The 115,343-nt window shown below is 71.3% G+C and carries 97 protein-coding genes, 3 pseudogenes and 1 riboswitch (1 of these 101 running past the window's edge); of the genes and pseudogenes, 55 read left to right on the top strand and 45 right to left on the bottom strand.

Features of this window, described 5'->3' with window-relative positions:
- From ABZ887_RS17340 to ABZ887_RS17310, 7 genes are all read left to right on the top strand, one after another.
- Window positions 1–173, top strand: the 3' portion of a protein-coding gene (locus tag ABZ887_RS17340) for an NUDIX hydrolase (RefSeq protein WP_361289596.1). 343 nt of this gene lie to the left of the window's left edge; 173 of the gene's 516 nt are visible here — the last part of the coding sequence; the start codon falls outside the window, past its left edge; it ends in the stop codon at window positions 171–173.
- A 56-nt stretch (window positions 174–229) separates the two neighbouring features.
- Window positions 230–538, top strand: coding sequence for a DUF2469 domain-containing protein (locus tag ABZ887_RS17335; protein WP_008745401.1), 309 nt, complete (start codon window positions 230–232; stop codon window positions 536–538).
- A 106-nt stretch (window positions 539–644) separates the two neighbouring features.
- Entirely contained in the window at window positions 645–1,046 is a 402-nt protein-coding gene (locus ABZ887_RS17330) for a YraN family protein (protein ID WP_361289593.1), read from the top strand.
- A gap of 1 nt (window position 1,047) precedes the next feature.
- Window positions 1,048–2,658, top strand: coding sequence for a YifB family Mg chelatase-like AAA ATPase (locus ABZ887_RS17325; RefSeq protein WP_361289590.1), 1,611 nt, complete (start codon window positions 1,048–1,050; stop codon window positions 2,656–2,658).
- Window positions 2,655–3,800, top strand: coding sequence for a DNA-processing protein DprA (dprA, locus tag ABZ887_RS17320; RefSeq protein ID WP_361289586.1), 1,146 nt, complete (start codon window positions 2,655–2,657; stop codon window positions 3,798–3,800). Before ABZ887_RS17325 ends, dprA begins: the two co-directional genes overlap by 4 nt.
- Before the next feature lie 322 nt (window positions 3,801–4,122).
- Entirely contained in the window at window positions 4,123–4,965 is an 843-nt protein-coding gene (gene whiG / locus ABZ887_RS17315; RefSeq protein WP_089098491.1) for an RNA polymerase sigma factor WhiG, read from the top strand.
- Between the two features lie 128 nt (window positions 4,966–5,093).
- Window positions 5,094–5,651, top strand: a complete 558-nt coding sequence (locus ABZ887_RS17310; protein WP_361289863.1) for a helix-turn-helix domain-containing protein — start codon at window positions 5,094–5,096, stop codon at window positions 5,649–5,651.
- Window positions 5,652–5,817: 166 nt separating this feature from the next.
- Here the strand turns inward: ABZ887_RS17310 and ABZ887_RS17305 are convergent, their stop codons facing one another.
- Window positions 5,818–6,393, bottom strand: a complete 576-nt coding sequence (locus ABZ887_RS17305) for a M23 family metallopeptidase (RefSeq protein ID WP_361289582.1) — start codon at window positions 6,391–6,393, stop codon at window positions 5,818–5,820.
- 278 nt (window positions 6,394–6,671) lie between these two features.
- Between ABZ887_RS17305 and rpsB the strand changes: the two genes are divergently transcribed.
- The 11 genes from rpsB to ABZ887_RS17250 all read left to right on the top strand — a co-directional run bounded on the left by rpsB (window position 6,672) and on the right by ABZ887_RS17250 (window position 19,273).
- On the top strand, window positions 6,672–7,634 hold the full coding sequence (rpsB, locus tag ABZ887_RS17300) for a 30S ribosomal protein S2 (RefSeq protein ID WP_089098489.1): 963 nt from the start codon (window positions 6,672–6,674) through the stop codon (window positions 7,632–7,634).
- Window positions 7,635–7,824: 190 nt separating this feature from the next.
- Window positions 7,825–8,661 (top strand): translation elongation factor Ts, encoded by an 837-nt coding sequence (gene tsf / locus ABZ887_RS17295; protein WP_361289578.1) that lies wholly within the window; start codon window positions 7,825–7,827, stop codon window positions 8,659–8,661.
- 214 nt (window positions 8,662–8,875) lie between these two features.
- Entirely contained in the window at window positions 8,876–9,634 is a 759-nt protein-coding gene (pyrH, locus tag ABZ887_RS17290) for a UMP kinase (RefSeq protein ID WP_361289575.1), read from the top strand.
- 146 nt (window positions 9,635–9,780) lie between these two features.
- Window positions 9,781–10,338 (top strand): ribosome recycling factor, encoded by a 558-nt coding sequence (gene frr / locus ABZ887_RS17285; protein ID WP_089098486.1) that lies wholly within the window; start codon window positions 9,781–9,783, stop codon window positions 10,336–10,338.
- Between the two features lie 320 nt (window positions 10,339–10,658).
- A complete protein-coding gene (locus ABZ887_RS17280; RefSeq protein WP_361289860.1) occupies window positions 10,659–11,678 on the top strand; it encodes a phosphatidate cytidylyltransferase in 1,020 nt (339 codons plus the stop codon).
- Window positions 11,679–12,053: 375 nt separating this feature from the next.
- Entirely contained in the window at window positions 12,054–13,298 is a 1,245-nt protein-coding gene (locus tag ABZ887_RS17275; protein WP_361289572.1) for a cytochrome P450, read from the top strand.
- A gap of 37 nt (window positions 13,299–13,335) precedes the next feature.
- Window positions 13,336–14,124, top strand: a complete 789-nt coding sequence (locus ABZ887_RS17270; RefSeq protein WP_361289569.1) for a VOC family protein — start codon at window positions 13,336–13,338, stop codon at window positions 14,122–14,124.
- Between the two features lie 68 nt (window positions 14,125–14,192).
- Entirely contained in the window at window positions 14,193–15,299 is a 1,107-nt protein-coding gene (gene rlmN / locus ABZ887_RS17265) for a 23S rRNA (adenine(2503)-C(2))-methyltransferase RlmN (protein WP_361289566.1), read from the top strand.
- Window positions 15,300–15,342: 43 nt separating this feature from the next.
- Window positions 15,343–15,450: riboswitch (TPP riboswitch) on the top strand.
- A gap of 78 nt (window positions 15,451–15,528) precedes the next feature.
- A complete protein-coding gene (locus ABZ887_RS17260; protein WP_361289857.1) occupies window positions 15,529–16,605 on the top strand; it encodes a thiamine ABC transporter substrate-binding protein in 1,077 nt (358 codons plus the stop codon).
- 44 nt (window positions 16,606–16,649) lie between these two features.
- Window positions 16,650–18,248 carry an iron ABC transporter permease gene (locus ABZ887_RS17255; protein ID WP_361289854.1) on the top strand — a complete coding sequence of 533 codons (1,599 nt, stop codon included), beginning with the start codon at window positions 16,650–16,652 and terminating at the stop codon, window positions 18,246–18,248.
- Window positions 18,248–19,273 carry an ABC transporter ATP-binding protein gene (locus ABZ887_RS17250; protein WP_361289563.1) on the top strand — a complete coding sequence of 342 codons (1,026 nt, stop codon included), beginning with the start codon at window positions 18,248–18,250 and terminating at the stop codon, window positions 19,271–19,273. Before ABZ887_RS17255 ends, ABZ887_RS17250 begins: the two co-directional genes overlap by 1 nt.
- Window positions 19,274–19,352: 79 nt before the next feature.
- On the opposite strand, the gene ABZ887_RS17245 is transcribed toward ABZ887_RS17250, so the two are convergent.
- The 7 genes from ABZ887_RS17245 to ABZ887_RS17215 form a co-directional block, all read right to left on the bottom strand.
- Window positions 19,353–20,084 (bottom strand): LAETG motif-containing sortase-dependent surface protein, encoded by a 732-nt coding sequence (locus tag ABZ887_RS17245; protein ID WP_361289560.1) that lies wholly within the window; start codon window positions 20,082–20,084, stop codon window positions 19,353–19,355.
- A gap of 139 nt (window positions 20,085–20,223) precedes the next feature.
- Entirely contained in the window at window positions 20,224–21,390 is a 1,167-nt protein-coding gene (locus ABZ887_RS17240; RefSeq protein WP_361289558.1) for an LOG family protein, read from the bottom strand.
- A gap of 16 nt (window positions 21,391–21,406) precedes the next feature.
- A complete protein-coding gene (locus ABZ887_RS17235; RefSeq protein ID WP_361289555.1) occupies window positions 21,407–21,814 on the bottom strand; it encodes a VOC family protein in 408 nt (135 codons plus the stop codon).
- Window positions 21,815–21,926: 112 nt separating this feature from the next.
- Window positions 21,927–23,396 (bottom strand): hypothetical protein, encoded by a 1,470-nt coding sequence (locus ABZ887_RS17230; RefSeq protein ID WP_361289552.1) that lies wholly within the window; start codon window positions 23,394–23,396, stop codon window positions 21,927–21,929.
- Window positions 23,378–24,118 (bottom strand): ATP-binding cassette domain-containing protein, encoded by a 741-nt coding sequence (locus ABZ887_RS17225; protein WP_361289549.1) that lies wholly within the window; start codon window positions 24,116–24,118, stop codon window positions 23,378–23,380. The genes ABZ887_RS17230 and ABZ887_RS17225 overlap by 19 nt, the downstream gene beginning before the upstream one ends.
- Before the next feature lie 193 nt (window positions 24,119–24,311).
- Window positions 24,312–25,694 (bottom strand): aspartate aminotransferase family protein, encoded by a 1,383-nt coding sequence (locus tag ABZ887_RS17220; RefSeq protein WP_361289546.1) that lies wholly within the window; start codon window positions 25,692–25,694, stop codon window positions 24,312–24,314.
- Window positions 25,679–26,197, bottom strand: a complete 519-nt coding sequence (locus tag ABZ887_RS17215) for an Lrp/AsnC family transcriptional regulator (RefSeq protein ID WP_089098474.1) — start codon at window positions 26,195–26,197, stop codon at window positions 25,679–25,681. The genes ABZ887_RS17220 and ABZ887_RS17215 overlap by 16 nt, the downstream gene beginning before the upstream one ends.
- A 165-nt stretch (window positions 26,198–26,362) precedes the next feature.
- Here ABZ887_RS17215 and ABZ887_RS17210 point away from each other — a divergent pair, with 165 nt between their 5' ends.
- Entirely contained in the window at window positions 26,363–27,802 is a 1,440-nt protein-coding gene (locus ABZ887_RS17210) for a gamma-aminobutyraldehyde dehydrogenase (protein WP_361289543.1), read from the top strand.
- A gap of 216 nt (window positions 27,803–28,018) precedes the next feature.
- Window positions 28,019–29,212: an extracellular solute-binding protein gene (locus tag ABZ887_RS17205; RefSeq protein ID WP_361289540.1), complete on the top strand. Its 1,194-nt coding sequence runs from the start codon at window positions 28,019–28,021 to the stop codon at window positions 29,210–29,212.
- Between the two features lie 118 nt (window positions 29,213–29,330).
- Here ABZ887_RS17205 and ABZ887_RS17200 read toward each other — a convergent pair whose 3' ends face one another.
- From ABZ887_RS17200 to ABZ887_RS17185, 4 genes and pseudogenes are all read right to left on the bottom strand, one after another.
- Window positions 29,331–29,912, bottom strand: a complete 582-nt coding sequence (locus ABZ887_RS17200) for a hypothetical protein (protein ID WP_361289537.1) — start codon at window positions 29,910–29,912, stop codon at window positions 29,331–29,333.
- Window positions 29,913–29,962: 50 nt separating this feature from the next.
- A complete protein-coding gene (locus ABZ887_RS17195) occupies window positions 29,963–30,742 on the bottom strand; it encodes an SDR family oxidoreductase (protein ID WP_361289850.1) in 780 nt (259 codons plus the stop codon).
- A gap of 69 nt (window positions 30,743–30,811) precedes the next feature.
- Window positions 30,812–31,857: pseudogene (locus tag ABZ887_RS17190) on the bottom strand (aldo/keto reductase); the annotation flags it as partial.
- A 178-nt stretch (window positions 31,858–32,035) separates the two neighbouring features.
- Window positions 32,036–32,806, bottom strand: a pseudogene (locus ABZ887_RS17185) (SDR family oxidoreductase).
- 192 nt (window positions 32,807–32,998) lie between these two features.
- On the opposite strand from ABZ887_RS17185, the gene ABZ887_RS17180 reads away from it, so the two are divergent.
- Entirely contained in the window at window positions 32,999–33,661 is a 663-nt protein-coding gene (locus ABZ887_RS17180; RefSeq protein WP_361289534.1) for a TetR-like C-terminal domain-containing protein, read from the top strand.
- Between the two features lie 167 nt (window positions 33,662–33,828).
- Window positions 33,829–34,059, top strand: coding sequence for a hypothetical protein (locus ABZ887_RS17175; protein ID WP_361289531.1), 231 nt, complete (start codon window positions 33,829–33,831; stop codon window positions 34,057–34,059).
- 108 nt (window positions 34,060–34,167) lie between these two features.
- Here ABZ887_RS17175 and ABZ887_RS17170 read toward each other — a convergent pair whose 3' ends face one another.
- The 4 genes and pseudogenes from ABZ887_RS17170 to ABZ887_RS17155 all read right to left on the bottom strand — a co-directional run bounded on the left by ABZ887_RS17170 (window position 34,168) and on the right by ABZ887_RS17155 (window position 36,803).
- Window positions 34,168–34,713 (bottom strand): substrate-binding domain-containing protein, encoded by a 546-nt coding sequence (locus tag ABZ887_RS17170; RefSeq protein ID WP_361289847.1) that lies wholly within the window; start codon window positions 34,711–34,713, stop codon window positions 34,168–34,170.
- A gap of 40 nt (window positions 34,714–34,753) precedes the next feature.
- Window positions 34,754–35,254 (bottom strand): annotated as a pseudogene (locus ABZ887_RS17165) (fumarylacetoacetate hydrolase family protein); the annotation flags it as partial.
- Between the two features lie 6 nt (window positions 35,255–35,260).
- Window positions 35,261–35,947, bottom strand: a complete 687-nt coding sequence (locus ABZ887_RS17160) for a VOC family protein (protein ID WP_361289528.1) — start codon at window positions 35,945–35,947, stop codon at window positions 35,261–35,263.
- Between the two features lie 19 nt (window positions 35,948–35,966).
- Window positions 35,967–36,803 (bottom strand): alpha/beta hydrolase, encoded by an 837-nt coding sequence (locus ABZ887_RS17155; RefSeq protein WP_361289525.1) that lies wholly within the window; start codon window positions 36,801–36,803, stop codon window positions 35,967–35,969.
- Window positions 36,804–36,926: 123 nt separating this feature from the next.
- Here ABZ887_RS17155 and ABZ887_RS17150 point away from each other — a divergent pair, with 123 nt between their 5' ends.
- From ABZ887_RS17150 to ABZ887_RS17140, 3 genes are all read left to right on the top strand, one after another.
- The gene (locus ABZ887_RS17150; RefSeq protein WP_361289522.1) at window positions 36,927–37,595 is read left to right on the top strand and encodes a TetR/AcrR family transcriptional regulator; all 669 of its coding nucleotides are present in this window, start codon (window positions 36,927–36,929) and stop codon (window positions 37,593–37,595) included.
- Window positions 37,592–38,233 (top strand): polysaccharide deacetylase family protein, encoded by a 642-nt coding sequence (locus tag ABZ887_RS17145; protein WP_361289519.1) that lies wholly within the window; start codon window positions 37,592–37,594, stop codon window positions 38,231–38,233. Before ABZ887_RS17150 ends, ABZ887_RS17145 begins: the two co-directional genes overlap by 4 nt.
- An 84-nt stretch (window positions 38,234–38,317) precedes the next feature.
- Window positions 38,318–38,971, top strand: a complete 654-nt coding sequence (locus ABZ887_RS17140) for a TetR/AcrR family transcriptional regulator (RefSeq protein WP_361289516.1) — start codon at window positions 38,318–38,320, stop codon at window positions 38,969–38,971.
- A gap of 20 nt (window positions 38,972–38,991) precedes the next feature.
- On the opposite strand, the gene ABZ887_RS17135 is transcribed toward ABZ887_RS17140, so the two are convergent.
- From ABZ887_RS17135 to ABZ887_RS17105, 7 genes are all read right to left on the bottom strand, one after another.
- Window positions 38,992–40,350, bottom strand: coding sequence for a ferredoxin reductase family protein (locus tag ABZ887_RS17135; protein WP_361289513.1), 1,359 nt, complete (start codon window positions 40,348–40,350; stop codon window positions 38,992–38,994).
- Between the two features lie 44 nt (window positions 40,351–40,394).
- A complete protein-coding gene (locus ABZ887_RS17130; protein ID WP_361289510.1) occupies window positions 40,395–41,711 on the bottom strand; it encodes an MFS transporter in 1,317 nt (438 codons plus the stop codon).
- Between the two features lie 69 nt (window positions 41,712–41,780).
- Entirely contained in the window at window positions 41,781–43,115 is a 1,335-nt protein-coding gene (locus tag ABZ887_RS17125) for an amidohydrolase family protein (protein ID WP_361289507.1), read from the bottom strand.
- Window positions 43,112–44,728 (bottom strand): FAD-dependent oxidoreductase, encoded by a 1,617-nt coding sequence (locus ABZ887_RS17120; protein WP_361289504.1) that lies wholly within the window; start codon window positions 44,726–44,728, stop codon window positions 43,112–43,114. Before ABZ887_RS17120 ends, ABZ887_RS17125 begins: the two co-directional genes overlap by 4 nt.
- Window positions 44,725–45,624, bottom strand: a complete 900-nt coding sequence (locus ABZ887_RS17115) for an alpha/beta hydrolase (protein ID WP_361289500.1) — start codon at window positions 45,622–45,624, stop codon at window positions 44,725–44,727. Before ABZ887_RS17115 ends, ABZ887_RS17120 begins: the two co-directional genes overlap by 4 nt.
- The gene (locus tag ABZ887_RS17110; RefSeq protein WP_361289497.1) at window positions 45,621–46,472 is read right to left on the bottom strand and encodes an alpha/beta hydrolase; all 852 of its coding nucleotides are present in this window, start codon (window positions 46,470–46,472) and stop codon (window positions 45,621–45,623) included. Before ABZ887_RS17110 ends, ABZ887_RS17115 begins: the two co-directional genes overlap by 4 nt.
- A 131-nt stretch (window positions 46,473–46,603) precedes the next feature.
- The gene (locus ABZ887_RS17105; protein ID WP_361289494.1) at window positions 46,604–47,620 is read right to left on the bottom strand and encodes a PP2C family protein-serine/threonine phosphatase; all 1,017 of its coding nucleotides are present in this window, start codon (window positions 47,618–47,620) and stop codon (window positions 46,604–46,606) included.
- A gap of 242 nt (window positions 47,621–47,862) precedes the next feature.
- On the opposite strand from ABZ887_RS17105, the gene ABZ887_RS17100 reads away from it, so the two are divergent.
- From ABZ887_RS17100 to ABZ887_RS17080, 5 genes are all read left to right on the top strand, one after another.
- Window positions 47,863–48,006, top strand: a complete 144-nt coding sequence (locus tag ABZ887_RS17100) for a hypothetical protein (protein ID WP_361289491.1) — start codon at window positions 47,863–47,865, stop codon at window positions 48,004–48,006.
- 361 nt (window positions 48,007–48,367) lie between these two features.
- The gene (locus tag ABZ887_RS17095; protein ID WP_361289488.1) at window positions 48,368–48,814 is read left to right on the top strand and encodes a hypothetical protein; all 447 of its coding nucleotides are present in this window, start codon (window positions 48,368–48,370) and stop codon (window positions 48,812–48,814) included.
- A 33-nt stretch (window positions 48,815–48,847) separates the two neighbouring features.
- Window positions 48,848–49,414, top strand: a complete 567-nt coding sequence (locus tag ABZ887_RS17090) for a hypothetical protein (protein WP_361289485.1) — start codon at window positions 48,848–48,850, stop codon at window positions 49,412–49,414.
- Window positions 49,415–49,620: 206 nt separating this feature from the next.
- Complete coding sequence (locus ABZ887_RS17085; RefSeq protein WP_361289482.1) at window positions 49,621–50,694, top strand: LacI family DNA-binding transcriptional regulator; 1,074 nt, start codon at window positions 49,621–49,623, stop codon at window positions 50,692–50,694.
- A 121-nt stretch (window positions 50,695–50,815) separates the two neighbouring features.
- The gene (locus ABZ887_RS17080) at window positions 50,816–53,443 is read left to right on the top strand and encodes a CBM35 domain-containing protein (protein WP_361289479.1); all 2,628 of its coding nucleotides are present in this window, start codon (window positions 50,816–50,818) and stop codon (window positions 53,441–53,443) included.
- Here the strand turns inward: ABZ887_RS17080 and ABZ887_RS17075 are convergent.
- The 7 genes from ABZ887_RS17075 to ABZ887_RS17045 all read right to left on the bottom strand — a co-directional run bounded on the left by ABZ887_RS17075 (window position 53,433) and on the right by ABZ887_RS17045 (window position 62,448).
- The gene (locus tag ABZ887_RS17075; RefSeq protein WP_361289476.1) at window positions 53,433–54,692 is read right to left on the bottom strand and encodes an MFS transporter; all 1,260 of its coding nucleotides are present in this window, start codon (window positions 54,690–54,692) and stop codon (window positions 53,433–53,435) included. The genes ABZ887_RS17080 and ABZ887_RS17075 overlap by 11 nt on opposite strands.
- A 197-nt stretch (window positions 54,693–54,889) precedes the next feature.
- Window positions 54,890–56,386: a CoA-acylating methylmalonate-semialdehyde dehydrogenase gene (locus ABZ887_RS17070; RefSeq protein ID WP_361289473.1), complete on the bottom strand. Its 1,497-nt coding sequence runs from the start codon at window positions 56,384–56,386 to the stop codon at window positions 54,890–54,892.
- 13 nt (window positions 56,387–56,399) lie between these two features.
- Window positions 56,400–58,283 (bottom strand): 3D-(3,5/4)-trihydroxycyclohexane-1,2-dione acylhydrolase (decyclizing), encoded by a 1,884-nt coding sequence (gene iolD, locus ABZ887_RS17065; RefSeq protein ID WP_361289470.1) that lies wholly within the window; start codon window positions 58,281–58,283, stop codon window positions 56,400–56,402.
- Window positions 58,280–59,173, bottom strand: a complete 894-nt coding sequence (gene iolB, locus ABZ887_RS17060; protein WP_361289467.1) for a 5-deoxy-glucuronate isomerase — start codon at window positions 59,171–59,173, stop codon at window positions 58,280–58,282. Before iolB ends, iolD begins: the two co-directional genes overlap by 4 nt.
- The gene (locus ABZ887_RS17055) at window positions 59,170–60,042 is read right to left on the bottom strand and encodes an aldolase (protein ID WP_361289464.1); all 873 of its coding nucleotides are present in this window, start codon (window positions 60,040–60,042) and stop codon (window positions 59,170–59,172) included. Before ABZ887_RS17055 ends, iolB begins: the two co-directional genes overlap by 4 nt.
- Before the next feature lie 4 nt (window positions 60,043–60,046).
- Window positions 60,047–61,030: a 5-dehydro-2-deoxygluconokinase gene (iolC, locus tag ABZ887_RS17050; RefSeq protein WP_361289461.1), complete on the bottom strand. Its 984-nt coding sequence runs from the start codon at window positions 61,028–61,030 to the stop codon at window positions 60,047–60,049.
- Window positions 61,031–61,560: 530 nt separating this feature from the next.
- Window positions 61,561–62,448 (bottom strand): sugar phosphate isomerase/epimerase, encoded by an 888-nt coding sequence (locus ABZ887_RS17045; RefSeq protein WP_361289457.1) that lies wholly within the window; start codon window positions 62,446–62,448, stop codon window positions 61,561–61,563.
- 565 nt (window positions 62,449–63,013) lie between these two features.
- Here ABZ887_RS17045 and ABZ887_RS17040 point away from each other — a divergent pair.
- On the top strand, window positions 63,014–63,718 hold the full coding sequence (locus ABZ887_RS17040) for a transcriptional regulator (protein WP_361289454.1): 705 nt from the start codon (window positions 63,014–63,016) through the stop codon (window positions 63,716–63,718).
- Window positions 63,719–63,749: 31 nt separating this feature from the next.
- Window positions 63,750–64,286, top strand: coding sequence for a DUF3291 domain-containing protein (locus tag ABZ887_RS17035; protein ID WP_361289451.1), 537 nt, complete (start codon window positions 63,750–63,752; stop codon window positions 64,284–64,286).
- Here ABZ887_RS17035 and ABZ887_RS17030 read toward each other — a convergent pair.
- From ABZ887_RS17030 to ABZ887_RS17015, 4 genes are all read right to left on the bottom strand, one after another.
- Window positions 64,281–65,669, bottom strand: a complete 1,389-nt coding sequence (locus ABZ887_RS17030) for an MFS transporter (protein WP_361289448.1) — start codon at window positions 65,667–65,669, stop codon at window positions 64,281–64,283. The two genes, ABZ887_RS17035 and ABZ887_RS17030, sit on opposite strands and share 6 nt — an antisense overlap.
- Before the next feature lie 259 nt (window positions 65,670–65,928).
- On the bottom strand, window positions 65,929–66,831 hold the full coding sequence (locus ABZ887_RS17025; protein WP_361289445.1) for a LysR family transcriptional regulator: 903 nt from the start codon (window positions 66,829–66,831) through the stop codon (window positions 65,929–65,931).
- A gap of 69 nt (window positions 66,832–66,900) precedes the next feature.
- Window positions 66,901–68,604 (bottom strand): NAD-dependent malic enzyme, encoded by a 1,704-nt coding sequence (locus tag ABZ887_RS17020; RefSeq protein WP_361289442.1) that lies wholly within the window; start codon window positions 68,602–68,604, stop codon window positions 66,901–66,903.
- A 266-nt stretch (window positions 68,605–68,870) separates the two neighbouring features.
- A complete protein-coding gene (locus ABZ887_RS17015; RefSeq protein WP_361289439.1) occupies window positions 68,871–69,347 on the bottom strand; it encodes a MarR family transcriptional regulator in 477 nt (158 codons plus the stop codon).
- Window positions 69,348–69,666: 319 nt separating this feature from the next.
- Between ABZ887_RS17015 and ABZ887_RS17010 the strand changes: the two genes are divergently transcribed.
- From ABZ887_RS17010 to ABZ887_RS17000, 3 genes are all read left to right on the top strand, one after another.
- Window positions 69,667–70,767, top strand: a complete 1,101-nt coding sequence (locus ABZ887_RS17010; protein ID WP_361289436.1) for an MBL fold metallo-hydrolase — start codon at window positions 69,667–69,669, stop codon at window positions 70,765–70,767.
- 163 nt (window positions 70,768–70,930) lie between these two features.
- Window positions 70,931–71,632, top strand: a complete 702-nt coding sequence (locus ABZ887_RS17005) for an SDR family oxidoreductase (protein ID WP_361289432.1) — start codon at window positions 70,931–70,933, stop codon at window positions 71,630–71,632.
- 100 nt (window positions 71,633–71,732) lie between these two features.
- The gene (locus ABZ887_RS17000) at window positions 71,733–72,149 is read left to right on the top strand and encodes a nuclear transport factor 2 family protein (RefSeq protein ID WP_361289429.1); all 417 of its coding nucleotides are present in this window, start codon (window positions 71,733–71,735) and stop codon (window positions 72,147–72,149) included.
- A 121-nt stretch (window positions 72,150–72,270) separates the two neighbouring features.
- Here the strand turns inward: ABZ887_RS17000 and ABZ887_RS16995 are convergent, their stop codons facing one another.
- From ABZ887_RS16995 to ABZ887_RS16975, 5 genes are all read right to left on the bottom strand, one after another.
- Window positions 72,271–72,969 (bottom strand): response regulator transcription factor, encoded by a 699-nt coding sequence (locus ABZ887_RS16995; RefSeq protein WP_361289844.1) that lies wholly within the window; start codon window positions 72,967–72,969, stop codon window positions 72,271–72,273.
- Window positions 72,970–73,099: 130 nt separating this feature from the next.
- A complete protein-coding gene (locus tag ABZ887_RS16990; protein WP_361289426.1) occupies window positions 73,100–73,759 on the bottom strand; it encodes a response regulator transcription factor in 660 nt (219 codons plus the stop codon).
- Window positions 73,756–75,132, bottom strand: coding sequence for a histidine kinase (locus ABZ887_RS16985; RefSeq protein ID WP_361289423.1), 1,377 nt, complete (start codon window positions 75,130–75,132; stop codon window positions 73,756–73,758). Before ABZ887_RS16985 ends, ABZ887_RS16990 begins: the two co-directional genes overlap by 4 nt.
- A gap of 49 nt (window positions 75,133–75,181) precedes the next feature.
- A complete protein-coding gene (locus tag ABZ887_RS16980; protein ID WP_361289420.1) occupies window positions 75,182–76,006 on the bottom strand; it encodes an ABC transporter permease in 825 nt (274 codons plus the stop codon).
- Complete coding sequence (locus ABZ887_RS16975) at window positions 76,006–76,935, bottom strand: ATP-binding cassette domain-containing protein (protein ID WP_361289418.1); 930 nt, start codon at window positions 76,933–76,935, stop codon at window positions 76,006–76,008. Before ABZ887_RS16975 ends, ABZ887_RS16980 begins: the two co-directional genes overlap by 1 nt.
- Window positions 76,936–77,588: 653 nt before the next feature.
- On the opposite strand from ABZ887_RS16975, the gene ABZ887_RS16970 reads away from it, so the two are divergent.
- Window positions 77,589–79,289 (top strand): sigma-70 family RNA polymerase sigma factor, encoded by a 1,701-nt coding sequence (locus tag ABZ887_RS16970; RefSeq protein ID WP_361289415.1) that lies wholly within the window; start codon window positions 77,589–77,591, stop codon window positions 79,287–79,289.
- 79 nt (window positions 79,290–79,368) lie between these two features.
- On the opposite strand, the gene ABZ887_RS16965 is transcribed toward ABZ887_RS16970, so the two are convergent.
- Both ABZ887_RS16965 and ABZ887_RS16960 read right to left on the bottom strand, forming a co-directional pair.
- Complete coding sequence (locus tag ABZ887_RS16965) at window positions 79,369–80,046, bottom strand: glycerophosphodiester phosphodiesterase (protein WP_361289412.1); 678 nt, start codon at window positions 80,044–80,046, stop codon at window positions 79,369–79,371.
- Between the two features lie 55 nt (window positions 80,047–80,101).
- Window positions 80,102–81,298, bottom strand: a complete 1,197-nt coding sequence (locus ABZ887_RS16960) for an adenosine deaminase (protein WP_361289409.1) — start codon at window positions 81,296–81,298, stop codon at window positions 80,102–80,104.
- A 37-nt stretch (window positions 81,299–81,335) separates the two neighbouring features.
- On the opposite strand from ABZ887_RS16960, the gene ABZ887_RS16955 reads away from it, so the two are divergent.
- Window positions 81,336–82,061, top strand: a complete 726-nt coding sequence (locus ABZ887_RS16955; protein WP_361289405.1) for a DUF4190 domain-containing protein — start codon at window positions 81,336–81,338, stop codon at window positions 82,059–82,061.
- A gap of 128 nt (window positions 82,062–82,189) precedes the next feature.
- Here the strand turns inward: ABZ887_RS16955 and ABZ887_RS16950 are convergent, their stop codons facing one another.
- A complete protein-coding gene (locus ABZ887_RS16950; RefSeq protein WP_361289402.1) occupies window positions 82,190–82,753 on the bottom strand; it encodes an NADAR family protein in 564 nt (187 codons plus the stop codon).
- A 208-nt stretch (window positions 82,754–82,961) separates the two neighbouring features.
- On the opposite strand from ABZ887_RS16950, the gene ABZ887_RS16945 reads away from it, so the two are divergent.
- The 8 genes from ABZ887_RS16945 (at window position 82,962) to ABZ887_RS16910 (ending at window position 92,711) form a co-directional block, all read left to right on the top strand.
- On the top strand, window positions 82,962–84,497 hold the full coding sequence (locus ABZ887_RS16945; RefSeq protein WP_361289399.1) for a gamma-aminobutyraldehyde dehydrogenase: 1,536 nt from the start codon (window positions 82,962–82,964) through the stop codon (window positions 84,495–84,497).
- 52 nt (window positions 84,498–84,549) lie between these two features.
- Complete coding sequence (locus ABZ887_RS16940; RefSeq protein ID WP_361289396.1) at window positions 84,550–85,785, top strand: spermidine/putrescine ABC transporter substrate-binding protein; 1,236 nt, start codon at window positions 84,550–84,552, stop codon at window positions 85,783–85,785.
- Between the two features lie 7 nt (window positions 85,786–85,792).
- A complete protein-coding gene (locus ABZ887_RS16935; RefSeq protein WP_361289393.1) occupies window positions 85,793–86,956 on the top strand; it encodes an ABC transporter ATP-binding protein in 1,164 nt (387 codons plus the stop codon).
- Window positions 86,956–87,888 carry an ABC transporter permease gene (locus ABZ887_RS16930; RefSeq protein ID WP_361289390.1) on the top strand — a complete coding sequence of 311 codons (933 nt, stop codon included), beginning with the start codon at window positions 86,956–86,958 and terminating at the stop codon, window positions 87,886–87,888. Before ABZ887_RS16935 ends, ABZ887_RS16930 begins: the two co-directional genes overlap by 1 nt.
- Window positions 87,889–88,689 carry an ABC transporter permease gene (locus ABZ887_RS16925; RefSeq protein ID WP_361289387.1) on the top strand — a complete coding sequence of 267 codons (801 nt, stop codon included), beginning with the start codon at window positions 87,889–87,891 and terminating at the stop codon, window positions 88,687–88,689.
- 32 nt (window positions 88,690–88,721) lie between these two features.
- Window positions 88,722–90,149 carry an FAD-dependent oxidoreductase gene (locus tag ABZ887_RS16920; RefSeq protein WP_361289384.1) on the top strand — a complete coding sequence of 476 codons (1,428 nt, stop codon included), beginning with the start codon at window positions 88,722–88,724 and terminating at the stop codon, window positions 90,147–90,149.
- A 127-nt stretch (window positions 90,150–90,276) separates the two neighbouring features.
- Window positions 90,277–90,720: a hypothetical protein gene (locus ABZ887_RS16915; protein ID WP_361289381.1), complete on the top strand. Its 444-nt coding sequence runs from the start codon at window positions 90,277–90,279 to the stop codon at window positions 90,718–90,720.
- 215 nt (window positions 90,721–90,935) lie between these two features.
- Window positions 90,936–92,711 carry a glycoside hydrolase family 18 protein gene (locus ABZ887_RS16910; protein ID WP_361289378.1) on the top strand — a complete coding sequence of 592 codons (1,776 nt, stop codon included), beginning with the start codon at window positions 90,936–90,938 and terminating at the stop codon, window positions 92,709–92,711.
- Here ABZ887_RS16910 and ABZ887_RS16905 read toward each other — a convergent pair.
- Both ABZ887_RS16905 and gabT read right to left on the bottom strand, forming a co-directional pair.
- Window positions 92,650–93,507 (bottom strand): phosphatase PAP2 family protein, encoded by an 858-nt coding sequence (locus ABZ887_RS16905; protein ID WP_361289375.1) that lies wholly within the window; start codon window positions 93,505–93,507, stop codon window positions 92,650–92,652. The genes ABZ887_RS16910 and ABZ887_RS16905 overlap by 62 nt on opposite strands.
- Before the next feature lie 222 nt (window positions 93,508–93,729).
- The gene (gene gabT / locus ABZ887_RS16900) at window positions 93,730–95,064 is read right to left on the bottom strand and encodes a 4-aminobutyrate--2-oxoglutarate transaminase (protein WP_361289372.1); all 1,335 of its coding nucleotides are present in this window, start codon (window positions 95,062–95,064) and stop codon (window positions 93,730–93,732) included.
- Between the two features lie 302 nt (window positions 95,065–95,366).
- Here gabT and ABZ887_RS16895 point away from each other — a divergent pair, with 302 nt between their 5' ends.
- The 3 genes from ABZ887_RS16895 to ABZ887_RS16885 all read left to right on the top strand — a co-directional run bounded on the left by ABZ887_RS16895 (window position 95,367) and on the right by ABZ887_RS16885 (window position 100,804).
- Window positions 95,367–97,529, top strand: coding sequence for an ATP-binding protein (locus ABZ887_RS16895; protein WP_361289369.1), 2,163 nt, complete (start codon window positions 95,367–95,369; stop codon window positions 97,527–97,529).
- Window positions 97,530–97,635: 106 nt separating this feature from the next.
- Complete coding sequence (locus ABZ887_RS16890; RefSeq protein ID WP_361289366.1) at window positions 97,636–99,201, top strand: PucR family transcriptional regulator; 1,566 nt, start codon at window positions 97,636–97,638, stop codon at window positions 99,199–99,201.
- Between the two features lie 154 nt (window positions 99,202–99,355).
- Entirely contained in the window at window positions 99,356–100,804 is a 1,449-nt protein-coding gene (locus tag ABZ887_RS16885) for an aldehyde dehydrogenase family protein (protein WP_361289363.1), read from the top strand.
- A gap of 155 nt (window positions 100,805–100,959) precedes the next feature.
- On the opposite strand, the gene ABZ887_RS16880 is transcribed toward ABZ887_RS16885, so the two are convergent.
- Window positions 100,960–103,800, bottom strand: a complete 2,841-nt coding sequence (locus ABZ887_RS16880; protein ID WP_361289360.1) for a glycoside hydrolase family 3 C-terminal domain-containing protein — start codon at window positions 103,798–103,800, stop codon at window positions 100,960–100,962.
- 345 nt (window positions 103,801–104,145) lie between these two features.
- Here ABZ887_RS16880 and ABZ887_RS16875 point away from each other — a divergent pair, with 345 nt between their 5' ends.
- The 7 genes from ABZ887_RS16875 (at window position 104,146) to ABZ887_RS16845 (ending at window position 115,225) form a co-directional block, all read left to right on the top strand.
- The gene (locus ABZ887_RS16875) at window positions 104,146–105,834 is read left to right on the top strand and encodes an extracellular solute-binding protein (protein WP_361289357.1); all 1,689 of its coding nucleotides are present in this window, start codon (window positions 104,146–104,148) and stop codon (window positions 105,832–105,834) included.
- Between the two features lie 27 nt (window positions 105,835–105,861).
- The gene (locus tag ABZ887_RS16870) at window positions 105,862–106,902 is read left to right on the top strand and encodes an ABC transporter permease subunit (RefSeq protein ID WP_361289354.1); all 1,041 of its coding nucleotides are present in this window, start codon (window positions 105,862–105,864) and stop codon (window positions 106,900–106,902) included.
- Entirely contained in the window at window positions 106,899–107,843 is a 945-nt protein-coding gene (locus tag ABZ887_RS16865) for a carbohydrate ABC transporter permease (RefSeq protein ID WP_361289351.1), read from the top strand. The genes ABZ887_RS16870 and ABZ887_RS16865 overlap by 4 nt, the downstream gene beginning before the upstream one ends.
- Window positions 107,844–108,081: 238 nt before the next feature.
- Window positions 108,082–110,277: a 1,4-beta-glucanase gene (locus ABZ887_RS16860; RefSeq protein ID WP_361289348.1), complete on the top strand. Its 2,196-nt coding sequence runs from the start codon at window positions 108,082–108,084 to the stop codon at window positions 110,275–110,277.
- On the top strand, window positions 110,274–112,259 hold the full coding sequence (locus tag ABZ887_RS16855; protein WP_361289345.1) for a beta-galactosidase: 1,986 nt from the start codon (window positions 110,274–110,276) through the stop codon (window positions 112,257–112,259). The genes ABZ887_RS16860 and ABZ887_RS16855 overlap by 4 nt, the downstream gene beginning before the upstream one ends.
- Window positions 112,256–114,475, top strand: coding sequence for a glycoside hydrolase N-terminal domain-containing protein (locus ABZ887_RS16850; protein WP_361289342.1), 2,220 nt, complete (start codon window positions 112,256–112,258; stop codon window positions 114,473–114,475). Before ABZ887_RS16855 ends, ABZ887_RS16850 begins: the two co-directional genes overlap by 4 nt.
- 36 nt (window positions 114,476–114,511) lie before the next feature.
- On the top strand, window positions 114,512–115,225 hold the full coding sequence (locus ABZ887_RS16845) for a hypothetical protein (protein WP_361289339.1): 714 nt from the start codon (window positions 114,512–114,514) through the stop codon (window positions 115,223–115,225).
- Window positions 115,226–115,343: the final 118 nt, after the last annotated feature.

The raw sequence follows: 115,343 nt of genomic DNA, 5'->3' as shown, positions 1-115,343 counted from the left end.
CCCTGACGGAGCTGGAGCGGCGCAGTATGGCCGGAGCACGTTGGTGGACGTGCCAGGAACTGACCCGGGCACATGAGACGGTGTATCCGACCAGACTCGCCGAGCTGTTCCGTAGGCTGCTCGACGAAGGTCCCCCCGCCGGGCCCGTCACCCTTGACACGGAAATCGTCTAGGGGCGCGCGGGACTGGCGCACAATGGTGGGATCGCACGGCTGAAGGGGAACATGCCATGAGCGCCGAGGACCTCGAAAAGTACGAGACCGAGATGGAGCTGAAGCTCTACCGGGAGTACCGCGATGTCGTCGGTCTGTTCAAATACGTGATCGAGACCGAGCGGCGCTTCTACCTCACCAACGACTACGAGATGCAGGTGCACTCGGTCCAGGGCGAGGTGTTCTTCGAGGTGTCCATGGCGGACGCCTGGGTCTGGGACATGTACCGGCCGGCCCGTTTCGTGAAGCAGGTCCGTGTCCTCACGTTCAAGGACGTGAATATCGAAGAGCTGAACAAGACCGACCTGGAGCTTCCGGGCGGCTGAGGTGGCTCATGTGGGTGACGGAGTTGTCCACAACCGCTGAGTAACTCACCAAGATCAACTTCTTGGCGGGGGATGCGTGACCGTTGGCACCGGAGGTGGTGCCGACATGAACACGAATCAGGCACGCACGAATTGGGCACGCACGAATCGGGCACGCAGTGCACTCGGCAGGTACGGCGAGACGCTGGCCGCACGACGGCTGGCCGAGGCCGGTCTGACGGTCCTGGAGCGCAACTGGCGCTGCGGCAGGACGGGCGAGATCGACATCGTGGCGCGGGACGGGGACGTCCTGGTCGTCTGCGAGGTCAAGACCCGGCGGGCGGGTGTCTTCGAGCACCCCATGGCCGCGGTCTCCCCGGAGAAGGCGCAGCGCCTGCGCGGCCTCGCCGAGCACTGGATCCACGCACACGGAGGGGCACCGCCGGGCGGCGTCCGCATCGACGTGGTCGGCGTGCTCCTGCCGCAGCGCGGGGCGCCCGTGGTCGAGCACGCCCGGGGGGTGGCGTGAGATGGGGTTCGCGCGTACCTGCTCGGTGGCGCTGGTGGGCGTCGAGGGCGTGGTGGTCGAGGTCCAGGCCGACCTGGAGCCCGGGGTGGCGGCCTTCACCCTGGTGGGGCTGCCGGACAAGAGCCTGACGGAGAGCCGGGACCGGGTCCGGGCCGCGGTGGTGAACTCGGGCGCCTCCTGGCCCTCGAAGAAGCTCACCGTCGGGCTGAGCCCGGCGTCCGTGCCGAAGAGCGGCAGCGGCTTCGACCTGGCGGTCGCCGCCGCCGTGCTCGGGGCGGCCGAGCGGATCGATCCCCGGGTGCTCGCCGAGATCGTGATGATCGGGGAACTGGGCCTGGACGGCCGGGTCCGGCCGGTCCGGGGCATCCTGCCCGCCGTGCTGGCCGCCGCCGACGCAGGCTACGAGCAGGTGGTGGTGCCGGAGAGCGCGGTGCCGGAGGCCTCGCTGGTGCCGGGGGTGTCCGTGCTCGGCGTCCGCAGTCTGCGCCAGCTGATCGCGGTCCTCACCGACGAACCGGTGCCCGACGAGGAGCCCGTCCCCGGCGAGATCCGCCCGGACCCGTTCATGGCCGGGCTCGCCCTCCCCGGCATGGGGCTCGGCACCGGCCTCGCCACCGGCGACCACGCACCCGACCTCGCGGACGTCGCCGGCCAGCACGTGGCCCGGGCCGCCCTGGAGGTGGCCGCGGCCGGACGCCATCACGTCTTCTTCAAGGGCCCGCCCGGTGCCGGCAAGACCATGCTCGCCGAGCGGCTGCCGGGGCTGCTGCCCGAGCTGGGACGGCAGGAGTCCCTGGAGGTCACCGCCGTCCACTCGGTCGCCGGGATGCTGCCACCGGGCCACCCCCTGGTCGACCGGCCGCCCTACTGCTCCCCGCACCACTCGGCCACCATGGCCTCCCTGGTCGGCGGCGGAACCGGCCTGCCGCGCCCCGGGGCGGTGTCCCTGGCTCACAACGGCGTACTTTTCCTGGACGAGGCCGCAGAGTTCCACGCCAGCGTCCTGGACGCCCTGCGCCAGCCCCTGGAGTCGGGCCACGTCGTCATCGCCCGGGCCGCCGGGATACTGCGGATGCCCGCCAGGTTCCTCATGGTCCTGGCCGCAAACCCCTGCCCCTGCGGACGGCACGGCACCCCCGGCGACGTCTGCGAGTGCCGGCCCTCCTCGATCAAGCGGTACCGGGCCCGGCTCTCCGGCCCCCTGATGGACCGCGTGGACCTCAGGGTGACCGTCGAACCGGTCGCGCGGGAGGAACTGCTGCGGCTGCACACCGGCGCCGAGCCCTCCGCCGCCGTGGCCGACCGGGTGCGCACGGCCCGGGAGCGGGCCGCCCACCGCTACGAAGGGCTGCCCTGGCGGACCAACAGCGAGGTCCCCGGCCACGAGCTCCGGACCCGCTGGCACGTCCAGCCGGGCGCGCTGCTGAAGGCCGAGCTGGACCTCGACCGGGGCCTGCTCACCGCCCGCGGCCTGGACCGGGTGCTCCGGGTCGCCTGGACCCTCGCCGACCTGGCGGGCCGCGACCGGCCCTCGGCCAACGACGTCAACCTGGCCCTGGAGCTGCGCACCGGCGTCCGGCGCGGCGCGGTCCTGGAAGGGATCGCCCCATGAGCGACGCCGAGCTGCTCGCCCGGGTCTTTCTGGCCCGGGTCGTGGAGCCCGGCGACGAGGCCGCCGGACGCTGGGTGCGGGAGCGGGGCGTGCGCGAGGTGGCGGACCGGCTGCGCGGCGGCGGGCAGGCCCTGCCGGGCGTCGGCGCCAAGCGGTGGGCGGGGCTGCTGGCCAGGGCGGCGCAGGCCGATCCCCGGGCGGACCTCGCCGTGTCCCGGGCGGCGGGTGCGCGGTTCGTGTGTCCCGGTGACGCCGAGTGGCCCAGCCAGCTCGACGACCTCGGCGATGGCCGCCCGCTCGGCCTGTGGGTGCGCGGCCGGCCCAGTCTGCGGATGTGGGCGCTCCGGGCCGTCGCCGTCGTCGGAGCCCGTGCCTGCACCGAGTACGGCGCCCACATGGCGGCCGTCCTCGCCGCGGGGCTCGCCGAGCGCGGCTGGGTGGTGGTGTCCGGCGGCGCCTACGGAGTCGACGGCGCCGCCCACCGCGGAGCCCTCGGCGCCGGCGGGGCCACCGTCGCCGTGCTGGCCTGCGGGGTCGACCGGCCCTACCCCAGGGGCCACACCGAGTTGATCAACAGGATCGCCGAACAGGGACTGGTGGTGGGGGAGTTGCCGCCCGGCGAGCACCCGACGCCGAGCAGGTTCGTGCTCCGCAACCGCGTCATCGCGGCCCTCACCACCGGCACCGTCGTCGTGGAGGCCGCCCACCGCAGCGGCTCGCTGGTCACCGCGCGGGCGGCGCAGCGGCTCGGCCGGTTCACCATGGGCGTGCCCGGACCGGCCACCAGCGGCCTCTCGGCCGGGGTGCACGAGCTGCTCCGCGGAGAGGCCGTGCTGGTCACCGACGCCGCGGAGGTCGTCGAACTCGTGGGCGACATGGGCGAGCTGGCCCCGGCCAGACGCGGCCCCGTTCTCCCGCGTGACCTGCTGGAACCCACAGCCCGGCAGGTCCTGGCCGCCCTGCCCGGGAACCGGCCGGCCTCACCCGAAGAGGTGGCACGCGGCGCGCAGACGTCCGAGGACGAGGCCGTCGCCAGGCTGTACGAACTCCGAGCACTTGGTTACGTCGAACGACACGGCGACGGCTGGAAGTTGACACGCCAGGCGATGATCTCGGTCCGGGCCGGTCGGAGCCGGTGCTGACCGAGCGTGTTCGGCCGTCCGGGGGAACCCCCGACGCCCTTGGGAATTCCCGGAGTTGACGCTTCCGGCCGATCACGCAGAGCGACGCGCCGAGCGCGGTGGGGCGCGCCGTGCAGGGGGTTCGCGCAGGGGTGGAGCCTCGCTGTTCGCGCACCGCGACTCCTCAGTCACGCTACGCTCACGAAAGGCCTGGCGCAGAACGTGCCAACCGACATGAGAACGACACCTCGCCCAATCATCGCTTTCACTCCCCGCTCACCGCAGTTCACGGCACATCACGGCACATCACGGCACTTCACGGCAGAACGGCACAAGGCGACGAATGCCCCAGCACACCTCCGGGTCCGACCGGGCGGCGATCCCCCCAGCCGCCCGTGACGGTGGCAGCGTGCGGCCGCCCGCTCCCTCGACGCTCGACGAGCTGTGGCGGTCGTACAAGGCGACGGGGGACGACCGGCTGCGGGAACAGCTGATCCTGCACTACTCGCCGCTGGTCAAGTACGTGGCCGGGCGGGTGAGCGTGGGTCTGCCGCCCAACGTGGAGCAGGCCGACTTCGTCTCCTCGGGGGTGTTCGGGCTCATCGACGCGATCGAGAAGTTCGACGTCGACCGCGAGATCAAGTTCGAGACGTACGCGATCACCCGGATCCGGGGCGCGATGATCGACGAGCTGCGGGCGCTGGACTGGATCCCGCGCTCGGTCCGGCAGAAGGCACGGAACGTGGAGCGGGCCTACGCCACGCTGGAGGCGCGGTTGCGGCGCACTCCCTCGGAGGGCGAGGTGGCCGCCGAGCTGGGCATCGAGGTGGACGAGCTGCACGCCGTCTTCAGCCAGCTGTCGCTGGCCAACGTGGTGGCGCTGGAGGAGCTGCTGCACGTCGGGGGAGAGGGCGGCGACGGGCTGAGCGTGATGGACACGCTGGAGGACACCGCCGCGGACAACCCCGTGGAGGTGGCCGAGGACCGGGAGCTGCGGCGGTTCCTGGCGCGGGCGATCAACACGCTGCCGGAGCGCGAGAAGACCGTGGTGACCCTCTACTACTACGAGGGGCTCACGCTCGCCGAGATCGGGAACGTGCTCGGGGTCACCGAGAGCCGGGTGAGCCAGATCCACACCAAGTCGGTGCTGCAGCTGCGGGCGAAGCTGGCGAGTTTCGGCCGTTGAGGGCGGTTCCGGCGGAGGTTTTCGGCCGTCGCCCGTGGGCGGGTGGGCCGTGTACCGGTCGTGCTGCCTCCCCTCCGGCCCGGCGCGTCCGTAGAGTGGTTGACGTGCCAAGGATTCGAGCGGCCTCCGTGGCCGAGCACCGGTCGATGCAGCGAGCCGCCCTGCTGGACGCGGCGCGGTCCCTCCTGTCCGAGGGCGGGACGGAGGCGCTGACGTTCCCCGCGCTCGCCGAGCGCACGGGGCTCGCGCGGTCGTCCGTCTACGAGTACTTCCGTTCCCGGGCCGCCGTGGTCGAGGAGCTGTGCGAGGCCGACTTCCCGGTGTGGGCGGCGGAGGTCGAGGCGGCGATGGAGCGGGCGGCTTCCGCCGAGGACAAGGTCGAGGCGTATGTGCGGCAGCAGCTGGCCCTGGTCGGGGACCGGCGGCACCGCGCGGTGGTCGCGATCTCGGCGAGCGAACTGGACGCGGGGGCGCGGGAGAAGATCCGGGCCGCGCACGGCGGGCTGGTCGCGATGATCGTGGAGGCGCTGGGGGAGCTGGGGCACGGGCAGCCGCGGCTTGCGGCGATGCTGGTGCAGGGAGTTGTGGATGCCGCGGTCCGGCGGATCGAGCTGGGGGCGGCGGAGGACCCGGTGGTGATCACGGACGCGGCCGTGGCGATGGCGCTACGGGGTGTGCGGGGCTGACGCGGGTGGGGCGGGGCCGGGGTGGGGACGCTTACCGGCGCTTGCCGGGTGCCGCTGCGCCCACCCGTGCCGCCCTGCGGCACGCCTGCCCGCAGCTAAGTGCCCCTTTAGGGGCGCGGGGAACTGCGCGACCAGCCCCCACCGGCCCGCAGGCGGACACCGGCCGTCACCCCTCCGGCAGCGGAACCCCCAGCACCGGCAGCAGTCTCGACGGCCCCCGGTCCAGCAGCCACGGCGGCAACAGCAGCAACGGGTCCAGGTACACGTCCCCCCTGAGCAACCCCCAGTGCACGCATGAACGAGCTCCGCAGTGCACACCCCCGGGTTCCACCGTGCCCACCACCTCCCCGGCCGCCACCACCTGCCCCTTCTTCACCGTCGCCGTCACCGGCTCGTACGTCGTGCGGAGATCCGTGCCCGTCAGCAGCACCGACACCACACCCCGCCCCGCCACCCGCCCCGCGTAGGAGACCCGGCCCGCCGCCACCGCCCGTACCGGCTCCCCGGCGGACGCCCCCACGTCGACCCCCCGGTGCCCGGGGCCGTACACCGTCGCCGGTGGTTCCCAGCCGCGCAGGACCGGGGGCCGTACCCCCACCGGCCAGGCGCGGGCGATCGCCGGCACGGGCGGTTCGGGAGGGGGCGGCGGGCCCTCCGCCCCGACCCAGGCCCGGGCCGCAGTCGCCCCCAGGATCAGCGGCAACGCCGTCGCCGCCCACGTCCATCGCATCGCGCGTCGCATGACCAACATGGTCAAACCGTCCCGCGCCCCGGCCGATCATGGCCGGTACCTGTGGATTACTCCCGAGTTGTGGACAGCGGCGTCACCCGGTACCTCGCCGGTCCCGTACACTTCTGTTGGCGATCCGGGTCACCGGGTCGACTTCGCACGCCCCGACATCTGGCCCTCACAAGCAGATGTCAGCGCTTCTCGGTCCTTCGCGGCACAGCGCACCCGGGCGTCAGGCGCGGGAGCCGTCCGGCACCCGCGGCACAACCGAGAAATTCAAGGAGATGGCCATGGCCGTCGTCACGATGCGGGAGCTGCTGGAGAGCGGCGTCCACTTCGGTCACCAGACCCGTCGCTGGAACCCGAAGATGAAGCGCTTCATCTTCACCGAGCGCAACGGCATCTACATCATCGACCTGCTCCAGTCGCTGTCGTACATCGACCGCGCCTACGAGTTCGTCAAGGAGACCGTCGCCCACGGCGGCACGGTCATGTTCGTCGGCACGAAGAAGCAGGCGCAGGAGGCCATCGCCGAGCAGGCCACCCGCGTCGGCATGCCCTTCGTCAACCAGCGCTGGCTGGGCGGCATGCTCACCAACTTCTCGACCGTCTACAAGCGTCTGCAGCGCCTCAAGGAGCTCGAGCAGATCGACTTCGAGGACGTCGCCGCGTCGGGTCTGACCAAGAAGGAGCTTCTCGTGCTGTCGCGCGAGAAGGCCAAGCTGGAGAAGACCCTCGGTGGTATCCGCGAGATGTCCAAGGTGCCCAGCGCCGTCTGGATCGTGGACACCAAGAAGGAGCACATCGCGGTCGGTGAGGCCCGGAAGCTCAACATCCCGGTCGTCGCGATCCTCGACACCAACTGCGACCCCGACGAGGTCGACTACAAGATCCCGGGCAACGACGACGCGATCCGCTCCGTCACCCTGCTCACCCGCGTGATCGCCGACGCGGTCGCCGAGGGCCTCATCTCCCGTTCCCGCGTCGCCACCGGTGACAAGGGCGAGAAGGCCGCCGGCGAGCCGCTCGCCGAGTGGGAGCGCGACCTGCTCGAGGGCGAGAAGAAGGCGGACGACGCCGAGGTCCAGACCTCCGCCGAGACCGAGAAGGTCGCCGACGCCGAGCAGGCCGAGGCTCCGGCCGCCGCCGAGGCTGCTGTCGAGGCTCCGGCCGCCGCTGAGGCCGTTGTCGAGGCTCCGGCTGCCGCCGAGGCCGTTGTCGAGGCTCCGGCCGCGGACGCCGAGCAGGCCTGACCCCTCTGCTGAAGCGTTGACGGTGGGGGCGGCGGCATGAACTCCGCCCCCACCGTTCATCCGTAGGTCAGCCAACGGTCCGCGATCCACCCCTGCAGGTGGAATCCGCACATGGAATCCATGGAATTCATGTGGATCGCAGACGCGCAGATCTTCGATCTTCCAGACTTCGAGAAAGACTTACAGACTCATGGCGAACTACACCGCCGCTGACGTCAAGAAGCTCCGCGAGCTCTCCGGCGCCGGCATGATGGACTGCAAGAAGGCCCTGGACGAGGCCGAGGGCGACGTCGACAAGGCTGTCGAGGCGCTCCGTATCAAGGGCCAGAAGGGCGTCGCCAAGCGCGAGGGCCGCTCCGCCGAGAACGGCGCCGTGGTCTCGATCATCGCCGACGACAACTCCTCCGGCGTCCTTGTCGAGCTGAAGTGCGAGACGGACTTCGTCGCCAAGGGTGACAGGTTCCAGGCCGTCGCCAACACCATCGCCGAGCACGTCGCGAAGTCCGCTCCGGCCGACCTGGAGGCGCTGCTCGCCTCCGAGATCGAGCCCGGCAAGACCGTCCAGGCGTTCGTCGACGAGGCCAACGCCAACCTCGGCGAGAAGATCGTCCTGGACCGCTTCGCGCAGTACGCCGACGGTTACGTGACGGCCTACATGCACCGCACGATGCCCGACCTGCCGCCGCAGATCGGTGTCCTCGTCGAGCTGGACAAGCCGAACGCCGAGATCGCCAAGGGCGTCGCCCAGCACATCGCCGCCTTCGCGCCGAAGTACCTGGCCAAGGAGGACGTGCCGGCCGACGTCGTCGAGTCCGAGCGCCGCATCGCCGAGGAGACCACCCGCGCCGAGGGCAAGCCCGAGGCCGCGATCGCCAAGATCGTCGAGGGTCGTCTGAACGGCTTCTTCAAGGACGCCACGCTGCTCGGCCAGCCGTACGCGCTCGACAACAAGAAGTCGGTCCAGAAGGTTCTGGACGAGGCCGGTGTCACCCTGAAGCGCTTCACGCGCATCAAGGTCGGCATCTGAGTCCGTACCGCGATCGACGCGCGACCCACGGGGAAATCCCGATAGGGTCGGTCGACAGCAGTCGTCCGTACACACCGCCACACCCAGGGACGTGACGGACGGCGGCAGATCTGACGAGGAGGCCATTGCCGCGCATGGGCAGCGAAAAGCGACCCCACCGGCAATGGCCTTCTTCGTATGCGTATGTGCAACACGTGAAAGAGGCGGGATCTCCATGACCACCAAGGCCCAGAAGAGCGACGACGGCAAAGTACACGGCCGGTTTCTGCTGAAGCTGTCCGGAGAGGCCTTCTCCGGTGGCGGGGGCCTGGGCGTGGACCCGGACGTGGTGCACAAGATCGCCCGCGAGATCGCGGCCGTCGTCCGCGACGGCGCACAGGTCGCCGTCGTCATCGGCGGCGGCAACTTCTTCCGCGGCGCCGAACTCCAGCAGCGCGGCATGGACCGGGCCCGCTCCGACTACATGGGCATGCTCGGCACCGTGATGAACTGCCTCGCCCTCCAGGACTTCCTGGAGAAGGAGGGCATCGACAGCCGGGTGCAGACCGCGATCACCATGGGTCAGGTCGCCGAGCCCTACATCCCGCTGCGCGCCGTGCGCCACCTGGAGAAGGGCCGTGTGGTCATCTTCGGCGCCGGTATGGGCATGCCGTACTTCTCCACCGACACCACCGCCGCCCAGCGCGCCCTGGAGATCGACGCCGAGGCGCTGCTCATGGGCAAGAACGGCGTGGACGGGGTCTACGACTCCGACCCCAAGACCAACCCCGACGCCGTCAAGTTCGACTCCCTCGGCTACGGCGAGGTCATCACCCGCGAGCTCAAGGTCGCCGACGCCACCGCGATCACGCTCTGCCGCGACAACAAGCTGCCGATCCTCGTCTTCGAGCTGCTGGCGGAGGGCAATATCGCGCGCGCCGTCAAGGGTGAGAAGATCGGCACGCTGGTGGGTGAACAGGGCAGCCGGGACTGACCGGCACCGCCTGACGCACCCTGACCGGGGGATGGACAATGTCCTGCCGGTCGGGAACCGTCAGGGAAAGAAGACGCGACGCAGCCGGCCGCCGCCCCGCAACGGAACCGCAGCCGGGCCTTACTCAAGACACGCAGGAGCAAGTGGTGATCGAAGAGACCCTCCTCGAAGCCGAGGAGAAGATGGAGAAGGCCGTCGTGGTCGCCAAGGAGGACTTCGCCGCGATCCGCACCGGCCGTGCGCACCCGGCGATGTTCAACAAGATCGTGGCCGACTACTACGGCGCGCCGACGCCGATCAACCAGCTGGCCTCGTTCTCCGTGCCGGAACCGCGCATGGCGGTCGTGACCCCGTTCGACAAGACGGCCCTGCGCAACATCGAGCAGGCGATCCGCGACTCGGACCTGGGCGTCAACCCGAGCAACGACGGCAACATCATCCGGGTGGTGTTCCCGGAGCTCACCGAGGAGCGCCGCCGCGACTACATCAAGGTCGCCAAGGGCAAGGCGGAGGACTCCAAGGTCTCCATCCGCTCCGTGCGCCGCAAGGCCAAGGACGCCATCGACAAGCTGATCAAGGACGGCGAGGTCGGCGAGGACGAGGGCCGCCGCGCCGAGAAGGAGCTCGACGACACCACCGCGAAGTACGTCGCGCAGGTGGACGAGCTCCTCAAGCACAAGGAAGCGGAGCTTCTCGAAGTCTGATGAACGACTCATCCTGGGGAGCCCCGCCGCACGCCGGGCCGCAGGCCGGGCAGGCGGGCTCACCCGCCGGGCAGGCCGGATCACCGGCCGGGTACTGGGGACCGAACGATCAGGGCACCGGCCAGGGCTACGACCACGGCCACGGGCCGGTCTCCGCCGAGGGCTACGGTGCTGGTCAGGGCTACGGTCCCGGCCAGGGGTACGGTCCCGGCCAGGGGTACGACCTCGGCCGTGGCCACGGCTATGACCAGGGGCATGTCCAGGGAGCCGTCCCGGCGGGTCCCGCGTACGATGCGCAGAACGCGCAGCAGACTCGCCCCATGCCCATCGTGCCCGACGACGTACCCGCGTACGGCTCAGACCAGGACGACGACCGGGGGGCCGCTCGGCTGAGCGGCCCCTTGTTCCGAGACGAGACGTTCCGCAACGACACCCCGTCGGCGCAGCCCCTGCCTCACGCGGCGGCGCCGCAGAATCCGGAGCCCATGCCCGACGCCCCACAGCCGGCGCCCGTGCCGCAGAAGAAGAGCGCGGGGCGCGACCTGGGTGCGGCCATAGGTGTCGGCGTCGGACTGGGCGTCGTGATCGTGGCGTCCCTGTTCGTCGTCAAGGCCGTCTTCGTCGGCGTCGTGGCGGTCGCGGTCGTGGTCGGCCTGTGGGAACTGACCAGCAGGCTCCAGGAGCGCAAGGGCATCAAGGCGCCCCTGGTCCCGCTGGCGCTCGGCGGCGCCGCGATGGTGGTGGCCGGCTACGCCCGGGGCGCGGAGGGTGCCTGGGTGGCCCTGGCTCTCACCGGTCTGGCCATCCTGGTCTGGCGGATGACGGAACCGCCGGAGGGCTATCTCAAGGACGTCACGGCGGGTCTCTTCGCGGCGTTCTACGTCCCGTTCCTGGCGACGTTCGTGGCGATGATGCTCACCGCCGACGACGGCCCGTTCCGGGTCATGACCTTCCTGCTCCTCACGGTGGTCAGCGACACCGGCGCCTACGCGGTCGGCTGGCGCTTCGGCAGCCACAAGCTCGCTCCGCGCATCAGCCCCGGCAAGACCCGCGAGGGCCTGGTCGGCGCGGTGCTGTTCGCGATGGTCGCGGGCGCGCTGTGCATGCAGTTCCTGATCGACGACGGCACCTGGTGGCAGGGCCTGCTGCTCGGCCTCGCGGTCGCCGGCAGCGCCACACTCGGCGACCTCGGCGAGTCCATGATCAAGCGGGACCTCGGCATCAAGGACATGGGCACGCTGCTCCCGGGCCACGGCGGCATCATGGACCGACTGGACTCGCTGCTGCCGACGGCGCCGGTGGTGTGGTTGTTGATGGTCTTGTTCGTCGGGAGTGGGTGACGGTGGGCCACGGCGCCACGCCGCGGTAGCGGCAGGTCGACACAGCATGGACCGACTGGACTCGCTGCTGCCGACGGCGCCGGTGGTGTGGTTGTTGATGGTGCTGTTCGTCGGCAGTGGCTGATCCGCTTCGCCGGCCGCGGCTGAGCTCCTTCGTCGGCGGCGACCGATCTCCTTCGTCAGCGGTGGCCGATCTACAGACACGTCGGCAGTGGCTGCCGTGCAGCTGTCGTAGGCGAGCCCCCGTCCTTCACAGGGCGGGGGCTCGGCGGTATCCCGGCCCCGGATGACGCAGCAGAAATCGCATGGTCATGCCGGTCGGAGGCAGACTCCCTGTGAGGACGCTGTGTCCTCCGACGTGCAGGGAGTGTGCCCATGCCCCTCGACCCGGCCCCGGCCTCCACCCCGTCCCCGACCCCGCCTCCTCCGCCGGTGCGGTTCTGGCCCGTCGACGATCTGCCCGCGCTCGACCCGGACCCGTTCCTGGACGAACTGCTGCGCGACGAGCCGGTCACCCGGATCAGGCTCGCGCACGGCGAGGGGGACGCCTGGCTGGTCACCCGCTACGAGGACGTCCGCTTCGTCACCTCCGACCCGCGTTTCTCCCGGGAGGCGGTCGTCGGCCGCGACATCACCAGCATGCGCCCGGCGCCCGTGGCCTCCCAGACGGCGGGCCTCCAGTACATCGACCCGCCCCGGCACAACCGGCTGCGCCGGGTCGTCGCCCGGGCCTTCACCGGGCGGGCCATGCAGCGGCTGCGGCCGATGGCGGAGCGCCGGGCCGGTGAACTCCTCGACACGATGGAGGCCGCGGGCCCGCCGGCCGACCTCATGGAGCATCTGCACGGCCCCTTCCCGATCGCCGTGATCCGTGACTTCCTCGGCGTCGACGAGAAGGACTGGCACCGCTGGGCGGCCACCGGCGAGGCGCTGCTCTCCGCGGGCCCCGACGCCGAGGCGCGCGCCCGGGAGGCCGCCCGCACCACCCGGGCCCGGATCTCCGAGCTGCTGCAGAGCCGCCGCGAGGAGCCCCGCGAGGACCTCGCCGGGGTGCTGGCCCAGGCCACCGCGGACGGCGAGATCACCGGCGACGAGGCGATCTCCCTGGCCACCGCCATCCAGGTCAGCGGTGGCCACGCGGTCCGCAACAACAGCGGCTCGATGATGTACGCGCTGCTCACCCACCCCAAGCACCTGGACCGGCTGCGCCGTGAGCCGGAGCTGCTCCCCAAGGCCGTGGACGAGCTGTTCCGCTACGTCCCGCACCGCAACGGCGTCGGCATCCCGCGCGTCGCCGTCGAGGACGTCGAGGTCGGCGGCCAGCTGATCCGGGCCGGCGAGGTCGTCTACAACGCCTATGTCGCCGCCAACCGCGACCCCGCGGTCTTCACCGACCCCGACGACCTGGACTTCGACCGCACCAACGGCCCCCACCTGGCCTTCGGCCACGGCCCCCACCACTGTATGGCCGCGATCATGGCCCGCATGGAGGCCGAGACCATGATCGGCTCGGTCCTCGCGCGCTTCCCGGACATCCGCCTGGCGGTACCTCCCGAGGAGGTCGAGTTCCAGCGCCAGGGCCTGATCCGGGGACCGCGTACGCTGCCCGTGACCTGGTGAGCGAAGACGGCCGCGGACGGCCGAGGAGGACCCCGCCATGCTGACCACCCAGTACGTTCCCGGCGCCCCGAACTGGCTCGACGTGGGCACCCCCGACACCGACGCGAGCGCCGCCTTCTACTCCGCCGTCTTCGGCTGGCAGCACCGGTCGGCCGGACCGGAGGCCGGCGGCTACGGCTTCTTCGAGCAGGACGGCGGGACGCTCGCAGGGATCGGCCCGCTCACCGAGGAGGGCGCGAGCCCGTCCTGGACGGTGTACTTCCACACCCCGGACGCCGACGCCACCGCCAAGGCCGTGGAACAGACGGGCGGCTCCGTCCGGGTCGCCCCGGCGGACGTCTTCACCGCCGGCCGGGCGGCCGCCTTCACCGACCCCACCGGCGCGGACTTCGCGGTCTGGCAGCCGGGCGACACCCAGGGCCTGGACCTCGTCGCGGTCCCCGGCAGCCTCGCCAGAACGGAGCTGTACACCACCGACGCGAGCGCGGCGAAGGCCTTCTACGAGTCGGTCTTCTCCTGGCAGACCCGCGACGTGCCGATGGGCCCGGGGCTGACCTACACGATCCTCACCCCGGCCGGCGCAGGCCCGGCGGCGGCCCACGGCGGGCTGATGCAGCTGCCCCAGGCCAACCTCGACGCCGGATCCACCCCGGAGTGGCACCCGTACTTCGAGGTGACCGACTGCGACGCCACGCTGGCCAGGGCCACCGGGGCCGGAGCCACCGTCCTCATCCCGGTCACCGAAGCCCCGGGCATCGGCCGCTTCGCCATGTTCCTCGACCCCTTCGGCGCCCTCCTCGCCATCATCACGACCGCCGGGCGCTGAGCCCCCGGACTCCCGCCGAAACCCACGGTCGCGGGCCACCGCAGTTGATCTGCGACACTGGTTGGGTTATGCCTAAGCCCGGAGAACTCACTTTCGTCGCGCCGCGCGGAGCCAAGAAGCCGCCGCGGCATCTCGCCGATCTCTCGCCCGCCGAGCGCAAGGACGCGGTGGCCGAGGTCGGGGAGAAGCCGTTTCGTGCCAAGCAGCTCTCGCAGCACTACTTCGCGCGGTACGCGCACGACCCCGAGCAGTGGACGGACATCCCGGCCGGCTCGCGGGACAAGCTGCGGGAGGCGCTGTTCCCCGAGCTGATGACCGTCGTGCGGCATCTGTCGACCGACGAGGGGACGACCCGCAAGACGCTGTGGAAGCTCTTCGACGGGACGCTCGTCGAGTCGGTGCTGATGCGCTACCCGGACCGGGTGACCATGTGCATCAGCTCGCAGGCCGGCTGCGGGATGAACTGCCCGTTCTGCGCGACCGGACAGGCGGGGCTCGACCGGAACCTGTCGACCGCCGAGATCGTCCATCAGATCGTCGACGGGATGCGGGCGCTCCGGGACGGCGAGGTGCCCGGCGGGCCCGCGCGGCTGTCCAACATCGTCTTCATGGGGATGGGGGAGCCGCTCGCCAACTACAAGCGGGTGGTCGGCGCCATCCGGGCGCTCACCGATCCGGCGCCGGACGGACTGGGGCTCTCGCAGCGCGGGATCACCGTCTCGACCGTCGGACTCGTCCCGGCCATCCACCGGTTCGCCGACGAGGGCTTCAAGTGCCGGCTCGCGATCTCGCTGCACGCCCCCGACGACGAACTGCGCGACACCCTCGTCCCCGTGAACACGCGGTGGAAGGTGCGCGAGGTCCTAGACGCCGGCTTCGAGTACGTCGAGAAGAGCGGGCGGCGGCTCAGCATCGAGTACGCGCTCATCCGCGACATCAACGACCAGGCCTGGCGGGGGGACCGGCTGGGGCGCCTGCTCAAGGGCAAGCCCGTGCACGTCAACCTCATCCCGCTGAACCCGACGCCGGGTTCGAAGTGGACCGCGTCGCGGCCGGAGGACGAGAAGGCGTTCGTCGAGGCGATCGAGGCGCACGGGGTACCGGTCACCGTCCGGGACACCCGGGGCCAGGAGATCGACGGCGCCTGTGGTCAGCTCGCGGCCACCGAGAGGTAACCGCCCTGGACACCGAGCGGTAGGATCTGGCCAACACATCTTCATAATCCGACAGGGGAGCGCCACAGCGCTGAGAGTGCGGCAACCGGGCCGCAGACCCTCTGAACCTCGCCCAGGTCATTCTGGGTAGGAAGTTCGGTCATCACTCAAGCTGTTGCGCCCTGCCCGCACACCGCGGGCAGGGCCGCGTCTCTTCCTGGTCAACTCCAGGAGGAATGAACCAGTGCACATCAGGCACACCAGAACCTTCGTGGCCGCGGCGGTCGGGCTCGGGCTCGTGACGCTGTCCGCGTGCTCGTCGTCGGACAGCGGGTCCGGCTCCGACTCCAAGACCGTCACCCTCGTCAGCCACGACTCGTGGGCCGTCTCCAAGAACGTGCTCCAGGACTTCGAGAAGCAGTCCGGCTACAAGGTCAGGGTCCTCAAGGACGGTGACGCCGGGCAGGCCGTCAACAAGGCGATCCTGACCAAGGACAACCCGCAGGGCGACGTCTTCTTCGGCGTCGACAACACCCTGCTCTCCAGGGCCCTCGACAACGGTCTCTTCCAGCCGTACGCGGCGAAGGGGCTCGACACGGTCGGTACGGCGTACCAACTCGACGCGGCCGAGCACCGGGTCACGCCCATCGACTACGGCGACATCTGCGTCAACTACGACAAGGCGTACTTCAGCAAGCACAAGCTGACCCCGCCGACGTCGTACGCCGACCTCGTCAAGCCCCAGTACAAGAACCTCCTCGTCACCGAGAACGCGTCCACCTCCTCGCCGGGGCTCGGCTTCCTGCTCGGGTCCGCGGCGCAGTACGGGGACAGCGGATGGCAGGGCTACTGGAAGCAGCTCAAGGCCAACGGCGTCAAGGTCGTCGACGGCTGGGAGCAGGCCTACAACGAGGAGTTCTCCGGCTCGGCCGGCGGGAAGAAGGCGGGCGGCGACCGGCCGCTCGTCGTGTCGTACGCCTCCTCGCCGCCCGCCGAGGTCATCTACGCCGATCCGAAGCCGAGCACCGCGCCCACCGGCGTCGCGACCGGCACCTGTTTCCGGCAGATCGAGTTCGCGGGACTGCTGAGCAACGCCGGGAACACCAAGGGCGGCAAGGCGCTCATCGACTTCCTGGTCTCCAGGGAGTTCCAGGAGGACATGCCGCTGAACATGTTCGTGTACCCGGTGGTGAAGGGCGCGAGCGTGCCCGCCGAGTTCACGAAGTACGGGCCCGCCGCCCAGGATCCCGAGACCATGGCGCCCGACAAGATCGCCGCCAACCGTGACCAGTGGGTCAAGACGTGGACGTCACTCGTACTGAAGTAGCCCCGCACAAGGGCCGTTCGGGGAGCGCGGCGCGGCTCGGGCTGATGCTCGTGCCCGTCGCGTTCTTCGGCGTCTTCTTCGCCTGGCCGGTCGCCGCGATCGTCAGCCGCGGCCTGAAGGTCGACGGGGTCTGGCGGCTCGGGCGGATCGCCGACGTCCTCGGCCAGTCCGACATCCGGCACGTGCTCTGGTTCACCACCTGGCAGGCGCTCGCCTCCACCGCGCTCACCCTGCTGGCCGCGCTGCCCGCCGCCCATGTCTTCGCCCGCCTCGACTTCCCGGGCAAGCAGGTGCTGCGGGCCGTGGTGACGGTTCCCTTCGTGCTGCCGACGGTCGTGGTGGGGACCGCCTTCCTCGCGCTCGTCGGGCGCGGCGGGCTGCTGGACGAGTGGTGGGGGGTACGGCTCGACACCACCGTCTGGGCGATCCTGCTGGCGCACGTCTTCTTCAACTACGCGGTCGTCGTACGGACCGTGGGCGGGCTCTGGGCCCAGCTGGACCCCCGGCAGGAGGAGGCCGCCCGGATGCTCGGCGCCTCCCCGCTGGGCGCCTGGCGGAAGGTCACGCTGCCCGCGCTCGCGCCCGCCGTGGCCGCCGCCGCGCTGATGGTGTTCCTGTTCACCTTCACCTCCTTCGGCGTGGTGCAGATCCTCGGCGGGCCCACCTTCTCCACCCTCGAAGTGGAGATCTACCGGCAGACCTCCGAGATCTTCGACCTCTCCACGGCCGCCGTCCTGACGATCGTGCAGTTCGTGGCGGTCGGCGCGATCCTCGCCGTGCACGCGTGGACGGTACGGCGGCGGGAGAGCGCCCTGCGACTGGTGGACCCGTCGGTGACGGCACGCCGGCCGCGCGGGGCCGGGCAGTGGGCGCTGCTCGCCGGGGTCCTGGCCACCATCGCCGTGCTGCTCGTGCTGCCGCTGGCCGTGCTGGTGCGGCGGTCGCTGGACGGGGGGTTCGGGTACTACCGGGCGCTGGGCGACGCGGACGGCGGGACCTTCCTGGTCGCGCCGATCGAGTCGGTGGTCAATTCCCTGGAGTACGCGGTCGCGGCCACCGCCATCGCGGTGGTGATCGGCGGACTCGCCGCCGCCGCACTGGCCCGGCGGGACGCGGGGCGGCTGGTGCGGGGGTTCGACGCGCTGCTGATGCTGCCGCTCGGGGTGTCCGCGGTGACCGTCGGCTTCGGCTTCCTGATCGCGCTCGACAAGCCGCCGCTGGATCTGCGTCAGTCCTGGATCCTGGTCCCGCTCGCCCAGGCGCTGGTCGGCGTCCCCTTCGTCGTACGGACCATGCTGCCCGTGCTGCGGGCCGTGGACGAGCGGCTGCGGGAGGCGGCGGCCGTGCTCGGGGCCGCGCCGTGGCGGGTGTGGCGGGAGGTCGACCTGCCGATGGTGCGCCGGGCGCTGCTGATCGCGGCGGGGTTCGGGTTCGCCGTGTCGCTGGGGGAGTTCGGCGCGACGGTGTTCATCGCGCGGCCGGACAACCCGACCCTGCCGGTCGCCGTGGCCCGGCTGCTGTCCCGCCCCGGTGATCTCAACTACGGCCAGGCGATGGCCCTTTCCACGATTCTGATGGTGGTGTGCGCGGTGGCGCTGCTGGTCCTGGAGCGGCTGCGGACCGACCGGACGGGGGAGTTCTGATGCTGCTGACTCTCGACGCGGCCACCGTGCGGTTCGGTGGTCGGGCCGTGCTGGACGCCGTCGATCTCGAAGTCGCCCAGCAGGAGGTGGTGTGCGTGCTCGGGCCGAGCGGAAGCGGCAAGTCGACGCTGCTGCGGGCGGTGGCCGGGCTGCAACCGCTGGGCTCCGGGCGGGTGCTGCTCGACGGGCACGACCAGGCTCGGGTGCCCGCGCATCGGCGGGGGGTCGGGCTGATGTTCCAGGACCACCAGCTGTTCCCGCAGCGGGACGTGGGCGGGAACGTGGCCTTCGGGCTCCGGATGCGCGGCGAAGGGAAAGCACAACAGGCCGAGCGGGTCGGTGAGTTGCTGGAGCTGGTGGGGCTTCCGGGTGCGGCCCGCCGGGCCGTCGCCGGGCTCTCCGGCGGGGAGCAGCAGCGGGTGGCGCTCGCCCGGGCGCTGGCGCCCCGGCCCCGGCTGCTGATGCTCGACGAACCCCTCGGGCAGCTCGACCGCTCGCTGCGGGAGCGGCTCGTGGTCGAACTCCGGGAGCTGTTCGGGCGGTTGGGCACCACCGTGCTCGCCGTGACGCACGACCAGGGCGAGGCGTTCGCGCTGGCCGACCGGGTGGTGGTGATGCGGGACGGGCGGATCGCCCAGTCCGGCACGCCCCTCGACGTCTGGCAGCGGCCCGCGGACGAGTTCGTGGCCCGCTTCCTCGGCTTCGACAACGTGGTCCCGGCGACCGTCGAGGGAACGGTCGCGGTGACGCCGTGGGGGAAGGTGCCGGTGCCCGAGGGCTCCGGGCAGGGGACGCGGACCCTGCTCGTACGGCCGGCCGGCGTACGGCTGGTCGCCGCCGACGCGGGGCTGCCCTGCACGGTGGCCGCGCGCACCTTCCAGGGCACCCATGTCACCGTCCACCTCCAGCCCCGGGACGGCGGCGGCCCCCGTCTGGCGGCGGCCTGCGCGCTGCGGGAGGCACCCGAGGCCGGGGACGCGGTGGGCGTCGAGTTCGACGCGGCGGAGACCGTCGTACTGGACTGACCGCGTGCGCGGGTACGGCCGAGGCCCGTCCCCCGGGGATACGGGGACGGGCCTCGACGATGTACGAGTGTGAGGTGCGTCAGTTGGCGCTGTGCGCGCCACGACGGCGCATGCCGAACCAGACCGCGCCACCGCCGACCGCCACGAGCGCGGCGGCGATACCGGCGATCAGGCCGGTGTTGGAGTTGGCACCGGTCTCGGCGAGGTTCGACTCACCGACGGCCGGGGACGGGGCGTTGTCCGACGTGGACGCCGGGGCGGTGCTGCTGCTGTCCGTGGCCGACGGGGTCGGGGAGTCCGACTCGGCCGGGGTGGACTCGGACTCCGACGGCGACGGGGTGGCCGACTCCGACGGGGAGGGGCTGGCGCTGTCGTCGGACTTGCACGCCGTCGACGGGGTCGTCAGGTTCGGCGTGATGTCCGTGTCGATCTGGGTCTTGCCACTGTCGACCTTGACGTGGACGCGATACGTCGCGTCGGGCGCCCAGTCCTCGGAGAAGGTGACCTGCGTACCCTTCGCGGAGCCCTTGACGGTCTGCTCGTCGCCGACCTGCTTGGCGTCGGCGCCGTTGGTCTCCAGGAAGACAGTGATGGTGGCCGGCGTACCAGTGGCGTCCTGATCGGTCACCGTGATGACACCGTTGGAGCCGTCGCAGGTGGCTTCGGCGGAGAACTCTTTGATGTTGCACGCGAGAGCGCTGCTGGAGAAGCTCAGAACCAGCGCGGCCGACGCGGAGGCAACACCCAGGATGCGCACGGAACGACGCGCGCTGCGGCGGGATATGGACACGTTTGTCCTTACTGAGTGCATAACTGCGGGGGGTAGTGGGGGGAGTTGACGCAACGGTGAGGTGAGGCATCAGCATCCCCGGGAGGCTCACAGGTCTATAAGCGCTCCATAAGTAGTGTCAATGCATATGCGGTCCACGTGCGTTGACTTTGCCCGCTTATTAATCACCGAGGCGTTTCAGTGCCTGTGAAGCTTGCTCGATCCGGTCAACGAGGGCGATACGGGACGCCATCGCGCGCTCCCCGGCGAGCGAGGTCAGCAGCTGCCAGGCCGGCAGCTTCTCGCTCCAGTGCGCCTCGTTCACGAGCACCATCGGGGTCGGCTCGCCCCGTGACTCGTAGTAGTTGGGCGTCGCGTTGTCGAAGATCTCCTGTACGGTCCCGGCGGCACCCGGCAGGAACACCACACCGGCGTTGGAACGGGCCAGCAGGCCGTCCTCGCGGGTGGCGTTGGCGAAGTACTTCGCGATGTGCGCGGCGAAGGCGTTCGGCGGCTCGTGGCCGTAGAACCAGGTGGGGATGCCGACCGACGGGCCGCCGTCCGGCCAGCGCTCGCGGACCTCGAAGGCGGCGCGCGCCCAGTCGGTGACCGACGGCCGGAACGACGGCGCCTTGGCGAGGAGTTCCAGGGCCTCGTCGAGCATCACGTCGTCGAAGGGCGCCGCGTACGCGCCGAGGTTCGCCGCCTCCATCGCGCCCGGCCCGCCGCCGGTCGCCACCGTGAAGCCGGCCCGCGCCAGCTCCCGGCCGAGCCGGGCGGCACCGGCGTACTCTGCTGTGCCGCGGGCCATCGCGTGCCCGCCCATCACGCCCACCACCCGGGCGCCGACGAGGAGTTCGTCCAGGGCGTCGGAGACCGCGTCGTCGTGGATCGAGCGCAGCATCGAGCCGAATATGTCGCCGTCCGCCCTGGTCTGCTCGAACCAGGCGTACGAACGGGCGTCCGGGGTCGCCTCGTAGCCCGCGTCGAGCGACTCGAACAGCTCGCCGGGCGTGTAGACGAAGGCGCGGTAGGGGTCGAAGGGGAGGTCCGGGACCGGCGGGAACACCAGGGCGCCGGACGCGCCGACCCGGGCGGCGGCCTCGGCGGACATCGGGCAGCCGAGGAAGACGGCACCGGTGGTGTCGGTGGCCAGCAGGGCGTCCGTACGGTCCGTCAGATCGACGGCCTGGAGCCGGTACCGGGCAAGCGTCCCGTGCGCGGCGACGACCTCGTCGAACTCGGCGAGGGACTCGATCTCACGGTCACGGGCGGCGCGGTGCGGCTGCGCGGGCCGGGACTGGGCGGGATGCGGCGGGGCGGGGCGCTGGGCGGGTGTCGGAGGCACCCGCCCACTCTAGGCGTCAGCCCTGGACCGCCGCCGGGTCCATCCACACGATCTCCCAGGAGTGGCCGTCGAGGTCCTCGAAGGAACGGCCGTACATGAAACCCTGGTCCTGGATGTCGTCGTTCGCCGTGCCGCCGGCCGAGACCGCCTTCGCCACCAGCTCGTCGACCTTCTCGCGGCTCTCCGCGCTCAGGCAGAGCAGTACCTCGCTGGTCTTCGTCGAGTCGGCGATCTCCTTCTTCGTGAAGTCGGCGTAGCGCTGCTTGCTGAGCAGCATCGCGATGATCGTGTCGCTGATCACGACACAGGAGCAGTCGTCGCCGCTGAACCGGGGGTTGATCGAATAGCCCAGCTCCGTGAAGAACTTCCGGGACGCGGCGACGTCGTCGGTGGCCAGGTTCACGAAGATCATCTGCTGGTACATGTGGGGTCTCTCCCTCGGGTGTCGTGCCGTTCGCGGGGATAGACCGGGGGACCCGGCGAAAGTCATCGCCGGGTCCGGACCCGTTCGGGTCCGGATCTGTTCGTACGGCCTTTCAGCGTGCGAGCGGGAGTGCGGCGAGCTCGGCGATCAGGAGGGTGAGGGGGCCGAAGAAGGTGAGCAGGGCGCCGGCGCGCAGGGCCGCCGCGCCGCGCAGCACGGTCGCCGGGGCGCCCAGGCGGACCAGGGCCGCGGTGGTGTCGGCACGGGACTCGCGGGCCTCCACGGCGGCGGTGAGGAGGGTGGCGACCGTGCAGCCGGTCACCAGCAGGCCGCCGAGAGTCGTGAGGGGGCCGAAGGCGGGGGCGCCGCCGTCGTCGCCGGAGAGGGCGGTGGCCGCGAAGGCCGCCGACGCCACCGCGCAGACCACGCCGAGGGGGCGGCCGAGGCGGGTGGCCTCCGTCATCAGAACGCGGCCGGCGAGGAGGCGGCGGGCGCCGGGGCGGACGGACTGGAGGAGGCGGCCGCAGAGGTGGGTGAGGCCGGGGGCGGCGAGGATCAGGCCGAGGGCGGTGAGGGACCAGCCGGCGAGGACGCCGACGGGGCCTACGGCGAGGCCGCCGGGGAGGGCGGTGCGGGGGGTGGTCTCGGTGAGGCCGGCGTAGGACTCCACGGCGAGGCCTGCGGCGAGGACGGCGACGCCCCAGGGGAGGTCGGGTGCCGGGGTGCCGTGTGCTGGGGCCGGGGTGGGCGGGGTGTCGCTTGGCGGCGCTTGGAGGGTGCCGTCTGCGGAGGCTGGGGCGGGCGGGGTGTCGCTTGCCGGCGCTGGCAGGGTGCCTCCCCCAGAGGGGGGACCCCCAGCGCCCACCCGTGCCGCCCCAGCGGCACGACTGCCCGCGGGCTGAACGGGTTGAACGGGGGGCTCGGTGTCGTCTGCGGGCTGGGTGTGGGGAGCAGGGCCGCGGAAGAAGCGGGCGCCGAAGCGGCCGTAGGTGCCGAAGGATTCGGGCTTCGCTGTTCTGCTGTAGGCGCCGAAGCGGCCGTAGATGCGGGACCGGGTGGCGGGGTGGGGCAGGTCGCGGGGGCGGAGGGTCAGTGCGACCGTCGCGGAGGCGAGGAGCGGGGGGATGGTCAGGAGGGTCAGGGCCGCGGGGACGGGCAGGGACCTGTTCGCCGCCAGGAAGTCCTTCGCCGCGCCGTCGAACGGCATGCCCGTGAGGTCGCCGCGCAGGTGGAGGAAGACCAGGAGGGCCAGCAGGGAGCCCAGGGTGCAGGCGAGGGCCGTGTTGAGGGCGGCGATCGCCATCAGGCGGGCCGGGCCCAGGCCGATGGCCGACAGTCCGGTGCGCGGCCTGGCGCCGGGGTCGGTGCGGGCCACCGCGACCGCGAGGTACACCGTGGTGGCGAGCGGGATCGCGCACCAGGACAGGCGCAGGAGCGCCGCCGTGGAGTGGCTCGGGTGGGTCAGCGCGTAGCCGAGGGCGGAGAGGAGGAGGAAGCCCGTGCCCGCCGCCGCGGCGGCCACCAGGAGGCGGCGCAGGTGGACGGCCGGGCGGGCGGCGCGGGTCAGACGGAGAGCGAGCACTCGGCCCGGCCTTCCGCTTCGGGGACCGGCGGGAGGTGGACCGTGTGCACCCGGCGGCCGTCGAGGAGCGTGACCTTGCGGTCGGCGAGGGCCGCCGTCTCCGCGTCGTGCGTGGCGAGGACCACCGTGATGCCGTGCGAGCGGGCCGCCGTGGTGAGCGTGCGCAGCACGTGGGCGCGGTCGGCGCGGTGCAGCGGTGCCGTCGGCTCGTCCGCGAAGAGGACCGTGGGCGCGGGGGCGAGGGCGCGGGCGATGGAGACGCGCTGGCGTTCGGCCTGCTGGAGCTCGGCCGGGTGCTTGCGGGCCTTGTCACCGACGTCGAGGCGCTCCAGCCACTCCAGCGCGGCCACCTTGGCCCGGCGCCTGCTGGTGCCGCGCAGCATCAGGGGCAGCGCGGTGTTCTCCCAGACGTTCAGCTCGGGGACGAGCGTCGGGGCCGGGTCGATCCAGCCGAAGCGGTCGCGCCGCAGCCGTTCACGGGCGAACGGGCCCATCCGGTGCACGGCCTTGCTGTTGAACCAGACCTCGCCGCCCTGCGCCGGGACCAGGCCGGCCAGGCATCTCAGCAGCGTCGTCTTGCCGCTGCCGCGCGGACCGCTCACGGCGAGGATCTCGCCCTCCCGCACACCGAGCGAGATGCCCGTGATCCCGGGTGAGCCGTCCTGGTGGCGGAAGTGCAGGGAGCGTGCCCACAGCACGTCGTTGTCCGGCGGGGCCTCCATGGGCGTACACCTCGGTTCTGATCCGTTTTGCCGTGCCTTCCCACGTCCGGGGGAACGAAGGCTGGGCCGATCGGTCACGTGCACGCTAGGCAGGTCGGGGGCGGAGCCCGGACAGCACACGGCCCCGGGCCGTCGTTCTCACTCGAACGGACGGCGCCGGGGCCGGGGCTGAATCAGACCGCTGGGCTGATGATCAGAGCTTCGTCCACGCCTCCGAGAGGGTGGCGCGCAGGATCTGCTCGATCTCGTCGAAGGTCTCCTGGTTGGAGATCAGCGGCGGGGCGAGCTGGACGACCGGGTCGCCGCGGTCGTCGGCACGGCAGTACAGGCCGTTCTCGAACAGGGCCTTGGAGAGGTAGCCGTACAGGACGCGCTCGGTCTCCTCGTCGTTGAAGGACTCCTTCGTGGCCTTGTCCTTGACGAGCTCGATGCCGTAGAAGAAGCCGTTGCCGCGGACGTCGCCGACGATCGGCAGGTCGTGCAGCTTCTGCAGGGTGGAGAGAAAGGCGCCCTCGTTGTCCAGGACGTGCTGGTTGAGGTTCTCCCGCTCGAACAGGTCGAGGTTGGCGAGGCCGACCGCCGCGGAGACCGGGTGGCCGCCGAAGGTGTAGCCGTGCAGGAAGGTGTTGTCGCCCTTGTAGAACGGCTCGGCGAGCTTGTCGGAGATGATGCAGGCGCCGATCGGGGAGTAGCCCGAGGTCATGCCCTTGGCGCAGGTGATCATGTCCGGGACGTAGCCGAACTTGTCGCAGGCGAACATCGTGCCCAGGCGGCCGAAGGCGCAGATGACCTCGTCGGAGACGAGCAGCACGTCGTACTGGTCGCAGATCTCGCGGACCCGCTGGAAGTAGCCGGGCGGGGGCGGGAAGCAGCCGCCCGCGTTCTGGACCGGCTCCAGGAAGACCGCGGCGACGGTGTCGGGGCCCTCGAAGAGGATCTGCTGCTCGATCTGGTCGGCGGCCCAGCGGCCGAAGGCCTCCGGGTCGTCGCCGAAGATCGGGGCGCGGTAGATGTTGGTGTTCGGCACCTTGTGCGCGCCGGGGACCAGCGGCTCGAAGGGGGCCTTGAGGCCCGGCAGGCCGGTGATGGACAGGGCGCCCTGCGGGGTGCCGTGGTAGGCGACCGCGCGGGAGATGACCTTGTACTTGGTGGGCTTGCCGACCAGCTTGAAGTACTGCTTGGCGAGCTTCCAGGCGGTCTCGACGGCCTCGCCGCCGCCGGTGGTGAAGAAGACCTTGTTCAGGTCGCCCGGGGCGTGGTCGGCGAGGCGCTCGGCCAGCTCGACGGCCTTCGGGTGGGCGTACGACCACACCGGGAAGAACGCCAGCTCCTGGGCCTGCTTGAAGGCGGTCTCGGCGAGCTCCGTGCGGCCGTGACCGGCCTGGACCACGAACAGACCGGCGAGACCGTCGAGGTAGCGCTTGCCCTTGTCGTCGTAGATGTAGGTGCCCTCGCCCCGGACGATGGTCGGGACGGGGGAGTTCTCGTACGAGGACATGCGGGTGAAGTGCATCCACAGGTGGTCGTACGCGGTGCGGCTGAGGTCCTTCTGGGTCACGGTTATCGGGTTCCCCACATGTAGGTCTGCTTCTTCAGCTTCAGATAGACGAAGCTTTCGGTGGAGCGCACGCCGGGCAGCGCCCGGATGCGTTTGTTGATGACGTCCAGCAGGTGGTCGTCGTCCTCGCAGACGATCTCCGCGAGGATGTCGAACGAGCCCGCGGTCATCACCACGTACTCGACTTCCGACATGGCCGTCAGTGCGTCGGCTATCGACTCGACATCACCCTCGACGTTGACGCCGACCATCGCCTGCCGGCGGAAGCCCACGGTGAGCGGGTCCGTGACGGCGACGATCTGCATCACGCCCTGGTCCAGCAGCTTCTGGACGCGCTGGCGCACGGCCGCCTCGGACAGGCCCACGGCCTTGCCGATCGCGGCGTACGGACGGCGGCCGTCCTCCTGGAGCTGCTGGATGATGGCGAGGGAAACGGCGTCCAACTGGGGGGTGCCGTTCCTGGACTCGCGGGACGAGTCCCTCTGGTCTGCGCTTCGACTGGCCACGACCTCACTGTGCACGACGTCTCGACGGTTCCGCAAGGCCGCATCGATGAAATTCGTTGTTTGAGGTGTCGTGGATTGCGGATTTCGCAGACGTGGCGGCCGTGGGGGTGTTGAAAACGTGGGATCTCGGATTACTGTGGGTGTCTCAGTGAATGGACACCCGAACTTGGAGGGCCGGCAGTGAGCACCGAGCTGCGTCGTCTGCGCAATTACATCGACGGTGAGTTCCGGGACGCCGCCGACGGGCGGACCACCGAGGTGGTCAACCCCGCGACCGGCGAGGCGTACGCGACGGCCCCGCTGTCCGGGGCGGCGGACGTCGACGCCGCGATGGCGGCCGCGGCCGCGGCCTTCCCGGGCTGGCGCGACACCACGCCCGCCGAGCGGCAGAAGGCCCTGCTGAAGATCGCGGACGCGTTCGAGGAGCGGGCCGAGGAACTCATCGCGGCGGAGGTGGAGAACACCGGCAAGCCGACCGGGCTCACCCGCTCCGAGGAGATCCCGCCGATGGTCGACCAGATCCGGTTCTTCGCGGGCGCGGCCCGGATGCTGGAGGGCCGGTCGGCCGGCGAGTACATGGAGGGGATGACCTCCATCATCCGCCGCGAGCCGGTCGGCGTCTGCGCGCAGGTCGCGCCGTGGAACTACCCGATGATGATGGCCGTGTGGAAGTTCGCCCCGGCGATCGCCGCGGGCAACACGGTGGTCCTGAAGCCGTCGGACACCACCCCGGCGTCGACCGTCCTGATCGCGGACATCGTCGGCGGGATCCTGCCGAAGGGCGTCTTCAACGTCGTCACCGGCGACCGCGAGACCGGTCGGCAGATGGTCGAGCACCCGACCCCGGCGATGGCCTCCATCACCGGTTCCGTGCGGGCCGGCATCTCGGTCGCCGAGTCGGCGGCCAAGGACGTCAAGCGGGTCCACCTGGAGCTGGGCGGCAAGGCGCCGGTCGTCGTCTTCGAGGACACGGACATCGCCAAGGCCGTCGAGGACATCTCCGTCGCGGGCTTCTTCAACGCCGGGCAGGACTGTACGGCGGCGACGCGGGTGCTGGTGCAGGAGTCGATCCACGACGAGTTCGTCGCGGCGCTCGCCAAGGCCGCCGCCGAGACGAAGACGGGCCAGCCGGACGACGAGGACGTGCTGTACGGGCCGCTGAACAACCCGAACCAGCTCAAGCAGGTCGCCGGCTTCATCGAGCGGCTGCCCGCCCACGCCAAGGTCGAGACCGGCGGGCAGCGGGTCGGTGACAAGGGGTACTTCTACGCGCCGACCGTCGTCTCCGGCCTCAAGCAGGACGACGAGATCATCCAGAACGAGGTCTTCGGACCGGTCATCACCGTCCAGTCCTTCACGGACGAGGACCAGGCCGTGGAGTGGGCCAACGGCGTCGAGTACGCCCTCGCGTCCTCGGTGTGGACCAAGGACCACGGGCGCGCCATGCGGATGTCCAAGCGGCTGGACTTCGGCTGCGTGTGGATCAACACGCACATTCCGCTGGTCGCGGAGATGCCGCACGGCGGGTTCAAGAAGTCCGGGTACGGCAAGGACCTGTCGGCGTACGGGTTCGACGACTACACGCGGATCAAGCACGTGATGACGTCGCTGGAGGGCTGAGTTCGGCCGCGGGTGCGTGGGGGGCTGGTCGCGCCCACGCGGCGGAAGCCGCAAATCGCGATGCAGCCCCGCGCCCCTTTCGGGGCGTTGCTCCTTGCCGGGGTCGCGAAGTAACACCGTGTTGACCTAGGTCATCGACAAGGTGTCCGGTCCGTGTCAAGCGGCTCGACGCAGCGTCGATTGCCCGGCAACCGGCGGGCGCGACATCCTTCAGGTGTGCCCCAGATCTCTGCTCAGACGCCCGCGCTCTCCCGTCGCTCCCTGCTGCGCGCGCTCGGCGGCACCGCCGCGCTCGGCGCGCTGGCCGGCTGCGGGGTGCCCGCCGCCTACGTCAAGGCCGGCGACCGCGCCGTCACCGACGCGTCCGCCACGGACCACAGGCTGGTCTTCGCGAACTGGCCGCTCTACATCGACGTGGACGACGACAACCCGAACAAGCGGCCCACCCTCGACGCCTTCGAGAAGCGCACCGGGATCTCCGTCGACTACATCGAGGAGATCAACGACAACGACGAGTTCTTCGGCAAGATCAGCCCCGCGCTGATGAACCACCAGTCCACCGGCCGGGACCTGATCGTCATCAGCGACTGGATGTGCGCGCGGTTCGTCCGTCTGGGCTGGGTCCAGAAGATGGACCGCGCCCAGCAGCCGAACGTGGCGAAGTACCTGGACCCGCTGCTCCGCTCGCCCGCCTTCGACCCGGGCCGCCTCTACACCGTGCCGTGGCAGTCGGGCATCACCGGCATCGCGTACAACCGCAGGAAGCTCGGCCGCGAGATCCGGCACGTCAAGGACCTGTGGGCGAGCGACCTCAAGGGCCGGGTGACCCTGCTCTCCGGCCTCGACGAGGCGTTCGCGCTGCTCATGCAGGGCAACGGCGTGGACATCACCAAGTGGACGGCCGACGACTTCCACAACGTCTGCGACGGGGTGCAGCAGCAGGTGGACCGGGACCAGATCCGCCGCTTCACCGGCAACGACTACACCAAGGACCTGGTCAGCGGGGATGTCCTGGCCTGCCAGGCCTACTCCGGCGACGTCATCCAGCTCCAGGCCGACAACCCCGACATCCGCTTCCTCGTCCCCGAGGAGGGCGCGGAACTCTGGTCGGACTCCCTGATGATCCCGGACCGGGCCGACCACAAGGCCAACGCCGAACGCCTCGTCGACTACTACTACGACCCCCAGGTGGCCGCCGAACTGGCCGCCTGGGTCAACTACGTCTGCCCCGTCCCGGCCGCCCAGCAGGTCCTCGCCGACTCCAAGGACAAGGACACCGCCGCCCTCGCCGACAACCCCCTGATCTTCCCGAACACGGCCATGCGCAAGCGCCTCGCCATCGCCCGCGACATCACGTCGACGGAACGCGTCGAGTTCGCCAAGCGGTGGAACCAGATCGTGGGGCTGTAGAGGGCGGACAGTCGGCTTGTGACGAGGATTGCTGGTTGGCACAAAAGAGGGATAGGTGGCACTGGAGGGAGTGTGCCCGGGCTCACTCGGAACGGGGCAGGACGTTGCGGCGTACCGCTCAGGCCGCGAGGAACCGGAGCTGCTCGACGACTTCACCGTCCTCCCGCAGGGTGAAGGTGGCCGAACGCCTGCCCACCTCGCTGCCTCGGACGACGACACTCCAGCCGGGCCGTACGTCGACCGACACCTGCAGCAGGTGGTTGTCAGGGCTGGTGATCGTGATGAACGGGTCTTCGTCGGCGTACGGGTCCGGCTCACCCTCGGTCAGCGCTCGACCGAACCAGTACTCCTCGACCATCTTCCCCCCGCGGTGGTGGTGGACGGCTGCCGTGGACGTGGCGTCGGGGCCGAAGCCGACCTGGTGGACGACGGACGCGGTCCATTCCCCTTCGGCTACCGGCGGGGTGTGCTGCCGGATCAGCATGTCGGGGAATTCCTTGATCACGCTCTGCATGTCGGCGATGTGCTTCTCGACGCCGGTGGTCGCCACTCCCATCATTTCCACGTAGACATCCGGCGAGTGGTAGTGCTCGTGCACGTCCCACTTGCGGTTGTTCCAGCCGGCGAAGTCCACCAGGAAGAACTGGATGCAGTTGTCCCGCTCCAGTTCGTATCCGTCGCCCTGAGGCCGCTGGTCCACCGATTCCATTACCTTCTCACCCTCACTCGGAACAGCTTCGCCCGTCGGATTCAGACGGTCTTGACGGTGCCGCCGTCGATGATGTGGTCGGCGCCGGTGATGTTTCCGGCCGCGTCGGACAGCAGGAACGCGATCAGGGCTGCCACTTCCTCGGGCTCGGCCATGCGGCCGGTCGTGACGTTCTGTGCCTTCGGCAGCTGACCGACGAACTCGGCAAGGCTCATGCCGGACGCGGCGGCCAACTCGCTGAGCGTGCCGTCGGGGTCCTGGTAGATGGAGGTGTTGACCAGCCCGGGGGAGATGGTGTTCACCCGTACACCCTGGGGACCGAACTCCTCGGACAGCGCCTTGCCGATCGCGGTGACCGCCGCCTTGGCCGAGCTGATGGCGGGCGGGAAGCCTCCGGACATCAGGGCCATGATGGACGAGACGTTGACGATCGCTCCCCGGCGCTCGATCAGGCTGGGCAGGGCCGCCCGGGTGGCACGGACGGTGCTGAGCACGTTCATGTCGAACGCGCTGGTCCACTCGGACTCGGCGACATCGAGGAAGCCGACGGTCGCCCCGTCCCCGCCGCCCACGTTGTTCACCAGCAGATCGATGCCGCCGAGCTCGGCCACCGCGCCGTCGATGAGAGCGGAGACCCCTTCCGCGGTGCCCAGGTCGGCTGCCACCGCGTGCGCACCGGTCTCCTTCAGCTCGGGCGTGACGGTACGGGCGGCGCCCACGACACGGACGCCCTCGCCGATCAGGGTCCGGACGGTGGCCAGTCCGATGCCCCGGCTGGCGCCGGTGACGACGGCGGTCTTGTTGGTCAGGTTGAGGTTCATGACACTCCAATTTCTCGAACTGTGGATACACAGGGGGGATGGCGAGCAGGCGGGGCGCCAGGCGGCCCGCCGACGGCGCTGATGGGGGTCGGTGATCGAGGGCGGGGTGGCGTTGTAGGTGTCGGCGGGGTTGATGTCGGTGCCGGGCGGGACGATCGCGTCGACGGCATCCAGGACGTCGTCGGTGAGCACGATGTCGGAGGCCTCGATCGAGTCCCGCAGTTGCTGGGGCGTACGGGGGCCGATGATCACCGAGGTGACGGCCGGGTGCGCGCGGACGAAGGCGTGGGCCAGCTGTGGCAGCGTGAGGCCGGCCTGGTCGGCGACCTTGGACAGGGCGTCGACGATCTCGGCGCGGCGGGCGTTGGCCGGGTTGGTGGTGTCGAACATCGGCGGGTTGAGCTTGGCGCGGTGGGCGTCGGCGACGTCCCGGCCGCTGAGCCAGCCATGGGCGAGCGGGCTGTAGCTGAGCACGCCCAGGTTGTAGCGCTGCGCGGTGGGAAGGACTGCGGTCTCCACCGAGCGGTTGACGACGGAGTACGGCGGCTGTTCGGTCAGGAAACGGGCGTGGCCGTGCCGCTCGGCGACCCTCCCCCAGTTCTCGGCTTCGCTCGAACCGGGGGCACCCCCATCGCTTCCACGATCTTCTCGGCGGGGAACGTCGAGTGCCCGAAGGCGCGGATGAGGCCCGCTCGTTGCAGGTCGGTGAGGGCGCCGAGAGTTTCGTCGAGGCCCGTGTTCCAGTCGTGGCGGTGCAGTTGATAGAGGTCGACGTGGTCGGTGCGCAGCCGGCGCAGGCTGGCTTCCAGCGCGCGGCGGATCCAGCGCGGGGAGGCGCCCTGGCGGTTGGGGTGGTCGGCGCCGGGCAGGCCGAACTTGGTGGCCAGGACGACCTGGTCGCGGCGCCCCTGGAGCGCCTCGGCCACGATCTCCTCGCTCTCGCCGGCGCCGTAGACGTCGGCGGTGTCGATGAAGCCGATGCCGGCGTCGACGGCGTCGCGGAGCATCCGGACGGTTTCGGCGCGGTCGGTGTTGCCCCAGCCGCCGAAGTTCATGGTGCCCAGGGCGAGGGTGCTGACCGACATACCGGTCGCACCGAGATATCTGCGTTGCATGAATGCCAGACCTTTCAAGTGCGGGACTGAACTGGTCCTTCGGAGATCGGTGGACCCCAGGGCCCAGGTACGGCCGGCACGGAGCAGACCGTGGGAGAGCTGACGGAGCTCGGCCGCCCTGGACCCGACGACGACTCGACGGCACTGCGAGTCAGCCGTGTTCAGCCCGTGGGGCGCTTCAGTCGCGGATGGTCAGGCCGCCGTCGACCGCCCAGGCCTGCCCGTTGACCCACTCCGCGTCGTCGGACAGCAGGAAGGCGGCGGCCGCGGCCACATCCGCGGGCTTGCCCAGTCGCGGACTACGCATCGTGGACAGAATCCGGGCCTGCTACTCCTCGCCGATCTGCTCCTTCGCGATTTCGGTCAGGGTCACGCCGACCCCGAGGGTGTTGGCGCGGATGTTCTGCTTGCCCCACGCGGAGGCGACGTGCCGGGCCAGCGAGTTGATGGCGGCCTTGGACGCCCCGTAGGCCGGGCGCTCGGGCTCACCGATCCAGGCCGCGCCCGCCGAGGTGTTGAGGATCGCCCCGCCGCCCTGCTGCAGCAGGTGGGGGATGACCTCACGGATGGCGATGGCGTAGCCGAACAGGTTCACCTCGAAGGTGCGCCGCCACACGGCCACATCCATGTCCAGCAGGTTCTTGTCCCGGGCCAGGTGCTGGGCCGAGAGCTCGGCGCCGACGTTGAACAGCCCGTCGATCCCGCCGAACTCGGTGGCGGCGGTGTCGATGAGCGCCTTGATCGAGTCCTCGTCGGCCAGGTCGAACTTCACCGCGATCGCCTTGCCGCCGGCCTCGTTCAGGCGCTTGGCCAGCATTTGCCCGGCATCGAGGTCCCTGCCACCGATGACGACCGAGGCACCCTCCTCGGAGAGCCGCTCGGCCGTTGCCGCCCCGATCCCGGCGGTGGCCCCGGCGATGACGATCCGCTTGCCCTTCAAACCCTTCATGTCCCTCTCCCTCTGCTCTGTGGCCTGTGCACCGCTTCCTGGTCGGTCCACGGCATGGATGAGGCCGTTGTCCGTCGCGGTGACGTTCCGGGCTTCACGTTAAACCACATCTGTTGGTTTACCGACAGGCGATGGAAAACCGACATGTGTTGTCTTTTGGGGGTGGGGCACGGTAAGCTACGGAGGATGTCCATGACCAAGAGCAGCAGCGCCCAGCCAGGCGACCGACGCGTACGGCGCACTCGGGCGGCCCTGCAGCGCGCCCTGATCGACCTCGTTGAGGAGCGCGACCTCTCACAGATCAGCGTCGCCGACGTCGTCGACCGGGCCGAGGTGAACCGCTCGACGTTCTACGCCCACTACCAGGACGTGCACGAACTGGCCGAGACCGCCTGCACCTCGATGATCGACGACCTGATCGGGGTGGTCCTCGCCATCGACCCGGCCCGCGCGAACCCGTCGACCCCCGCGCAGAACCCGGAGGACCCCGACCCGCCACTGACGGCCTTCTTCGCGCACTTCGCCGAACACGCCGGCCTCTACCGCAGCTTGCTCGGACCGACGGGAAGCGCCCGCGTCATCGAGCACGTACGGCTGCGCACCATGGCGGCCGCCCACACCGCCCGGCAGATTCCCGCCACGGACGACACCCCGACGCCGAACCCGGCGGACGCGGCGGACGCGTCCGGGATCCCGCACGACGTACCCGCGGCATTCGTGGCCGGCGCGCTCATCGGCGTGGCCACCGACTGGCTGCAGCGCGGATGCCCGCGAACGCCGACCGAGATGACGATCGCGACCAAGCCACTCCTGCTCGCCCTGTCGACCGGGACCGCCGCGCCGGCCACTTCGTAATACCGGCAACCAGCGCCCAGGGCGGCCTCGCACCCGTCGGGCACGCCCTCTCTTGCGTCCGACCGCGGCGACCGCCGCCCGGGAGCCGTACCGAAGGCTGAACGGCGCTTCACTTGTGATCGTCGGCGCTGGAGGAAGGCGAAGTCGTGCTTCAAGGAGACGAAGTGGTGCGGGTGCTCCTGACGGCGGTCGCGACCCTGGAAGATCTCGTCAGGGTCGGATCCGACTCACGGTTTGCGTTGAGCACTCTGGAAGAGATCGCCTTTGAACTCGGCAAGATGGATTCAGGGGAAGGCCGGCGGTTCATCGAGGTGCTGGACCGTGTCGCTGCTGCGGAGCCGGCCCGTGCTGCCTGGATCCGGGACGTTCCGAGTGCACTGGGCCTTGAGCACGTTTGATCAGACAGACTGCCAGTCAGCTGCATCCGGATATGCCCGGGCGTCGCCGTGAATTCCTGTGAAATGAATCCGCTTGGATGTACCGGAGTAATGGAGGCATAACCTCTGTCAATCGCCCATGCCCTCGCCGGCAAGCAGGCTGAGGGCGGTGACGAAGTCCTCCAGGTCGGCCGCGAGCGGAGTGCCGTTGTCCCAGACGGCCTCGTAGGCGATCTCCACCGGAGCCCCGGCCCGGACGAGGGGACGGGAGCCGCCGTGGTCGTGTGTGATCTTGGACTGGGGCAGGAGCGCGGCGCCCACGCCCATCCGTGCCCACTCGTCCAGCACCCGGTAGTTGGAGGCCTCGCCGGGATAGGTCCGCAAGGGCAGGTCGTGGTCACGGAAGAGCTCGGTGGTGAAGGTGGTCAGTCCGCAGCTGTCCGGTACGAGGATGTAGGCGGCGTCGGCCGCGGCCTGCAGCTCGATCGGGGTCTCGGTCCGGGAGTCGGCCGGGTCGATCACGACGACCGGTTCGCGGGCGATGACGCGATGCCGGAACGTGGGCATGGCCTGTACCGCCGGCACGAGGAGGATGTCCAGGCTCCCTGCCTTGAGGTCCTCGCGAAGGTGTGTGAGGTCCGCCTCGCGCAGGACCAGGTCGTGCGGAGGCTCCAGGTTGCGCGCGGCATCGAAGGCCCGGCGGGTTTCCCGCCAGTTGGCCGGTGCGTTCGGAGATGTCCTGGCCCACGCAGAAGCCGGCGATGTGGTCGAAGGCCTTGTCGGCGGGGATGTCGCGGCCGCCCAGGGCGAGCACGACCACGAGTTCGATCTCCCAGTCGCAGGTGGCGGTCGGCAGCGGGATGTCCTCGGCCGGTCCTGCGAGGGAGGACGGGAACTTGGTGAAGACCAGCGGGGAGTCGGGGATTCCGAGGCCCGTCTCGGCGCCGTGTTCCCGGTAGTTGAGGCCTACGGCGAAGATCTGGCCCGGTGCGGTGACCGGAGGCCCGAGGCGGGTCGCGTCCGCCACCAGGTCGGCCAGTGTGGTGGAGGGGTCCACTGCGGGGCGGGCGGTGGCGAGCCAGTCGCGGATCTCGGGGATCCGGGTCAGGGCCGCGTCGGGATGCGCCGGAAAGCGGCCTCGGGACGCGGCTGCCAGGTCGATGACGCCGTCGGCCGTGACGACGACGGCACGTCCGTCCAGGTTGGCGAGTCTCATGGCGGCTCAGTCCTCGACCTTCACCGGGGGCTCGGTGTCGCTGAGCAGCTCGCGCAGCTGCTCGTCGGAAGCGGTGGCGAGGAACGCGTAGATGTCGTCGGGGAAGTTGATGTGCGGCTTGGCGCGGTCCAGCGCGGGCTGCGGCAGCGCCTGGGGCGGACGCACGTAGTCGGCCGGCTGCCGGTAACGGGCGAGTTCCGCCTCGTCGATACCGGCCAGGGCGACGACCTCCGGGTCGATCCAGGCCCGGTCGTCGATGGCCTCACCCGCGGTGATCTCCAGCACCATGCCCTCGGGCCCGCCGAAGTAGACGGACTGGCAGAAGCCGTGGTCCACGGGACCCAGCGCCATGATGCCCCGGCTGCGGATGCGGTCGCGCAGGGTCAGCAGCACCTCGACACCCGCCACGTCGAAGGCGACGTGCTGCATGGCACCGGCGGCGACCGGACTGGTGGGGGAGGAGGCGTGCGTCAGACCCCACTCGGTCCGGCCGGGGTTCTCGGGGTGCTGGACGAAGGCGATGTAGGACGTCGGGTTGAGCTCCAGGAACGCGTGCCAGGCGCCCTCGACGCCGTGCATCCAGTACAGGGCCTTGAGTTCGCAGCCCAGTACGTCCGTGAAGAACTCGATCTGGGCCTTGATGTCGCGGGTGGCGATGGCGAGGTGGTTGACGCCGCGGGGGTGGACGGTCATGTCGATCACTCCTTTGTGATCACGCGTCGACGGGGGAACCGGCGCGCAGGGTCCTGCGACACCAGTCGCCGACCACCTGGGCGTAGTCGGCGGTGTGGAAGAGCATCAGCTGGTGGACGCCGTCCGGATGGACGTGCAGTTCGACCGGACCGCCGGTGGCGCCGGCGACGGCACGGGCGAGGTCCGGGGTGAACACCGGGTCCTTCTCCCCGACGGTGAAGAGGATCGGCTTGGTGTTCTCCGCCAGGGGGACCGCGGGCTCGTAGCGCATCAGGGATCCCCAGGACGCCAGGTCGTAGGACCAGGTGTTGAGCGGGTCCGACCGCTTCTGGCGGTCGGCGCCCGCGTAGCCGTTGTCCTCGTCGAAGTCGTAGAAGCGGCCGATGTCGAACTGCAGGGCCTCACCGAAGAGCGCGATCAGCTGCTCGTAGGCCTCCGTCCGGAACGGGTTCTCGGCCGGGATCATCGGGGAGGACGGGATGGCGTACCCCATGAGCACGGCGCCGGCGAAGACGTCGGACGCGGCGTGGGCGCAGTACGCGGCGGCGGCGCCCAGCGACGAGCCCTTCACGAACACGGGAAGCCCGGTCTCGGCGGCGATGTGCTCGCCCATCCCGACGGCCGCGGTCGTCCACTCGTCCAGGGTGAACCGCCCGGCGGGCCGGATCGTCCGGGAGCGGCCGTGGCTCGGCGCGTCCATGGACCACACCTCCGCGCCGAGCCCCGCGTAGTGGGCGGCGAAGGTGTCGTAGATCCCCCCCGTGGCCGCCGATGCCGTGCTGCACGAGCAGGACGTGGTCGGCCTCCGGATGGGGGTAGCGGTAGGCGAACGTCTCGCCGACCACGTGGTCCTCACGTTTCATGACTGCCTCTCATGACTGCCTCCAGACGGCGGGCGTCGTCCTCGCACCCCGCCAGATGTTGATGAGGATCAACTTTAAATTGATGGGGGTCAACATCTGGCGTTAACATGGCGGCCATGAGCCCTGCCCCCTCGCGTACCGGACGACCGCCGGCCGAACTCGCCCCCGCGACCCTCGACGAGATCCTGGGCGGGGCCCTGCGGATGTTCGCGGAGAAGGGCTACGACGGAGCCTCCGTCGCGGCGCTCAACCGCGAGCTCGGGGTCAGCCACAACCTCATCCACCAGCGCTTCGGGTCGAAGGAGAAGCTCTGGTACGCCACCGTCGACTGGGCCTTCGCCGGTATCGCGGCCGAGCTGCTGCCGGAGCTGGAGAACACCGAGGGCGGGCCGCTGGAGCAGACGCGCCGGATCATCCGCCGCTTCGTCCTCGTCCACGCCCATCGCCCCGAGGTGCTCCGCCTCGTCAACATCGAGGGTGTCGCCGAGACGCCCCGGCTCTTCCATCTGTACGAACGGCACATGGAACCGGTCCTCAACATGCTCGTCGCGCCCCTGCGCGACCTGATGGAGAAGGGCGAGATCGCACCCGTGCCGATCCGTACGCTGCACTTCCTCGTCGCGCACGGCGCCAGCGCCCCGTACAGCCTCCTCGGGCTCGCCCGTCGGCTCGGCCCCGGTGATCCGCTCGACCCCCAGGCGATCGCGGAGCACGCCGACGCGGTCGCCGACCTCGTCATCGGAGGGCTGCAGTACCGTACGCGGCACGGTGGGGGGCAGCCGTGAAGGTGACGCTGACCTTCGACAACGGCCCGACGGCGGCGGTCACCCATCAGGTGCTCGACACGCTCGCCGCCCACGGAGTGCAGGCCACGTTCTTCCTCGTCGGCGAGAACCTCCGTGATCCGGCGAACCGCGCCGCGGCCGAGCGCGCCGCCGGGGACGGGCACTGGATCGGCAACCACACCCTGACCCACTCCGTGCAGCTCGGCGACAGCCCCGACGCCGACACCGCCCGGCGCGAGATCGGCGAGGCCCAGCGCCTCATCGGCGAACTCGCCACCCCGGGAAGGCTGTTCCGCCCGTACGGGCGCGGCGGCATCCAGGACCGGCTGCTCCTCAGCCGGGCGGGACTCGCCCGGCTCCGGCGCGACGAGCACACCTGCGTGCTCTGGAACAGCGTCCCCCACGACTGGGACGACCCGGACGGCTGGGTGGACACCTGCCTCGCCGACATCGCCACCCGGGACTGGAGCCTGGTCGTCCTGCACGACCTCGCCACCGGCGCGATGGATCACCTGCCCCGTTTCCTCGAAGGCCTGGCGAGCGCCGGAGCCGACGTCGTCCAGGACTTCCCGCCCGACTGCGTGCCGATCCGGGACGGTCGCGTCCGGCGTTCGCTGGAGCATCTCGTGGCCGACTGACAGGGAGCCGAAGGAGGGAGCCGAGGCAGGCATACTTCTCGCGTGTCGAAGCCACGTGATCAGAAGCAAGGGGGTGGCGCGCCGGTGCGGCGCTCTCCGGGCCGTCCGCCCGTTCCGCTGGAGCGGATCGTCGCCGCGGCGCTGCAGATCGTCGACGAGGAGGGCGCCGAGGTCCTGTCGATGCGGACGCTCGCGCAGCGCCTGGGATCCGGGACGGCCACGCTCTACCGGCACTTCGACAACCGCTCCGCTCTCGTGGCGCACGTGGTGGACCGGGTGTTCGGCACGGTCGAGATCAAGGGCGACGAGCTGGCCGCGGCAGGCTGGCAGGAGGCCTGCCGTACGGTGGCGCAGGCCATGTTCGACGCCTTGGGCCGGCACCGTGGTGTGGCGCCGTTGCTCGTCGAGCGGATCCCCATCGGCCCCCATGCCATGGCCGTGCGTGAGTCCTGCATCGCGGCGTTGCTCGCCGACGGATTCCCGCCGAAGACCGCGGCGCAGGCGTACGCGACGCTGTCGCGCTATGTGCTGGGTTTCGCGATCCAGTTCAGGGGCCCCGGCGGCGCTGCACAACTCGACGGGGCCGAGGCGTCCGCCGTGTTCCGGGAGGCCGACCCGTCCCGGTATCCCGCCACCGTGGCGGTGGCGGCCTGGATGCCCGTACCGCTGGAGGACGAGTTCGCCTTCGGGCTCGATCTCGTCCTCGACGGGCTCGGCCGCCTCCGGGACGGCGACTGACCCGCGCGGACGGCCGGTCTTCAGCGGAAGGTGAAGTGCTCGGCGTGCACGTGGTCCCGGGGAAGGCCCTGGCGGTGCAGGGTCCGGCTGAGGCCCTCGACCATGGCCGCCGGGCCGCAGAGGAAGACGTGCAGGTCGGGAGTTATCGGGCCGGCGGCCTGCTGGATGCGCTCGGCGGTCAGGCGGCCGTGGGTGCGGCTGAAGGTCGGGTGCAGTCGGAGGCGGGGGAGGCGTTCGGCGGCCGCCGTGAGTTCCGGCAGGAACGGCGCGGTTTCGGCGTCGGGAGCGCAGTAGAAGAGGTCGGCGGCGGGCAGGGTGCCGCTGGGGTGGGTGAGCCAGCCGAGGAAGGGCGCGATGCCGATGCCGCCGGCGATCCAGATCTGGCGCGTTCCGCCGAGGGTGTGGTCGAACATGCCGTACGGGCCGTTGAGGGTGGCGGGCAGTCCTTCTCGTACGTCGCCGTAGATTCTCCGGGTGCCACGGCCGAGCGCCCGGATCGTCAGGCGCACCGTGCCGTCGGGGTGAACTCCGGCCACGCTGAAGGGGTGTTCGCGCCAGGCACGGCGGCCTCCGACGCGCAGGTACACGAACTGGCCGCCGGTCAGGGGCAGTCCCTTCGTGCCGACGGGGGTGAGGGTGAGGTCGACGACGTCGGAGGCGGGGCGGTGGACGCGGCCGACGGTGTAGTCGGCCCGGGGTTCTCTGCGGCGCAGCACCAGTTCGTCGTAGGCATAGGCGGCCATGCCGGTGAGGCCCATGGCGAGGTAGACGACCAGGAGAGGTGTGGATCCGCCGATGACGAGGTCGAGGAGCCAGCCGTGGCCGAGGGCGGCCAGAAGCAGCAGGCCGGTGAGGCGGTGCAGGAGCAGCCAGCGCTCGTACGGCAGCCGCAGGATCCGGCCGACCCGGCCCAGCGAGACGACGACCAGCGCGAGCAGGCCGATGGCCGATCCCGCGCCGAGCAGGTGCCCGATCCCCACGAGCTGCCCCTGGTGGGCGTCGACGTCTCGGTACGCGCGCCCGGCGAACAGGAAGTGGAAGAGGATGTGGGGGGTGAGCAGGAGCATGGAGAGCAGGGCGTACTGCCGGTGCCGGACGTACATGCGGTCCAGGCCGCCGAACCACTGCTCCAGCCACGGCAGCCGGGTGGCCAGCACCAGGGTGCACGACATCAGGTAGACGGCGGCGACCCCGGCGAACTCCCCGGCGAAGTACAGCGTGTTGATGCCGTCGGGGCGCAGCCGGTCCCAGGCCAGGTACAGGACCACGCCACCGGCCGCCACGGCCAACGGGCCGGCGTGGCGTTTCTTCAGGCGCACGTCCACGGGGGCACGGTAAATCCGTACGGCGTAGAAGGTCATGATGATCAGAAAGGGCATGGTCGGTCTCTCGGATGCGGGAGGTGTGTCACGTGCGGAGCTGTTCACGGGGCATGTGCTTCGGGGCGTTCTTCGGGGTGGTCTTCAGGCTGTTCTTCGGGAGTCATGCCACTGCCCAATCCGCGGAGGGCCACCAGGGCGCCCGCGGCCAGGAGCGCCACGCCGACGCTGAAGCCCGTCCCGGCGGTCCGCAGCCCCACCGCGCCGGCGGCCAGACCCACACCGATCACCGGCAGCGAGATCGCCGTGTACATCACCACGAAGAAGGCCGAGGCCACTTCGGCGCGCCGCGCGCTGGGCGCCGTCGAGTTGAGCACGGTCAGGGCGCCCCGGAAGGCCACGCCCTGACCGAGCCCCGCCATCGCCCCGGCGGCCACGAGCAGGAGGAGTGAGGCCGCGGCGAGCCCGGCGGCGAGCAGGGCCATGCCGACGACGATCAGCCCGCACGCGACGGGCAGGGCCCGGTGGCCGAGGGGCTTCACGAGGACGATCTGGCCCAGTGCCGATGCCGCGCACAGGGTGCCGGCGACCGCGCCGGCCAGGGCCGGGTCGGGAAGGCCGAGGAGGCGGCTCAGGAAGGACGGCGCGACCGAGGTGTACAGCCCGAGCACGGCGAATCCGGCGAAGCCGGCGGTCGAGGCCCGGACGAAGGTGGCCCGCATCGCGGCGGGCACGCGCGGCCAGGCGACACGCAGACGCAGACGCGGGCGTGGCATGGACGTCGGCACGGGCTCGGGCATCAGCCAGAGGCCCGCCACCGCGGAGGCCAGCAGGAGCAGATCCACCAGGAAGGGCAACCGCATTGGATCGGGGGCGAGTTGGGCCAACGTGCCGGACACGAGCGGCCCTGCGCCCAGGCCTCCGATGTTCGCCACGGTGGCCACCAGGGTGGCGCGCTCGGAGCCGCCCCGGCCGGCCAGGTCGACCAGGGTGGCCGTCGCGGTGCCGGTGAAGACGCCGGCCGACAGTCCCGACAGCAGCCGTGCCACGAGCAGCAACGCCAGGTCGTGCGCGGTGAGGAAGACCATCGCACTGAGTGCCGAACAGGCGAGTCCGGGCAGCAGGGTTCGGCGGCGCCCGACGGCGTCGGAGACCCGCCCGAACAACACCAGGGCGGTGAGGACACCCAGCGCGTAGGCGGCGAAGACCACCGTGGTCGTCAGGGTCGAGAAGCCCATCTGCCGTTGGTAGAGGGGGTACAGCGGTGTCGGCAGAGTGGCGCCGAGCATGGTGATGTGGAATGCCAGAGCCACCAGCCAGAACGCCGTGTCCGGTGGCACGGTCCGCCGGAGCGGACGGCCGCCTGCTCGCGAGGACGGGGGAGTTCCGGGCGGGCGGGCGCGCGAGTCGGGAACGGTCATGTGCCGCCCCTGCGACCTGTTGGCACGGCCTTGCCGGGCTGTTGGGTGCTCATGTGGCTCTCTCTCCGGTCAGGCGGCCGAGGAGCGGGAGGAACCGGCGCGGATCGTGCTCAGCAGCCGTCGTCCCGACCGCAGCAGCCGGTCCTGCACCTCGTCGAGGCCGGTGTGGAGCAGGGTGTGGTCCCGCTTGCGCCAGCGACCGGCGATCATGACCGCCTCGATGTTGGCGATGTCGGCGTGCAGGACCGTGGCGACCGGATCGTGCGCGGGCCACAGATTGAGCGCCCGGGCGTCGACGGCGACCAGGTCGGCCTGCAGACCCGGCTCGATCCGGCCGACCCGGTCGGCGAGACCCAGCGCCCTGGCTCCTTCGACGGTCGCCCAGGCCAGCGCCTGCCTGCCGGTGACCGACGGCGTGTCGGCGTACGTACCGGTCGTCCGCCGGTGGTGGGCGTGGTCGAGGCCGCGCTGGTGGGCGAGGGCGATCCGGGCGGCGGTGAGGACCTTCCCCGGTACGACGGTGTCCACGTCGGTGCCCAGCGACGGGGCGCTGCCCAGGCGCAGCAGCGCGTCGGTGACCAAGGCCCCGTGGCCCTGGCCGAGTTCGTTCTCGGGGGTGCTGGTGAAGGTGACGCCCGCCTCGTCGAGCGTCTTGACCCATTCGTCGGGCAGGTCGGCGCCGTGCACCACGTTCGTACGCGGGCCGAACAGACCGGCGGCGCGAAGGGCCTCCCAGCCGGGCGCGAGCTCCCCGCCGCTCTGGTGCATCGACACGACGAGCCCGCGTTCCGCGGCCGCGCGGAAGTCGGCCACGGCGGTCTCGGGAGCGGAGTACTGCGGCCCCTGGAGCGCCATGCCGAGGGTGAGCAGGGCATGGCGGCGGACGGGCCCTGCCAGCAGTCGGTCGATCTCGTCGAGCGGGTGCGGGACGTCCGGGGCGCGATAGGGCGTGCCGTGCAGGAAGGCGGCGCGGATCCCGGCCTGGACGAGGCCCTCGACGGCGGCGTCGGCGTGCTCGGGCGTCAGGCTGTTGTGACACCAGTCGCCGAGGGTGGTCGTACCGCAGTTGATCTGGTTGAGCGCGCCGGCGAGGTTGCCGACGTACATGTCGTCGGGGGTGTAGTTGCCGACGCACTCGCCGTGGAGGTGGGTGAGGTACTCCATCAGCGTCCAGTCGGCGCCCACCGAGCGCAGCGCGGTCTGCCAGGTGTGCAGGTGGGCGTTGACCAGGCCGGGGATGACGATACGGCCGGAGAGGTCGACGACCTCCGCGTCGGACGACCCGAGGTCCGTGCCGACGGCGGCGATACGGTCGTCCTCGACCAGGACGTCGACGGGTTCGGCGTCGGGCCGGTCGGACGCCATCGTGACGACCTGCGCACCGCGCAGGAGCGTGCGGCTCATTCGGTGGCCCCGGCACCGGTGCTGGGGCGGCTCTTCCGGGACATGGTGCGACTCTCCTGGGACATGGTGCGGCTCCTTGCCGGAGGCGTCATCGCCTGCGCGGCCGTCTGCGTGGTGGTGAGGAAGTCCCGGGTGGCGATGTGCCCGATGTAGCCGTCGGGACGGATCAGCAGCAGGGTGTCTCCGGTCAGGCCGTAGGCCCGCTTCAGCGTGTTCGCGGAGTCGGAGAAGGCGACGCGGTCGGCGGCTCCGCCGGTGTTGACGGTGATCTTCTTCAACCGGGCGCCCGTCGTGGGCCAGTCGAGCCGGTCGACGGCGCGGGCGGCAGGCGGGCCGTAGGCGATGGCGGTGAAGTGCGGTCCCCGGAAGGCGTCGAACAGCCGCAGCCGGGCGCCGTCGGGACCGAGCAGCTCGGCGTCCGGGGCGCGGTCTCCCACCCGCAGCGTGCCGGTGCGTGCGCCGTCGGCGGGAGCGAGCGGCCCGCCGTAGTAGGTCAGGGCGAGCTGCTGTTCGTCCTTGCCGCGCTTCATGCTCGACGGGTCGAGCTTGGCGATGCCGGCCCACTTCTCCGTGGACAGCCCGAGGACACCCGCGGCGACGGGCTGGCGTTCGGCCTCGTAGCTGTCCAGGAGCTGCGGGTCGGCTCCGGCGAGGACCTGGCCGAGTTTCCAGCCGAGGTTGTAGGCGTCCTGGACGCCGGTGTTCAGTCCCTGGGCGCCGGCCGGGGTGTGCACGTGCGCGGCGTCACCGGCGAGGAGGACACGTCCGCGGCCGTAGTGCTCGGCCAGGCGGATGTTGGGCCGGAACACGGAGGTCCACCGGATGTCGTGCAGCCGGATGCGCCGGTTGCGGGTGTGCGAGCGGATCCGTTCGGTGATCTCGTCCCTGTCCAGGGAGGGTTCCTCGTCGGGCGCCAGCCGGATGATCCACTGGAACAGGTCGCCGCCGGGCAGCGGACAGGCGCCGACGAGCCGCCCGCCGCGGCCGGGCCACATGTGCCACCGGTTGCGGGACAGGCCGCTGACCGTGGCGTCGACGATGAGGATCCGGTCGCTCTCGTCGGTCGACCCGACGAAGCCGATGCCGAGCTGCTTGCGGACCTGACTCGAACCACCGTCCGCCCCCACGACGTACCGGGCGGCGATCTCCTCGATGCCGTCCGGGCCCGCCACCTTGGCGAGGGCGGTGTCCGCGTCCTGAGTCAGCTCGACCAGTTCCCTGCCGAACTCGGCGCCGCCGTGCAGCAGTTCCAGCCGGGCGTGGAGGGCTCGGTCCGTGCGGAACTGCGGGATCAGCCACGTGTTGGGATAGGGAACATCAGAGGTGACCCGCTTGTGGGGGAACATGCGCCACGGAACCGCCAGCGGCCCGAGATGGACACCGAGCAGCGGATAGTGGGTGCCCCCGGCCAGCACGTCGTCCAGCGCGCCCAGGTCGTGGAGCACTTCGAGGCTGCGCGGCTGCACCCCTTTGGCCCGGGACCCTGCGAACGCCTGCGGTGCCTTGTCGACGACACGGACGTCCAGGCCGCGCCGGACCAGGTCGATCGCGAGCGCCGTACCCGACGGGCCGGCCCCGACGATCAGGACGTCGATGACGTTGTCGGCCTTCATGCCTCAAGCCTTTCGGAGTGGGTTTCCACGAAGGCGCTGATCCGGTCCGCGACCACGCCCGGGTGTTCGAAGGGGGGCATGTGGCCGCACGCGTCGATGACGTGGGATTCGAGCGGCTTCAGGAGGGTGCGCGCCTGGTCGAACTGCTCGATGGGGGTGACGTGGTCCTCGGCCCCCCACAGCAGCATCGTGGGCACACCCGACGCGGAGGTGTGCCGGAACAACCCGGCCCGCCGGTGGAGAGGGAAGTGCTGCAGCGTGTCGAAGACCGCGTGCAGGGAGCCCTCGCACCGGGAGGCGTCGCGCAGCATGACGGCCAGTTCGGCGCCCTTGGCCGGATCGCGGACCTCGCTGCCCAGGTGGCCGTCGAGGAGCCGGCGTCCGGACCGCCTGGCCACGAAGGAGGTCAGCAGGTCACTGCCCAGGACCCACCGCGGCAGCGGCGGCCTGTCCCTCAGGCCCGCGGTGTCGATCAGGGTGAGCGTGGAGACGCGCTCCGGGTACCTGTTCGTGTAGGCCATCGCGATCAGCGCGCCCATCGAGGTGCCGACGACGTGCAGGGGGCGCGTGAGGCCGAGCCGGTCGGTCAGTTCGGCGAGCTGGCGCACGAACAGCGCCTCGTCGTACCGCGCCTTCGGCCGGTCCGAGTACCCCCGCCCGTACAGGCTGAGGACCAGTGTCCGCAGTCCTTTCGCGCGCAGCTCCGATGCCAGGCCGTCCCAGAACGGCAGCGGAACGGTGAGCCCGCCGACGAACACGGCGACATCGCCCTGCTCCGGCCCGCTCAGCTCGTACTGGGTGACGCCGTCGGACAGCTCGGCGAAGCTGCCGCGCAGGGTCTTCCGGGAGGCGGTGTCGAGCCGGCGGTCCTCGCCGGGTGCCGCGTAGTACTTCACTGTCGGCCTCCTTGCCGCCACTGCGCTTCGTCGACCTGGGAACCGAGGAAGGCCTCGACGGCGTCGCCGACCCAGCGCGGCTCCTCCTCCGGCAGCAGGTGCCCGGCATCGGGATGCACCAGTTCCCGGGCCCCGGGGATGTCCCGGGTGAAGTGCTGGCCGTCGATGCACGCGCTGCGCAGGACCAGCGTGGGTGCGGTGATGCGGGGGATCAGACCGCTGCGGTCCGGCTGGTCGGTGTTGACCAGGTCGACGAAGGCCGACCGGTTCCCGCGCCGGCTCATCAGCTGGTACGCCCGGTCCACCATGACGTCGTCGACGATCGTCGAGCGGGGGCCGACGGCCGTACGCAGGTTGCGTTCGACGACTCGGCGCGGCATGGCCCGCCGCAGCAGCGGGCGCAGCAGCGGGTTGCGGGCCAGGCGCATCCCCGCGGGCACTGTCTTCTCCGGGTAGCCGGTGGCGTTCACCAGCACCAGGGCGCTGACCTGACTCCGCTGCTCCAGTGCGACGTTCCAGGCGATGTTGCCCCCCAGTGAATTGCCGGCCAGCGCGTAGCGGGTCAGGCCGAGGACATCCAGGAAACGGGCGACCGTCGCGGCGTAGGTCTGGATGCGGTAGTCGCGGTCCCCGCGTGGGCCGGTGAGACCGAACCCCGGCAGGTCGGGGCGTACGACGTCGAACGACGACGACAGCAGGCCCGCGACCTCGGTGAAGTGGTGCAGGGACGAGCCGCTGCCGTGGAGCAGTACGAGCGCGGGACCGTGTCCGGCGCGTTTGTAGTGGACACGCAGGCCGTCGACGGCGACGAACCGCGAGTCGGGCTGGGGATCGGACCAGGAACTCATATCGGCAACACTGTTGCCGATATAGGTTCGATGTCAAGAGCTCCCGGCTTGCGTGTGACAAGGGGAACGGGTGGGATCAGTCCACCGGCCGCGGAAAGGCGGGGTCGGGCGCTGGACCTCTCACCCGGCGGTCAGGACAGGCGTGCGGCGAGCAGGACGGCGTCGTCGTGCCGGTGTTCCTGAAGGAGACCCTCCAACGCCACGTCGACGAGGTCTTCGAGCGGCGGGGGCTGCGAGCCGGCGGCCGCCTGCGCATCCGACGCGCTCGTGCTGAGCCGGTCGATGCCCTCGCTGATGTCCATCGTCGGTGACGAGACGAGCCCGTCGGTCAGAAGGAAAAGCGTGGTGCCCGGAGCCATCTCGCACGTGACGGTTTCGCAGAAACTGGGGGCAACACCGATCGGCAGCCCGGTCGAGACATCCAGAGCGCGGCTCTCACCGTCGGGGAACAGCACCACCGGTGGTACATGCCCGGCGTTGGAGACGGCGAGGCGGTGGGTTCGGGCGTCGTAGACAGCGCAGACGCACGTTGCGAGCTGGTCTCCGTGGAGGCGCTGCGCCTGATCGCTCAGCCGGTTCAAAGCCTCGTGCGGGGGAAGCCCGAGCTGGACCAGGGCGTTGAGCGCACTGCGCAGTTGCCCCATGAGGGCGATGGAGAGCGTGGAGGATCCCATCACGTCCCCGGCCACGAGCGCGACGGTCGGACCCGGCAGGGGCACCGCATCGAACCAGTCCCCACCGGACCGCCGCAGATCGGACGCCGGGAGATAGCGGTAGGCAATCTCCACGCCCTCCAGATGCGGAATCTCGCGGGGCAGCAGCGCGCGCTGCAGGAGGAGCGGGTGAAGGTCCGACTCCGGCGGGATGACGGCCCGCGCCCGCGGCACCTGCTGCTCGTCACTCTCCTGGGCAGCCCGGAGCCACACCTCGTGCAGCACCCTCTGATCCTCTTCAGGGCGGCCGCCCGGTGCTTGAGAGGACAGGACCTCCACCAAGGCGTCGATCACCCGCCACTTCGGCAGCCGCCGGCTGCAGAACGCGTCATGAACGGTGCTCCGGGAGATACCGGCCCCCTGCAGGACCCGAGCGACTTCCATCAGGCTCGGGCGCCCGGCCAGCAGGTGCAACCGGTGCAGCGCGGCGTTCAACTCCTGGTGCGCACCGGACAACTCGGGCTTACGCAGCTGCCCGGCACGCCCCATCCCGGCCCCCGTCCAAAACCATCCGAATCCGTCCAGGAATCATGCCACCGCGTACGACCCTGGCGGAGGCCGTCCGAAGGCATCGCAAACCAACAGCACGCCGTCCAGCGACAGTCGCCGCAGGAGAACCTCGTCACGGCAACGCCCCTCTCTTCACCTCCAGGGGGCAGCGTGCGAAGGGGACCACGATGACTTCGAAACGAAACAAGACGCCCACCAGGACACTCCAACGCCTGGCACGGAGCGCACTGTTCGCCATGGTGCAAGGAGCATCGGCAGCAGCTGGAACGGCGCTGTTCGCCGCCGGCGCCTGGTGGTGCGGCAACCGCTGACGGACGCCCGCACCCAGGACATGTCCAGAAGCTCCCGGGCGACGCTCGACGGGGGTCGAGCCGGCTGGGACCTGCGCCGGGCGATGTTCACGGGTCTGATGAGCCGGATGCCGGATGCCGGATGCCGGAAGCCGGATCGAGGGGTCGCTTCGTGCCGGTCGGGCCCCGGCATGCCGCTGGCTGGTGCAGGGCAACTGCGGGCAGCGGGCGGTGAGTTCTCGTGTCGGTGGCGGGCCGGACCGCACCGGTGGACGCCGCCCTTTCTGACGCTCGCGTCGGCGGAACCGTTTCGCCGGGTGCCTGTGTCCTCTTTCGCGGGAGGTGGTTCCACACGGCGGGGCCGCCTGTGAAGGGGGATGCCATGGGAGAGATACGCGAGGGGGCACGGTTAGGGGCCTGGGCCGTCGCGGGGGTCGTCGGGCTTGCGGTGTTGTGGCTGGTCGGGGCGCTCGCCTTCGGCGGTGCGGCGTGGATCACCGCCCCGTTCCGCGGCGCGGAGGAGCAGCGCGAGAACACCGTCGGCTCGGGCGAGTTCCGGCAGACCACCTACGAGGAGTTCTTCGATCTGTGCGAGGCCGTGCAGAACGCCGAAGGGACGATCAAGGTCCTCCAGGAGGAGCGGAAGACCGCCTCGGAGACCCGCACGGCGCAGATCGACCAGTCGATCACCGCGTTGAAGGCCACCCGGATCGAGTCGGTCAACGACTACAACTCGAAGGCCGCCCAGGAACACCGCGCGCCCTTCCGCGACAAGGACCTGCCGTACCGGCTGGACGCCGGCGCCAAGCGCACGAAGTGCACCAACTGATCCCCATCTCACCCGGGAAGAGGGCAGCACCGCATGAAGAAGCACGCACGCATGGCCCTGGCCGCCGTCATCGCACTCGTCGTGGGCCTGGCCCTGGCGTCCTGCACCAGCGACTCCAGCCAGGACAAGGAGAACAAGCGCAAGCAGGAGACCTACGACCACCTCGTGGCCGAGCAGCCGGCGGTCCCCATGCAGTACTCGCCGACCCGCGAATCGATCAACCAGTGGATCAAGACGTGGGGGAAGCGGGGCAAACTCTCGTACGTCTACATCCAGAACGCCAAGGGCGAGTACGGGTACTTCATCATGAAGGGCCTGCCGGTGCCGCGCTGCAAGATGCTCACGCCGACGGAGAGGGTGGAGACCTACTCCGAGGGCGTCGCGGTCCTCTCGCAGCCCGGCATGGACGGCACGTACACGTCGGGTTCCACCTGCAACGCCTACTACGGTTTCGACGCCACGACGGGCGCGTACATGGAGTTCACGGTCGGCACGAACCAGTCGTTCTTCCTGTTCGACCAGCCCATGACGATGCCGGAGTACGCCAGCGCCAAGCAGCTGGGGCCGAGTTCGGTGAAGGACGTCGAGAAGAAACAGTGAGCGGTCGGAGGGCCGGGGGGTGGGGGGAGTGTTCCGGCCCCCCGGCACGCCGGGGGCCGCGGCCTGCCTCCGCCGGTTCCCGCGTCGTTGCCGTTCCGGCGAAACCTCGTCCGCCCCATCGCTCTCACGTACCGCACCCGATAGTGTTAGCGCTAACACTGCACGCCTGCAGGAATCCGTCCCACCGTCCGCCAGGAGCCCCCAGCATGCAGCAGCCCGCCCCGGCCCCGCACGGCGGGGAACCCGCCGGGCACGGTGCCGACCGGCACCGCTCGGTCAGCATCTTCGACGTGGCCAGGGCGGCCGGGGTCTCCCACCAGACCGTCTCCCGCGTGGTCAACGAGAGCCCCAAGGTGCGGAAGGCCACCCGGGACCGGGTGCTGGAGGTCATCGACGAGCTGGGCTACAAGCCCAACCGGCTCGCCCGCGCACTGGCCGGCGGGCTGGTGCGCTCGGTGACCGTGCTGACCTCGGACACCACCCTGTACGGGGCGTCCCTGGCGCTGCGCGGCATCGAGGAGGCCGCGCGGGCGGCCGAGTTCGCGGTGGCGATCAGCGTCCTGGACGAACGGGCGCCGCTGACGCCGGAGGACGTGGCGAGCCGGCTCGCCAGGCCGGGTGAGCCGGTGCTCGTCATCGCCTTCAACGCGCCCGGGGAGCGTGCCTGGCACGCGCTGCCCGCGGAGTTCCCGGCGGCCGCGGTCGTGGAACGGCCCCAAGACGGGCATACCCGCGACCGGCCCGAGGCCTGGCTGGACGACCGTGCCGCGGCGGCCCAGGCCACCCGGTATCTGCTCGGCCTGGGCCATCGCACCGTCCACCACGTGGCGATCCCCTCGTCCACCACCAGGGTCGGCCAGCGGGCGGAGGGCTGGCGGGAGGCCCTCGCCGACGCCGGGCGTCCGGTACCCGAGCTGCTGGAAGGCGGCTGGAGCCCGCGATCCGGGTATCTGGCCGCCCGCGCCCTGGTCGCCGACCCGCAGGTGACCGCCGTGCTGTGCGGCAACGACGAACTGGCGCTCGGCGTGCTGCGCGCGGCGCGCGAGGCCGGCCGGGACGTGCCGGGCGACCTGAGCGTGGCCGGCTTCGACGACGCGCCGTACGCGGCCTACACCCACCCTGCCCTCACCACCGTGCGGCTGGACTTCGAGGGGCTCGGCCGTGGCGCCTTCGGGATGCTGCACCGGCTGCTCGACCCGGAGAACGCCCCGCCACCGCCCCCGTGGCGGGAGCCCGAGCTGATCGTCCGGGAGAGCACCGGCCCGGCACCCGGCCGCTGACACACCGGCATCGCCTACGGCACACTGCTCCATTCGCGGGGGATGTGAGCGCTCACACTGCTCGGTTCCGGCCCCGACCTCGTCCTCCCGCAGCGTGGCGGGAGGGGAAAGCCAGGTACCCATGTCCTTCCGTACCCGCACACCGCAGGCGGCCCCGCCGTCCCGCCGCCGCACGAGATCGCGCCTGTCCGCGACCCTGCTGGCCGCCGCCGCGCTCGTCGGCGCCGGCCTCGCCGTACCGCCGCCGGCCGCGGCGGCCTCCCAGACCTTCACCGTAGACCTCGGCACCACCACCGGCGCCGTCCTGCGCGGCTCGAACGGCGCGCTCTACGGCCAGAGCGACGACGGGGTCCCCGGTGACAACCTGCTGGCCCCCCTGAAGCTGACCACCGGCTCGCAGAAGCCCCCGAACGGCGCCCAGCACCCCAACGGCGACATCCTCCAGGTCGCCCCCTCGTTCTTCCGTAACGGCGGCGGGACGATGTACACCAACATCCAGGACGAGTACTCGGACTGGCCGTACCAGAACAACGGCATCGCCGACTACCTCACCCAGGTCGACACCGCCGTGAACGCGGTGAAGGCGACCTCGTACGCGGCCAACGTGGTCTTCGTCCCGTTCAACGAACCGGACGGCAACTGGTACACCGGGCTGGGGAGTTCCACCTCCAGCACCTACGCCTCGGCGCTCAGCAGCTTCGAGTCCGACTGGAGCACGGTCTACGCGCGCATCAAGGCCGACTACCCGGCCGCGAAGATAGCCGGACCCAACACCGCCAACTTCAACAGCAAGTTCTTCGGTGACTTCCTCACCTACGCCAAGGCCAACGGCCAGCTCCCCGACGTGTTCACCTGGCACGAGCTGGGCCCGAGCTCGCTCGCCAACTACCGCTCCCACTACACCGCGTACCGCGCGCTGGAGACGGCCCGCGGTATCGGCGCCATCCCGATCAACATCGACGAGTACGCCAACCGGCGCGACCTGTCGGTGCCCGGGCAGATGATCCAGTGGGCCTCGATGTTCGAGGACACCAAGGTCTACGCCCAGCAGCCGTACTGGGACATCGCCGGCAACATGTCCGGCAACACCGTGCACACCAACGTCCCCAACGGGTCCTGGTGGTTCTGGCACTGGTACGCCGGGATGACCGGGCAGACGGTGAAGACCACACCGCCGCAGCTGAACGTCCAGGACACGCTGCAGGGCATCGCGTCCCTCGACACCGGCCGCAAGCAGGCCCAGGTGATCGTGGGCGGCTCCGCCACCGACACCAACGTGCTGATCAACAACATCCCGAGCGCCACCTTCGGCAGCAAGGTGGAGGTCACCGTGCAGGCCCTGGACTGGAGCGGCTACGAGGGCGCCTCCGCGCCCCCGCAGACCGTGTCCCGCGCCGCCTACACCCCCTCCGGCGGCTCCATCACGGTGCCGCTGACCGGCCTGAACTCCATGTCCGCGTACCGGATCACGGTCACCCCGAACGGCGGCGGCACCGCCACCGCGCCCAGCGTCCCGTCGTACTCCTCCTACGAGGCCGAGAACGCGGCCATCACTGACGGCACCGTCGTCCAGCAGGCAACGGGCGACAGCTACGGCACCGCCCAGCTGTACGCCACCTCCGGCACCAAGGACGTCGGCTACCTGGTCAACAGCGACAGCAAGGTCGTCTTCACGGTGAGCGTCCCCTCCGCCGGCACCTACAACCTGCGGATCTTCTACGGCAACGAGAACGGCTCCCCGTCCCAGCAGGTGCTGCGGATCGACGGCGCCAACCCGCAGTTCGTGACCTACCCCTCCACGCTGAACTGGCAGTACCGCTCCAACGTCACCGTCCCGGTCACCCTGAGCGCCGGCAGCCACACGGTCTCGCTCGCCGTCGCCGACTCGACGCTCGGCACCTCAGCCGGGCAGGTCACCCTGGACAAGATCGACCTGACCGCCGTACCGAGCACACCGGAGACGGTGTACGAGGCCACGCTCGCCGACGTCAGCGGCAGCCCGTCGTACTCGTACAGCGACGTCGGCGAGACCGGCACCGGCCGGCTGGTCATGGCCTCCGGGGACAAGGCCACCTTCGACGCCTACGCGCCCACCGACGGCTACTACACCGTCAAGACGGACTACTCCTCGGCCGGCGGCAGCACCGCCCTCGCCCTGAACGGCACCACCGTCGCCACCTACGGCTCGTCCGGCGGCTCGGCCACCACCTCCAGCAGCAGGCTGTACCTGACGGCGGGCATCAACCGGATCGCCGTCGCCCCGAACAGCGGCACCACCCTCACCCTCCGCGACCTGAAGGTGGACGGTGCCGGTGACACCACCGGCGTCACCAAGTACGAGGCGGAGAGCGCCACTCTGGCCGGCGCGGCCAAGGCGCAGTCCGACAGCTGGGCCTCGGGCGGCAAGAACGTCGGCTACGTCGGCGGCAGCAGCGCCAACACGCTCACCTTCGGGAGCGTGACCGCGGCCGCGGCCGGGCGCTACACGGTCGTCGTCCACTACGCCCAGAACGACCGGGCGGGTTCGGACAGCTACAACACCAACGTCGAGTCCCGCACCGCCCAGTTGTCGGTCAACGGCGGTACCGCCACCACGCTGACGTTCCGCAACACCTACAGCTGGAACGACTACTGGACGCTGCCGATCACCGTCGGTCTCACCGCCGGGACCAACACGCTGAAGTTCTCCAACTCCTCCTCCTGGGCCCCCGACTTCGACTACGTCGAGGTCGCCCCCGTCAACGGCTGACCGTCGCATCCCCGTCAACGGCGCGCCGGGACGGTACCCCCGTCCCGGCGTGGCCCGTGGCGCGGATCAGCCAGCGGGTCGCCGTCAGGCAGAGCAGGGAGATGCCGCCGAGCAGGAGGGGGACCGTACGGGTACCGGACCATTCGATGGCCTTGCCCAGCGCCGGACCCGCGGCGACGCCGCCGGCCATGGAGGCGGCGATGACCAGGGCACCCGCCCGGCGGGCCTGCGGCGCGGCCCTGTTCAGCCAGGGCAGGCCGGTGGGGAAGATCGGGGCGATGAAGAGGCCGATACCGGCGTACGCGTAGGGGGCGAGGGCCGGGACCGTGGCGAGGAACAGGCAGACCGTCATGCCGGCGCAGGAGACGGTGACGATCGCGGGGGCGGAGAACCGCAGGGTGAGCGGGGCCACCAGGAAGCGGCCGACGGTCATCATCAGCCAGTACACGGAGGTGGCCGTGGCGGCGAGCCCCGCGCCGTAGCCGACGGACTCCAGGTGGGTGGGCTCCCAGCCGCCGACGCCGGCCTCGATGCCGACGTGCAGGACGTAGAGGGCGACGAAGACGGCGAGGACCGAGGCCAGACTGCGGACGCGTGGCCGGGGCGTCTCGGTGCCGGGTTCCGCGGTGCCTGGTTCCGCGGTGGCGCCGGACGGTCGTGGTATCTCGTCGCGCACGCCCTTCAGGAACAGCAGCAACGGCAGGTTGACCAGCGCGAAGGCGAGGAAGAGGGCTGGGTAGCGGTCGGAGCCGACGGTGCCCACCAGGGCCGGGCCGAGGATCGCGCCGATGCCGAAGTGGGCGTTGAGGATGTTGAGCATCGCGGTGGAGCGGTGGCCGAACCCGACGGCGAACAGCTGGTTGAGGCCGTAGTCGATACCGCCGAAGCCGAGACCGGCCAGCAGGGCCGCGGCCAGCGCGAGCGGCCAGTTCGGCGCGACCGCGAACCCCGCCGCCCCGACCGCCATGAGCAGGTACGACGTGCCGAGGATCCGCCGGTTGCCGATCCGGCCGAAGAGCCGGTCGAACAGCAGCACGCCGACGACCCCGCCGACGAAGTGCGCGCTCAGCCCCAGCCCCGCGGCCGAGGGGGAGAGCCCGAACTTCTCCCGGAAGGCCGGGATGGCCGGTCCGTACAGGGCCTGGAGCGCGCCGATGAGCACGAACCCCACACAGGAGGCGACCACGGCGGCCCGGCGAAAGAGCGGGACGTCCGGCGGGACGGGCCGCGCGGTCGGTCGTTCGGTCACGCGGTCTCCAGGCGACGGCCCACCATCTCGTGGGCGAAGGACATGATCGTCCCCTGCGGGCCGACGCCGAGGGAACCCGGCAGCACGCTCGCGTTCGGGCAGCGCCATCGCGCAGCTCGCCATGCCGTGGACGGAGACCAGCTCCCAGTCGCCCTGCCGGACGCGCGCTCCCGAGGGTTCCGGATCCTTCGGTCCGGTCAGCTGGAGGTGGGGAAGGTGAAGCCGGCGGTGACCTGCTGCTTGGGCTGGGGCCAGCGGGTGGTGACGACCTTGGGGCGGGTGTAGAAGCGGATGCCCTCGGGGCCGTGGATGGGGGAGTCGCCGATGAGGGAGTCCTTCCAGCCGCCGAAGGAGTAGTACGACATGGGGACGGGCACGGGGACGTTGATGCCGATCATGCCGACCTTGATGCGGCGCTGGAAGCGGCGGGCTGCTTCGCCGGAGGCGGTGAAGAGGGCGGTGCCGTTGCCGTAGGGGTTGGCGTTGATGAGGTCGATGGCCTGGTCGAGGGTGTCGGCGCGGACGACGGCGAGGACGGGGCCGAAGAGTTCTTCCTGGTAGGCGTCCATGTCGGTGGTGACGTGGTCGAGGAGGGAGGGGCCGGTGAAGAAGCCGTTCTCGTGACCCTCGATCTTCAGGCCGCGGCCGTCGACGACGACGGTGGCGCCCTGCACGGCCGCGGTGCCGACCGCGTTCTCCACCCGTTCCTGGGCGGCCTTGGTGACGAGCGGGCCCATGTCGGTGCCGGGGGCGTCGCCGGGGCCGACCTGCACCTCGCCTGCCTTGCGGGTGAGGATCTCCACGAGAGCGTCCGCTGCGTCGCCGACGGCGACCGCGACGGAGACGGCCATGCAGCGCTCGCCCGCGGAGCCGTAGGCGCCGGCGGTGATGTGGTCGGCGGCGAATTCGAGGTCGGCGTCGGGGAGGACGACGGCGTGGTTCTTGGCGCCGCCCAGGGCCTGGACCCGCTTGCCGTGCGAAGTCGCCTGCTCGTGGACGTACTTGGCGATCGGCGTGGAGCCCACGAAGGAGACGGCCTCGATGCCCGGGTGGGTGAGGATGGCGTCGACGGCTTCCTTGCCGCCGTGGACGACGTTGAAGACGCCGTCGGGCAGTCCGGCCTTCTGGTAGAGGGCGGCGACGAAGTTGGCGGCGGAGGGGTCGCGTTCGGACGGCTTGAGGATGAACGTGTTGCCGGTGGCGATCGCGACCGGGTGCATCCACAGGGGCACCATCGCCGGGAAGTTGAACGGGGTGATGCCGGCGACGACGCCGAGGGGCTGGCGGAAGTTGTGGACGTCGATGCCGCGGGAGACCTGGTCGGAGAAGGAGCCCTTGAGGACGTCGCCGAGGCCGCAGACGTACTCGACGACCTCCCGGCCGCGGGTGATCTCGCCGCGGGCGTCGTCGACGGTCTTGCCGTGCTCGGCGGAGATGATCCGGGCGAGTTCCTCCTCGTGCTCGACGAGCAGCTGGCGGAAGGCGAACATGACCTGCACACGCTGGGAGAGGGAGGAGTCCTGCCAGGTCTCGAAGGCGGCGGCCGCGGCCTGCACTGCGGCGTCGACGTCGGCGGCGCCGCCGAGGACGACCCGGGCCTGCTCGGTGCCGGTGGCCGGGTTGAACACCGGCTGGGTGGCGGTGGCGGTGCCCTGGGCGGGCGAGCCGTTGATCCAGTGCGGGATGGTGGTCACGGAGGGCACGTCCTTACAGGTAGTGGCGCTGGGCCTGCTTGTGGGCGGCGTAGGTCTCGTACGCCGTGCGGGTGGTGTCGAGGGCGGAGGTCTGGCTGACGGGGACGTCCCACCAGGCGTGGCCGGGCGGGTTGGGGCCGTACAGGTCGGTCTCGACGTGCACGACGGTGGTGCGGGTGGCGGCCTTCGCCTTCTCCATCGCCGCACGGAACTCCTCGACTGAGGTGGCGTGCAGGACGTCGGCGCCCAGTGAGGACGCGTTGGCGGCCAGGTCGACGGGGAGCACCTCGCCGTCGAGCTGCCCCGAATCACCGTTGCGGTAGCGGTACTTGGTGCCGAAGCGCTGCGAGCCGAGCGACTCGGAGAGGGCGCCGATGGACGCGAAGCCGTGGTTCTGGACGAGCACGATGATCACCTTCAGCCCCTCGGAGACCATGGTGACGATCTCCTGAGCCATCATCAGATACGAGCCGTCGCCGACGAGTACGACGACCTCACGGCTCGGGTCGGCCATCTTCGCGCCGACGCCGGCGGCGACCTCGTAGCCCATGCAGGAGTAGGCGTACTCGACGTGGTAGGCCTTCGGGTCGCGGGCCCGCCACAGCTGCTGAAGGTCACCGGGCATGGAGCCGGCCGCGTTGATGACCACGTCCCGGTCGTCCAGGACCTCGTTGAGCGCGCCGAGGATCTGCGTCTGCGCGGGCAGGTCGCCGGTGCTGCGGCCGGGGGCGAAGCACTCCTCCTCGATCTCCCGGGTACGGGCGATCAGTTCACGGGTGCGGCGGCGGTAGGACTCGGCGACCTCCCAGCCGTCGAGGGCTCCGGCGAGGGCCTGGATGCCCAGGCGGGCGTCGGCCACCAGCGGCTCCGCGGAGTGCTTGACGGCGTCGAGGCGGGCCACGTTGAGGTTGACGAAGGCGACGTCCGGGTTGCCGAAGACGGTGTGGCTGGCGGTGGTGAAGTCGGAGTAGCGGGTCCCGATACCGAGGACCACATCCGCGTCCTTCGCCAGCTCGTTGGCCGCGTAGGAGCCGGTGGAGCCGATCCCGCCGACCGCGTAGGGGTGGTCCCACGCCACCGCGCCCTTGCCGGCGTGGGTGTCGGCGACCGGGATGCCGGTGGCCTCGGCGAAGGCACGCAGCGCGGTCTCCGCACCCGAGTACACGGCACCGCCGCCGGCCACGATCAGCGGCCTCTTCGCGCCCCGCAGCAAGCGGGCGGCGCGCTGGACGGCGGCGGGTTCCGGGACCGGGCGGCCCACGTGCCACACCCGCCGCCGGAAGAACTCGACCGGCCAGTCGTACGCCTCGGCCTGCACGTCCTGCGGCAGCGCGAGGGTCACCGCGCCGGTCTCGACCGGGTCGGTCAAAACCCGCATCGCCGCGAGGGCCGCCGGGACCAGCTGCTCGGGGCGGGAGACGCGGTCGAAGTACTTGGAGACGGCGCGGAAGGTGTCGTTGACGGTGACGTCGCCGCCGCGGGTGTCCTCCAGCTGCTGCAGGACGGGGTCGGCGGCGCGGGTGGCGAACATGTCGGAGGGCAGGAGGAGGACGGGCAGGCGGTTGGTGGTGGCCAGCGCCGCACCCGTGATCATGTTCGTCGAGCCCGGACCGGTCGACGCCGTGCAGGCGAAGGCGGCCAGCCGGTCGCGCATCTTCGCGTAGGCGACGGACGCGTGGACCATGCCCTGCTCGTTGCGCGCCAGGTAGTACGGCAGGTCGGCCTCGCCGGTGGTGGCGGCCTGCAGCAGGGCCTGGCCGATGCCGGCGACGTTGCCGTGGCCGAAGATGCCCCACACACCGGGGATCAGGCGCTGCTCCTGGCCGTCGCGCTCGCTGTACTGGGCGGCCAGGAAGCGGACCAGGGCCTGGGCGGTGGTCAGTCGTACGGTCTTCATCGGTTCTCTCCGAAGGGCAGCCGGTCGTCCACGTCCTGGGCGTCCCAGGTGGCGCGGACCCAGCCGTGGGCGGGGTCGTCGCAGATCAGCCAGGCGCGGTCCTGGCCGGGTCCGGCCATGACGTTGAGGTAGTAGAGGTCGTAGCCGGGCGCGGCGACCGAGGGGCCGTGCCAGCCGTGCGGGATCAGCACGGTGTCGCCGGAGCGGACCTCGGCGAGCACGTCGATCGGCCGCTCGGGGGTGCCGTAGACCCGCTGGTAGCCGAAGCCGTTCCCGTCCTCGCCGGAGACCTCGAAGTAGTAGATCTCCTCCAGCTCCGACTCGACCGGATTGCCGTCCGCGTCGGTGCGGGCCTCGTCGTGCTTGTGCGGTGGGTAGGAGGACCAGTTGCCGCCGGGGGTGAGGACCTCGCACACCAGCAGCTGCTCGGCGTCGAAGGTGCCGGGCAGGCAGTAGTTGTTGACCTGCCGGGAGCAGGCGCCGGCGCCGCGCAGCTCGACGGGAACGTCCTCCTTGCGCCCGTACCGAGCCGAGTGACCTCCCTGCTCGGTACGGGCGGAGGGCAGCGCGAACCGTCCCCCGGCCGCGCTGCTGATGACGGCCTCCGACGCGCGCGGCAGATACGCGAAGTCGGTGGCCGAGGCGAACACGCCCGTCCGGCCAGCGAGTTCGAAGGTGCTGCCGTCCGTGGTGACGGTGCACGAGCCCGTCAGCGGCAGTACCAGGAACTCGGAGTCTCCGGTGGACAGGGCGTGCGTCTGGCCCGGCCGCAGGGTCAGGATCCTGAGACCGGAGTATCCCCAGCACGCCGACTCCGGCGTGACCAGGACGTCGTAGGGGCCGTCGGCCGAAGTACCGGCCGGGAGGTGGTATTTGCCCGTCCCGCTCACAGCAGGCTCACCGCCTTGTCGACGGCGCCGGCGACATCGCCGCCCGCCGGGTAGAGCAGGGAACGGCCGACGACCAGGCCCTGCGCGGTGGGCTGCCTGAGCGCCCGGCCCCAGGAGGCGAAGGCGGCCGCGGGGTCGGTGACCTCGCCGCCCAGCAGCAGCGCGGGCAGGGTGGAGGCGGCGAGGACCCGCTCCATGTCCTGGACCACCGGCAGCTTCAGCCAGGTGTAGGCGCTGCGGCGGCCGAGACCCGACGCGATGGTGACCGACTTGATCACGGCGTCGGTCGACAGGTCGTTGCGGATCCTGCCGTCCTGCCACTCGGACAGGAACGGCTCGACCATGGCGATGAGTTCGCGGTCGCTGAGTTCGTCGACCGCTCGGGCGGTGTCCTGCAGGACCGACGGGGTGGCCGGGTCGGAGAGGGCGATACGGGTGAGCATCTTGCCGCCGTCGAAGCCCATCGCGGCGATCGTCTCCGCGTCGTACCCGGTGAACCGGTCGTCGATCTCGAAGACCGAGCCCGCCAGCCCCGCCCGGTTCATCGAACCGAAGACGGACTTGCCGTCGAGGACGCCGAGCAGCAGCAGGTCCTCCAGGATGTCGGCGGTGCCGAGGACCCCGGTCACGCCGGGGCGTTCCAGGGCGGTGCAGAGGCGGTCCAGGAGTTCGAAGCGGTCCGCCATGGCAAGGGGGTCCGCGCCGACGCCGTTGGCGCCGCGGGCGGGGTGGTCGGCAGCGATGATCATCGCCTTGCCGTGCTCGCCGAGCAGCGAGGTCGCCTTCACCCGGCGGGCCGCCGCGGCGGCCACGGCGCCGGGATCGTGCACCCGGGCGGCCACGATCCGGCTCACGTTGTCGGACAGCACGTCGTCACACCTCTCGCTCGAAGGCATCGGTCGTCCCGCGCAGCTTCGCCTCGACCTCGGCCTCGGTCGGCATGGCGTCGGAGCAGGACAGGCGGCCCGCCACCAGGGCGCCGGCCGCGTTGGCGAAGGCCACCGTGCGCGTGGTGTCCCAGCCGGAGAGCAGGCCGTGGCACAGGGCACCGCCGAAGGCGTCACCGGCCCCGAGCCCGTTGACCACGTCCACGGGCACCGGCGGGATCTCGGCGACCGAGCCGTCCCGGTCCATGGCCAGGACGCCCTTGGGGCCCTGCTTGACGACGGCCAGTTCCACCCCGGCCGCCAGCAGCGCCTCTGCCGCGGCGAGCGGGTCGCGTTCGCCGGTGGCGACCTCGCACTCGTCGATGTTGCCGACCGCGACGGTGGTGTGCCGCAGGGCCTCCCGGTAGTACGACCGCGCCTCGGCCGACCCGGTCCGGGCCGTGCTCTTCCAGAACATCGGCCGCCAGTCCAGGTCGAACACCGTCGTGCCCGCCTTGGCCCGGTGCTCCAGGGCAGCCAGGGTCGCCGAACGGCTCGGCTCCTCGCTCAGCCCGGTCCCGGTGATCCAGAACACGGCCGCCTCGCGGACCGCGTCCAGGTCCAGCTCGTCGGGCCGGATGTCCAGGTCGGGGGCCTTGGGCAGACGGTAGAAGTAGAGCGGGAAGTCGTCCGGGGGGAAGATCTCGCAGAACGTCACCGGTGTCGGAGCGATCTCCGACGTCCCCACGAAGCGGCTGTCCACGCCGTAGCCGTCGAGCGCCGTGCGGACGAAGTCGCCGAAGGGGTCCCGGCCGGTCTTCGTGATCACCGCGGCCCGGCGGCCGTACCGGGCCGCCGCGACCGCGACGTTCGTAGGGCTGCCGCCCAGGTACTTGCCGAACGAGGTGACCTCCGCCAGCCCCACACCCGTCTGGAGCGGATACACGTCCACTCCGACCCGGCCCATGGTCAGCACGTCGTACGGCTTCACGCTGGTTCCCTTCGCCCCATGACGGTGATGGTTTTAGAGCGCTTTAGCAGCGTCCTCTGTGACAGTACGATGCCGTCCGTACAAATGTCATGTCAATAGGATGTCGTGATGATGTGTGCCATGTGACACGTCACGCCCAGGCATCTGCGACACCGGTTGGAACTCCGGCTGGGCCAGCCTGATCCTCGGCATCCGGGATCCTCCTACCGGCACCATCGAGATCGACGGCGCGCGGGCGGAGTTCGACAGCCCGCGCGACGCCGGAAGGCCGACGACTTCCGCAAGGGCGAACGCACCCGCGAGGAGATCACCGACCTGATGGCCGGCGGCGAGGCCATGGCCGACCTGGAGGCCGAACCCGCCCAACGGGAAGCCGACGCCCGACCGGCACGGGGCCGCTCACCCGCGTCGGTCGGCACACGGCTCTCCCGCACCGGCCGGAGCACGGCTCACCGGCGCCCCACCCGCGCCGGCCGATCCGCGGTTCCGCGGTCCGTGCTCCGCGGACCGCGTCCGTACGCGGCAGGCGGCTACGCGACGCCTCGCAGAACCGAGCGCAGGTGCTCCGCGCTGGCCCACACGTCCTCGACCGGGCCCTTCTCCTTGGGTTCCGCGGTGAGGATGGTGTCCTGCTCCAGGACGTACCAGCCGTCGTAGCCGCGGGCGGCGAGGTGCGTGACGATCGCCTCGACGTCGACGTCGCCGGCGCCCAGCGGGCGGTACATGCCCGCGCGGACGGCGTCGGTGTAGCTGAGGCGGCCGGACTGGACCTTGGCGGCGAGGGAGGCGTCCACGTCCTTCATGTGGGTGTGGGCGATCCGCTCGGGTGCCTGGCGGGTCAGTTCGGCGGGGTCGGTGCCGCCGATGAGCAGGTGGCCGGTGTCGAGGCAGAGGGAGATCGAGGAGTGCTCCAGGACGCGGCGGACCTCGTCGCCGTTCTCGATCATCGTGCCGACGTGCGGGTGCAGGACGGCCCGTACCCCGCGCTCGGCCGCCAGTGCGGTGAGCCGGTCGAGGTTGGACAGGAGCAGTTTCCAGCCGTCGGCGTCGAGTTCGGGGCGGGAGTCGTAGCCGTCCTGGCCGGTGATGGCGGACAGGACGAGGACTTCCGCGTCGGAGGCGGCGTAGTTCTCCAGGAGCTGTTCCGCCTCGGGCAGCGGGTCGTGGCCGGGGACGTGCAGGAGCAGGGGGGTGAAGCCGCCGACGGCGTGCAGGTCGTGGTCGGCGAGGACGCGGGCCATCGCGTCGGGGGCGGCGGGCAGGAAGCCGTCGGGGCCGAACTCGGTGGCGGCCAGGCCGACCTCGCGCATCTCCTTCAGCACCCGCTCGGGCGTCAACTGGTAGCCCCAGCCGGGTACTTCACACACGCCCCAGGAGATGGGCGCGCCGGCGATCCGGTTCAGCTGTGGGGTGGTCATGCCGTGGCCTTTCGGTGGTTCCAGTGGGGGTCGGCGACCGCGGCCGTCGGGCGGCGGGGGAGAGGGGCATCGGGGCGGAACGGGCCGCCCCGGCTGCGGTACGGCGCCACACCGCGGCTCCGGCGAGCGCGACCGTGCCCGTCGTCGAACCGCAGGGCCGCCGAACGGGGACGTGACCTCTCGGGTCTGCCCGGCTCCCGGGCCGGCTGCCACCGACCGCCGATCAGCAAGTCCACGGGCGTCATCGCCCTCTCCGTTCGGGAAACCGTCGGCGCGCGGCCGTGGCGAACGCCGACCGGCCTCCCACGGCCAACGGCCAGGCCGTTCGCGTGCTCGCAACGCTAGGTTCGCGAGGGGATTTGGTGAAGCCCTCGAATCCATCAAATTCCCGTCATCGGGGCCGTCAATTTCCCGTGGGGCGAGCGGGTCCCGGCAGCACCGTCCGCCACGGCAGCACCGTCCGCTACGGAGGCCACGGAGACCACGGAGGCCACGTCCGCCACGGAGGCCACGGCGGCGGACCGGGCCTTCTATCTCCAACCTCTGTTGTTCCTAGAATGGGCGGGTGAACGACATCGACGCGATCGCGGCGTTGCACGATCCGGTGCGCCGCAGGCTGTACGAGTACGTGGCGGCGCAGGGCCGCGAGGTCGGCCGCAACGAGGCCGCCGAGGCGACCGGGGTGGCGCGCACGCTCGCCGCGCACCACCTGGACCGGCTGGCCGAGGCCGGACTGCTCGACACCGGCAGCCGCCGCCTGACCGGGCGCTCGGGGCCGGGTGCGGGCCGGCCCGCCAAGGTGTACACGCGGGCACGGGGCGAGCGGATCGTGTCCCTGCCCGCCCGTGACTACCGCACCGCCGCCGAACTGCTCGCCGAGGCCGCCGAGCAGGCCGGGCTGGACGCCGGGCTCTGCGCGGCCGCGCGCCGCCGCGGCGAGACCCTGCGCGGCTCGGCGGCGCCCTGCGGCAGCCTCGACGAGGCCATGGAGATGGTCGCGGCCCGCGGGTACGAACCGCACCTGGAAGACGCCGGGGACGACACCGGCGCCGCTGCCGAGGGGGCGACCGGAGCCGCCGCGCCCGTCGTCCGCATGCGCAACTGCCCCTTCCACGCCGTCGCCGAACGCTTCCCGCCGCTCGTCTGCGGCATGAACCTCGCGCTGCTGGAGGGGCTGCTCGGCGCCGACGGTCCCGTCCGGGCCCGCATGGACGCCCGGCCGGGTGAGTGCTGCGTGGTGCTGGAGTCTTCTAAAAACAACGATGATTGACATAGAAGGGGGGGCGTGCTGGTATGAGGCCATGACCGCATCCGGGTACGACGCCCACCTCGCCCAGCTGAACGTCGCCACGCTCCGTTTCCCCCTGGACGACCCGCGCATGGCGCCGTTCGTCGAGATGCTCGACACGGTCAACGCCGCCGCCGACGACGCGCCCGGCTTCGTGTGGCGGCTAGTGGAGGAGGGGTCGGACGACGCCACCGCCCTGCGCCCGGCGGGGGAGGACGTCATCGTCAACCTGACGGTGTGGGAGACACAGGAGGCGCTGTGGGGCTTCACCTACCGCAGTGAGCACCTCGACGTGATGCGGCGGCGGCGCGACTGGTTCCAGCGGCCCGCCGAGGCACATCTGGTGCTCTGGTGGGTCCCCGCCGGTCATCTCCCGACCACCGGCGAGGCCCTGGAACGGCTCGCTGACCTGCGCGCGCACGGGCCGTCGGCGCGCGCGTTCACCTTCGCCGCCGCCTACTCGGCCGCGGAGGCCGTCTCCGGGGCCGCCGCCGACGGGGCCGCCCCGGGGCCGCACCCCGTCGCGGAAGCCGCCCCGCACGGGTCATGACGCCTGGGCGGTCTCCGGCCGGCCGTCGACGGGCAGGCGGGCCGGGGCGTCCGCGCCCGTGCCGGTGGTGAGATCGGTGCGGCTGGTCTCGCCGAGCAGGGCCAGGCACACCACCGTCAGCAGGCAGAACCCGGCGATGATCGCGGAGACGAGCAGCATCGCCCCGGAACCGGCGTCGGCCTGCACCTCGGTGAAGAGCAGCGGGGCGAAGCCGGCGCCCAGCCCCGCGATCTGGTAGCCGAGGGAAGCGCCGGTGTAGCGGCTCCGGGTGGAGAACAGCTCCGTGTACAGCGCGGCGAGCGGGCCGTACATCATCGGGTGGACCAGCGACTGCCCGAGTATCAGCGCCAGCACGAGCAGCCCGGTGCTGCCGGTGTCGACCAGCGGGAACAGCGCGAAGGCGTAGGCGCCCACGGCCACCGCGCCCGCCATGACCACCGGACGCCGGCCCCGCCGGTCGGACAGCGCCGACCAGCCGATGATGCCGGCCACCGCCAGCGTGGAGGACACCGCGAGGCTGTTGAGCACCGTCTGCCGGGGGAAGCCGCCCTGCACCGCGTAGGAGATGAGGAACGTGGTCACCGTGCCCTGGAAGACGAACGCGGACAGGCCGACCCCGATGCCCAGCAGCAGCACCCGGGGGTGATGGCGCAGCACGTCCCACAGCGGGAGGGACCGGCGCGGCGCCGACGCCAGCGTCTTCTGCTCCCGCTCCGCCCGGGCGAACACCGGTGTCTCGGTCACCCGCACCCGGACGAACAGGCCGATCGCCAACAGCACCACGCTGAGCAGGAAGGGGATGCGCCAGCCCCAGGAGAGGAAGGCGTCCTCGCCGACCGCGGCGGACGTCACCGACATGGCCACCGTGGAGACCGCCATGCCGAAGGGGGCCCCGGCGTTGGTGAAGCTCGCCCACAGCCCGCGCCGGCCGGTCGCGTGCTCGGCGGACAGGAGCACGGCACCGCCCCACTCGCCGCCCACCGCCACGCCCTGGACGATGCGCAGGAGCAGCAGGCAGACCGGTGCCAGGGTGCCGGCCTGGCCGTAGGTGGGCAGGGCGCCGATGAGGAAGCTGGCGACACCCATCAGGGACATCGTCACCACGAGCATCCGCTTGCGGCCGAGCCGGTCCCCGAAGTGCCCGAAGACGATTCCGCCCAGCGGCCTGGCCAGGTAGCCGGTGGCGAAGGTGGTGAAGCTGGCGAGGGTGGCGGCCGTGGGACCGAGGTCGGAGAAGAAGACGTGCGGGAAGACCACCGCCGCGGCGGTGGAGTACAGCAGGAAGTCGTAGTACTCGATGACGCTGCCCAGGAAGCTGGAGGTCACCGCCCGGCGCAGTTGCCGGGGTGCGTGTGCTGTCTGGTGGGGAGAAGCGGCCTGCATGTCGTGAGCTCCCTTGCCGGCGCTGAGGTGGGTCAGCCCGAAGCGGATGTGACATCGGTGGCGGGTGACGGGAGTACCCGTCGTACGCGGGGGCTCGCAGCGCTGAGCGGCGAGGGACTGGCGTCGGCGTCCTGACGGCCGACCCCGGAATGTGGGGCATCTTTTTTGCCCGCGTCGAGATTCTGACCAACATTGCTCGACTCGTCTACCCTCCGGGCACGACGTTCCAAGACGACGAGACGTTCGCGGCCGTGTTCCGTCAGGACTGGGCCGCGGTGCTCAGGGCGTGGTCCAGGAAGCGGTGGGAGGCCGGGGGCAGGGTGCGGGAGGTGGGCCGGGCGATGCCGATGTCGCGGACGGCCTGCACGTCGGTGAGTGCGAGGTAGCGGACGGGGAGGTCCGGGTTGGCCTCCGGATCCGTGACGGTGTCCGGCGCGGCCGGGATCAGGGAGACACCGAGTCCGGACGCCACCAGGCCGCGCAGGGTCTCCACCTCCTCGCCCTCGAAACCGACGAGGGGGCCGAACCCGGCCTGGCGGCACAGGGTCTCGGTGACGCTGCGCAGGCCGTAGCCGGGCTTGAGCACGATGAACTGCTCGTCCGCGACCTCGGCCAGCCGGACGCGCCGGCGCTGTGCGAGGCGGTGGCGGGCCGGGACGGCGAGCCAGAGGGGCTCGACCAGGAGCCGGCGCCAGGTGATCAGCGGATGGCCGGGGTCCCGGCCGGTGATGATCAGGTCCGCGGTGGCGTCCAGGAGGTGCTGGGCGAGGCCGTTCTCGTCGGCTTGGTGCAGTTCGAACCGGACGGCGGCGAAGCGCTGCCGGAACCCGGTGACCAGCCTCGGTACCAGCCAGGTGCCCAGGGTGTGCAGGAAGGCCAGCGAGACCACGCCCGCGTCGGGGTCGACGACCTCGGCCACGGCCCGCCGCCCCCGGTCGTAACTGTCGAGCACGGTGTCGACGTACTCCTTGAACACCCGCCCGGCCGGGGTGAGTCGCAGCACCCGGCCGACCCGCTGGAGGAGTTCCGCGCCGACCTCGCTCTCCAGCCGGTTCAGGGCCCGGGACAGGGCGGGCTGGGTGATGTGGGCGGCGGCCGCGGCCTCCGTGACCGTCATGCCCTCGGCCACGGCCTGGAAGGAGCGGAGTACCTGGAGATCCATGCTCCCATTCTCGTGCCGCATCGGACGGGCCGTATCGAGGCGCAGGAGGCATGGGCGGCTCCCGGCCGGTCAGACGGCCCTGATCGGCGGGTACACCGGCTGCCACATGGCGGCCCTGACCCGCTTCTCCACGGAGTCGTCGACGGTCGTGCCGGCCACTCCGTCGGCGGCCGCGGCCCGGGCCACCGCCACCGCGACCGCCACCGAGGTCTCGCGCAGCTGGTCGGTGAGGGGCAGGATCGGCGCGCCCGGGCCGTCGGTGTCCGTCTGGCCGGCGACGGCGTGCGCGGCCGCGACCAGCATGCCGTCGGTGACCCGGGTGGCCCGGGCGACGATCGCGCCGAGGCCGAGGCCGGGGAAGACCAGCGCGTTGTTGGCCTGCCCGATCCGGTACACGACCCCGTCCTGCTCGACCGGGCGGAACGGGCTGCCGGTGGCGATCAGGGCGCGGCCGTCGGTCCAGGCCAGCAGGTCGGCTGGGACCGCCTCGGCCAGGTCCGTCGGGTTGGACATCGGCAGCACGATGGGGCGCTCGGTGTGGGCGGCCATCGTGCGGACGATCTCCTCGGTGAAGGAGCCGCCCTGGCCGGAGGTGCCGATCAGGACCGTCGGCCGGACCCGCCCGACCACCTCGGCCAGCGCGATGCCGCCGACCTTCTCGTCCCGCCGCCAGTCGGCGACCTCGACGGACGGGCGGGCGTAGCGAACCTGGAAGTCGCGCAGGTCCTCCTGGTCCGCGGTGAGCAGGCCGTGGCGGTCGACGCCGAAGATGCGGGCGGTGGCCTCCTCGGTGCTCAGCCCGTCGGCGACCATGGCGTCCCGCAGCTGGTCGGCGATGCCGATGCCGGCGGTGCCCGCGCCGAAGATCACCACCCGGTGGTCGCGCAGCGGAGTCCCGCTGGCCTTCACCCCGGAGAGCACGGCGGCGAGGTTGACGGCACCGGTGCCCTGGACGTCGTCGTTGAAGGTGAACTCGGTCGGGCGGTAACGCTCCAGGATACGGCGGGCGTTGGAGGCGCCGAAGTCCTCCCAGTGCAGCAGGGCGTTCGGGAAGAGCCGGCGGGCGGTGGTGACGTAGGCGTCGATGAAGGCGTCGTACGTCTCCCGGTCCACGCGCGGGTGCCGGTTGCCGAGGTAGAGCGGGTTGTCGAGGAGTTCCTGCCGGTTGGTGCCGACGTCCAGCATCACCGCCAGGGTGCGGTTCGGGTCGATGCCCGCCGCGGCGGTGTAGACGGCGAGCTTGCCCACCGAGATGTCGATGCCGCCGACTCCCCAGTCGCCGATGCCGAGGATCGCCTCGCCGTCCGTGGCGACGATCAGGTCGACGTCGTCGGGGCCCAGACCGGCGGCCGTCAGCGCGCCCTCGATCTCCTCCGGGGCGTGCACCGACAGGTACACGCCGGCCGGGCGCCGGTACTCGTTGCTGTAGTGCTGGATCGCCTTGCCGACGGTGGGGGTGTAGACGATGGGCAGCATCTCGTCGAGGTGGTCGCCGAGCAGGCGGTAGAAGAGCACCTGGTTGCGGTCGTGCAGCCCGGTGAGGTTGACGTTCTTGGCCAGGTCGGTCGGCTGCGCCGCGTACTGCCGGTAGGCCCGCTCGGCCTGCTGCTCCAGCGTCAGCACCGCCGGCGGCACCAGGCCCACCAGGCCCAGCGACCGGCGTTCCTCCGAGGTGAAGGCGGTGCCCCGGTTGAGGCGCGGCTGGGAGAGCACGGCACGACCGCGGTCGGTGGTCTCGATGCGCCCCTCTTCGGCATTCCACTGGGTCGTCATGATCGGCTCCTTGCCGTTTCCGTATCGCTTCCAGGATCGCGTCCGGGACGCTCCGGGTCGCTCCGGGTCGCTTCCGGGGAACTGGTGATGCCGGCAAGCCTCGGCCGTCGGGCATGCATGCGTCCAATGCCTGGGACGCGGATGATCCATGAACCTCGCGCATGGGTGGTGCGTCACCTGCGTGTTTCACGGACTCCGGGCGGCGGCCCACGACCCGTTTGTGGCGCGCATCGCAGTGGAGACCGGGTGACGGGGCTCCTCGGCGGTCAGCCGCGGCGGGCGGTGGCGTAGGCGCGTTCGAGTTCCGCGACCGTGCTGAGGAAGTCGGCGCCCCGCAGCCGGTGCAGGGTCTCGGTGGCGAGGCGGTCGAGCGTGGTCCAGAGGTCGGCGAGCGGCTCGCGGAGCGCCTCGCCGTCGGCGGTGAGCGAGACGATGAAGGCCCGGCGGTCGTGCTCGGCGCGGGCCCGGGCGACCAGACCGGCGTCCTCCATGCGGCGGATCGACCGCGAGACCGTGGAGTGGTCGAGCCCGACCGCCTGCTGCAGCTCGGCCTGGGTCTGGCCGTCCCGGTCGAAGAGCCGCATCAGGATCAGTTCCTGACCGGGGTGCAGGCCGAGCTTCAGGAGGAGTTCGGCGCCGTAGCCGTGCAGTTCGCGGGAGAGCGCGAAGAGCCCGAAGCTGACCGGGGCGCGCTCGACGAGGCTGGGCCGAGGCATCACCGGGTCGGGCTTCGCGGCTGGCATGGTGCTCCTCGTCTGACGGGCGGTGGCGGGCGGTGGCGGGCGGTGGCGGGCGGTGGTGGAAGACGGTGGGAGGCGGCGGGCGGAAACTCGCCGCCCGGCCGCTTCCGGGGCTGGGAATACCTTAGTCGGAGCGGGTGTTGAGAGCCGGTTCTCCGGCGGACTTCCGAGGGTCTGCGCATGTCCGGAACCGCACTGCACCCCCGAACAAGTTGCTTGCTTAGGCAAGCTATTCGGGGCTACGGTGAACGCGTTGCGCCGGGCGGGAGCCGATGGGGCGGATCGCCCTGGCCTGCCCGGAACCGTTCCGAAAGGAATCGACATGTCATCCAGCTCCGCATCCGGAACCGACCGCCGTTCGTTCCTCGCCAGAGTCGCCGCGGCCACCGCCGTACCGGCTGCCGCGGCCCTGGTCGCCGGCGGCACCGCGACGACGGCCTCGGCGGCCACCGCGCGCGCCTCGGCCGCCGGCTCCTCCGGTGCCGGCCTGCCGGACTACGCGCCGGTGCCCGCGGGCTCCCTCGGCCCGGCGGTGAACAGCCAGGGCTACTACGTGGGCCGCGTCCAGCGCAATCTCTACTGGGTGACCGACGGCGACTACCAGGCCGCCTTCCTCACCATCCGGGACGGGGTCGTGCTGTTCGACGCCCCGCCGACCATCGGCCACAACCTGCAGCGCGCGATAGACGAGATCGCCGCCGCCAACGGCACCAGCAACAAGGTCACCCACATCGTCCACTCGCACCACCACTCCGACCACGTCGGCGCGTCCGGGCTCTTCGGCAAGCACGTGGTCCGGATCGGGCACGAGGAGAACCGCCGGCTGCTGCTGCGCGACAACAACCCGAACAAGCCCGCGCCCGACGTCACCTTCGCCGACCGCTACACCCTGCACGTCGGCGGCGAGCGGGTCGAACTCGCCCACCACGGCAGCAACCACGCGCCGGACAACATCTACATCCGGTTCCCGCACCACGACACGCTGATGCTGGTTGACATCACCATCCCGGGCTGGGCCCCGTTCGGCGCGCTCAACTACAGCGAGGACATCCAGGGTTACCTCGCCGCTCCGGCCAAGGCGCTGTCGTACCCCTGGAAGCACCACATCGCCGGTCACATGGGGCGGCTCGGCACCCGGGCCGACGTCACCGTGCACCAGCAGTACATCGACGACCTGACCGCGTCGATCGAGCAGGTCCTCGGGACCGTCGACTACGGCGTCTATGCGGCGAAGTACGGCAACAACATCTGGGCCGTCGTCAAGACGTGGCTCGACGAGGTCTGCCGGCAGGCGGCGGCCCCGGTCGCGGCCAAGTACACCGGCACGCTCGCCGCGGCCGACGTCTTCACCGAGAGCAGCGCCTTCTCGCTGGTGGAGTCCCTCCGGCTGGACCTGGGCCTGGGCAGCGCCATCCACGACTGACCGGGTTTCGGTTCCCCATCCCCAGATAATTGCTTACGCGAGCAACAGAGACGGCCGGTGCGGTACGTCGACGGCCGGGGCAGCCGCCGGCGTACCGCACCGGCGCACGCGTCGCCGCCCGCACCCACCACCGCCCCACCCTCACCATCGTCTGGAGCACTTGATGTCCGAAACCCCCACCACCCCCAGGGTCGCCGTCGTCGTGGGCGGGGCCGGGGCCATCGGCGGCGCCATCGTGCGCGAGCTGACCGCGCGCGGCCATGTCGTACGGGTCCTGGACCGCGCCGGCGACATCGTCTGCGACCTGGCCGACGCCGAGGACGTACGGGCGGGCGCGCGCCGCGTGCTGGCCGAGCACGGGCGGTGCGACGTGCTGGTGCACGCGGCCGCCGCCACCGACCTGATGGAGGTGGAGACCGTCGACCTGGACGCCTGGCGCCGGGTCCAAGCGGTCAACGTCGAGTCCGCGGTGCTGCTCGCCCAGGCGTTCGTGCCCGGGATGCGGGAGCGCGGCTTCGGCCGGATCGTGCACATCGTCTCCGACACCTTCTGGAAGCCGCCGAGCCCGGATCTGCTGGCGTACGTGACCAGCAAGGGCGCACTGACCGGCCTCACCCGGTCGCTCGCCGCCTCGCTCGGGCGGTACGGGATCGCGGTGACCGGCGTGGCGCCCGGGCTGACCCGGACCGCGTCCACGGCGTACCAGGCGGACGCCGCCTTCGAGGCCTCGCGGGCCGGGCAGGCGCTGCCCCGCGCGCTGACGCCCGAGGATGTGTCGGCGACGGTCGGCTTCCTGGCGGGCGACGCGGCCGAGGCGCTGACCGGTCAGATCCTGACCGTGGACGGCGGGGGCCTGTTCACGTGAACCGTGGACCGGATCGCTCGACTTATGTGGCTAGCCAAGTAATTATGTGGCTAGCCACATTAATGCGTGGCCCACTTCGCATCACGATGGGAAACGAACCATGAGCGAGCCCCTTTCCGCTGCCGACCTGGTGCAGCGCAGCCTCGACATCTTCCTCTCCAAGGACATGAAGGCCTGGGCGGACCAGTGCGACGAGAACGTCGTCGTCGAGTTCCCCTTCGCCCCCGAGGGCAGCCCCGCCCGGCTGGAGGGCCGGGCGGCCGTCTACGAGTACCTGAAGGGCTACCCCGACCTCATCGACGTGCACCGGATCACGTCGGCGACCGTCCACGCCACCGACGACCCGGACACGGCCGTCGCCGACTGGAGCGTCACCGGCCGGGTGCTGGCCAACGGGAACCCGTACGACATGAGCTACGCGACGTTCGTGACGTTCAAGGACGGCAGGATCGTCAGGTACCGCGAGTACTGGAACCCGCTGGCGTTCCTCAAGGCGCTGGGCGGCGAGAGCTTCTAGGCGTTCCGCCGGAGGTGCCGCGATGGGGCGTCTGCCGGCTGCGGCGCCGTGGTGGCTGGTCGCGCCCGCGCGGCGGAGCCGCATATGGATACGACTCGCGCCCCTTCGGGGGCGCTGTCGCTCACGCCGCCGGTCGGATCAGCCCCGACTCGTAGGCGAAGGTCACCGCCTGCACCCGGGCGCGGGCGCCGATCTTCGCGAGGACGTTGCTGACGTGGGTCTTCACGGTGGTCGGGGCGATGGACAGCCACTGCGCGATCTCGGCATTGGTCCAGCCGGCGGCCACGGCGATCAGGACGTCGCGCTCGCGCTGGGTGAGGGCGCCGAGTCCCGAGGTGCGGGGGAGGGGGCGCACGGTGTGCTGCTGGCGGACGGCGTCGATGAGCGCACGGGTCAGACCGGGCGTGATGACGGCGTCGCCGGCGGCCACCACCCGGATGGCCGCGGTCAGTTCGGCCGGGTCGGCGTCGTCGAGCAGGAAGCCGCCGGCGCCCGCCCGCAGGGCCGCCCAGGCATCCGCCTCCTGCTCGGCCGCGGTCAGCACCAGGACCCGGGAGAGGGCCGCCGCCTCGCCGGTGAAGCCGGGGGCGCGGGTCCGGGCGGCCGGGCGGGCGATGCGCCGGATGGTGTCGATCGCGTCCGCGCGGGCGAGGTGGCTGTCCATCAGGACGACGTCAGGGTGGAGGGCGGCGCTCGCACGGATCGCCTCGTCCCCGTCCGCCGCCTCCCCGACCACCGTCAGACCGGGCTCGGCGGCGAGGAGCATGCGCAGGGCGAGGCGCTGGAGGGATTGGTCGTTGACGACGAGTACGGAGACCATGCCTGTCTTCTCCATGCGAGGTCCGTTCCGTGAACGAAACAGTTTCGTTCACATGCTACGCCTGGAACCGGCGCATCGGGAGAGGGGGGTCCCACCACCCGGCGGCCGGTGCCAGGAGCGGCGGTCCGGCCTACTTGGCGCGGACCAGTCCGGCGTCGTACGCCGTGATCACGGCCTGGATCCGGTCCCGTGCCCCGATCTTGGCGAGGACCCGGCCGACGTGCTTCTTGACGGTCGACTCGGTGAGCACGAGGCGCTCGGCGATCTCGGTGTTGTTCCAGCCCATGCCGATGGCGACCAGGACCTCGCGCTCGCGGTCGGACAGCGAGCGCAGCCGGGGGTCCTCGACGGCGGCGGTGGGCGCCAGTACCCGGTGGGCGTAGGCGTCCAGGAGGCGCCGGGTCAGCGAGGGCGCCACCACGGCCTCGCCGCTGGCCACCGCGTGGATGCCCGCGACCAGCTCCTCCGGGCGGGCGTCCTTGAGCAGGAAGCCGCTGGCCCCCGCGCGCAGCCCGTCGTACGCGTACTCGTCGAGGTCGAAGGTGGTCACGATGAGGACGCGGGTGCGGCCGCCGGTGGCGACGATCCGCCGGGTCGCCTCCAGGCCGTCCATGCCGGGCATCCGGATGTCCATGAGGACGACGTCCGGCCGCAGTTCGGCGGCGAGCCGCACGGCCTCCGCGCCGTGCTCCGCCTCACCGACCGGCTCGAGACCGGGCGTGCCCTCCAGCAGCATCCGCACGCCCATCCGCTGCAGCGGCTGGTCGTCGGCGATCAGTACGGTCGTCACAGCTGCTCTCCCGGAGCCGGCGGGGCGGGTGGTGCGGGCGATGCGGGCGATCCGGGTGGCGCGGAGGGCACGTCGAGGACGACGTCGACCAGCCAGCCGGAGCCGCCCTCGCGCGGCCCGGCGACGACCGTGCCGCCGTACATCGCGGCCCGCTGCCGGATGCCGACCAGGCCGTGACCGGCGGTGTCGTCGGACGGCTCCGGCTCCGGCGCCGTGCCGGTGTCCGCGACCCGGACCCGCACCTCGCCGGGCGCGACGGCCACCCTCACCTCGGCGGACGCGCCCGGCCCCGCGTGCCTGAGGGTGTTGGTCAGCGACTCCTGGACGATCCGGTAGACGGTGAGCTGGACGCCGTCGCCCAGCGCGTCCGGGTCGCCCACCGTCCGGTACGTCACCGGCAGTCCCGCCGCCCGGACCCGGGCCAGCAGCGGGTCCAGGTCCGCGATGCCCGGCTGCGGCGCGAGCGGCCGTTCGTCGTCGGCGCCCTCGCGCAGCACGCCGAGGACCCGGCGCAGTTCGCTCATCGCCTGCCGACCGGTGTCGCCCAGGATCCGCAGGGACTCCGCGGACCGCTCGCCCCGGTTGCCGGCGAGGACCGCCGCGCCGTCGGCGACGCTGACCATCACGGAGAGGTTGTGGCCGACGATGTCGTGCATCTCCCGCGCTACCCGGGACCGCTCGGCGGCCGCGGTCAGCCGCACCCGCTGCTCCTGCTCGACCTCCAGCTGCCGGGCGCGGTCCTCCAGGGCCGCCAGGTACAGCCCCCGGATCCGGACCGTCAGGCCGACGGCGACCGCCGCGGTCATGGTGCCCAGCAGGAAGAAGGAGCCGAGCAGCGGATGCTCGATCGGCGCCAGGGCGTAGACGGCCAGGGCCAGCGAGCCGACGCTCAGGCCGACCGCCCAGCCCAGTACGCGCAGGGAGCCGTTGCGGGCCAGGGTGTACAGGGCGATGAGCGTGGCGGTGCCCGCCCGCAGCCAGACCCCCGCCGACCACTCGACCAGGTTCACCGCGAGGATCGTGAAGTACACGGTGGCCGGGGCCCGGCGGCGCCACCACAGCGGAACGACCAGCGCGGCGACGAAGACGTACAGGACAGCGGGCCGCAGCGCGTCCCGGGCGGCCTCGTCCCCGAAGGGGGATCCGTGGTCGACCATCAGCAGGTCCGGCAGGCTGACCAGCAGCATGAACAGCACCGTCGCGGTGTCGAGCAGCCACGGATGCCGCCGGTCCAGCTGCCGGCGGCGGCTGCGGTCACGCAGCATCCGGCCCAGCAGCGGATGCGCCCAGGCCGCGTCGAACCCGGGGGACGGCGTGCTCGCCGTCCCCCGGGCGGTGTCCCCGGCGGCTGCCGCGCGGTGCGGCGGACTCATGTCGACCATTGTCCTCGGGTCCAGGGGTGTCGGGTGTGCCGGGCCCGGCTCAGACGTCGGTCCTGACCAGCCGGTACGCCGCCCCGGCCAGGGTCAGGGCGACCCAGCCGGCGAAGACCGCGATGCCCGCCCCGGGCGACAGGGCGTCGGAGGACTGGTGCAGCGCGTACACCGCCTCGCCGGCGTTGCTCGGGAAGTAGGGGCTGAGGGTGTCGTACCAGGAGTCCGGCAGCAGCGAGGCCAGGCCGGGCAGGATCAGCAGGATGCCGACCAGGGAGGCGATGGCCCCGGCGGAGTTGCGCAGCAGCACGCCCAGCGCCACGCCGAAGACGGCGACCAGACCGAGGTAGAGGCCGGCTCCGGCGAGGCTGCGCAGCACCCCGTCGTCGCCCAGCGACAGGGAGATCTTCTCGCCGTCCAGACCGGGCGAGCCCAGACCGAACGCGGCCAGCGCGCCGAGCGTGCTGAGGACCAGGGCGATCGGGCCGAGCACGGCGGCCTTCGCCCACAGCACCGGGAGCCGGCGCGGGACGGCGGTGAGCGTGGACCGGATCATGCCGGTGCTGTACTCGCCCGCCGACAGCAGCACCCCGAGCACGCCCACGGCCAGCGACGCGAAGGTCACGCCGGTCAGGGCCAGGCTGACCGCGTCGCTCGCGCCGGTGTCCCGGCCGGGCGGGCCGCCCGCCGTGGTGCCGGCGCTGTAGGTGTAGCTGGCGATCGTCCCGAACAGGACCAGCAGGAACACGGCGACCGCGAGGGTGATCCAACTGGAGCGCAGCGACCAGAACTTGGCCCACTCCGAGCGCAGCACCCGGCCGCCGGTCACCTTGTAGGTCGTCGGGCGGGCGGGGGCGATGCTGGTGACGGTCATCAGGCGGCCTTTCGTGCGGTGCCGGCCGGAGCGCTCTGGTACTCGACCACGTCCCGGGTGAGGTCCATGAACGCCGTCTCCAGCGAGACGGCCTGCGGGGTCAGCTCGTACAGCGTCACGCCGTGCAGGGCGGCGATCGTCCCGATCTCCCGGGCGTCCCGGCCCGCGACCAGCAGCTCCTCGGCGGACGAGGAGGTGATCGTGACGTCGGGTCCGGCCAGCAGCGAGCGCAGCCGCACGGGCTCGCCGGTGACGACCTTCACGCCACCGCCGCCCGCCTCCCGGGTGAAGTCCTCGACCGTGGTGTCCGCGAGCAGCCTGCCCCGGCCGATGATCACCAGGTGGTCGGCGATCAGCGCGGTCTCGCTCATCAGGTGCGAGGAGAGCATCACGGCCCGCCCCTCGTCGGCCAGTTGACGCAGCAGGTTGCGGACCCAGAGCACGCCCTCGGGGTCGAGGCCGTTGACCGGTTCGTCGAGCATCACGATCGCCGGGTCGCCGAGCAGCGCCGAGGCGATGCCGAGCCGCTGGCCCATGCCGAGCGAGAAGGCACCGACCCGCTTGCCGGCCACGCTGGTGAGCCCGGCCAGCTCGATGACCTCGTCGACGCGGCGGCGCGGAATGCCGTGCGTGTACGCGAGCGCCAGAAGGTGGTTGAGCGCGCTGCGCCCCGGGTGCACGGACTTGGCCTCCAGGAGGCTGCCGATCTCGTGCAGGGGCGCGGAGTGCCCGGCGTAGGAACGGCCGTTGACGGTGACCGAGCCGCGGGTGGGCGCGTCCAGGCCGACGATCATCCGCATCGTCGTGGACTTGCCCGCGCCGTTGGGGCCGAGGAAGCCGGTCACCTCGCCGGGCTTCACGGTGAAGCTGAGACGGTCGACGACGGTCTTGTCGCCATAGCGCTTTGTCAGTTCGCGCGCTTCGATCATGGAGCTGGGCCTTCCTGCCTCGCACTCGGCCGCGGTCGGTCTCGTCGCGGTGTCTGCTGTCGAAGGTAGGAGCGGGCGGCCTTTGGACCCTGGGACCCGGGGGGAATCTTCGGCGGGGGACTGGTACCGGGGTACCAATGGCCGGTCATCCCCAGGGGCGACCTCGCGGGCGGGTGGCCGTGCGACCGCGCGTCCGGGCGACCGGCCGTCGGGCCATGGTTCATATCTCGCATGGCCATGGCCAGACGGCCGATTCACAGGGGCGGACCGCTTCTGCCGGTCCGCGGGCGCTCGCGTCCTTCGAGCGCACCCGCGTCGAGGGCGTGATCGTGACGCTGGGCGCGGGATCGGAGTGGACGGTGACCGGCACGTCGTACCTGACGAAGCTGGTCGTCGACGCCGACGCGACGGTGCGGGCGCGGGCGGGCCGGACCCTCACCCTCACGGTCGACGGCACACCGACCGCCCTCACCCCCCGGCACCACCTGCACGGGCGCGCTCACTCTCACTCCCGCGTGAGCGCGGCGACCCCGGCAGACGGGCCGCGGGGAACCCGGGGCGAGAAAAGTGTTATCCCGGAACCCCGTACTCCGTCTCCACACTGTGATCCCCGACATTGCCAAGGCCACCGCCCCTGCTGAGAAGGTGCGGTTATGAGGACGGACGTGCAGCTGTCGCGGCAGTGGCGGGCGACGGTCGCGGCCGCGCAGGCGGGCGACCGGCGTGCGCTGGACGAACTGGTCGAGGGCTGGCTGCCGTTGGTCTACAACGTGGTCGGCCGCGCCCTCAACGGCCACGCCGACGTGGACGACGTCGTCCAGGAGACGATGCTGCGCGCCGTCGACAACCTCGGCACCCTGCGCGACCCGGACAGCTTCCGGTCCTGGCTGGTGGCCATCGCCATGCGGCAGATCCGGGACCGGGCGCGCCGCAGGCAGGACCGGAAACTGGACGAGGCGGTCCCGGACGGCACCGCCGACTTCGCCGAACTCACCGTGCTGCGGCTCCAGTTGGAGGGGCAGCGGCGAGAGGTCGCGGAGGCCGTGCGCTGGCTGGACGCCGAGGACCGGCAGCTGGTGTCCTTGTGGTGGCTGGAGGTGTCGGGCGAACTCACCCGGCGCGAACTGGCGTCGGCCGTCGGCATCAACCGGCAGCACGCCGCTGTCCGCGTGCAGCGGATGAAGGAGCGGCTGGAGACCTCGCGCGGCATCGTGCGCGCGCTGGACGGGGCCTGCCCCGAACTGCGCGAGCTGACCGCCCGCTGGGACGGGCGGCCCGACTCCGTCTGGCGCAAGCGGCTGGCCCGGCACATCCGGGGCTGCGGCTACTGCGGCGACACCCGTGACTCCGTCGTACCGGCGGAACGGCTGCTGGTCGGGATCGCCCTGGTGCCGGTCCCGGTCGGATTCGCGTTGTCGCTGGCGCTCGGCTCCAAGACGGCGGCCGCGGCCGCGGGCGGTTCCGCGTCCGCCGGCTGGTCGGCGAAGGTGCTGGGCGCGCTGGCCAAGCCGGCGGTGGCGGTGACCGCCGGGGCGACGATCGTGGCGGGCGGCGCGTATGTCGTCGTACGGACGCCGCACGACCCGGCGCCGCGGACCGCGGTGTCGCCGACGGCGGCGGTCACGCGTGCGGTGCCGCAGGCGCCGGCCACCACTCCCTCGCCGCCCTCTTCCGCCCCGCCGTCCTCCTCCCCGTCCCCGTCCTCCTCGGCTTCGGCGAGCGCGGCGGTCTACGGCTCGGTCGTCGACGCGGCCGACACGGCGCCGGACCCGGACACGAAGCCGGGTGCGCTGCCGCACCGGCCGGAGGGCGGGATCACCAGCAGCGGCGGGGCACACGCGGTGCTGAACCACCGCGGCGACAGCGTGACCCTCAGTGGACAGGGCTATGTGCTGGTCCGCTGGCAGATCTCACCGCAGTACCGGGCCGGGAGCCTGGTGATGCCGAGCTGGACCGGGCTGAAGGGGAAGATCTTCCACGTGGCGTCCGGGGGCGGGCGGCGGATGGACGACCGGGTGAGCACGACGGACACGTCCGCGACGGGGATGGGGAACTCGGCGGTCGGGTATGCGGTGCTGCCGTCGGGGGCGCAGCAGATGTGGCAGAACGAGTACTACTACGTCGACGGCAGCGTGACGTTCACGGTGAACGAGCGGGGGGCCGACTACGGGGTGAGCGTGTTTCCGTCGTCGTGGGACACGGTGGAGAAGGATGTTCTTTCCGGGCCGCCGGAGGGGGCGACTCGGTACGGGCTGGTGCGGGACGACGGGACCGATGCGGCGCCGGTTCCGCAGTATGCGACGCGGTCGGTGCCGGGTGATCCGGCGACGGTGGCTCAACGGTCGCGGGTTTAGCGCGGGCCGGTGGGGGCTTGTCCCGCCCGCGCGGCGGAGCCGCATGTCAGGTACAGCCCCGCGCCCCTGACGGGGCGCCTCAGCGCATGGAGTCGAGAAGATCCACCCTGTTGGTCGTGATGGAGTCGACGCTCATGTCCAGCAGGCGGCGCATCGAGCGGCGGGTGTCCGGGGTCCAGCAGGAGACCAGGTGGCCGGTGCGGTGGACGTGTTCGACCAGTCCGGGGTCGAGCAGACTGAAGCGGTAGTTCAGGTGGCGGGGGCGGATCGCGGCCAGGAGCGCGGGGCGGGTCGGGGCCAGGGTCTTGCGGGTCAGGGCGATCTCGGCGGACGGGTCGGCCGCCCGGACCGCCAGCATCGCGACGGCGTCCCCCGTGTAGTAGACGCGGTCCGTCGCGTCGCACTCCCGGGCCACGGCCACGATCCTCGCCACCGCCCGCTCGCTCGGGTCCCCGGGCAGGTCGAGCATCACCCGGCTGCCCTCCGTCGCCGTCAGCGCCTCGGCGAGGGTCGGGACACCGCCCGCGGTGAGGCCGCGCACCTCGTCCGCCGACAGGGTGCGCAGCGGGCGGTCGTGCTCCCACAGCCGCTTGAGCGTGTCGTCGTGCAGGAGGACGGGAACGCCGTCCCGGGTGAGCCGTACGTCCGTCTCCACCGCGTCCGCGCCCCGGCGGAGCGCGGAACGCAGGGAGTCGAGCGTGTTCTCGCGGAAGCGGTAGGGGTCGCCGCGGTGGGCCACGGCGGTCACGGTCTGCATGAGCCCATGGTCTCAGGGTTCGGCAGGGGTTCCGCAGCGGTTCCGCCGGGGATCGTCAGGAGGCGAGCCACGCCTTCGTGTAGGCGTCGATCTCGGCCGAGATCCTCGCCTTGCCCGCCAGGTCCAGGAAGGACGCCTCCACCGCGTTCTTGGCGAGGTCCGCGACGCCGCGCTCGTCGAGGCCGAGGAGGCGGGCGGCGACGGCGTACTCGTTGTTCAGGTCGGTGCCGAACATCGGCGGGTCGTCGGAGTTGACCGTGACCAGGACCCCGGCGGCCACGAAGTCCTTGATCGGGTGCTCTTCGAGGGTGCGGACCGCGCGGGTGGCGATGTTGGAGGTCGGGCACACCTCGAGCGCGATGCGGTGCTCGGCGAGGTGGGCGAGGAGCTTGGGGTCCTGCGCGGAGCTGGTGCCGTGGCCGATGCGCTCGGCGCCCAGGTAGGTCAGCGCGTCCCAGACCGTGCCGGGGCCGGTGGTCTCACCGGCGTGCGGGACGGAGCGCAGGCCGGCCGCGATCGCCCGGTCGAAGTACGGCTTGAACTGCGGCCGGGGCACGCCGACCTCGGGGCCGCCGAGACCGAACGAGACCAGGCCCTCCGGGCGGAGCCGGTCGTCCGTCGCCAGCCGTGCCGTCTCCTCGGCGGCCTCCAGACCCGCCTCGCCGGGGATGTCGAAGCACCAGCGCAGCACCGTGCCGAACTCGGCCTCCGCCGCCTTCCGCGCGTCCTCGATCGCGTCCATGAAGGCCCGCGCGTCGATCCCGCGCCGGGTGGACGAGAACGGGGTGATCGTCAGCTCGGCGTAGCGCACCTGCTGGCGGGCCAGGTCACGGGCCACCTCGTAGGTGAGCAGCCGGACGTCCTCGGGCGTGCGGATCAGGTCGACCACCGACAGGTAGACGTCGATGAAGTGGGCGAAGTCCGTGAACGTGAAGTAGTCGGCCAGCGCCTCGGGGTCGGTCGGGACCTTGGAGTCGGCGTGCCGGGCGGCCAGTTCCGACACGATGCGGGGGGAGGCGGAGCCGACGTGGTGGACGTGCAGTTCGGCCTTGGGCAGTCCCGCGATGAAGGCGTGCACATCGCGCGGGGCGGCGGATTCGGCGAGACGGTCGGACAAGGGTTCCTCCCCGGAACGGCGCGGGCCGCCCATGGCGGGGTACGGCCGTGGGGCCCGACGCGGTGATCGGCTGATCGGTGACTCGGGGTCATCGTAGGCCGGGCCGGAGGTCGGCCGGGGGCCGGGCCGTAGCATGGCGGCGGCATGCGCGCAGGAGAGGGGACATCACACGATGGCTGACGAGGTGCCGGAGACTCCGAAGGTACGGCTGGACAAGGGGGACGACGCCGGGGCGGGGCCGGAGGCACCGGTGACACCGGCGTCGGTCCATGAGCAGCGGACGGTCGCGGCGATACCGGGGCCGGACGGCTCCGCCGACGCACCGGCGCAGGGCTGGGCCAACCCCTTCGCCGCGCCGTCCGACACGCGCCCGGCTCCGCCGGCCAACCCCTTCGCAGCGCCGGATCCCGCCGCACCGGCACCCAACCCCTACGCCCCGCCCGCGCCGCAGCCGCAGAGTGCGGCGGTGCCGCCACCGCCGATCGCCCCGAACGGGCCCGGTCAGGTCCCCTACGGCTACCCCGGTGGCCCTGCCTCCGCCCCGCCCGCGCCGGGTTACGGCTATCCCGGCGGGCCGCTGCCGTCGTATCCGGCGCCGGGGCCGGGAGGTTACGGCGGCTGGCCGGGGATGCAGCCGGCGCCCGACAACGGACTCGGGACGGCCGCCATGGTGACGGGGATCATCAGCGCGATCGGGTTCTGTCTGGCACCGGTCGCGCTGGTGATGGGGGTGCTGGCCATCGTGTTCGGGTCGATCGGGCGGGGGCGGGTGAAGCGGGGTGTGGCGACGAACGGCGGGCAGGCGCTGGCCGGGATCATCTGCGGGTCGGCGGGGCTGGTGCTGGCCGCGGCGTTCATCACGCTGATCGTGGTGGCGGGGAGCCAGGCGAACCAATAGAGGTCGTCGTTCGGGTGCGGGTGGGTGGGGGCTGGTGGCGCCCACGCGGCGGAGCCGCACATGGACACAGCCCCGCGCCCCTCAAGCGGGACCAGTTCCGTCGATTGGAAGCCCCGCCCCTTTCATCGTCATGCCCCCGCCACCCGCAACCGCTCCCTCGCCTCCATCAACGCGAACCCCAGAAGGTTCAGCCCCCGCCACCGCGCCGGATCCTCCGCCCCCGCATCCGTCGCCGTCAGGCCGATCCCCCACACGCGGTCCATCGGGCTCGCCTCCACCAGGACCCGGTCGCCGGTTCCCAGGAGGAAGTCCCGTAGCCCGGGCTCGGCGGCGAACTTGTGCACGCTGCCCTCGGTGACGATGCCGAGGCGCTCCCGCTGCCATATCGCCTCGTCGAAGCCCCGGACCAGCCGGCCCGCCTTCTTCGCCTCGGCGGGGTGCCCCGCCGCCAGGACCGCGCGTTCCGCGTCCGTGTCCCCGAAGAGGCGGGCCTTCTCCGCCATCATCCAGTGCTCGGCGGTCGCGTATTCCACACCGTCGACCACGAAGCGTGACGGCCACCACTGGCTCAGGCAGCTCGCCGAGACCTGCCCGTCCGGTCGCGGCCGGTGTCCCCAGAAGTGCAGGTACCTGATCCTGGCCCCCGCCTGGACCGCCCTGATCAGGGCCTCCACAGAATCGATCTTCGCCATGCACGCCAGTCTGGCAGCCACCACTGACACTCCGTCCCGCCTTTTCACTGCCGACTCGACACCTGGTCGACAGATTCCGTCGCGTAACCAAAAGGCAACAACGGAATCACTTGTTGGTCGCCCCCTGCTCTGTCAGGATCGGCAGTCAAATCGAGCTGGAGCTACGCCACCCGCCTCTCGGACGGGGTGACGGCGGAGGAGAAGCGACATGGACAACCCGGGCACCGCCACCCCGGAGACCTTCCCCGCGCAGGAGCGGCTCGCGGACGGCGCGCAGTACATCGCGGGACGGTTCGCCAAGGGCACGTCGGGCCGTACGCACGCCGTCGTGGACCCGGCCACCGGCGCGGAGGTGTACACGTACGAGCTGGCCGGCACCGAGGACGTCGACCGGGCCGTGGCCGCCGCGCGGGCCGCCTTTCCGGGGTGGGCCGGGACGACCCCCGGCGAGCGGTCGGACGCGCTGCACCGGTTCGCCGCCGTGCTCGCCGACCGTGCCGAGGAGTTCGCCCGCGCCGAGTCGCTCCAGTGCGGCAAGCCGCTGAAGCTCACCCGCGAGTTCGACGTGCCGGGGACCATCGACAACACCGCGTTCTTCGCGGGGGCCGCACGGCACCTCCAGGGGCAGGCCGCCGCCGAGTACTCCGGCGACCACACGTCGTACATCCGCCGTGAGCCCATCGGTGTCGTCGGGTCGATCGCGCCGTGGAACTATCCGCTCCAGATGGCGGCCTGGAAGATCCTTCCGGCGATCGCCGCCGGCAACACCATCGTGCTCAAGCCGGCCGAGCTGACCCCGCTGACCTCGCTGCTGTTCGCCGAGGCCGCGACCCTCGCCGGTATCCCCGACGGTGTCGTCAACATCGTCACGGGGACGGGCAAGGAGGCCGGTGAGCACCTCGTCGGGCATCCGGACGTGGCCATGACGTCCTTCACCGGGTCCACCGGCGTGGGCAAGCGGGTCGCCGAGGTCGCCACCGCGACCGTCAAGCGGCTGCACCTGGAGCTCGGCGGCAAGGCGCCCTTCGTGGTCTTCGACGACGCGGATCTGGAGGCGGCCGTGCACGGGGCCGTGGCCGGGTCGCTCATCAACACCGGGCAGGACTGCACCGCCGCCACGCGCGCGTACGTGCAGCGGCCGCTCTACGAGGCCTTCGTCGAGCGCACGGCCGCCCTGATGGAGACCGTGCGGCTCGGGGACCCGTTCGCTCCCGGTACCGACCTCGGGCCGCTGATCTCGCACGCACAGCGGGACCGGGTCGCCGGGTTCGTGGAGCGGGCGCGCGGCTACGCGCGCGTGGTGACCGGCGGCGAGCCGCCGCAGGACGAGCTCAAGAGCGGCGCGTACTACCGGCCCACCCTGATCGCCGACGCGCCGCAGGACAGCGAGATCGTCCAGTCCGAGATCTTCGGTCCGGTGCTGGTCGTTCTGCCGTTCGACGGTGATGATGAGGGCATCCGGCTGGCGAACGACACCCCGTACGGTCTGGCCGCCTCCGCGTGGACCGGCAGCGTCTACCGGGCGAACCGCGCGACCCGCGAGATCAAGGCGGGGTGCGTGTGGGTCAACGACCACATTCCGATCATCAGCGAGATGCCGCACGGCGGCTACAAGGCGTCCGGCTTCGGCAAGGACATGTCGGCGTACTCGTTCGAGGAGTACACCCAGGTCAAGCACGTTATGTTCGACAATACGGCGGTGCCGCGGAAGGACTGGCACCGCACGATCTTCGGGGACCGATAGTCACAGCTCCGGCCGCTGACCCCGGCCATCTTCCCGAAAGGGCATCAAGCGTATGAGGCAGTACGAGCCCGACCGCCTGACACCGGTCGAAGTGACCGCCATGCGGCGCAGTCTCCGTAATGGCCGGGCCGCCATGACCCGTCGGTCGCTGCTGGGCGGCGCGCTCGCGGTGGGCGGTGCCGGGGCGCTGAGCGCCTGCGGCATCCCCGCGGCCGGCAAGTCCCAGGGCGGGGTCTCCGCCGACGACCACTCGGCCACGGAGAAGGTCGTCAACTTCTCCAACTGGCCCGAGTACATCGACGTCGACGACAGCGGGAAGAACCATCCGACCCTGGATGCGTTCCGCAAGCGGACCGGGATCACGGTCAAGTACACCGAGGACATCAACGACAACGACGAGTTCTTCGGCAAGATCCAGCCGCAGCTCGCCGCCGGCCAGGACACCGGCCGGGACCTGATCGTCCTCACCGACTGGCTGGCCGCCCGCATGATCCGGCTCGGCTACGTCCAGAAACTGGACGCGTCGAACCTCCCGCATGCCTTCGCCAACCTGTCGGACCAGTTCCGCAGCCCCGACTGGGACCCGGGCCGGGCCTACTCGTACCCCTGGCAGGGCATCTCGACCGTCATCGCGTACAACAAGAAGGCGCTCGACGGCGTCGAGGTGAAGTCGGTCTCCGACCTGCTCGACAACCCCAAGCTCAAGGGCCGTGTCGGCTTCCTGACCGAGATGCGCGACAGCATCGGCATGACCATGCTCGACATGGGCAAGGACCCGGCGAAGTTCACCGACGACGACTACGACGCCGTCATCGCCCGTCTCCAGAAGGCCGTCGACAAGGGCCAGATCCGCCGCTTCACCGGCAACGACTACACGTCCGACCTCAGCAAGGGCGACTTCGCCGCCTGTATCGCCTGGGCCGGCGACATCGTGCAGCTCCAGGCCGACAGCCCGGACGTCGGCTACGTCATCCCCGACAGCGGCTACATGACGTCGACCGACAACATGCTGGTCCCCAACAAGGCGCGTCACAAGACGAACGCCGAGCGGCTCATGGACTTCTACTACGAGCTCGAACCGGCCGCCGAACTCGCCGCCTACATCAACTACGTGAGTCCGGTCGCCGGCGTGCAGCCGTACCTTGCCAAGATCGACAAGTCGGCGGCCGACAACCCGCTGATCGTGCCCGACAAGGCCATGCAGGCCAGGTCCCACGCCTTCCGCTCGCTGAGCTCGAAGGAAGAGACGGCCTACCAGCAGAAGTTCGCGAAGCTCACAGGGGCGTGACGACACCATGACGACAGACAACAGCGGCGACGTCCGCCTCACCGGCATCGGCAAGACCTACGACAACGGCTTCACCGCCGTACAGCCGATGGACCTGACCGTGCCGCAGGGCTCCTTCTTCGCCCTCCTCGGCGCCTCCGGCTGCGGCAAGACCACCACCCTGCGCATGATCGCGGGCCTGGAGGAGCCGACCAGCGGCACCGTGCACCTCGGCGACCAGGACGTGACCCAGCTGCCGCCGTACAAGAGGCCGGTGAACACCGTCTTCCAGTCGTACGCCCTCTTCCCGCACCTCGACATCTTCGAGAACGTCGCCTTCGGCCTGCGCCGGCGCGGCATCAAGAGCGTGAAGAAGCAGGTCGAGGACATGCTGGAGCTGGTCCAGCTGGGCGAGCAGGCGCGCAAGAAGCCGCACCAGCTCTCCGGCGGCCAGCAGCAACGCGTCGCGGTGGCCCGCGCGCTCATCAACCACCCCAAGGTGCTCCTCCTCGACGAGCCGCTCGGCGCCCTCGACCTCAAACTGCGCCGCCAGATGCAGCTGGAGCTCAAGCGGATCCAGACCGAGGTCGGCATCACCTTCATCCACGTCACGCACGACCAGGAGGAGGCCATGACCATGGCCGACACGGTCGCCGTGATGAACGCGGGACGCGTCGAGCAGCTCGGCTCGCCGGCCGACCTCTACGAGAACCCCAACACCACGTTCGTCGCGAACTTCCTCGGCACCTCGAACCTCATCGAGGCCGAGGTCGACACGAAGAACGGCGACGACATCGTCCTGAAGGCGGGCGGCGGCAAGCTGGTGCTGCCCGAGGCGCGATGTTCGGCGCCGACCACGACCGGCGGCAAGGTGCTGGTCGGGGTCCGGCCGGAGAAGATCTCCCTCACGCACGCGGACGACGCGGGCTCCATCCCCGAGGGCCGCAACCGGATCACCGGCAAGGTCGCCGACGCCAGCTTCATCGGCGTCTCCACGCAGTACGTCATCGACAGCGCGGTCTGCCCCGAGTTCGCGGTGTACGTGCAGAACGTCGAGCGCGACGGGCGGCTCGTCCCCGGCGCCGACGTCGTCATGCACTGGAGCCCGGCCCACACCTTCGGCCTCGACGCCGCCCAGTCCCTGCTTGCTGGGACAGTGGGCTCCGCCGGCACCGAGGAGGAGGCCGCCTGATGGCCACGCTCTCCGAGGCGCCCCCGCCCCTGGCGGCCGCCGAACCCGAGACGAAGAAGGCCCCGCGCAGGCGTGGCAAATGGACTCCCTACTGGCTGCTGCTGCCCGGCATCCTGTGGCTGGTCGTCTTCTTCGCGCTGCCGATGATCTACCAGGGGTCCACGTCGATCCAGACGGGCTCCCTGGAAGAGGGCTACAAGGTCACCTGGCACTTCGCGACCTACTGGGACGCGCTGAGCGAGTACTGGCCGCAGTTCCTCAGGTCCGTCTTCTACGCTGCCGCGGCCACGGTCCTGTGCCTGGTGCTCGGCTACCCGCTGGCCTACCTCATCGCCTTCCGCGCGGGGCGCTGGCGGAACCTGATCATGATCCTGGTGATCGCGCCGTTCTTCACCAGCTTCCTGATCCGCACCCTGGCCTGGAAGACGATCCTTGCCGACAACGGTGTGGTCGTGCACACGCTGAACTCGCTGCACATCCTGGACCTCACCAACTTTCTCGGCTGGACGGCCGGCGACCGCGTGCTGGCCACCCCGCTCGCGGTGGTCTGCGGTCTGACGTACAACTTCCTGCCGTTCATGATCCTGCCGCTCTACACCTCGCTGGAGCGGATCGACGGACGGCTCCACGAGGCGGCCGGCGACCTGTACGCCAAGCCGTGGACGACGTTCCGGAAGGTCACCTTCCCGCTGTCGATGCCGGGCGTGGTCTCCGGCACGCTGCTGACCTTCATCCCGGCGGCCGGTGACTACGTCAACGCCGAACTCCTCGGCTCGACCGACACCCGCATGATCGGAAACGTGATCCAGACGCAGTTCCTGCGGATTCTCGACTATCCGACGGCCGCCGCGCTCTCCTTCATCCTCATGGCCGCGATCCTCGCCATGGTCACCTTCTACATCCGCCGGTCCGGGACGGAGGATCTGGTCTAAATGCCCTTCGTCAAGTGGCTCAAGAAGAATCTCGTCGTCATCGCGGGAATCCTCACCCTCGGATATCTTCTCCTGCCGAACGTCATCGTCACGGTGTTCTCCTTCAACAAACCGAAGGGGCGCTTCAACTACGAATGGCAGCAGTTCTCGCTGGACGCCTGGAAGCAGCCGTGCGGGGTCGCCGACATGTGCGGCTCGCTCTCCATCAGCCTCCGGATCGCCGCCCTGGCGACGATCGGCGCCACCGTCCTCGGCACGATGATCGCCTTCGCGCTGGTCCGCTACCGGTTCCGGGCCCGCGGCGCCGTGAACTCGCTGATCTTCCTGCCGATGGCGATGCCCGAGGTCGTCATGGCCGCCTCGCTGCTCACCCTGTTCCTCAACATGGGCGCCCAGCTGGGCTTCTACACCATCCTGATCGCCCACATCATGTTCTGCCTCAGCTTCGTCGTCACCGCGGTCAAGGCCCGCGTGATGTCGATGGACCCGCGCCTGGAGGAGGCGGCCCGCGACCTCTACGCCGGACCGGTGCAGACGTTCGTCAGGGTCACCCTCCCCATCGCGGCCCCCGGAATCGCGGCGGGCGCGCTGCTCTCCTTCGCGCTCTCCTTCGACGATTTCATCATCACCAATTTCAACGCGGGCTCCACCGTCACCTTCCCCATGTTCGTCTGGGGCTCGGCACAGCGCGGCACGCCCGTCCAGATCAATGTCATCGGCACGGCCATGTTCCTGGTCGCCGTACTGTTCGTCCTGGCATCCATGCTCATCAACAACCGCCGCAACAGGCAAAAGGCATAACCCTTAGTTGACTCTGTAGGGAGTTGAAAATCATGGCCCCAAGCGCCATGAGCCGTCAGGCAGATTGGACCAAGTCTCTCTCCGAAGCACAGCCGGTGCCGTACTGGCTGGAAGACCCCGGCAAGCCCCACCCCGAGCCCGCGCTGACCGGCGCCGACACCTGCGACCTGCTGGTCGTCGGCGGCGGCTACAGCGGACTGTGGACCGCGCTCAACGCCAAGGAGCGCGACCCCGGGCGCGAGGTCGTCCTGCTGGAAGGCCACGAGGTGGGCTGGGCCGCCTCGGGCCGCAACGGTGGCTTCTGTGCGGCCTCCCTCACCCACGGGCTGCCCAACGGCCTCGCCCGCTGGCCCGAGGAGATCCACCGGCTGCAGGAGCTGGGCCGGCGCAACCTCGACGAGATCGAGGCCGCCGTCGCCCGGCACGGCATCGACTGCGAGTTTGAGCGCACCGGCGAGATCGACGTCGCGACCGAGACCTACCAGGCGTGGGAACTGCGCGACTGGCACAGGGAACTGGAGCAGCGGGGCCTCGCGGACGGCATCGAGTTCCTCGACGCCGAGGCGGTCCGCGAGCAGGTCGCCTCGCCCACCTTCGAGGCGGGCCTGTACGACCGGCGCGGCGTGGCCATGCTGCACCCGGCCAAGCTCGCCTGGGGCCTCAAACAGGCCTGCCTCGCGCTCGGCGTCCGGGTGTACGAGCACACGCCCGCCCTCGCCCTGAAGGCCTACGGCGCCGGCATGGCCGTACGCACCCCGTACGGGGCGGTCCGCGCCCGGCAGGTCGCGCTCGCCACCAACATCTTCCCGAACCTGCTCAAGCGGGTCCGCGCCTACACCGTCCCGGTGTACGACTACGCCCTGATGACCGAGCCGCTCACCGCCGAGCAGCTCGGCGCGATCGGCTGGAAGAACCGGCAGGGCCTCGGCGACTCCGCCAACCAGTTCCACTACTTCCGGCTGTCCGCCGACAACCGGATCCTGTGGGGCGGTTACGACGCCATCCACCACTACGGCGGCCGGGTGCGCCGGGAGTACGACGACCGTCCGGAGACCTACGCCAAGCTCGCGGGGCACTTCTTCACCTGCTTCCCGCAGCTGGAGGGCGTCCGCTTCACGCACGCGTGGGGCGGCGCGATCGACACCTGCTCCCGCTTCTCGGCGTTCTTCGGCACCGCGCACCAGGGCCGGGTCGCGTACGCGGCCGGGTACACCGGCCTGGGTGTCGGCGCCTCCCGGTTCGGCGCCGACGTGATGCTGGACCTACTGGCCGGGGAGGAGACCGAGCGCACCCGCCTTGAGATGGTCCGCAAGAAGCCGCTGCCGTTCCCGCCCGAGCCGTTCGCCTGGACGGGGATCGCCCTCACCAAGTGGTCCCTGGCCCGCGCCGACGCCCACGGCGGCCGCCGCAACCTGTGGCTCAGGGCGATGGACCGGCTGGGGCTGGGCTTCGACAGCTGAGCCGGTCAAGTGTGTGATCCAGCTCACTTCAATACGGTGCTGAAACCCGCGTAATGCCCCCGGAAGACCTCCCTCTCTCCCCGTGACGCGACGCCCGCGTCGACGAGCGAGATGGGGAGGTCTTCTGATGACTGGGGCGAAGACGGCGGTCGAATGGCTGACATCCGTCGCACCGGATCCCGAGGCCTGCCGCTGGGAATGGGAGCGCAACCCGCTGGGGATCGCGCTGCTGCCCGCCGGCAGGGCCTGGGACGTACTGATCCTGCCGGGCGAGCTCGGCTATCCGACCCTCGACGTGCTCACCCGCGTCCTCGACCAGCCAGGGCCTGTCCTGGTCGACTTCGGGGACAACCGGGTGGGCTTCTTCGTGCCGCCCGGCACGGCCGCCAGGTGGCTCGGCACCGGGATCCGCACGGCGGGCGCCGGCACCTGGATCGTCGTGCCGTATCCCGGCCGGTCGACCCAGGGGGTGCGGTGGCTGGTGGTGCCGGACGGGTCGGGGACGCTGACGGATCCGGCGTTGCTGGAGCTGGCCATGCATGAGGCTGCCGCCGGCTTGGCCGACGATTGAGCGCCGTTCGCGTGAGGTCGACGGTCGGGTGCGGCGGCGTCGTGGCTGGTCGCGCAGTTCCCCGCGCCCCTGATGGGGAGCTGTTCTGCGGGGCGTCATGAAGGGTCGTAGGTCTTGACAAGCGAATTGGTCTGGACCAAATTGAGCGCGCACCCCCACCTCCAATTCCCCCACCACCGGAGGCACTTGTGGTTCGCGCGAGACCTGTTCTCACCATGTTCACGGCCCTGCTGCTGGCCGTACCCGGTATCACCGCGCTCTCGTCGGCCGCCCGTGCGGCCGACGCGGACCTCGCCGTGAACGGCGGGTTCGAGTCCGGGCTCTCCGGCTGGACCTGCACGGCGGGCAGCGGTACGACGGTCAACTCACCCGTGCACAGCGGGGCTTCCGCGCTGCAGGCGACCCCGGCCGGCAGCGACAACGCCCAGTGCGCGCAGACCGTGACCGTCAAGCCGAGCTCGCAGTACACCCTGTCCGGCTACGTCCGCGGCTCCTACGTCTACCTCGGCGCGAGCGGCACCGGCACCACCGACGTCTCCACCTGGACCCAGTCCGCCCCCGACTGGCAGAAACTCACGACCACCTTCACCACCGGCGCCTCGACCTCCAAGGTCACCATCTACACCCACGGCTGGTACGGCACCGGCGCCTACTACGCCGACGACGTGTCGCTGGTCGGACCGGGTGCCTCCGCGGGCCAGCCGCCGGCCGCGCCCACCGGCCTCACCGCCGGCACGGTCACCTCCTCCAGCGTGGCCCTCTCCTGGACCGCGGTCACCGGCGCCACGAGCTACGCGGTCTACCGGGACGGGGCCAAGGTCCAGACGGCGACCGGGACGTCGGCCACCGTGACCGGGCTGAACCCGTCGACGGCGTACAGCTTCCAGGTCACCGCCGTGAACGACAGCGGCGAGTCCGCGAAGTCCGCCGCGGTGACGGCCACCACGACCGCCGGCTCCTCCGGGGGCTCCGGCAACCTGCCCACGCACGCCCTGGTCGGCTACCTCCACGCCTCCTTCGCCAACGGCGCCGGGTACACCCGGCTCGCCGACGTCCCCGACAGCTGGGACGTCATCGACCTGGCCTTCGGTGAACCGACCTCGGCCACCTCCGGGGACATCCGCTTCAACCGCTGCCCGGTCACCGAGTGCGCGAACGTCGAGAGCGACGCCGACTTCAAGGCGGCGATCAAGGCCAAGCAGGCGGCCGGCAAGAAGGTGCTGATATCCATCGGCGGCGCCAACGGCCAGGTGCAGCTGACCACCGCGGCCGCGCGGGACACCTTCGTCTCCTCCGTCTCGAACATCATCGACACCTACGGCCTGGACGGCCTGGACATCGACTTCGAGGGCCACTCCCTGTCGCTGGACGCGAGCGACACCGACTTCAAGAACCCGACGACCCCGGTGATCGTCAACCTCATCTCCGCGCTCAAGACCCTGAAGGCCAAGTACGGGTCGAAGTTCGTCCTCTCCATGGCGCCCGAGACGTTCTTCGTGCAGATGGGCTACCAGTACTACGGCACCGGCAAATGGGGCGGCCAGGACCCGCGCTGCGGGGCGTACCTCCCGGTCATCTACGCCCTGCGCGACGACCTGACCCTGCTGCACGTCCAGGACTACAACTCGGGCTCGATCATGGGCCTGGACAACCAGTACCACTCCATGGGCGGCGCCGACTTCCACATCGCCATGACCGACATGCTGCTGACCGGCTTCCCGGTGGCGGGCGACGCCAACAACGTCTTCCCGCCGCTGCGCCCCGACCAGATCGCGATCGGCATGCCGGCGTCCACCAACGCGGGCAACGGCTACGTGGCCCCGTCCGAGGTCACCAAGACCCTGGACTGCCTGACGAAGAAGACGAACTGCGGCTCGTACGCCACCCACGGCACCTGGCCGGCCCTGCGCGGCCTGATGACCTGGTCGATCAACTGGGACCGGTTCTCGAACTGGGAGTTCCAGAAGAACTTCGACGCGTACTTCGGCTGAGCAGCAGCCTCAGGGACGTCAGCAGGACGGTGGCCAGGCACCAGCTGGCCACCACGTCCAGCGGCCAGTGGTAGCCGCGGCGGACCAGGCCGTAGGAGACGCCGAGGACCAGCGCCGCGCAGCCGGCGACGGCGGTCCGGCGGGCGGTGGCGGAGGCGAGCCAGGGGAGGAGGAGCAGGGTCGCGGAGCCGTACGCGATCGCCGCCGTCGCCGTGTGGCCGGAGGGGAAGTAGCCGACCGCCGGGGGGACGACAGGGGTCCCCGGGCGGGCCGTCCAGTCCTTCAGCGGCACGATGACCACCGGGACCAGGGCCATCAGGACGGCGGCGGCCGCGGGCGGCAGCCACCAGCGGTCTGTACCAGTGGCACGGCCGCGCCGGGCGACGTACGCGATGACGAGCACCAGGACCGGGACCGCGACCTGCACGTTCCCGAGGTCGGAGAGGAGCTCGGAGAACCGGTCCGGGTGGACGAGTGCGCTGCTCAGACGGCTGTCCAGGCGGAGCAGCGGGCCGTGGGCCACGACCTGCCAGGTGATCAGCGCGAAGAGGAGGGCCGGCAGGCCCAGAAGTCCCAGGAGTCCCGCGAGGGGAAAGCGAAGGAAGGAGGTCGGCCGCCCCGGAACAGGGGGGGTGGTTCCGGGGCGGCCGTCCGGATCGGAACGCCGCGCGCCCCGGGGGGTTTGGGGCGGGCGACCGTCCGATCGGTGAGGAGATCCGGAGCCGGAGGCCCCGGTTGTGTGCGCGAGGGCACGACCAGGTCGAAGCTGGGGAGGCCCCGGCCTGAAATCGCCCACAGTCCCCTGTGGGCGGGGTGTATCTCTCATCTGGATAGAACCTACGGCAGGGTCCGGTGCCGCGACAGGCGGAATCGCGTCCCGTCATGCACCTCGCACACCTTCTTCACACGGCCTGACGGGGGCCGCCCCAGCCCCCCGCATCACGCCAGGTGGGAGGGTTGGGGCGGCGGGGGCACGCGGGTTCGAGACCCTTTGTGCGGGCTGGGAGAAGTCTGTGGCTCAGATCCGCGCGAAGGCCTGCTCGATGATGTCGAGGCCCTCGCCCAGGAGGTCCTCGCCGATGACCAGCGGGGGCAGGAAGCGGAGCACGTTGCCGTAGGTGCCACAGGTCAGGACCAGCAGTCCCTCCTGGTGGCAGGCCTTGGCGAGGGCCGCGGTGGCCTCCGGGTTGGGCTCCTTGGTGGTGCGGTCCTTGACCAGCTCGATGGCGATCATCGCGCCCCGGCCGCGGACGTCACCGATGACGTCGAACTTCTCGGCCATGGCGGCGAGGCGGGGCTTCATGATCGACTCGATGTTCTTCGCCCTGGCGTTGAGGTCGAGCTCCTTCATGGTCTCGATGGCCCCGAGCGCACCGGCGCAGGCGACCGGGTTGCCGCCGTAGGTGCCGCCCAGGCCACCGGCGTGCGCGGCGTCCATGATCTCGGCACGGCCGGTCACGGCGGCCAGCGGCAGACCGCCCGCGATGCCCTTGGCCGTGGTGATCAGGTCCGGGACGATGCCCTCGTCCTCGCACGCGAACCACTGGCCCGTACGGCAGAACCCGGACTGGATCTCGTCCGCGACGAAGACGATCCCGTTGTCCTTGGCGAACCGGCTGATCGCCGGCAGGAAGCCCTTGGCCGGCTCGATGAAGCCGCCCTCGCCGAGCACCGGCTCGATGATGATCGCGGCGACGTTGTCGGCGCCGATCTGCTTGCTGATCTGGTCGATGGCCTGCGCGGCGGCCTCCGGTCCTGCGTTCTCCGGACCGGTGAGCCAGCGGTAGGCGTAGGCGACCGGGACGCGGTAGACCTCGGGGGCGAACGGACCGAAGCCGTGCTTGTACGGCATGTTCTTGGCGGTGAGCGCCATGGTGAGGTTGGTCCGGCCGTGGTACCCGTGGTCGAAGACGACGACGGCCTGGCGCTTGGTGTACGCACGCGCGATCTTCACGGCGTTCTCGACGGCCTCGGCGCCGGAGTTGAACAGCGCGGACTTCTTCGCGTGGTCACCCGGGGTGAGCTCCGCGAGGGCCTCGGCGACCTCCACGTAGCCCTCGTACGGGGTGACCATGAAACAGGTGTGGGTGAAGTCGGCCAGCTGGGCGCTCGCCCGCCGTACGACGGCCTCGGCGGAGGCGCCGACGGAGGTCACCGCGATGCCGGAACCGAAGTCGATGAGGCGGTTGCCGTCGACGTCCTCGATGATGCCGCCGCTCGCGCGCGCGGTGAAGACGGGCAGTACCGAGCCCACACCCTGCGCGACCGCGGCGAGACGGCGGGCCTGCAGTTCCTGCGACTTCGGGCCGGGGATGGCGGTGACGACGCGGCGCTCCTGCGGAAGTGCGGTCATGAGGGCTCCCTGATGAGTGGTGCGAACCGATGCGTGCCGGGCGCGTCCCGTCCGGTTGCTCCGGTGGTGCGTTTTCGGACGCTTTCCTTCTTTCTTCGCAGGCTAGGGCCGGGTGTGGGAGGTGGGGATGCTCCATGTGGGCGTTGTCGGGGAGTGACGTTGTCCGTGGTGGACATAGTCCGGGCGGGGTTCCGCTGCCCGGCCGGGCGGCTCCTCGGCCGCGTAAGCGGTGAACTCCCCTTGCGGGGGCATTAGATTGGCCGCTGACGGTGGACGGAACGGCTGGTCAGGGAGCGAGAGCGATGGACAGCGACGGGACGTGGGACACGCGGCGTACGCATGCGAATCCTGTGCCGCGTCCGGCGGGGCCGCAGGACGCGGACGCGGTGCCGACCGAGGCGCCCGCGCTGCCGCCACGGCCGACGGCACCACCGACGGTACCCCCGCTGCCGGACGGCTCGGCGTTCCTCGGCTGGCTCCGCACACCCCGGCCGGAGGCGGCGCCGGGGGTGTGGCGGTTCGGGTACCGGCCCCGGGCGGCGAAGGAACCCGAGGAACTGCCCGCCCGGCAACTGCTCAGTGGCGCCCTCATCGCCTTCCTGGTGGGGTGGCTGCTCTGGTCCCTGCTGACGCACGGGTACCTCGGGAACTGGTGGGGTCTGCCGCTCAAGTTGTTCCTCCCCGACTCGTGGCAGGGCTCGGGCAGCGCGCTCCGCGGGAACGTCGAGATCGTCTACGAGGGCTACGGGTACCTCGTCTTCCTGACCATCATGCTCGTGGTGGGCAAGCTCGGCCGGTGGGGAGAGGTGTGGCGGAGGTTCGTGGCACCTCGGTTCAAGCCCGCGGTGCCCCGCCAGGAGGCCCCCGCACCGGCGGAGGACCCCGCCCAGTGGCCCCACCTTCGTGCCGCCGGCGCCGACGCCGCCGCCGACCGGCTTGCCGGGGAGGCGCGGAGCGGGCTGATGGGGGACGTGGACCACGCCCGGATCGCTCGCGCCTGGCAGGGCGTCCGCAGCGGCCGGCACAGCATGGCCACCTTCACCGCCGCCGTGGTCAAGGACGGCGCCGCCGCCTGCCTGCACCCCTCCGGCGAACGCGACCTGCCCGCCCGGCACGCCCGGCACGACCTGGTCACCGGCCAGGTCCGGCTCGGCACGACGGCCGACGACCCGCGCAACCCGTACCAGTACCGGGGCACCGGCCTCGCCCTCGGCCCCGAACTGCTCGGCACCTCGTTGCTCGCCGTCGGCCCGGCCGGTTCCGGCAAGACCGGCTCCCTGGTCCGCCCGCTCGCCGAGTCGCTCTGCCTGCACGCGCTCGCCGGCCGCGCCTCCGTGGTCGTCGTCGGCGCGGCCGGCGCCGGTCTCGGACCCGCCGACTCCTACGACGTCGTCGTCCGCATCGCCCACCCCGAGTCCGTCTACGACCTCGACCTGTACGGCGGCACCACCGACCCCGACGAGGCCGCCGCCATACTCGCCGAGGCCCTCGCCGGCGACCTCGCCGACCCGCACCCCGGCAGCGACAGCCGCCGCTCCACCACCGTTCTCGCCCAGCTGCTCGGCCCGTTCAAGGCGGTCCACGGCCGCTTCCCCTCCGTCCCCGAACTCCGCCAGCTCCTCGACGGCGCCCCCGGTCCGCTCGCGGCGCTCCGCACGGCGCTGACGTCCACCGGTCACGAGTCCCTGCTGCGCGAGCTCGACGCGCGGGAACGGCAGATGGGACACCCCGGAGACGTCGGCGCTGTGCTGGCCGACCGCATCGCGCTCCTCGACCGTCCGGCCTTCGCGGGCTTCTTCGACACCTCCGGCCAGTCCCGCCCCTTCTCCCTCAAGGCCCTCGACCACCCGGTCCGGGTCCGCATCGACCTGCCCGAACGCGGCCACGCGGACGCCTCCCGCATCCTGGCCCGCCTGGTGCTCGCCCAGTTCACGGCGAGCGTGACGGTACGGGACGACCGCTCGCTCTTCTCCTGTCTGCTCCTGGACGACGCGACCGGCGTGGTGACGCCGGAGGCGGTCCGTGCCGTCCAGCGGCTGCGCTCGGCCAACGCGGGCGTGGCGCTGACCCTGCGCACCCTGGACGACGTACCCCGCCCGCTCCGCGGCCCGCTGCTCGGCGCCACCGGCTGCCGGATGGCCTTCGCCGGACTCACGCCCTGGGACGGGCAGGACTTCGCCGAGGTCTGGGGCAAGGAGTGGACCGAGGCCCGGGACGTCACCGACCGGCAGATCATCGCGGAGACCCCGGCGGGCAAGGCGCTGCACGCCGTACGCCGGGTGATCACCGGCAAGGCGCCCACCGCGCGGGCGGTCACCGTCCGGCAGGTGGAGCGCGAGCGCTGGTCGGCGTCCGAGCTGGCGCACGGGGTCCCGCCCGGGCACGCGGTCCTGTCCCTCACGACGGTCAAGGGGGAGCACGCGCCCCCGCTCCTGGTGGATCTGAGGGGTGGCGGCCGGCTCTGAACACGGGGGCCCGCGTGACCGTACAGTGAGGCAGAATCGAGAGAGGCCGTTCATACGGGACGGCCAAAGACCGTTTCCCTCGCTGAAGAGAAGACCTGACGGCCTGATGCCACCGACGCTTGCCTCGCTCGTCCACCACTCCGCGCTCAAACTGACCGTGCGCGCGGGCGAGGACCGCCTCGACGTGCCCGTGCGCTGGGCCCATGTCAGCGAACTCGCCGACCCGGTGCCGTACATGGAGGGCGGGGAGCTGCTCCTGATCACCGCGCTGAAGCTGGACGCGGAGGATCCCCAGGCGATGCGGAAGTATGTGAAACGCCTGGTGGGGGCGGGTGTGGTGGGCCTCGGCTTCGCCGTCGGGGTCAACTACGACGAGATCCCGAAGGCCCTCGTCGACGCGGCGGAACGGGAGCGGCTGCCGCTGCTCGAGGTGCCGCGCCGCACCCCCTTCCTCGCCATCAGCAAGGCGGTCTCGGCGGCGATCGCGGCCGACCAGTACCGGGCGGTGACGGCGGGCTTCGCCGCCCAGCGCGAACTGACCAGGCAGGCGCTGAACGCCGGCCCGGAAGGGGTGCTGTCCGCGCTCGCGGCGCAGGTGGACGGCTGGGCGGCGCTGTACGACGCGTCGGGCGCGGTCGTCGCGACCGCACCGGAGTGGGCGGGGCGCCGGGCGGCGCGCCTGACGGCCGAGGTCGACCGGCTCCGGGAACGCCCGGCCCCGGCGTCCTCGGTGGTCGGCGGCCCCGACAACGAGGACCGGGTGGAACTGCACTCGCTCGGCACCGGCCGCCGCCCGCGCGCGGCCCTGGCGGTCGGCACGGCGTCGGCGCTCGGCACGGCGGAGCGGTACGCCGTCCACTCGGCCATCGCGCTCCTCACCCTCACGACGGAACGCTCCCGCTCCCTCCACGCGGCCGAGCAGCGGGTCGGGGCGGCGGTGCTGCGCATGCTGCTCGCCGGGCAGCCGGACCATGCGCGCGGGGTCGCCGGGGACCTGTACGGCGGGCTGCTCGACGCCCCGTTCCGGATGATCGTCGCGGACGCGGCGGGCGAGCAGCTGGCCGCTCTCACGGAGACGGTGGAGTCGGCCGCGGCCCGTTCAGGCGAGGCGGTGCTGGTGGTGCCCGAGGGGGAGCGGCTGGTGGTGCTGGCCGCGGACGGCGGCGCGGCGGTGGCGGCGTGCCTGGAGTACGCGGCGGCGCGCGAGGCGGAGCGGGCGGTGCCGGAGCAGGGGACCGCGGAGGAGGACGAACCGGTCATCGGGCTGTCGGCCCCGTCCGGCCCGATCGCGGCGGCGGCCGCCTACAAGCAGGCCGAACAGGCGCTCTCCGTGGCCCGGCGCAGGGGCCGGATCCTGGTCGAGCACGAACAGCTGGCCTCGGGCTCGGTGCTGCCCCTGCTGGCGGACGACGCGGTGAAGGCGTTCGCCGACGGTCTGCTGCGGGCGCTGTACGAGCACGACGCGACCGGCAGGGGCGACCTGGTGGCGTCCCTGCGGGCGTGGCTCTCCCGGCACGGCCAGTGGGACGCGGCGGCGGCCGACCTGGGCGTCCACCGCCACACCCTGCGCTACCGGATGCGTAGGGTGGAAGAGATCCTGGGCCGCTCCCTGGACGACCCGGACGTGCGGATGGAGCTGTGGCTGGCCCTCAAGGCGACCTCGGCGGACTGAGCGTTTCCCGCCCGCCCGTCACCGTGCCAAACCGGCGCACCTCCCACCTCCACCACTACACCCCGGACAAACGCTCCCCCGCCCCCTCGGACCTACCGTGGAGGCGAACATCCTGTACACACCACCCCCAACGCGGAAGGGCCGGGACCCGCACATGACCTCCACCCACGCCTTCTGGCTCGCCGGCCGCCAGGTCACCGGCGAGGACACCTTCGACGTCACCAACCCGTGGGACGCCCGTCTCGTCGGCAAGGTCAGCGTGCCCACCGACGCCCAGGTCGAGGAAGCCGTCGCCGCCGCGTACGCCGTACGGGACGAGTTCGCCGCCACCCCGGCCCACGTACGCGCGGCCGCCCTCGACCATGTCAGCCGCCGTCTCGCCGAGCGCACCGAGGAGATAGCCCGGCTGATCTCCGCCGAGAACGGCAAGCCGATCAAGTGGGCCCGGGGCGAGGTCGGACGCGCCGTGTCCGTGTTCCGGTTCGCCGCCGAGGAGGCCCGCCGCTTCAACAGCGGCGAGGCCCAGCGCCTCGACACCGACCTCGGCGGTCAGGGCCGGCTCGCGATCACCCGCCGCTTCCCCAAGGGCGTCGTCCTCGGCATCGCGCCGTTCAACTTCCCCCTCAACCTGTGCGCGCACAAGATCGCCCCGGCGATCGCGGCCGGCGTGCCGATCATCCTGAAGCCGGCGCCCGCGACCCCGCTCTCCGGCCTGATCATCGGCGACCTGCTCGCCGAGACGACCGGTCTCCCGGCCGGCTCCTGGTCGGTCCTCCCGGTCGCCAACGACAAGATGGCCGCCCTCGTCCAGGACGAGCGCCTCCCGGTCATCTCCTTCACCGGTTCCGAGAAGGTCGGCTACTCGATCATGGACTCGGTGCCCCGCAAGCACTGCACCCTGGAGCTCGGCGGCAACGGCGCGGCCGTCGTCCTCGGCGACTACGCCTCCGACGCCGACCTGGACTGGGCCGCGACCCGCATCGCGACCTTCTCCAACTACCAGGGCGGCCAGTCCTGCATCTCCGTGCAGCGGGTCATCGTCGACGCCGCCGTCTACGACCGTCTGCTCCCGCGCATCGTCGCCGCCGTCGAGGCCCAGGTCACCGGCGACCCCGCCGACGACAGGACCGACGTCGGCCCGCTGGTCAGCGAGGCGGCGGCGGAGCGGGTCGAGGCGTGGGTCAAGGAGGCCGTCGAGGACGGCGCCACCCTGGTCACCGGCGGCGACCGCGACGGCGCCAGCTACGCGCCGACCGTCCTCACCGACGTCCCGGCCGAGGCCACGATCTCCTGCGAGGAGGTCTTCGGGCCCGTCCTCACCGTGCAGAAGGTGAACGGCGAGGACGAGGCCTTCGCCGCCGTCAACGCCTCCAAGTACGGCCTGCAGGCGGGCGTGTTCACCCACGACCTGCAGGGCGCCTTCCGCGCCCACCGCGCTCTCGAGGTCGGCGGCGTCGTGATCGGCGACGTCCCCTCCTACCGCGCCGACCAGATGCCGTACGGCGGCGTGAAGCAGTCCGGCGTCGGCCGCGAGGGCGTCAGGTTCGCGATGGACGACTACACCTACGAGCGCGTCCTGGTCCTCACCGGCCTCGCCCTCTGACCTGCCACGGACAGATCCGAGGGCGACGAGACGGCCGCAGCCCGCTGTGCGGGGGCTGTGGCCGTTCGCGTACCGGTCCCCGGGCAGTCCGAAGGGGCCCGGCACCGATGCCTTCCGGTGCCGGGCCCCTTCTCCGCGTCGGCCTCCCCGGACCCTCAACCGGAGAAGCCGACGTGCGCGAGCCGCAGCGGGCCGCGCAGCCTGATGTGGACGTCGTGGACGCCCTCGGCGACGACGCCGACGGTGAGCGAGGTGTACGTGTACGGATCCGGCGTCGGCTCGGCGAGCGTCAGCACGGTCGGCAACGGGCCGCCGTCGAGGCCGAGTTCGAGCGTGCCATGGCCCGCCACCCGTACGGTCACCTCCGTGATCCCGGCGCCGAAGTCGCAGTCCCGGTAGACGAGTTCACCCGGGCCGTCGCCCCCGGGGGTGACCGCGTCGCCCTCCGTCCTCGTGCGGTCCACGATCGCGATGTCCGACTGCTCGTCGAAGTCCGCCGCCGCCAGGCCGTGTTCGACGGCGGGCCGGGGTGCCGGGGGCTCGCCGTCCAGGACCACGGTCGTACGGAGCCGGACGTCCTCGCTGGACGCGCCGGCCAGCACCTCGTACGCACCGCCCTCCAGGCGCCGTCCGCCGCGTGCCACGTCCCAGAACTCGAAGGCGGAGAGGGGGACTTCGAAGGTCACGCCGGTCCGCTCGCCGGGGCGCAGGGTGAGCCTGCGGTGGGCGAGGAGTTCGCGGCGCGGGCGTACCGACGACGGCTCGACGGCCCGGGTGTAGAGCTGGGCCACCTCGTCCGCGGTCACGTCGCCCGTGTTGGCGACCGTGAAGGAGACCCGGAGCGTTCCGTCCGCGACCTCGGTCGCGAGGTCGGCGTAGGAGAAGGACGCGTAGGACAGGCCGTGGCCGAACGGGAAGAGCGGGGTGCCCTCGAAGTAGAGGTAGGTCTGGCGGCCGCCGAGCACGTCGTAGTCGAGCAGGTCGGGAAGGTCGGCGTCGGCCGCGTACCAGGTCTGCGGCAGCCGGCCCGCGGGGGAGACGTCTCCGGCGAGGACACGGGCGAGGGCGGTGCCGGCCGCCTGGCCGCCGTGCGCCGTCCAGAGCACGGCGGGCAGCCGGGCCGATTCCACCGCGTACGGGTACGACGACACCAGCGCCAGCACCGTGTGCGGGTTCGCGGTGCGGGCGGCACGCAGCAGGCGCTCCTGGTGCGGGGGCAGCGCCAGGGTCGTACGGTCCTCGGTCTCGCGGCCGTTGATGTGCGGGTCGTTGCCCGCGACCACCAGGACCGCGTCGGCCGCGGCGGCGACCCTGGCGACGGCGTCCGTACCCCGTTCGACGATGATCAACTCGAGGATCGAGGCGTTCCCGGCGGCAACCTTCACGCCGTCGGCGGCGACTGAGACGTGGCGACCCGTGCCGAGGTGCCGGAGGAGGTGACCGTTCTCGTGGGGTTCCAGGCGGAACGTCTCCTGGACGACCCAGCCGCCGGGCTGGTCCGCGGCGGCGCGGACGAAGCCGTCCTCGGCGACGGAGAGATACCGGCCGTCCGGGGCGCGGAGGGTCAGGACGCCCTCGCCCCAGTCGGCCAGCGCGAACTCGCTACCGGTGGCGTCGGCGGTCAGCGGCGGGAGGTCGGTGCGGCCCGCGAGCAGCGCCGGGTCCAGGGCCCCCTCGGCACCGCGCACCTCGTCGGCCGCCTCGGGGGCGGTCGGCACGTGCAGGAAGGTGCCGTCCGCGAGCCGCAGCCGGACCCGGTCCACCCCCTCCGCGAACTCCATACGCTCCGCGCCGAACCGCTCGTACAGGCCCTCCAGCGGAGTGGAGCGGTGGATCAGGGTGCCGCTGTACCAGTCGAGTTTGCACTCGTCGGCGAGCAGGCCGACCACGGCGATCCGGGCGTCGGGGGCGAGCGGCAGCAGGTCCCCGTCGTTCTTGAGGAGGACGACCGCCTGCTCGGCCGCCTCCTGGGCGAGGGTGCGGTGCGCCGTGGTGTCGAACGCGGCCGTGCCCGGATGCGGGTCCTCGTGCGGGTCGAACTCGCCGAGGCGGAAGCGGACCGAGAGCTGGCGGCGCACGGCCGTGTCGATGTCGGGTTCCGTCAACAGGCCCTGCGCCAGCGCCCCCTGCACCCGCGCGACGATCTGCGAGCTGTCCGTGCCGTGGTCGGTGAAGCTGTCGACACCGGCGAGCAGGGCGGCCGCCGTGGCCTCCTCGTGGGTGGCGAAGTAGTGCTCGTGGTCGACCAGGTTGCTGGGCGCGCCGGCGTCCGAGCAGACCAGCAGGTCCTCGTCGGTCCAGGTGCGCAACTGCTCGCGCAGGTACGGGGAGACGTGGTTGGGGCGGCCGTTGACCAGGTTGTACGCGGGCATCACCCCGGCCACCGCACCGGCCTCCACGGTCTCCCTGAAGGCGCGCAGGTCGTACTCGTGCAGCACCCGCGGGCGGACCGAGGAGGAGGAAGTCGCCCGGTCCGTCTCGTTGTTGTGGGCCAGCCAGTGCTTCAGGACGGGCGCCGTGCGCCAGTACACCGGGTGGTCGCCGCGCAGGCCGCGGGTGTAGGCGGTGGCGATGGCGGAGGTGAGCTTCGGGTCCTCGGAGTAGCCCTCCTCGTTGCGGCCCCAGAGCGGGTGGCGCAGCAGGTTGACCGTCGGGGCCCAGACGTTGAGGCCGACCCGGTCGTCGCGGGCGCGCATCGCCCGGACCTCCTTGGACACCGCCTCCCCGACCCGTCGTACGAGATCGGTGTTCCAGGTCGCGCCGAGCCCCACCGCCTGCGGGAACACCGTCGCCGGACCCATCCAGGCCACCCCGTGCAGAGCCTCCTGGCCGGTGCGGAAGGCGGCGATGCCCAGGCGCTGCACGGCGGGCGCGAACTGGTGCAGGAAGGAGACCTTCTCGAGCAGGGTGAGCCGCGCCAGCAGATCGTCGATGCGCTTCGCGAGCGGCAGGTGCGGATCGCGGAAAGGCGGCGCGGGCGGCGTTTTTGCGGTCACGTGCGGTTCCCCTTGCGATGGAGCGTCCAGGCCCTTTCGAAGCGCTTCGATGCTCATTCGGCCCATGGGTGGGTGTCAAGGGATGGTCGGCGATATTTCAAGCGGTGCATACGGACAGGTCACCCGGGATACCTCGGAGGAATCTTGGGAGCGACCCTTGTGCACCCCCGGGTGTTCACTTAACCTCGCAGCAACATCGAAGCGCTTCGACTATCCGGTCCGCCCCAGAGGGCAGCGACATGGGTCGCAGGTCGGAGGGCCGCTTCCGCTCAGCCAGTTCCACTCGAGACACCGCAGCCGACGGCCACCGCCGGGTGTCCTGGTGCGCCATGAAGGGTTGACGCAATGACGCCGAACGCCGCTTCCGCCCCCTCCGGGCCGAGCCGGAGAACTTTCCTCGCCTCCACGGCAGTCGCCACCGCAGCGGTGGCGGGCGGGATGCCGCTGCTCGCCGCCTGCGGGGCGTCGGACAGCGGTTCGGGAGGGGGCTCCTCGTCCGGCAAGGGCGCGCAGAAGCTGCTGCCGGCCTACGTCGCCAACAACGTGGTGACCCCGGACATCCCGTCGAAGAACGGCTCGTCGATCGGCTTCACCGGCAAACTCGACCTGGCGACCCTGAAGACCTCGGTCCCGAAGAAGCTCGGCAAGGGCGGCAAGGTCACCGTCATGTCGCCGTTCTGGGGCTCCCCGCCCAAGCAGGACAACCCCTACTACAACGCGATGAACGACATGATCGGCGTCGACGTCGAGTGGCAGAACCAGGACGGCAACACCTACGACCAGAAGCTGGGCGCGGTCCTCGCCTCCAGCGACGTACCGGACGTCGTCGTCATCCCGAACTGGAACATGGGCGGCAAGATACCCACCGCCATCATCAGCAAGTTCGCCGACCTCGGCCCGTACCTGTCGGGCGACAAGGTCAAGGACTACCCGAACCTCGCCGCGATCCCGACCGACGCCTGGCGGCGCTGCATCTTCGGCGGCAAGCTGCGCGGACTGCCCATGCCGGCCTCGTACGTCACCAACATCGTGCCCCTCTACCGCAAGGACATCTTCGACAAGGAGGGCTACGAGGTCCCGCGTTCGGCGGCCGAGTTCCTCTCCCTGGCCAAGGAGATCACCAACGCCAAGGCCAAGCGCTGGGCCTGCATGGACATGAAGTGGACCGCCTGGCAGATGTTCGGCGTGCTCTCCGGCAGCGAGAAGCCGCTCGGCTGGAACCTCGTCGACGGCAAGCTGATCAACCGCATCGAGACCGACGAGTACCTCGAAGCACTGGAGTGGACCCGCAAGCTCTTCGCCGCCGGGGTCGTGCACCCCGACGCCAAGCTGGGCAAGAACGCCCCCGACCCGGGCCCCAAGTTCGCGGCCGGCGAGTTCCTCGTCTACGCCCAGGACATCAGCCAGTGGTGGAGCCGCACCGCCGAACAGGCCACCCAGAACCCGGACTTCAAGATCTGGGGCATGGACGTCTACGGACACGACGGCGGAAACCCGCAGGTCTGGGCCGAACAACCGGCCGGCATCTTCGCCTTCGTCAACAAGAAGGCCTCCGAGTCCGTCATCCACGACGTGCTGGCCGTCGCCAACACCACCGCCGCGCCGTACGGCACCAAGGAGTACATGGCGACCAACTACGGCGTCGAGGGCACCCACTACACCGTCAAGAACGGCGTGCCCACCAAGACCACCCGGGGCAACAACGAGGTCATCAACGCCTACGTCATGATCGCCAGCCCCGCCGCCACCATCGCCCACCCCGACTTCCCCGACGTCGCCAAGGCCCAGGTGGAGTGGCAGCAGCGGATGGGCTCCTTCACCAGGAAGTCCAGCTTCTTCGGTCAGATGATCACCGAGCCGTCCCGTTACACCAACCTGATGGACGACTTCGAGACGCTGGAGGACGACATCACCCGGGGCCGCAAGAAGATCAGCGACATGCAGCAGGCCGTCGCCGAATGGAAGAGCAAGGGCGGCGACAAGCTGCGCGACTGGTACCAGAAGCTGCTCGACGGCAACGGTTCGGCGAGCTGACCGGGCACCGAGGCAAGGAGAACGGCCGTGTCCCACAGCACGGTGCCTCGCAGCAGGGCCGAGGCAGACGACGACGGTACGGGCAGGACCCCGGTGGCGTCCGGCGCCGCCACCGGAACCGGGAGGAGGACGGAGACCGGGAAGCTCGGCCTGCGCCTCAGATTCAGACGCGACCGCGCCCTGATCCTGATGACCCTGCCGGCGGTCCTGCTGCTCCTGGTCTTCAACTACCTGCCGATCCTCGGCAACATCGTCGCCTTCCAGGACTACGACCCGTACGTCAGCGACAACGGCATCGTCTCCATGCTGCACAGCGCATGGGTGGGTGTGGAGAACTTCCAGCAGATCTTCGCGGACTCCGCGTTCTGGAACGCGGTGAAGAACACCCTGGTGCTGTTCTTCCTGCAACTCGTGCTGTTCTTCCCGATCCCGATCGCCCTCGCGCTGCTCATCAACAGCGTGCTCCGGCCCCGGGTACGGGCGATCGCCCAGGCGGTCCTGTACCTCCCGCACTTCTTCTCCTGGGTGCTGGTCATCTCCGTCTTCCAGCAGATCTTCGGCGGCGCGGGCCTGCTGTCGCAGCTGCTGCGGCAGCACGGCTACGACGGCCTCGACATCATGACCGACCCGTCGACTTTCAAGTTCCTGGTCACGGCGGAGGGCGTCTGGAAGGACGCGGGCTGGGGGATCATCGTCTTCCTGGCGGCGCTGGCCTCGGTGAGCCCCGACCTCTACGAGGCCGCCGCCATGGACGGCGCGGGCCGCTGGCGCCGCATCTGGCACGTCACGCTCCCCGCCCTGCGCCCGGTGATCGCCCTGCTGCTGGTCCTCCGTGTCGGCGACGCCCTGACCGTCGGCTTCGAACAGATCCTCCTCCAACGCGACGCCGTGGGCCCCGGAGCCTCGGAGGTCCTCGACACCTTCGTCTGGTGGAACGGCGTCCGCAACCAGGACTTCGGCTACGCGGCCGCCGCGGGCCTCATCAAGGGCGTGGTCAGCCTCGGACTGGTCCTCGCCGCGAACAAGGTGGCCCATCTCATGGGCGAGCAGGGGGTGTACAAGAAATGACCGCCGTCGTCGACAAACCGCCGCTGCGGGAGCGGCCGCCGTCCCGGTGGGCCGCACCGCCCCGCCCCGTGTGGGAGGAGGAACCGAGCAGGGCAGGCGTCGCCGGCAAGGGCCTGGTCCTGACCCTGGCCTGCCTCGGCGTGCTCTTCCCGCTCTGGATCGTGGTCGTCACCAGCCTGTCCTCCCGCAGGACCATCGACGAGGCCGGCGGCCTGGTGATGATCCCCAAGGGCATCACCTTCGTCGCCTACCGGGAGTTGCTGAGCGGCGGCCAGGTCACCCGGGCCACGGTCATCAGCATCCTGATCACCCTCGTCGGCACGGTGTTCTCGATGACCGTGTCGGTCCTGTGCGCGTACGGCCTCTCGCGCATCGGGTCGCTAGGCCACCGCTGGTTCCTGATGCTGCTGATGGCGACGATGTTCTTCAGCGCCGGCCTGATCCCGACCTACCTGCTGGTCCAGTCCCTGGGCCTCACCGACAGCTATCTCGCCCTGATCCTCCCGAGCGCGGTGAGTGTCTTCAACATCCTCGTCCTGCGCGGGTTCTTCATGGGCATCTCGCCGGAACTGACCGACAGCGCGCGCATCGACGGCGCCGGTGACTTCCGGATCCTGTGGCAGATCGTCATGCCGCTGTCCCGGGCGGTCCTCGCGGTCATCACCCTCTTCTACGCGGTCGGGTACTGGAGCGCGTGGTTCAACGCGTCCCTGTACCTCAACGACCAGAACAAGATGCCGCTGCAGAACGTCATGATCCAGCTGGTCCAGAAGCAGCAGGCCCCGGTGGGACTCGCGCAGTCCATCAAGACGGGCGAACTGTCCGGGCTCGCCGTGCAGATGGCGGTGATGGTGATGGCGCTGCTGCCGGTGGCGGTCCTGTCGCCGTTCGTCCAGAAGCACTTCAAGAAGGGGATGCTCACGGGGGCGGTGAAGGGGTAGCCGACGTCGCCTTCGGGGCGGGGCGGCCGAGGAGCGCCGGCGACTGCCGGTGCGTGGGGGCTGGTCGCGCAGTTCCCCGCGCCCCTGACGGGGCGCTCCAGTCGCGTCGGCTACATAGCTGCGGGCAGTCGTGCCGCTGGGGCGGCACGGGTGGGCGCAGCGGCACCCGGCCAGCGCCGGTGAGCGACACCCCCCGCACCCACCCCGGCCCACCCACCAAACCCACCGAAGGTTCCCCATGCCCACCCTGAGCCGCAGAACCGTCCTCGCCGCCACCACAGCAACCGCCGCCCTCACCGCCCTCCCGATCCCCTCCGCCTCCGCGGCCGAGCCCCAGCCGCAGGCGCATGCGTACCGCTGGCGCAACGCAGTGATCGGCGGCACCGGTTTCGTCACCGGCGTCCTCTTCCACCCCACCATCCCCGGCCTCGCCTACGCCCGCACCGACATCGGCGGCGCCTACCGCTGGGACGCCCGCACCGCCCGCTGGACCCCCCTCACCGACCACCTCGGCTGGGACGACTGGAACCTCCTCGGCGTGGAGGCCCTCGCCGTCGACCCCGCCCACCCCGACCAGCTCTACCTCGCCCTCGGCACCTACGCCCAGCCCTGGGCCGGCAACGGCGCGGTCCTGCGCTCGGAGGACCGCGGCGCCACCTGGACCCGTACCGACCTCAGCGTCAGACTCGGCGCCAACGAGGACGGCCGCGGCATGGGCGAGCGCCTGCTCGTCGACCCCCGGGACAGCGACACCCTGTGGCTGGGTACCCGGCACGACGGACTCCTCAGGTCGACCGACCGCGGAGCCACCTGGGCGGCAGCCCCCGGCTTCCCGGCCATCCCGTCCGCCTCCGGACAGGGCGTCAGCCTCCTCGTCGCCGTCGGCCGTGCCGTCTACGCCGGCTGGGCGGACGGGGACGGCGGCGCGAGTGCCGTCAGTCTCTACCGCACCACCGACGGCACCGCCTGGGAGGCCGTTCCCGGTCAGCCCTCCGGCACCTCCGCCAAGGTCCCGGTCCGTGCCGCCTACGACCGCCACGCCCGCGAGCTGTACGTGACGTACGCCGACGCTCCCGGCCCCAACGGCCAGGCGGACGGCAGCGTGCACAAGCTGGCCGTGGCCGCCGGGCGGTGGACGGACGTCACCCCGGCCGTGCCCGGCGGCGGCGACACCTTCGGCTACGGCGGTGTCGCCGTCGACGCCCGCCGGCCCGGCACCGTCGTCGTCTCGACGAACAACCGGTGGACAGCCGTGGACACCCTCTACCGGACCACCGACGGCGGCCGCACCTGGATCTCCCTCAAGGACTCCGCCGTCTTCGACGTGTCGGAGACCCCCTTCCTGAAGTGGGGTGCGGACCAGCCCAAGTTCGGCTGGTGGATCCAGGCCGTGGCCGTGGACCCGTACGACTCGCGGCACATCGTCTACGGCACCGGCGCCACCCTCTACGGCACCCGTGACCTCGTCCACTGGGCCCCGCGGATCCGGGGTCTGGAGGAGACGGCCGTGCGCCAGCTGATCTCGCCCCCGGTCGGGAAGGCGCATCTGATCAGCGGGCTCGGCGACATCGGCGTGATGTACCACGAGCGGCTCACGGCGTCTCCGTCCCGCGGTATGGCCTCGAACCCCGTGTTCGGGTCGGCGACGGGGCTCGCGCAGGCCGCGGGCAGGCCCGAGTACGTGGTCCGCACCGGCTGGGGAGACAACGGCAACGGCGCCTTCTCGGACGACGGAGGCCGGACCTGGGCGCCCTTCGCCGCCCAGCCCTCCCTCGCCCACGACGCACCGGGGCCGATCGCCGCCAACGCCGACGGCAGCGTGCTGCTGTGGTCCTTCGTGCACTGGGACGGGACCAGGTACCCCGCCCACCGGTCGGACGACAACGGCGCCACCTGGACCGAGATCTCCTCCTTCCCGAAGGGCGCCACGCCGGTCGCCGACCCGGCCGACCCGACGCTCTTCTACGCATACGACACCGACACAGGAACGCTACAAGCCAGCACTGACAGTGGCCGTACCTTCACGGCGCGTGCGACCGGGCTGCCCGCGGGCGACAGCCAGTTCCAGCTGGTCGCGGCCCCGGGCAGGTCCGGTGACCTGTGGCTGAGCGTCAAGTGGAACGGGCTGTACCGGTCCACCGACGGCGGCACCACCTTCACCAGGGTCGCCAGCTGCTGGGCCGCCTACACCCTCGGTTTCGGTAAGGCCGCCGACGGCGCCGGCTACCCGGCGGTCTACCTCGTCGGCTCCACGGAGTCCATCACGGCCGTCTACCGCTCCGACGACGAGGCCGGCACCTGGGTCCGCATCAACGACGACCGACACCAGTGGGGCTGGACCGGGCAGGCCGTCACCGGCGACCCGCGCGTCCACGGCCGGGTCTACCTGGCCACCAACGGACGAGGCATCCAGTACGGGGACCCCGTCCGATGACCGCCGGACGAAAGCCGCCGGGCCTCTCCGACGCCACCCGCGGCCGGATCCTCTTCGGCGGCGACTACAACCCCGAGCAGTGGCCCGAGGAGACCTGGCAGGAGGACGTCCGGCTGATGACGTCCGCCGGCGTCAACTCCGTGACCATGGGCGTCTTCTCCTGGGCGCGGCTCGAACCGCGGCCGGGGGAGCGGGACTTCGACTGGCTGGACCGGCTGATGGACCTGATGCACGACCACGGCATCGGCGTCGTCCTCGCCACCCCCACCGCGGCACCGCCGCCGTGGCTGGGGCGGCTGCACCCGGACACCCTGCCCCGGGACGCCGACGGGCGCACCGAATGGTGGGGCGGCCGCCAGCACTTCTCGCACTCCAGCGCCACCTACCGCCGGTACGCCGCCGCCGTCACCGAGGACCTCGCCGCCCGCTACGCCGGCCACCCCGCCCTCACGATGTGGCACATCAACAACGAGTACTGCACCTTCGACTACGGCGACGAGGCAGCCGCCGCCTTCCGCCGCTGGCTGCGCGACCGCCACGGCACCCTCGACGCCCTCAACTCCGCCTGGGGAACGGCCTTCTGGAGTCAGGGCTACGACACCTGGGACGGCATCCTGCCGCCGCGCCACGCCCACTACCTGAAGAACCCCACCCAGGTGCTGGACTTCCGCCGCTTCACCTCCGACATGCTCCTGGAGTGCTACACGGCCGAACGGGACATCGTCGCCCGGCACACCCCGCACATCCCGGTGACCACCAACTTCATGCCGCTCTGGATGGGCCAGGACGCCTGGCGCTGGGCCGCCGAGGAGGACGTCGTCTCCGTCGATCTGTACCCCGACCCGCGGGACCCGCTGGGCGCGCAGCACGGCGCGCTCGTCCACGACCTCACCCGCTCCCAGGCGCGCGGCCCCTGGATGCTCATGGAGCAGGCCGCCGGGCCGGTCAACTGGCGCGGGGTGAACCATCCCAAGCCCCGCGGCCTCAACCGCCAGTGGTCCCTCCAGGCGGTGGCCCGGGGCGCGGACGCCGTCTGCTACTTCCAGTGGCGGCAGTCGAGGCAGGGCGCGGAGAAGTTCCACTCCGGGATGGTCAGCCACGCGGGGGAGGAGGGCCGTACCTACCAGGAGGTCAAGCGACTCGGATCCGAACTGACCGCCATCGGTGCCGAGGTGACCGAACGTCACGTCACTGCGGACATCGCGATCCTCCACGACTGGCACTCCTGGTGGGCCGGCGCCCACGAAGGCCGGCTCTCCACCGAGGTGGACCTCCCGGACGTCCTGCACGCCTGGCACCGGGCCCTGTGGGAGTCGAACCTCACCACCGACTTCGCCCACCCCGAACACGACCTGTCCTCCTACAAGGTGGTCGTCGTCCCGCAGCTCTACCTCCTCACCGACTCCGCGATCGGCAACCTCCTCGCCTACGTCCGCGGCGGCGGCACCCTGGTCAGCGGCTTCCTGACCGGTATCGCCGACGAGGACGACCGGATCCGCCCCGGCGGCATGGACGCACGGCTGCGCGAGCTGTTCGGTATCCGCGTCCTGCACGAGTGGTGGCCGCTGGACGCGGGGGAGACCGTCGCCTGCGAGGGCTTCCGCGGAACCCTCTGGTCGGAGGAGATCGAGGCCGCGCCCGCGGTCTCCGAGACCGTGCCGTACCGGGGCGGGGAACTCGACGGGCGGCCGGCCGTGCTGCGCAACGGGCGCGCCTGGTACGTCTCCACGCTCCCGGAGCCGGAGGCGCTGCGCGAACTGCTCGGCCGGATCGCGGCGGACGCGGGGGTGCGCCCGGTGCTCGACGGCCTGCCCGTCGGCGTCGAGGCGGTCCGCCGGGGTGAGCTGCTGTTCCTGTTCAACCACGGGCGTGATGAGGTGAAGATCTCCCTCATGGGAACGCATCGAGATCTGCTGACCGGTAGGACCGTCACCGGCGAGACCGTCCTCGGCCGCTACGGCGTGGCGGTGCTCAAGCCATGACCGTCACCGGCACGACCGAAGAAGCCACCGGCCCCGTCCACGGCACCTGGGAGCCCGCCCCGGCCGCCCGCTGGGAGGACGCCTTCCTGAGCGGCAACGGCCACCACGGCGTCCTCGCGTTCGGCGATCCGAACGACGACCGTGTCATCGTCACCCATCACACCCTGGTCCGCCCGAACGGCGGCGAACACGCCCGCCCGCCGCGTCTGGCGGCCGAACTCGCGGGCGTGCAGGACAGGTTGCTCGCCGGGGAGCCGGCCGCCGCCGAGAGCTTCACCGACGGCCGCCCGCTCCAGTGGGTCCAGCCCTTCCACCCCGCCTTCCAGATCCGGCTGCGCAGAACGCACGGCCGGCCGGACGGCTACCGCCGCTCCGTCGACTTCACCTCCGGCGAGGTCACCGCCACCACCGCCGACCGGACCAGCAGGGTCTTCGTCTCCCGCGCGGACGACGTGATCGTGCAGCAGGTCACCGGCACCGCCGACCTCGACATCGCCCTCGACCACCGGCTCCCCGGCGCCCCGCCCGGCCTGGGCGTCGGCCACGGCGCCCTGCGCACCCCCGAGGGCGCCCTGCTCAGCCTCCGCGCCCGCTACCCCGGCAGCGACCGCGCCTACACCGGCGTCACCCTCGTCGCCGTCACCGGCGGTACCACCGAACTCGTCCCGCCGGGCGTCCGCGTCACCGGCGCCGAGTCCGTCCTCCTCCTCACCCGCGTCCGACGCCACACCGGCGAACTCGACGTGACCGCCGAGGCCCGCGAACTGGGCGACCTGCTCGCCGACCGGCCGTCGTACGACGCGCTGCTCGCCCGCCACCTCGGCCCGCACCGCACCGCCTACACCCGCGTCACCCTCGACCTGGCCGCCGACCCGGCCGAACGCACGCTGCCAGGATCCGAGTTGCTCAAGGGATCGGCCGAGGCAGCCCTTCTGGAACGGCTCTTCGCCGCCGGCCGCTATCACCTGCTCTCCGCCTCCGGCCTCAACCCGCCCCGCCTGACCGGCCTGTGGACCGGCGACTGGGACACCGCCTGGTCCGGTGCCTTCACCAACGACGCCAACGTCAACCTCCAGACGGCCTCGGCCGCGGCCGCCGCCCTTCCCGAAGTCACCGAGGCCTGCGCCGCACTGATCCAGCGCCAGCTCGGCGACTGGCGGGAGAACGCCCGCGCGGTGTTCGGCGCCCGGGGCGTGGTCGCGCCCGCGCACAGCGACGGCGAGTCCGGGCTGGCCTACCACTTCAGCCGGGAATACCCCCTCCATCTGTGGACGGCCGGCGCCGACTGGCTGCTCAAGCCGCTCGTCGACCACGACGAGATCCGCGGCGAGCGCGATCCGCGCACGGCGGCGGTGCTGGCCGAAGTCGCCCGGTTCTACGAGGACTTCCTCACCCGGACCGACACCGACGGCCACGTCGTGATCGTCCCCTCCTACTCGCCGGAGAACCGGCCCGCGAACGCCAGTTGGGGTGCCGTCAACGCGGCGATGGACCTCTCCGCCGCCCGGCACGCCCTGCGCACCGCGGCCGACTACCACCCTGGCCCGGACGCCGACCGCTGGCGCGCCCTCGCCGACCGGCTCCCCCCGCACCGCACCAACGCCGACGGCGCGCTCGCCGAATGGGCCCGGCCCGGCCTCGACGACAGCTACGACCACCGCCACCTCAGCCACCTCTACGGCGTCTGGCCGCTGGACGAGATCACCCCGTACGACACCCCGGAGCTCGCGGCCGCCGCCCACCGCGCGCTCGAACTGCGCGGCGCCGAGAACGACTCGGCGCACGGCCACCTGCACCACGCGTTGGTCGCGGCCCGCCTGCGGGACGGCGAGCGGGTCGGCGCCGCCCTCGACCGGGTCCTGGACGGCGACTTCTTCCACGCCTCCCTGATGAGCGCCCACTACCCGGACCGCGACGTCTACAACGCCGACGCCGCGCACACCCTGCCCGCGGTGCTCGTCGAGGCCCTCGTCCAGTCGACCCCGGACCGCCTGGTCCTGCTCCCGGCGCCGCCGCCCGCCCTGCGAACAGGCCGGCTCCACGGCGTCCGCACCCGCTTCGGAGCCGAACTCGACCTCGACTGGACCCCTGAAGGCATGCGGGCCGTCCTCAAGCCACACCGGTCGCTCCGCATCGACCTGTGGACTTCCTCCGGCCGTCGGCCGCTCGACCTCGTCGCCGGAGAAGACCACGTCCTCACCCTGGGGACGTGGTAGCCACCCGCACCTCCCCCCACCCATGGAAGGGACACCATGGCAACACGCACGCTCGGCAGGGTCGCCAAGGCCCTGATCGCCCCCGCGCTCGCGCTCGGCGCCACCGTCGGCCTCACCTCCGCCCCCGCCTCGGCCGCCGTCTGGAGCTCCTGCGACCAGTGGGGCAACACCACGCTGAACGGCTACACCCTCTACAACAACATCTGGGGCTCCGGCGCCGGCACCCAGTGCATCTGGGCCAACTCCGGCACCAACTGGGGCGTCAACGCCAACCACCCCAACACCGGCGGCATCAAGTCGTACCCCAACGCCAAGAAGGTGATCAACAAGACGATCACCTCGCTGGGTTCGCTCACCAGCAGCTACAACGTGACCGTGCCGTCCTCCGGCGCGTACAACACGTCGTACGACATCTGGGACACCGGATACGCCAACGAGATCATGCTCTGGGTCAACAAGACCGGCGCCGTCGGACCGCTCGGCACCTCGCAGGGCACGCTCACGCTGGGCAGCAACACCTGGACCGTCTACAAGGGCAACAACGGCTCGAACAACGTCTATTCGTTCATCCGGAGCTCCAACTCCACCTCCGGCACGATCGACATCCTGCCGATCCTGAAGTGGATCAAGGACACCAAGGGCTGGTTCGGCAACGTGACCATCGGTGACCTGCAGTTCGGCTTCGAGATCACGTCCTCGTCCGGCGGACTGGACTTCACCGTCAACAGCGAGAGCGTCAGCAGCAGTTGAGCCACCGGGGCGGGGGCCCCCCCCCCCCCGGGCCCCCCCGGGAGCGCGAGCCCCGTCGCCCCGGGGGCGGCCCCCGCGTTGTGGGTCGCGAGCCACATCGCCGGGCCCGGCGGGGGCT

Source organism: Streptomyces sp. NPDC047061 (assembly GCF_040643955.1).
Lineage (GTDB): Bacteria > Actinomycetota > Actinomycetes > Streptomycetales > Streptomycetaceae > Streptomyces.
This window is presented reverse-complemented; position numbering and strand designations above follow the sequence as displayed.

Bases quoted from the DNA above. Each gene is read 5' to 3' on its own strand.
- dprA (WP_361289586.1), top strand. From the start codon at position 2,655: ATGAGCGACGCCGAGCTGCTCGCCCGGGTCTTTCTGGCCCGGGTCGTG.
- ABZ887_RS17150 (WP_361289522.1), top strand. From the start codon at position 36,927: ATGAGCCCTGCCCCCTCGCGTACCGGACGACCGCCGGCCGAACTCGCC.
- ABZ887_RS16890 (WP_361289366.1), top strand. From the start codon at position 97,636: ATGCCACCGACGCTTGCCTCGCTCGTCCACCACTCCGCGCTCAAACTG.
- ABZ887_RS17015 (WP_361289439.1), bottom strand. From the start codon at position 69,347: ATGCCAGCCGCGAAGCCCGACCCGGTGATGCCTCGGCCCAGCCTCGTC.
- ABZ887_RS17080 (WP_361289479.1), top strand. From the start codon at position 50,816: ATGTCCTTCCGTACCCGCACACCGCAGGCGGCCCCGCCGTCCCGCCGC.
- ABZ887_RS16965 (WP_361289412.1), bottom strand. From the start codon at position 80,046: ATGCAGACCGTGACCGCCGTGGCCCACCGCGGCGACCCCTACCGCTTC.
- ABZ887_RS17235 (WP_361289555.1), bottom strand. From the start codon at position 21,814: ATGTACCAGCAGATGATCTTCGTGAACCTGGCCACCGACGACGTCGCC.
- ABZ887_RS17110 (WP_361289497.1), bottom strand. From the start codon at position 46,472: ATGAGTTCCTGGTCCGATCCCCAGCCCGACTCGCGGTTCGTCGCCGTC.
- ABZ887_RS17130 (WP_361289510.1), bottom strand. From the start codon at position 41,711: ATGACCGTTCCCGACTCGCGCGCCCGCCCGCCCGGAACTCCCCCGTCC.
- ABZ887_RS16850 (WP_361289342.1), top strand. From the start codon at position 112,256: ATGACCGTCACCGGCACGACCGAAGAAGCCACCGGCCCCGTCCACGGC.
- ABZ887_RS17120 (WP_361289504.1), bottom strand. From the start codon at position 44,728: ATGAAGGCCGACAACGTCATCGACGTCCTGATCGTCGGGGCCGGCCCG.
- ABZ887_RS17085 (WP_361289482.1), top strand. From the start codon at position 49,621: ATGCAGCAGCCCGCCCCGGCCCCGCACGGCGGGGAACCCGCCGGGCAC.
- ABZ887_RS16950 (WP_361289402.1), bottom strand. From the start codon at position 82,753: ATGGCGAAGATCGATTCTGTGGAGGCCCTGATCAGGGCGGTCCAGGCG.
- ABZ887_RS16970 (WP_361289415.1), top strand. From the start codon at position 77,589: ATGAGGACGGACGTGCAGCTGTCGCGGCAGTGGCGGGCGACGGTCGCG.
- ABZ887_RS17025 (WP_361289445.1), bottom strand. From the start codon at position 66,831: ATGGATCTCCAGGTACTCCGCTCCTTCCAGGCCGTGGCCGAGGGCATG.
- ABZ887_RS16995 (WP_361289844.1), bottom strand. From the start codon at position 72,969: ATGGTCTCCGTACTCGTCGTCAACGACCAATCCCTCCAGCGCCTCGCC.
- ABZ887_RS16930 (WP_361289390.1), top strand. From the start codon at position 86,956: ATGGCCACGCTCTCCGAGGCGCCCCCGCCCCTGGCGGCCGCCGAACCC.
- ABZ887_RS17095 (WP_361289488.1), top strand. From the start codon at position 48,368: ATGGGAGAGATACGCGAGGGGGCACGGTTAGGGGCCTGGGCCGTCGCG.
- ABZ887_RS17225 (WP_361289549.1), bottom strand. From the start codon at position 24,118: ATGGAGGCCCCGCCGGACAACGACGTGCTGTGGGCACGCTCCCTGCAC.
- iolD (WP_361289470.1), bottom strand. From the start codon at position 58,283: ATGAAGACCGTACGACTGACCACCGCCCAGGCCCTGGTCCGCTTCCTG.
- ABZ887_RS17045 (WP_361289457.1), bottom strand. From the start codon at position 62,448: ATGACCACCCCACAGCTGAACCGGATCGCCGGCGCGCCCATCTCCTGG.
- ABZ887_RS17030 (WP_361289448.1), bottom strand. From the start codon at position 65,669: ATGCAGGCCGCTTCTCCCCACCAGACAGCACACGCACCCCGGCAACTG.
- ABZ887_RS16875 (WP_361289357.1), top strand. From the start codon at position 104,146: ATGACGCCGAACGCCGCTTCCGCCCCCTCCGGGCCGAGCCGGAGAACT.
- ABZ887_RS16955 (WP_361289405.1), top strand. From the start codon at position 81,336: ATGGCTGACGAGGTGCCGGAGACTCCGAAGGTACGGCTGGACAAGGGG.
- ABZ887_RS16925 (WP_361289387.1), top strand. From the start codon at position 87,889: ATGCCCTTCGTCAAGTGGCTCAAGAAGAATCTCGTCGTCATCGCGGGA.
- tsf (WP_361289578.1), top strand. From the start codon at position 7,825: ATGGCGAACTACACCGCCGCTGACGTCAAGAAGCTCCGCGAGCTCTCC.
- ABZ887_RS16985 (WP_361289423.1), bottom strand. From the start codon at position 75,132: ATGAGTCCGCCGCACCGCGCGGCAGCCGCCGGGGACACCGCCCGGGGG.
- ABZ887_RS17180 (WP_361289534.1), top strand. From the start codon at position 32,999: ATGACCAAGAGCAGCAGCGCCCAGCCAGGCGACCGACGCGTACGGCGC.
- ABZ887_RS16935 (WP_361289393.1), top strand. From the start codon at position 85,793: ATGACGACAGACAACAGCGGCGACGTCCGCCTCACCGGCATCGGCAAG.
- whiG (WP_089098491.1), top strand. From the start codon at position 4,123: ATGCCCCAGCACACCTCCGGGTCCGACCGGGCGGCGATCCCCCCAGCC.
- ABZ887_RS17020 (WP_361289442.1), bottom strand. From the start codon at position 68,604: ATGACGACCCAGTGGAATGCCGAAGAGGGGCGCATCGAGACCACCGAC.
- ABZ887_RS17335 (WP_008745401.1), top strand. From the start codon at position 230: ATGAGCGCCGAGGACCTCGAAAAGTACGAGACCGAGATGGAGCTGAAG.
- rpsB (WP_089098489.1), top strand. From the start codon at position 6,672: ATGGCCGTCGTCACGATGCGGGAGCTGCTGGAGAGCGGCGTCCACTTC.
- ABZ887_RS17255 (WP_361289854.1), top strand. From the start codon at position 16,650: ATGCTCGTGCCCGTCGCGTTCTTCGGCGTCTTCTTCGCCTGGCCGGTC.
- ABZ887_RS16920 (WP_361289384.1), top strand. From the start codon at position 88,722: ATGGCCCCAAGCGCCATGAGCCGTCAGGCAGATTGGACCAAGTCTCTC.
- rlmN (WP_361289566.1), top strand. From the start codon at position 14,193: ATGCCTAAGCCCGGAGAACTCACTTTCGTCGCGCCGCGCGGAGCCAAG.
- ABZ887_RS17325 (WP_361289590.1), top strand. From the start codon at position 1,048: ATGGGGTTCGCGCGTACCTGCTCGGTGGCGCTGGTGGGCGTCGAGGGC.
- ABZ887_RS17090 (WP_361289485.1), top strand. From the start codon at position 48,848: ATGAAGAAGCACGCACGCATGGCCCTGGCCGCCGTCATCGCACTCGTC.
- ABZ887_RS17250 (WP_361289563.1), top strand. From the start codon at position 18,248: ATGCTGCTGACTCTCGACGCGGCCACCGTGCGGTTCGGTGGTCGGGCC.
- ABZ887_RS17245 (WP_361289560.1), bottom strand. From the start codon at position 20,084: ATGCACTCAGTAAGGACAAACGTGTCCATATCCCGCCGCAGCGCGCGT.
- ABZ887_RS17330 (WP_361289593.1), top strand. From the start codon at position 645: ATGAACACGAATCAGGCACGCACGAATTGGGCACGCACGAATCGGGCA.
- ABZ887_RS16945 (WP_361289399.1), top strand. From the start codon at position 82,962: ATGGACAACCCGGGCACCGCCACCCCGGAGACCTTCCCCGCGCAGGAG.
- ABZ887_RS16980 (WP_361289420.1), bottom strand. From the start codon at position 76,006: ATGACCGTCACCAGCATCGCCCCCGCCCGCCCGACGACCTACAAGGTG.
- ABZ887_RS16940 (WP_361289396.1), top strand. From the start codon at position 84,550: ATGAGGCAGTACGAGCCCGACCGCCTGACACCGGTCGAAGTGACCGCC.
- ABZ887_RS17035 (WP_361289451.1), top strand. From the start codon at position 63,750: ATGACCGCATCCGGGTACGACGCCCACCTCGCCCAGCTGAACGTCGCC.
- ABZ887_RS17010 (WP_361289436.1), top strand. From the start codon at position 69,667: ATGTCATCCAGCTCCGCATCCGGAACCGACCGCCGTTCGTTCCTCGCC.
- ABZ887_RS16845 (WP_361289339.1), top strand. From the start codon at position 114,512: ATGGCAACACGCACGCTCGGCAGGGTCGCCAAGGCCCTGATCGCCCCC.
- ABZ887_RS16855 (WP_361289345.1), top strand. From the start codon at position 110,274: ATGACCGCCGGACGAAAGCCGCCGGGCCTCTCCGACGCCACCCGCGGC.
- ABZ887_RS17160 (WP_361289528.1), bottom strand. From the start codon at position 35,947: ATGACCGTCCACCCCCGCGGCGTCAACCACCTCGCCATCGCCACCCGC.
- ABZ887_RS16885 (WP_361289363.1), top strand. From the start codon at position 99,356: ATGACCTCCACCCACGCCTTCTGGCTCGCCGGCCGCCAGGTCACCGGC.
- ABZ887_RS17005 (WP_361289432.1), top strand. From the start codon at position 70,931: ATGTCCGAAACCCCCACCACCCCCAGGGTCGCCGTCGTCGTGGGCGGG.
- ABZ887_RS17305 (WP_361289582.1), bottom strand. From the start codon at position 6,393: ATGCGACGCGCGATGCGATGGACGTGGGCGGCGACGGCGTTGCCGCTG.
- ABZ887_RS17270 (WP_361289569.1), top strand. From the start codon at position 13,336: ATGCTGACCACCCAGTACGTTCCCGGCGCCCCGAACTGGCTCGACGTG.
- pyrH (WP_361289575.1), top strand. From the start codon at position 8,876: ATGACCACCAAGGCCCAGAAGAGCGACGACGGCAAAGTACACGGCCGG.
- ABZ887_RS16860 (WP_361289348.1), top strand. From the start codon at position 108,082: ATGCCCACCCTGAGCCGCAGAACCGTCCTCGCCGCCACCACAGCAACC.
- ABZ887_RS16915 (WP_361289381.1), top strand. From the start codon at position 90,277: ATGACTGGGGCGAAGACGGCGGTCGAATGGCTGACATCCGTCGCACCG.
- ABZ887_RS17280 (WP_361289860.1), top strand. From the start codon at position 10,659: ATGCCCATCGTGCCCGACGACGTACCCGCGTACGGCTCAGACCAGGAC.
- ABZ887_RS16960 (WP_361289409.1), bottom strand. From the start codon at position 81,298: ATGCTACGGCCCGGCCCCCGGCCGACCTCCGGCCCGGCCTACGATGAC.
- ABZ887_RS17195 (WP_361289850.1), bottom strand. From the start codon at position 30,742: ATGAACCTCAACCTGACCAACAAGACCGCCGTCGTCACCGGCGCCAGC.
- ABZ887_RS17275 (WP_361289572.1), top strand. From the start codon at position 12,054: ATGCCCCTCGACCCGGCCCCGGCCTCCACCCCGTCCCCGACCCCGCCT.
- ABZ887_RS17100 (WP_361289491.1), top strand. From the start codon at position 47,863: ATGACTTCGAAACGAAACAAGACGCCCACCAGGACACTCCAACGCCTG.
- ABZ887_RS17125 (WP_361289507.1), bottom strand. From the start codon at position 43,115: ATGAGCCGCACGCTCCTGCGCGGTGCGCAGGTCGTCACGATGGCGTCC.
- ABZ887_RS17000 (WP_361289429.1), top strand. From the start codon at position 71,733: ATGAGCGAGCCCCTTTCCGCTGCCGACCTGGTGCAGCGCAGCCTCGAC.
- ABZ887_RS16865 (WP_361289351.1), top strand. From the start codon at position 106,899: ATGACCGCCGTCGTCGACAAACCGCCGCTGCGGGAGCGGCCGCCGTCC.
- gabT (WP_361289372.1), bottom strand. From the start codon at position 95,064: ATGACCGCACTTCCGCAGGAGCGCCGCGTCGTCACCGCCATCCCCGGC.
- ABZ887_RS17135 (WP_361289513.1), bottom strand. From the start codon at position 40,350: ATGCCCTTTCTGATCATCATGACCTTCTACGCCGTACGGATTTACCGT.
- ABZ887_RS16895 (WP_361289369.1), top strand. From the start codon at position 95,367: ATGGACAGCGACGGGACGTGGGACACGCGGCGTACGCATGCGAATCCT.
- ABZ887_RS16910 (WP_361289378.1), top strand. From the start codon at position 90,936: ATGTTCACGGCCCTGCTGCTGGCCGTACCCGGTATCACCGCGCTCTCG.
- ABZ887_RS16975 (WP_361289418.1), bottom strand. From the start codon at position 76,935: ATGATCGAAGCGCGCGAACTGACAAAGCGCTATGGCGACAAGACCGTC.